Genomic DNA, 114,016 nt, shown 5'->3' on the forward strand with positions numbered 1-114,016 from the left:
GGACGCCGCGCCGAGCGCCGCTCCCACAGCCCGTGGCCGAGGAGGACCGCGCCGTTGCTCGGCTTGTGCGTTCTCCTGCTCCTACGGCGTCAGCGGCGGGCGGTAGGTGGTGTCCGGGCCGTCCTGCGGGCCCGGACGGTCCTCGCGGACGACCTCACCCTGGACGATCTTGCCGTCGGGGTAGTGGATACGGGCCTGCTGGAAGGCGTCGCCGAAGCTGCCGGCCGGGGCCGCGGCCATCTTCCGCTCCAGGGACCGCGTGGCCCTGCGGCCGACCCAGGCCCGGACCGGCGGGAGCAGCAGGAGCAGGCCCGCGACGTCGGAGAGCAGGCCCGGCAGCATGAGGAGCAGGCCGGCCAGCATGGTCAGGCCGTTGCCCCGGCCCGGCTGCTGCGGGGCGGGCTGCTGCCCCTGCTGCGCCTGCTGGAAGGTGTCCGTCAGGTTCTTGAAGGCCCGGCGCCCGGCGCGCTTGATGACCACCGCGCCCAGGACCAGTCCGCCGGCGATCAGCGCGGCCACGGCGAGCCCGCCGGCCGCGTCGGCGACCAGGCCGAGCAGCCAGATCTCCAGGATCAGCCAGGCGGCGATGGCCAGGGGAAGGAAGGTTCGGGCGGGCGAGCGCCGACGGGGGGCCGTCGGGGTGCCCGTTCGCAGGGATCCAGTGCCGGTCGTCATACCACCCAGTGTGCCTGGGGCCGGATAAAAGTGTCCTCAGCCGGAGGTACCGGGCGCCCCCTAGGGGTGCCCGGCAGGTCGAGCCGGATCAGGCGCCGCCGTCCCGCTTGCCGGAGTCCTTGCCGCTGTCCTTGCCGAGCAGCTTGGCGGCCTGGGCCTTCAGGCCCCACTGGGTGACCCGCCAAAGGGCCTCCACCACGATGTCCTTGCTCATCTTGCTGTCGCCGAACTCACGCTCGACGAACGTGATGGGGACCTCCACCACGCGGAAACCCTTCTGCACCGCCCTGCGGGCCAGGTCCACCTGGAAGCAGTAGCCCGCCGAGGCCACGTCCTCCAGCCCCAGGCCCTCCAGGGTCTCGCGCCGGAAGGCGCGGTAGCCGCCGGTGACGTCCCGGATCGGGACGTCCAGCATCAGCCGGGAGTACGTCGACCCGCCGCGCGAGAGGAACTCGCGGCTCTTGGGCCAGTTGACGACGCGGCCGCCCGGCACCCAGCGCGAGCCCAGGACCAGGTCGGCGCCGGCCAGTGCGGTCAGCAGGCGGGGCAGCTCCTCCGGCTGGTGGGAGCCGTCGGCGTCCATCTCCACGATCACGCCGTAGCCCTCGTCCAGGCCCCAGACGAAGCCCGCCAGGTAGGCGGCGCCCAGCCCCTCCTTGCCCTTGCGGTGCAGGACGTGCACGTGGTCGTCGCCGGCCGCGAGCTCGTCGGCGAGCTTGCCCGTGCCGTCGGGGCTGTTGTCGTCGGCGACCAAGACGTGGGCCTCGGGAACCGCCGCCCGGACGCGGCCGACGATCAGCCCGATGTTCTCCGCCTCATTGTAGGTCGGAATGATCACCAAGGCTGTACCGAGCGGCCCGTAGGTCCGCTGTCCGCCGTCGCTCACTGAGTCCCCTTTTGTGCTCTTGCACGTCCTGTACGTCTGGTCGCAGAGGATGACTTTAGAACATCGGTCGCGGCCCGCCCCGGCGGTGCGGGCGCCGGCGGCCTCCCCGGGGGCGCCGTATCGGGTGATCGGGGCCCGCGGTCCTTCGGGCCGATCAGACTCCCGCTGGCTGCGGGCCGCCGTGACCGTTGTCTACTGGACCGCCGGACCCCGACCTGGGGCCACCCGCCGCCCGGCGAAACCTTCCCTCGCCCCCGAGGCGCGGGCGCGCTGAGCAGACGGATCCGTCCGGCACGACGTCCTGTGGTGGACCCGGCCGAACCTATCCGGGTCCGACCGCCCGTACCGAACCGAGGCCGACCGGATCACCCCTGTGGGCGTACGAATACCTCCCGCCCGCCGACGACGGTGGCGAGGCACACCGGCAGTTCGGAGCCGGGGGTCAGATCGGGCAGTCCGGGGGTGCCCGACCGGGGGTCGGTGGACCAGCGGGCCACCCGGTCGTCCGGGGCCTGGACGACCAGCTCGCCCGTCCGCCAGACCGCGTAGTCGGCCGGAGCGCCGGGTACGAGGACGCCCGCGTCGTCGCGGCCCAGTGCCCGCCAGCCGCCCCGGGTGTGGGCGGTGAAGGCGGCCCGCACCGAGACCCGGTGCTCGGGCGTCCGGTGGAAGGCGGCCGCACGGACGGTGCCCCACGGGTCGAGCGGGGTCACCGGCGCGTCCGAACCGAAGGCCAGCGGCACCCCGGCCTTCAGCATGGCCGCGTACGGGTTGAGGGTGCGGGCGCGGTCGGCGCCGAGCCGGTCGGCGTACATCCCCTCCTCGCCGCCCCACGCCGCGTCGAAGGCGGGCTGCACCGAAGCGGTGAGCCCCAGCTCCGCGAAGGCGGCGATGGTGGCCGGGGTCATCATCTCCGCGTGCTCGACCCGATGCCGGGCGGCGCGGATCCGTGCCAGGCCGACCTTCTCGGCGGCCGCCCGGACGCCCTCGACCACCGCGGTGATCGCCGCGTCGCCGATGGCGTGGAAACCGGCCTGGAGGCCCGCCTCGGTGCAGGCCGCCACGTGCTCGGCGACCGCCACCGCGTCCAGGTACTCCGTCCCCGTGTGCGCGGCGTCGGCGTACGGGGCGTGCAGACAGGCGGTGTGCGAACCGAGGGCGCCGTCCACGAACAGGTCGCCGGCGGCGCCCACGGCCCCCAGCTCCCTGGCCAGGTCGAGGTCCCGGTCGGCCCAGTACCCGAACACGCGCGGCCCGGGCCGCTCGGCCGCCAGGGCCAGCAGACCCGTGAAGTCCTCGGCGGAGGAGATGTCGGGCCCGCCGCACTCGTGCAGCGAACCGATGCCGAGGGACGCGGCCCGGTCCAGCGCGGCCCGCTGCGCCTCGGCGCGCTGGGCCGGGGTGACCGCGGCGAGCGCGGCCCGCCGTACGGCGTGGTGGTCGTCGGCGGTCAGCGGCAGGTCCCCTTCGGGACGCACCCCCGGAACGAGTTCGAGCAGGGCCGTGGTGACCACGGCCGAGTGCACGTCGATGCGGCTGAGGTAGAGGGGACGGCCGCCGGCGGCCTCGTCGAGTTCCCCGCGGCGCGGCGCGCGGCGCTCGGGCCAGCGGGCGGCGTCCCAGCCGTGCCCGAGCAGCACCCGGTCGGCGGGCCGGCTCGCCGCGTACGCGCGTACGAGGTCCAGCGCGGCGGCCAGCGAGCGGGCACCGGTGAGGTCCAGCCCGGTCAGGGCCAGACCCGCGGAGGTCGTGTGGACGTGCGCGTCGGTGAAGGCGGGGGTCACGAGCGCCCCGCCGAGATCGACGACCTCGTCGACACCCTGCGCGAAGGCGTCGGCCGCGCCTTCGGAACCGACCCAGGCGACGTGGCCGCGCTCGACGACCATCGCCGTGGCGAAGGGGTCGGCGGGGCTGTGTACTTCGCCCCCGCGGAGGAGGACGGTCCTGGTCGGTGCTCCGGCGGCGTCGGCGGAGTGGGCGGTGCGGTCAGTCATGCCGACCAGTGTCCCGCGTCGCCCCGCCGCTCCCGACCGCCGGGTACCCCTACGGGGTCACACGCGGGGCGGACGCGCCTCGTAGGGGGTGGAGAGGACCACGGTCGTCCGGGTCGCGACGTGGGCGAGGGCGCGCAGCCGGCCCAGGAGGTCCTCCAGCTCCAGAGGCGTGGCGACGCGCACCTTGAGGATGTAGTTCTCGTCGCCCGCGACGCTGTGGCAGGCCTCGATCTCGGGTACGCCGGACAGCCGGTCGGCGATGTCGTCCGGGGCGCTCGGGTCGAAGGGCTTGACCGAGATGAATGCGGTCAGCGGCAGGCCGACGGCCTCCGGGTCGACCACGGCCGCGTAGCCGCGGATCACCCCGCGCTGCTCCAGTCGGCGTACCCGCTGATGGACTGCCGACGTGGACAGTCCCGTGGCCTTGCCCAGATCCGTGTAGCTCATCCGCCCGTCCCGCACGAGCAGATCCACGATCTGGCGGTCCAGCTCCTCCATTGCGCTCATAGCCGCTCAACTTACGGCCAAAGCCACTCCAGGCCCAGTGCTGTCCGCCCACTGGAGGCATCTGCGCCGGGCATGTGACCAAGGCCACAGGGGTATGCAGGTGGAGGCCGGTCTGTTGTGGTTACTCGTGACGCTCGACGGGAAGTGGTTGCTGTGGCCGAGGCCGAAGAACCTGCCCGCCCGGCCCACCCAAGGGGGAGTACATCCATGCTGAATACCCAGCGCGCCGGTCGCACCGAACCGGAGCCTCTCGAACCGCTCGACTCAGGGGACGACGGATACCCCGAGGACGGCGAATACCTCGACGAAGTCGAGGGGTTCGAGATCCACCACGCGATCTGCCCCGACTGCGGCCAGTCGATCGCCCTCGTCGCCGACGAGGAGTACCTGCCGCAGCACGCGCTCTGCCTCACCCCGTGGAACCCCTTCGGCCTCACCGTGTGCGCCGGCACCGGCCGGCCGGCCGCCGAGGCCCTCCCCACCGTCGGCATGAGCCCGTCGGCGGAGGCCGCCCCGCAGCCCGACTCCTTCACCCCGTCCGCCCTGCCCCAGGGCCTGGACTGGCGGACGCAGCCGTTCTCGCACGTCGGAGGCCCGGGATCGCGCCCGATCCGCGTCGTGCGCCCGGTCCTGCCGCAGCCGCAGGCCCAGACCCGCCAGCAGCACGCACAGGCGGCCTGACCGGCCGCCCGTCCGCAACCCCTGCACTCCCCCGGCCCCTACCAGTACGTCCCCTGCACCATGGCGGCCAGGCTGGCGTGGTGCAGGATCAGGCCGTCCGGGTCCGCCGGGACCTCGACCTCGCCGAAGTGGGCCTGCCGGTAGGCGATGCGCAGCATCACGATCGCGTGCCGCAGGGCGGCGTAGAGGGTGTGGAACTCCATGTCCCGCGGGGTGTGGCCGGTCAGTTCGGCGTAGCGGCGCTCCAGGTCCTCACGGCGCAGGAAGTCCGGCAGGCCGGGCTGGCCGAAACTCACGGTGAGGTCCTGGAAGAACCGGTGGAGGTACACGCTCCAGCCGAGGTCCACCTCGCGCGGGGCGTACGCCGCCATCTCCCAGTCCAGGACCGCCACCGGCGTGAACCCGTCGTAGACGACGTTGCCGATGCGGGCGTCGCCCCAGTTCAGGACGGCGGGCCCCTCGTCGGCCGGCCACAGCTCCTCCAGGCGGGCGAACGCCCGCTCGATCAGCGGTGAGGGCGCCAGTCCGCCCACCACCCAGGCGTAGTAGGCGCGTTGGGCGTCCACGTGCCGGCGCAGGGGGCTGCCCTCGCCCTCGGGCAGGAGGAACTCCGCCTCCTCGGCGGGGAACTGGTCGTGCAGCCGGGCCAGCAGCGAGATGCTCTCCTCCTGGAGCGCTCCGCGTTCGGCGTCCGTCGCCGCGTGCAGCCAGTTGCCCTCGTAGGTGTAGGGCATGACGTCGGGCGGGACCCGGCCCTCGGCGCGGGCCATCACGAAGAACGGCGCCCCCAGCGGGCCGGGGTCCTCTTCCAGCCACTGCACGCGCGGGACGGGCAGGTCCGTGTGCTCGGCGACCAGGCCCATCACGCGGTGCTGGCGCGGCATGTCGTATGTAGGGAAGACGGTGTAGGCGGCCGGGTCGGCGGCGAGCCGCAGCGCGCAGGCGCGCAGCGGGGTGTCCGGATGCTCTATGTCGAAGAGCAGGGTCTCGCTGGACATCCCGTTCGAGCCGGGGACGGAGACGTTGGTGACCTTCGCTCCGGGGAGCCGGCCGTCGAGCCAGGCGCCGAGGCGGCGGCCGAGCTCCTCGGGCTCGCGGGTGGAGGTGCGCGGACGTGGTGCGGTGGCCATGGGTACCCCTTCTGCTGCTCGGACCTGGACCTGCGGGGAGGTGGGGAGGTGCGGGCGCTACGGGGCGACGGAGGAGTGGTCGGCGAAGCCGCTCGGGTCGTGGCGCCCGAAGCTGCCGTGCTCGAAGATGCCGTGTCCGGTCTGCCCGTCGAGCGTGAAGCGGGCCGAGTGGTCGGTGACCCCGAAGGCGGCCATGGGGTGGGCACCGGGGCGGGAGAGGTCGTAGACGCGGCGGTCGCTCCAGCCGCGGCCCTGCCAGGTGCCGTGCTGCCAGTCGGCGGCGGGCGGGTAGCCGGCGCCGACGGCGAGCGGGGAGGAGGTGAGGATCTCCGCGCCCAGCTCCAGGGGCTTGCGGGACGGGTCGGTGAGGTGGATGACGGCGCTCTCGGGGTGCCGGCTGCCGGGGCGGTAGCGGATCTCGGTGTGCGGCCAGCCGAGCTGGACGTCCGGGCGGCCGCTGCCCTCGGGGAAGACCTGCAGGGCCTCGTTCAGGGTGCGGTGGCCGTCCGCGTCCTCCTGGGCGATGACCATGACGAAGCGGTCCGCGAAGCGGACCGGGATCCAGAGCCAGTGGAAGCCCTCGGGGCGGTGTTCCTCGGCCGCCCGGCCGCCCTCCTCGCCGGGGATCGGCCGCACGCCCCAGCTCCGGTCCCGGGTGCCGGTCCACTCCCCCGCCGTGAGCGTGAACTCCTCGCCCTTGGCGCGGATCGTGCCGGTGACGCCGCCCGCCTGGACGAAGCGGCGGCCCTCCAGCATCAGCCGGTCACCGCGCCGCTGGATGTGGTGCGGTTCCCAGACCGCGGGGAACTCGGCGGTCCAGGTGATGTCGTACGAGAGCCCGTGCGGGTCGTCGGCATCGGGAGCGCAGCGCAGCGTCAGCTGCTTGAGCGGCACGTCGACACCGATGGACAGGGGTCCCACCGAGAGGTTCATCCGGTCGTCGGTGAGGGCGTCGGAGGCCCGGACCGCCAGGAGTTCGTCGCCGACGCGGAGAGTGGCGTAGGCGTCGATGACCCCGGCGTTGGGGTAGACGCCGAGGCCGAGGATCAGGACGGCGCGGCCGGCGTGGTCGAAGACGTGGAAGATGCACCGGTCGTAGGCGTTGCGGTCGCCGCTCACGAGGTGCTTCATCGACAGCGGGGCCTGGTGGATGGGGTACTCGTCGAGGGCGACGGGCCGGTCGGCGGGCATGGCGGACCTCCGGGGCGGGCACGGGTGACGTCGGAAAGCGGCGCGGATGACGGGATATGACGGTACGTCAGAAACGCACTCGGGGACCAGACTTCTGGCACGCTCTGACAGCAGGGCACGAAGTGGCGGGCGGGGGCGCGGGGCGGGGGCTTCGGCGGGGCGGGGGTTGGGAGCGCGGGGCGCGGTGGGGGCGGGGCTTGGGCGGGGCGGGGACGGATGGTGCGGGTCGGCACGGAAGGCGGGGTTTCGGCGGGGCGGGGGCCGGAAGGCGCGGGGCAGTACGGAAGGGCGGCGTTCCGGCGGGGCGGGGTCCGGAAGGTGCGGCGGTGGCTTCGGGTGGGCAGGACCCACTCGGGCGGGGGTCAGTGACGTTCTGGGGGTTTTTCCGTCTGTCCGATGGTTTTCCGGGTCGTGCCGGTCCCTCAAGGGCGCTCCTGCGTCGCGTCGCGTTGCGATGGCCTTCGGCCACCCTTGACCGCCCGTCCCGCCCCGGAACTACGAAGGACCGGCGGAAAACCCCAAAAGAACGAGCCGGGACCTTCGTTTCAGGGACGGCCACATCAGCGATGCGCGGGCGGGAGCCCGGAGCGCCTCAAATCGCTACGCGCTCCTGCCCGACGGCGTCCGCCAGCCTCTTGGGCTGGGCATAAGCCGCCATCGATCGCTACGCGCTCCTCGATCACGCGACTGCGAGCCCCTGTGGCTGGGCATAGGCCGCCCCAGATCGCTACGCGCTTCACCCTGCCCGCGTCCGGCGGTCGTTCGGGGCTGGGAAGGGCGGATTCGAGGGAGGGGAGGGGCGATCCATCGGCTCAGCCGATGCCAACCCCCGACAACGCCAGGGTGACATCCCAACCGCCCACCCAAAGGAGGGCAATTAGGGCAAACCGAGGGTCTTCTGAGGCTTGCACTCGCGCAGACATGGATGGGGTTCGCCTCAGCCGTCATCCGGCGCTTTTCCTCCCCCGATCCGCTCGCAGACGCCGTCCATGAGCAGGTCATCGGGCCTCTGCGGCTTATGAACAACCCCGGCCGGTCTGCGGGCGCGTGATCGAGGAGCGCGTAGCGATCGAAGGCGGTTTATGTCCAGCCCACGAGGCCTGCGGACGCGGTCAGGGCGAAGCGCGTAGCGATCGATGGCGGCCTATGCCCAGCCCACGAGGCCTGCAGACGCCGCCGGGCAGGAGCGCGTAGCGATTTGGGGCGCTCCTGGCGTTGCTCGCGCTGGACACCGCCCCGATGGTCTCTCGTCGCCCGGCTCGTTCTTTTGGGGTTTTCCGCCGGTCCTTGCAGTTCCGGGGCGGGACGGGCGGTCAAGGGTGGCCGCAGGCCATCGCAACGCGACGCGACGCAGGAGCGCCCTTGAGGGACCGGCACGACCCGGAAAACCATCGGACAGACGGAAAAACCCCCAGAACGCCACTGACCCCCGCCCGAGTGGGTCCTGCCCACCCGAAGCCACCGCCGCACCTTCCGGACCCCGCCCCGCCGGAACGCCGCCCTTCCGTACTGCCCCGCGCCTTCCGGCCCCCGCCCCGCCGAAGCCCCGCCCCCGAAGCTGCCCCCGCCCCGCCGAAGCCCCCCGCCCCCCGCCCCCCGCCCGGCGGCGGGGAAGGCTCGAACGGATGGGCGCACGTCGGGGGCGATTACCCGTGGCTTCGGTCCGGCGTTGGCCGTGCATGAGCACGCTTCAGTCTTCCACGGGCCGAAGGCGCCGTCCGATGTCGTCGGGTTTCGAAGAATCGGTTCCGCGCCCGCTTCCGCGTGAGCCGCTGCGCGAGCAGCAGGCGCCCGATCCGCCGATCTACCGCGACCTGCTGGCCCGGTGGGCCGATGCCGGCCGCACCCTGCCCGGCCGGCGGGACCCGGAGTGGTCCCGGCTCACGTCGTCCCCGGTCTGGCCCTCGACCAGCAGCGGGCTGTACTGACCCGTTCGGCGGAGGAGCGCGTCAGCGCGTCTCGGGTCCCGCCAGGTGGCGGGCGATGACCATGCGCTGGATCTGGTTGGTGCCCTCCACGATCTGGAGCACCTTCGCCTCGCGCATGAGCCGCTCGACGGGGAAGTCCGCGGTGTAGCCGTAGCCGCCGAGGACCTGGACCGCGTCCGTGGTGACGGCCATCGCCGCGTCCGTGCAGAACAGCTTGGCCATGGCGGCCTGCCGGGAGAACGGCTTGCCGGCGTCCCGCAGCCGCGCCGCCGCGAGGTAGAGCGCCCGGCCCGCCTCGATCTTGGTGGCCATGTCGGCCAGCATGAACCGCAGCCCCTGGAAGTCCGCGATGGGGTGACCGAACTGCTTGCGGTCCAGCGCGTAGACGAGCGCCTCGTCCAGTGCCGCCTGGGCGACGCCGATGGCGCAGGCGGCGATGCCCAGCCGTCCCGCGTCGAGCGCGGCCAGGGCGATGGAGAAGCCCTGCCCCTCCTCGCCGATGCGGCGCGAATCCGGTACGCGTACCCCGTCGAAGTGCAGCTGGGCGGTGGGCGAGCCCTTCATGCCCATCTTCTTCTCGGGCACGGCCGCGGTCAGGCCGGCCGCGTCCCCGGGGACCAGGAAGGCCGTGATGCCCTTGGGGCCCTCGACGCCGGTGCGGGCGAGGACGGTGTAGAAGTCGGCGACCCCGCCGTGGGTGATCCAGGCCTTGGTGCCGGTGATGACCCAGTCGTCGCCGTCGCGGACCGCCTTGGTGGTGAGCGAGGCCGCGTCGGAGCCGGCGGCCGGCTCGGAGAGGCAGTAGGCGCCCAGGAGGCCGCCCCCGAGCATCGCGGGCAGGTGCGCGGCCTGCTGCTCCTTGGTGCCGTAGCCGCCGAGGCCGTGGCAGGCCAGGGAGTGCACGCTGACGCCGAGGCCGACGGTCAGGCGGGCCGCTGCGAGCTCTTCCAGGACCTGGAGGTAGACCTCGTACGGCTGCTCGCCGCCGCCGTACTCGCCGGGGTACGGGAGGCCGAGCAGTCCGGCCTCGGAGAGCAGCGTGAAGACCTCTCGGGGGAAGCGTCCGGAGTCCTCCTCCTCGGCGGCCCGGGGACGGATCTCGCGCTGGGCGATCTCGCGAACGAGGGCGAGGAGGTCGCGGGACTCCTCGGTGGGCAGCTGTCGGTCCACCGGCTGCGGGGCGCGGTCGGTCATGGCGGCGCTCTCCTCCATCTCGGGCACGGCGGCGACGCGCGAGGTGTGGGACGCGCCGCCGGGTCTCGGGCTCTGTGCAGCCGGTGCCGGCCCTCCCGGGTTGCGGAAGAGCCTGTTCAGCGGCTGCGGCGGGTTGAGTATGCCCGATCAGGGGCTTCCCGTCACCGGTGCAAGATCATCAGCAGTGCGGAACGGCTCTTCGCCGGGGGGAGGTGCCGGACACTCCGGGGCGAACTCCTCGATCACCGCCAATGTCGCGTGCAGCTGGCGTACCAGCAGGGCTCCGAGCCGGGCGCGTCCGGGCCGGTCCGGGGCGCTCGGCCCGCCGATCCATTCCAGAGTGGTCCCTTCGACCGCGGAGAGCCAGCCCACGAGGGCGAGGCGGGCGATGGGCGGGAGGGAGCGGTGTCCGTAGGCGCCTTCGGCGATGGTGGCGACCAGCTCCTCGCGGACGGCGTCGCGGATGGCGAGCACCTCGGCGTCGCAGCCGACGCCTCCGGTGACGATGGTCCGGTAGGCGGCGCGGTGGTGCTCGGCGTAGTGGAGGTAGCCGTCGACGGTGCGGCGGACCCGTTCCGCGTTCGGGAGGTCGGTGCCGCCGGCGGCGCGGGCGACGAGGTCGGCCACGGAGTCCTCGACGATGGCGAGGTAGTAGCCGCGCTTGCTCGTGAAGTAGTAGTAGATCAGGCCCTTGGCGACGCCCGCGTGCTGGGCGATGTCGTCCATGCAGAGTGCGTCGTAGGAGGTGTCGGCGAACAACTTGCGCCCGATGGCTATGAGTTCGGCCCTGCGCACCTGTGAACGACGGGTCGTTCCACGCTGTTGACTGTTGTTCAATTCCGGCCCCAGCCTCGAACCGCCACAGGACGGCCGAAGTATGGCAGTCAGGGGTACGGGGGCTCGCGCCGGGGAGGGGTCAGAACCAGCCGACCTGGGTGACGAACATGGCCACGACGACCACGAGGGTCCAGCCGAGGACGTGCTCCAGCCAGTTGGAGTCCTCCTTGGGGCCCCCGGTGCCGGTGCGGGCGAGGTTCCGGGCGGATGCGGTCGGGGCGGCGGTGTCTGCGGTCATGGTGTCCAATGTGCCAGCGTTCGCGGCTTTCGCGGTAGAGACGAGGGTCACTGGTGGCGCACGTCACGCGAGCGGGCCCCGGCCGCTCCGGCTGGTGCGCGGTGCGGTCGGGGCCCGGCGGCCGGTTCGTCCGGCGTCGGTTCACGGGGTCACTGGTTTACGGGTTCGCGGGTTTGCGGGTTCGGGGGTTTGCGGTTCAGACCCTGGTGTCGCGGCTGCGGCCGGCCATGGCCGCCATCGCGAGGCCGAGGCAGAGGGCGACGGCTCCGGTGATCACGTTGCTGACCACCGCACGCGTCGCGTCCATCTCACCGGCGATGGCCCACGGGGCGATGATCGTCCAGGCACCCAGGACGACCGCCGTCCACGCCATCGCGTGGGTGCGCTCGTAGGCGGATCCCAGGCCGCCCATGCACAGGCAGTACGCGAGGCCGACGATCAGGTTGTTGATCGCCAGCGGCAGCAGGATGCCGAATCCCGCTATCCACGGCGAGGCGGCCAGGTACAGGCCCGTTATCAGGGCCAGTGCCTCGACGGCCTGCGCGCGGGGAGTGGTGGTCACCCGCTCGAACCGAGTGCGCATCTCGGCGAGGTCGGGGTGGTGCTCGATGCTGGGATGGGTGGTCATGGCGGGCCGCCTCCTACTGAGAAGCCTTTATGTGCCATTTACCCCATTATGTTCCGCTTACCCGGCCCGCCTGGTCAACGGGCAATTTCCGCGATCGCCCCGCTCGCTCGCGGCAGGCCCCGCCGTCAGAGCACGCCCACCGTCCGCAGGGCCCGGATCTGTGCCATGGACGGCAGGGCGGGGGCGTAGAGGTAGCAGACCCCGCCGCTTCCGGAGGCGGTCTTGCCGGCTGTGGTGGTGCGCTTGGTGCGCAGCCAGATGTTCTCCCACTCGCCGCGCCGGTAGACCCGGCGTACGGAGGGGTTGTCGTGGGCGTGGGGGTCGTTGACGACCACGTCCCCGGCGGCGGTGAAGCCGACGACGGTCATCAGGTGGCCGGCCGTGCCGTAGCCGGCGCCCGTGAGTTCGTCCGCCCGGAAGGACGTGGAGGTGATCACGGGGATGCCGGCCCTCACCACGGTCTCCAGGTCGGTCAGGGAGGCGAGCCGGGTGACGGCACCGGCGAGGCCGCTGTAGGTGGCGGCGTACGCCGCGTTGAAGGACCAGTTCCCGCAGCCCTTGTAGGCGGCGTCATAGGTGGAGCGGGCGGCGTGGCAGACCTGGGGGTCCGAGTACGCCGGGTCCACCCAGGCCAGGGCGGCGGGCTCGGCCTTGCGGCCGTAGTACTCGATGACCATCTGGGACGAGGTGGGGCTGCACCAGGCCTCGCCGCCGTTGTCGTACTCGGGGTAGCGCCCGATGTGGGTCTGCTGCGAGTAGCGCGGGACCTTCAGCTCGTGGGCGGTGCCGGACGGGCGGGAGGCGGGGACGGTGAACCGGTCGGGGACGTCGGAGACCATGGCGCCGGCCAGCCACACGGTCGGGCCCTCGGTGGCGCCCGGCCGGCGGTGGAGGGTCAGGCGCAGCCGCCAGCCGGCGATACGCAGGCCCGCGGCCGCGGCGGGTGCGTCGACGGCCAGGGTGTCGGTCCAGACGGTGGACCGGCCGTCGGTCTGGCCGTCCACCGAGGTGCGGCGGATGTCGGTGTCGCCGGAGGCCCACCGGCCCATCACGTACCAGGGGCCGGTGGTGTCGTCGGTGTAGGTGGGGCGCAGCTCGACCTGGATCCAGGTGCCGGCCGGGGTGCGGGCGTTCCAGGAGGCGACGGCCTCGGTGGCGGGGACCGTGGAGCGGTGCAGCGGGGAGGTCCAGGTGGCGTACTCCCAGGTGGCCTTGCGCCCGGTGTGCGGGTCGGCGTACTCGGTGCGGCCGTCGGCCGTGCGGATCTGCAGGCCGGGGCGGGCCCCGGCGACGGCTCCGGTTCCCCGGTGGGTGCCGGCGCGCCAGTGGCCGTAGGAGAACCAGAAGCGGTTGTCGACGCTGCGCCCCTGGGCGCGCGGGGCGGGGGCGGCGGCTGCCGGGGAGCCGCCGCCGGGGACGGCGGCGGCGGCCGCGGTGGCGACCGCGAGTGCGGCGACGAGTACGGCCCTGCGTGGCGTGGGTGCGGTCATCGCGTGGTCCCCCGGGGTGGGTCGGTGCTTCGGTGGTGTCACCTTTCCAGGTTCCCGGCGGCCGAAGACCCAAGCCACGGGTCGTGTCGGGCTTGTCTACGCTGGTCGGGTGGAGTCACACCAGTCACTTGAGTCACTCGCCCGGGAGCTCGCCGCGCTGCCGTGCTCCCTCGGACCGGTGCGCCTGATCGGGATCGACGGGCACGCCGGATCGGGCAAGAGCACCTTCGCGGGACGGCTCGCCGAAGCGCTGGGCGGGGCGCCCGTGCTGCACCTGGACGACGTGGCCAGCCACGAGGAGCTGTTCGCCTGGGAGGAGCGGCTGCGCACCCAGGTGCTGGAGCCCCTCGCCGGCGGCAGGCCCGCGCACTGGACCCCGTACGACTGGGTGGAACGGCGCTTCGGGCCGGAGCGGGTGCTGGAGCCGGCGCCGGTGCTGCTGGTGGAGGGGGTCGGCGCCGGGCGGCGGTCGCTGCGCCCGCACCTGGCCCGGCTGTTGTGGATGGAGACGCCGCGCGCGGAGTCGTGGCTGCGGGGCCGCGACCGGGACGGGCGCGAACTCTCCGGCTTCTGGGACGGATGGGAGCGCGCGGAGCGCGCACACTTCTCCAGTGATCCTTCGCGCCCCTTCGCCGGCACTCTGGTACGTCAGAGCGGTACGGGATACGAGTGGTCTTCCGGGGCCGGAGGGACTGCAGGAGCCCCCGCTTCCGTCACCGAAGGTGACGAACTCCCCCGGGCCTGAGCGGCGTCGGAATTCCACCCGGCCGGGCCTGTGCCGACCCGCTTGACCCGGGGCCCGCGACGGCCTTACGTTCTCAATGCGGGGCCTTTACCGGCCGCCGCGCACACGGAGCCCCCGATTGTTCCCCCGTGATCGGGGGCTTCGTTCTGCCCTCGCGCCCCCTCCGCCGGGGCACCGCGCGAGGCATCCACCCCCCGAACGTTCACCCTGTGTCACCGGACACGCCCGGGGCTCCCGTCCGAACCGGGCCCGCCGCACCCTACGTAAGGTGCGAAAGCGCAGGTACGATGCAGCCCTGATTCCAGCGACGCCAGGCGGGGGCACCGGACAACTCGCGCGCTCGAAGCGGGGGTTGCGGCGCACCACGGGCAGGCTTGTGGGGGACGTGATGGATTTCGGCACGCCGGGCAGCATGCACGCCCCGGCCGAACTCGCCTGGCTGCGGGGGGTCGACGCCTGCACCATGGGCGCCTACCCGCAGGCCGAGGAGGAGTTCCGGACGGCCGTGCGGCTCGACCCCTCGATGGCCGACGCGTGGCTGGGCCTGCACGCGCTCCGGGTCGACACGGGGAACGCGTTACTGCGCATGTACGCGCACCGGGACCGCTTCGGCGAACAGCGGGCCCGTCACCGCAGGACCCTGAACTCCTGGTACTGGCTGGGCTGGTGGGTGCAGCCGGTGCTGGAGAACCGGCGGGACCTGCTGCTCGCCCACGCCTCGCACTGGCTGGACGGCCGCCACGTACCGGAGCTGGACCAGGCCCTCGCCGCACTGCCGCCGGTCGACACCGACGCGCAGGTCCGGTTCCTGCACGCCTGCCGGGCCTACCTGGTCAAGGACTGGGAGCAGCTGGTCCGGCACACCGAGCCGCTGGTGAACGATCCGCTGCTGGGGATCGAGGCGGGGCTGTTCGGCGGGATGGCGCGGGTGCGTCTGGAGATGTACGGGCAGGCCGAGCCGCTGCTGTCGGCGGCGCTGATGCGCTGCCGCAGCGAGCAGCCGCAGCGCAAGGAGCTGCGGTACTGGCTGGCGCGGGCGCACGAGGGGACGGGGCGCAGTGCGGCGGCGCTGCCGCTGTACCGGGCCGTGCACCGGGTGGATCCCTCGTTCATGGACACCGCGGCCCGGCTGACGGCGATCGAGGACGGCGACGACACCGACGGCATGGCCGATCTGGCGGGGCTGGCCGGGTATTCGGGGTACGGAGGCTACGCGGGGCACGGCCCGTCCCCGGTCGGCGGGGACTTCGCGGCGGTCGCCCTGGGCGGTCCGCCGGGCGGCGGGCCCGTCCAGGACATCGCCGCGGACGGGCAGGCGGGGCCGGACCCGCTGGCTCCGCCGGCTCCCCCGCCCGGCCGCATGGAGGGCGTACGACGCAAGGCGGCCGTCCCTCCGCAGGGCTCGACGGAGGGGCTGCCGACCGGGCCGTCGGACCCGGCTGCCCTGGCCGAGGCGCTGGCGGAGCTGGAGCGGATGGTGGGCCTGGAGCCGGTCAAGCGGCAGGTGAAGGCGCTCTCCGCCCAGCTGCACATGGCGCGGCTGAGGGCGGGGCAGGGGCTGCCGGTGCAGCCGCCGAAACGGCACTTCGTCTTCTCCGGGCCCTCGGGCACCGGCAAGACCACCGTGGCACGGATCCTGGGCCGGGTCTTCTACGCGCTGGGCCTGCTCGGCGGGGACCATCTGGTCGAGGCGCAACGGGCCGATCTGGTCGGTGAGTTCCTGGGGCAGACCGCGGTGAAGGCCAACGAGCTGATCGATTCGGCGATCGGCGGGGTGCTGTTCGTGGACGAGGCGTACTCGCTGTCGAACACGGGCTACAGCAAGGGGGACGCGTACGGGGACGAGGCCCTGCAGGTCCTCCTGAAGCGGGCCGAGGACAACCGGGACCACCTGGTGGTGATCCTCGCCGGCTACCCGGCCGGGATGGACCGGCTGCTGGCGGCCAATCCGGGGCTGTCCTCGCGGTTCACCACCCGGGTGGACTTCCCCAGCTACCGGCCGCCGGAGCTGACCGCGATCGGCGGTGTGCTCGCGGACGCCAACGGCGACCACTGGGACGAGGAGGCCCTGGAGGAGCTGCGCAGCATCAGCGGGCACGTGGTGGAGCAGGGGTGGATCGACGAGCTCGGCAACGGCCGCTTCCTGCGGACCCTGTACGAGAAGAGCTGCGCGTACCGGGACCTGCGGCTGGCGGGCTTCGCGGGCGAGCCGTCGCGGGACGACCTGGCCACGCTGCGGCTGCCGGATCTGATGCAGGCGTACGGGGAGGTCCTGTCGGGCCGCGGTCCCCAGGAACGGCCCGAGCCGCCCCTGTGACGCCCGGTGGGCCGGGGGGAGGCGTGTCCGCGACTCCCCCCGGCCTCCTCGGCTACGTGCGGCCCGCGGGGACCCGGTGCGCCGGGTCCCGGACCTCGCCGACCAGCATTTCCAGGACGTCCTCCAGGGCGACCAGGCCGAGGACCCGGCCGCTCTGGTCCGCTACCTGGGCCAGGTGGGTGGCGTCCCGGCGCATGACGCCGAGGGCGTCGTCCAGGGGGACGGTGGCGCACAGCGTGGTCATGCGGCGCCAGACCCGCTGGGGCACGGCCCGTTCCCGGTCCTCCAGGTCCAGGACGTCCTTGACGTGCAGGTAGCCCATGAAGGCCCCGCTGTCGGCACGGACGGGGAACCGGGAGTAGCCGGTGCGGACGGTGAGCTGTTCGATCTGGCGCGGGGTGACGGCCGGGCCGACCGTGACCAGGCGGTCGCGGTCGAGGAGGACGTCGGTGACGGGGCGGCTGCCCAGTTCCAGTGCGTCCTCCAGCCGCTCCTGCTCGACCGGCTCCAGGAGCCCGGCCTGCCGGGAGTCCTGGAGGAGCCGGCCCAGCTGGGCGGAGGTGTAGGCGGCCTCCACCTCGTCCTTGGGCTCGACCTTGAAGAGCTTCAGGACGACCTTGGCGCAGGCCCCGAGCGCCGTGGTGACCGGCCCGCAGAGGCGGGCGAAGGCGACCAGGCCGGGGCTGAACCACAGGGCGGTCTTCTCGGGTGCGGCCATGGCGAGGTTCTTGGGGACCATCTCGCCGATGACCAGGTGCAGGAAGACCACTGCGGCGAGCGCGAGGGCGTAGCCGAGGGGGTGGATCAGGCCCTGGGGTACGTGGACGGCGTGGAAGACGGGCTCCAGCAGCCGGGCCACGGTGGGCTCGGCGACCGCGCCGAGGGTGAGGGAGCAGATGGTGATGCCGAACTGCGCGGCGGCCATCATGCGGGGCAGGTTCTCCAGGCCGTGGAGGACCTGGCGGGCCCTCTTGGACTCGGCCGCGAGGGGCTCGATCTGGCTGCGCCGTACGGAGACGAGCGCGAACTCGGCGCCGACGAAGAAGCCGTTGGCCAGGACGAGGAGCAGCGCGAAGACGAGTTCGAGCGCGTTCACCGGGCGGCGCCTTCCAGCTCGGCCCGCTGCGATGCGGGGTCGCCGTGGCGGCCGGTGCCGGGCACGGTGGCGGCGGCGGGGGCCGCGGGCTGCCGGTAGGTGCCGGCGGCGGGTACGGCCGTCAGCCGGACCAGGCGGACGCGTTCGGCCCGGTTGCGGCCGACCCTGCGGACGGACAGCTTCCAGCCGGGGAGGTCCGCGCGGTCCCCGGGGGCGGGGATCCGGCCGAGCAGGTCGGCGACGAGGCCGGCGACGGTCTCGTAGGGGCCCTCGGGCACTTCCAGGCCTATCCGGCGCAGGGTCTGCACGCGGCAGCTGCCGTCGGCCTCCCAGGAGGGGCGGCCGTCCTCGGCTGCGACGGCGGCGAGTTCGGGGGTGGCGTCCTCGGCGAGGTCGTGCTCGTCGCGGACCTCCCCGACGAGCTCCTCCACGATGTCCTCCAGGGTGACGACGCCGGCGGTGCCGCCGTACTCGTCGACGACGACGGCCATCGGCTGTTCGCTGCGCAGCCGCTCCAGCAGCGGCTGCACCGGCAGGGAGCCGGGCACCAGGAGCGGGGCGACGCAGATCCGTCCCACGCTGATGCGGTCGCGTTCGGACTCGGCGACGGCGAGGGCGTCCTTGAGGTGGACCATGCCGGTGATCTCGTCGATGCGTTCGCGGTAGACCGGGAAGCGGGACAGGCCCGTGGCGCGGGTCAGGTTCAGTACGTCGGCCGCGGTGGCCGTGTGCTGGAGGGCGCTGACCTTCACCCGGGGGGTCATGACGTGCTGGGCCGTGAGCTCGCCCAGCGACAGGGTCCGTACGAAGAGGTCGGCGGTGTCCTGTTCCAGGGCGCCGGCCTGGGCCGAATGGCGTACCAGGGAGACGAGTTCGCCCGGGGTGCGGGCGGAGGCCATCTCCTCGGTGGGTTCCACGCCGAGGGCCCGTACGAGCCGGTTGGCGACGGCGTTGAGGCCGGCGATGACGGGCCGGAAGACGCGCGAGAAGGCGTGCTGCGGGCCGGCGACGAAGCGGGCCACCTGGAGCGGCCGGGAGACCGCCCAGTTCTTCGGGACGAGCTCGCCGACGACCATCTGGACGGCGGAGGCGAGCAGCATGCCGATGACGACGGCGACGCCGGAGACGGCTCCCTTCGGCAGGCCGGTCGCGGAGAGCGGCCCCGACAGCAGTGCGGCCAGGGCGGGCTCGGCGAGCATGCCGACCACGAGGGAGGTGATGGTGATGCCGAGCTGGGTGCCGGAGAGCTGGAAGGACAGCTCGCGCAGGGCCTTGACGACCGTGCGGGCACGGCGGTCTCCGTCGGCTGCGGCGCGCTCGGCCTCGGGGCGTTCCACGGTGACGAGGCCGAACTCGGCCGCCACGAAGAATCCGTTGGCGAGGATCAGGGCGAACGCCGCCGCGAGCAGGAGTAGCGGGATGGTCATGCCGCCGCCTCCGTGGGGAGGGCGGCGCGGGTATTACCGGACGATCCGTCCATTGCTGGAGGGAGTCACTCCTCGAGTTGCAGGTGCCCGCGGGCCTCGGGGTCCCGGGGCCGGTGGGAGGGCGCACGGCTGCGCCCCGCCACCAGGGTAGTCATTGGGATCGCGGCCGCAACGGTAGGCGGCCACGAGGATCGGCGGGGTCAGCCGTCGTTCGGGCCGGTTCCGCGGATTTCGGCCAGGGCCCGCAGGGCGCGCGCGTCGCTGATGGCCTGCTGCTTGGCCACGCCCGGCTGGATGCCGAGCACGGGCAGGCTGGTGCCGTCGCTGAGGTCCAGGAACACCCACGGGTCGCCGGGGCGCAGGTTGACCCGGAGGATCTCGGCCCACGCCAGGCGGCGGGTGTTGGTGAGGTTGACGACGGTGACGCCTTCCTCGTCGGCGACCACCTTGGGGCGGCTGAGCAGGACGAGGACGGAGGTGAGCAGGACCGCGGTGAAGACGAAGCTGATCCGCTCACCCGGCTGGAGGCGTTCCAGCATCACGGCGATGGCCGTGATGGTGACGAACATGGCGAGCCCGACGCCCAGCAGGACGGCCCGGGTACGGGTCGGCCGGAAGGTGACCGGCAGGGCGGGCGGTGCGGGCGGGGCGGCGGACTCGGCCATGGTGCGGTGCCTTCTGGGGGTGGCGTACGGGTGAGGGGCGGCGTGCCGGCCGGGTCCGGCCGGCGGGACACCCCTTACAGGCGGCAGGCGTGGATCGAGGTGGTGAGGATCGCGCGTGCGCCGAGCTCGTACAGGTCGTCCATGATGCGCTGGGCCTCCTTGGCGGGGACCATGGCGCGGACGGCGACCCAGCCCTCGTTGTGCAGCGGGGAGACGGTCGGCGACTCCAGGCCCGGGGTGAGGGCGACGGCCCGCTCCAGGTGTTCGGCGCGGCAGTCGTAGTCCATCATCACGTAGCTGCGGGCGACGAGGACGCCCTGGAGGCGGCGCAGGAACTGCTGGACCTGCGGGTCGTCGGCGTCGGCGCCGTTGCCGCGGATGACGACGGCCTCGGAGGTGAGGATCGGCTCGCCGATGACCTCCAGGCCGGCGTTGCGCAGGCTGGTGCCGGTCTCGACGACGTCCGCGATGATCTGGGCGACGCCGAGCTGGATGGCGGTCTCGACCGCGCCGTCGAGGTGCACGACGGAGGCGTCGATGCCCTGGTCGGCCAGGTGCTTGGCGACGATTCCCTCGTACGAGGTCGCGATCGTCATGCCGGTGAAGTCCTCGGGGCCCTTCGCCGTGCCGGGGGTGGTGGCGTAGCGGAAGGTGGAGCGGCCGAAGTTCAGCGGGAGGATCTCCTCGGCGCTGGCGCCGGAGTCGAGCAGCAGGTCGCGGCCGGTGATGCCCATGTCGAGCTTGCCGGAGGAGACGTAGATCGCGATGTCCTTGGGGCGGAGGTAGAAGAACTCCACCTCGTTCTCGGGGTCGACGACCACGAGTTCCTTGGACTCCTTGCGCATCCGGTAGCCGGCCTCATGGAGCATCGCCGACGCCGGTCCGGAGAGTGAACCCTTGTTGGGGACGGCGATGCGCAGCATGGGGCTTCCTTTGATGCGTGGTGTGCGTGGTTGACGTGAGGGTGAGGCGGGCGGCCGGGCGGCCCGGACTCAGAGGTGGGCGTAGACGTCGTCGAGGGAGATCCCGCGCGCGACCATCATCACCTGGACGTGGTAGAGCAGCTGGGAGATCTCCTCGGCGGCGGCTTCCTTGCCCTCGTACTCGGCGGCCATCCAGACCTCGGCGGCCTCCTCGACGACCTTCTTGCCGATGGCATGGACGCCCTTGTGGACGAGCTCGGCGGTGCGGGAGGTGCTGGGGTCGCCTTCGGCGGCCTTGTGCTGAAGCTCGGCGAAGAGCTCTTCGAAGGTCTTGGAGGGTGTGTTCGCCATGATGTCCTTAGAGTACGGGCTCACCCGGGTGTCCCGGTGCCGGGGTTCACCCCTCGGACACGACCTAGCGCCACGGCTCGCTGACGGTGCGCAGGGTCATGGCGGTGGAGACGGCGGCGGTGACCGCCTCGTGGCCCTTGTCCTCGTTGGACCCTTCGAGCCCGGCACGGTCCAGCGCCTGCTCGTCGTTGTCGCAGGTCAGCACGCCGAAGCCGACGGGGACTCCGGTGTCGATGGACACCTGGACCAGGCCCTGGGTGACGCCCTGGCAGACGTAGTCGAAGTGCGGGGTGCCCCCGCGGATGACCACGCCGAGGGCGACGATGGCGTCGTAGCCGCGGCCGGCCAGCACCTTCGCCACGACCGGGAGCTCGAAGCTGCCGGGGACGCGGAGCAGGGTCGGCTCGTCGATGCCCAGCTCGTGCAGGGCGCGCAGGGCGCCGTCGACCAGTCCGTCCATGACCTTTTCGTGCCACTGGGCCGCGATCACGGCGACTCGCAGGTCTCCGCAGTTCTTCACGCTCAGTTCGGGTGCGCCCTTGCCGCTCACAGCTCTGCTCCTCGGTGGTTCGTGGATGTACGTACGGGTGGTGGTGCGTGCTTACTGGTTGCCGCAGGCGGAGGTGGTCACGGCCCCGTCCAGCCAGGGCAGGTCGTGGCCCATCCGGTCCCGCTTGGTGCGCAGGTACCGCAGATTGTGCTCGCCGGCCTCGACCGGCATCGACTCCCGGCTGGCGACCGTGATGCCGTGTCGTTCCAGGGCCGCGGACTTGTCGGGGTTGTTCGTCAGCAGCCGGACGCTGTGCACGCCGAGGTCGGCAAGGATCTGCGCGCCGGCGGCGTAGTCGCGGGCGTCGGCGGGCAGGCCCAGTTCCAGGTTGGCGTCGAGGGTGTCGCGGCCGCGCTCCTGGAGCTCGTAGGCGCGCAGCTTGGACAGCAGTCCGATGCCGCGGCCCTCGTGGCCGCGCAGGTAGACGACGACGCCGCGGCCCTCGTGCTTGATGCGTTCCATGGAGGCGTGGAGCTGGGGGCCGCAGTCGCAGCGCTGGGAGGCGAAGATGTCGCCGGTCAGGCACTCCGAGTGCATGCGGACGAGGATGTCGGAGCCGTCGCCGATCTCACCGTGGACGAGGGCGACGTGCTCGACGCCGTCGACGGTGGAGCGGTAGCCGTGCGCGGTGAACTCGCCGAAGGCGGTCGGCAGGCTGACCTCGGCCTCGCGGCGCACCGTGGGCTCGGCGGAGCGGCGGTAGGAGATCAGGTCCTCGATGGAGATGATCGTCAGGCCGTGCTTGCGGGCGAAGGGGATCAGCTCGGGCAGCCGCAGCATGACGCCGTCCTCGCCGGCGATCTCCACGATGGCGCCGGCCGGGCGCAGGCCCGCGAGGCGGGCGAGGTCGACGGCGGCCTCGGTGTGGCCGTTGCGGACCAGGACGCCGCCGGGCTTGGCGCGCAGCGGGAAGATGTGGCCGGGGCGGACGAAGTCGCCGGGGCCGCTGACGCCGTCGGCGAGGAGGCGCAGGGTGGTGGCGCGGTCGGCGGCGGAGATGCCGGTGGAGACGCCGTGGGCGGCGCTCGCGTCGACGGAGACGGTGAAGGCGGTCTTCATCGACTCGGTGTTGTTCTGGACCATCTGCGGGAGTTCGAGCCGGTCCAGCTCGTCGCCCTCCATGGGGGCGCAGATCAGGCCGCGGCACTCGCTCATCATGAAGGCGATGATCTCGGGGGTGGCCTTCTCGGCGGCGATGACGAGGTCGCCCTCGTTCTCGCGGTCCTCGTCGTCGACGACGACGACGGGCCGGCCCGCCGCGATGTCGCGGATCGCCTGTTCGACGGGGTCGAGGCAGAAGGTCTCTTCGGGGATGTCGGGCACGGGCTTGAGGCTGGTCATGCCGCTGCTCCTTCGAGGGCCGGGGCGGGAGTGGTGCGGGAGCGCTGGTACCAGTCGTAGGCGCCCCACACCACGAGGGCGAAGTAGACGACGTAGACCAGTCCGGAGAAGGCCAGGCCGCCGGTGAAGGCGAGGGGGACGCCGACCAGGTCGACGAGGAGCCAGGCGAACCAGAACTCGACGAGGCCGCGGGCCTGGGCCACCATCGCGACGATGGTGCCGACGAAGATGTAGGCGTCGGCCCACGGGCTCCAGGACAGCGACGGGTAGAGCGTGAAGAGGCCGCCGACGGCGAGGGTGCCCAGGACCGCTCCGGCGAGGAGCAGTCCGCGCTCGGCCCAGCCGGCGGTGCGTACGGCGATGGAGCCGTCCTGGGCGTCCTGCTTGCCGCGCTGCCAGGCGCGCCATCCGAAGAGGGCGACGCCGATGACCAGGAGCTGCTTGCCGACGCCGCCGGCGAGGTGCGCGGAGGCGTAGGCGGCGATGAGGATGAGCCCGGACAGCAGCTGGGCGGGCCAGGTCCATATGGAGCGGCGCCAGCCGAGGGCGAGGGCGGCCAGGCCCATCAGGTTGCCGATCATGTCGGACCAGATGACCTTCTGGCCGAAGACCGTGAAGGCCTCCGCGTTGAGCCAGGTCAGGGCGGTCACCGGGCTTCTCCCGCCGGGTCGGCGTGCAGCGGGTCGACGCCGGCGGCCAGCAGGCGCTCGACGTACTTGGCGAGGACGTCGACCTCCAGGTTGACCGGGTCGCCGGGCTGCTTGATGCCCAGGGTGGTCAGCGCGAGGGTGGTGGGGATGAGGCTGATGGTGAACCAGTCCGCGGCGGCCTCGACGACGGTGAGGCTGACGCCGTCGACGGTGATGGAGCCCTTCTCGACGACGTAGCGGGAGAGGTCCTTCGGGAGGGCGACCTTGACGATCTCCCAGTGCTCGGAGGGGGTCCGCGAGAGGATCTCGCCGGTGCCGTCCACGTGGCCCTGGACCAGGTGGCCGCCGAGCCGTCCGCCGAGGGCCATCGGGCGCTCCAGGTTGACCCGGGAGCCCTGGGTCAGGGCGCCGAGGCTGGAGCGGTTGAGGGTCTCCTGCATGACGTCGGCGGTGAACTCGCCGTCGGCGGTCTCCACGACGGTCAGGCAGACGCCGTTGACGGCGATGGAGTCGCCGTGCTTGGCGTCCTGGGTGACGAGGGGGCCGCGCAGCCGGAAGCGGGAGGCTTCCTGGAGCTGCTCGACGGCGGTGACCTCGCCCAGTTCTTCGACGATTCCGGTGAACACTCAGTGCTCCTTGGGGGCGGTGGCGGGAAGGGCGGTGATGCGCAGGTCGGGGCCCACGCGGACGGCCTCGGTGATGTCGAGGCGCAGGGCGTGGGAGATGTTCGTGACGCCGGCGTCGGCGAGGGCCGCGGGGCCGGCGCCGAGCAGGGCGGGGGCGAGGTAGCCGACGACGCGGTCGACGGCTCCGGCTTCGAGGAAGGCGCCCGCGAGGGTGGGGCCGCCTTCCAGGAGCAGGGAGCGCACGCCGCGGGCGTACAGCTGTGTCAGGAGGTGGTCGAGGGGGATCCGGCCGTCGTGCGGGGGCAGCCGGAGCAGGTCGACGCCGGGCAGGTGGCGGGTGTCGGCGTCCTCGGCGACGACCAGCAGCGTGGGCGCGGCGTCGTCGAGGATGCGGGCGGTCGGCCGGAGGCCGGCGCGGGTGTCGAGGGCCACGCGCAGGGGCTGGGTGGCGCCGTCGATGCCGCGGACGGCCAGGTGCGGGTCGTCGGTGCGCAGGGTGCCGCCGCCGACGAGGACGGCGTCGGCCTCGGCGCGCAGCCGGTGGACGTCGGCCCGGGACTCGGCGGAGGTGATCCAGCGGCTGCTGCCGTCCGCGGCGGCGCTGCGGCCGTCGAGGGTGGCGGCGTACTTCCAGGTCACGTGGGGGCGGCCGAGGCGTACGGCGGTCAGCCAGGCGGTGTTGCCGGCCTCGGCCTCGGCCCGGAGCAGCCCGGCCCCGGTCTCGATCCCGGCGGCGCGCAGGGTGGCGGCGCCGCCGCTGGCCTGCGGGTTCGGGTCGGGGACGGCGTAGACCACGCGGGCGATGCCGGCGTCGGCGAGGGCCTGCGCGCAGGGTCCCGTGCGGCCGGTGTGGTTGCAGGGTTCGAGGGTGACGTAGGCGGTGCCGCCGCGGGCGGCCGTGCCTGCGGCGCGCAGGGCGTGGACCTCGGCGTGCGGGCCGCCGGCCCGCTGGTGCCAGCCTTCGCCGACGACGGTGCCGGAGGCGTCGGTGATGACGCAGCCGACGACCGGGTTGGGGCTGGTGGAGCCGAGTCCGCGGGCGGCGAGCTCGACGGCCCGTCGCATGGCACGGGTACCCGCGTCGGGTGCGGGTGCTGCGTGCGCGGCGTGTGTCGCCACCGGGTCCTCCTGCCTCATCGGGCACGGACTCCGGGGCCTGTCGGGATACGACAGATGGAGCGGAACAGCTCACGCGGGGACGCCGAGGCCGGAGAAACGGTTCGACCGGGCACATCCACGGGGATATGCCGATGAACCGCCGACGGCGGCGTACCGGTGACTGGCCCGCCGCGCACTGCCTCCCATCCGGACTTTAACCGTCGGTCCAGGAATTTCACCTGGTCAACCGGCCGCTGGCTGCGGACGGGTCGCGGACTATACCGCCGGTTCGGAATTACACCGACCCCGGAGTGCGCTGCTACTGGTACTCCAGCCAGTCTGCCACGGCCCGTCGCCCGCCATGCGGGTGAAGTGGTGTGGCCTGGCTCACAGAGGGTGACTCCGGGGCTACGCCGCCCGCCGGCCGGGGCCGCCCGGGGGTACGACCCGAGGCGCGCCCGGAGCCGCCCCGGTGCGTGGACCCGGACAAGTGGAAGCGTGGTTGGTCCAGACCTATTGACGGGTTGGTCTAGTCCTCTTAACGTTCCCTTCATCTTCCCGGGAACGGCCCGTCGGATGTGCGCACGTCACGGGCCAACAGGCTTCTGCACCAGTCACGTTGCTCCATGTTGTGTCCACTTGTGTCCTGCATCCTCCCCTCCCCAGGAGGCACAATGCCGTCCCCCACACGTTCGAGAGCGATGCTCCTGGCAACCGGCGCCGCAATCGCCGGACTGCTGGTCGGCGGGCTCTCCACGGGCGTCTCGCACGCGGCCGACAACGAGAGCTGTCGTCCCGACGGCCTCTACAAGACGGCCGGCGTCGACGTCCCCTACTGCTCGGTCTACGACACCGAGGGCCGCGAGAAGATGGGCGCCGACCACCAGCGCCGCGTCATCGGCTACTTCACCGGCTGGCGCACGGGCAAGAACGGCCAGCCCTCCTACCTCGTCAACAACATTCCGTGGGACAAGATCACCCACATCAACTACGCCTTCGCCCACGTCGGCAGCGACAACAAGATCTCGGTCGGCGCCGACAGCGCGACGAACGAGGCCACCGGCATGACCTGGCCGGGCGTCGCCGGGGCCGAGATGGACCCCTCGCTCCCCTACAAGGGCCACTTCAACCTGCTGACGAAGTACAAGAAGCAGCACCCCGACGTGAAGACCCTGATCTCCGTCGGCGGCTGGGCCGAGACCGGCGGCTACTTCGGCGCGGACGGCAAGCGCGTCGCCTCCGGCGGCTTCTACAGCATGGCCACCAACGCGGACGGCTCCGTCAACCAGGCGGGCATCGACACCTTCGCCCAGTCCTCGGTCGACTTCATCCGCAAGTACGGCTTCAACGGCGTCGACATCGACTACGAGTACCCGACCACGATGAAGGACGCCGGCAACCCGCTGGACTGGCAGATCGCCAACGCCCGCCGGGCCGGGCTGGTCAAGGGCTACGACGCCCTCATGAAGAGCCTGCGCCAGAAGCTCGACGCGGCCGGCGCCGCCGACGGCAAGCACTACATGCTGACCGTCGCCGCCCCCTCCTCCGGCTACCTGCTGCGCGGCATGGAGACGTTCCAGATGCAGCAGTACCTGGACTACGTCAACATCATGTCCTACGACCTGCACGGCGCCTGGAACGAGTACGTCGGCCCGAACGCCTCGCTCTTCGACGACGGCAAGGACGGCGAGCTCGCCGCCGCCGGTGTCTACGGCTCCCAGCAGTACGGCGGCATCGGCTACCTCAACACCGACTGGGCGTACCACTACTTCCGCGGCTCCATGCCGGCCGGCCGGATCAACATCGGCCTGCCCTACTACACCCGCGGCCACAAGAACGTCCAGGGCGGCACCGACGGCCTGTGGGGCAAGGCTGCGGCGACCAGCTGCCCGGCCGGCTCCGGGCTGACCAAGTGCGGTGACGGCGCGGTCGGCATCGACAACCTGTGGCACGACAAGGACGACAACGGCAACGAGTCCCCCGCGGGCTCCAACCCGATGTGGCACGCCAAGAACCTGGAGAAGGGGATCGTCGGCGACTACGTCACGCAGTACGGCTTCCCCGCGAACACCTCGCTGACCGGCACCTACGCCCGCAAGTACGACTCGACCCTGGTCGCGCCGTGGCTGTGGAACGCGCAGAAGAAGGTCTTCCTCTCCACCGAGGACGAGCAGTCGGTGGCCGCCAAGGCCGACTACGTGGTCGACCGCGGCATCGGCGGCACCATGGTCTGGGAGATGGCCGGCGACTACGGCTGGAACGCGGCCAAGGGCCAGTACGAGATGGGCTCCACGCTCACCTCGCTGATGTACGACAAGTTCAAGGCGGCGTCCCCGTACGGGTCGAAGAAGGCGGGCACCACCGCCCTGCCGACCCAGGCGGTCGACATCAAGACCGAGTTCACCGAGTTCAAGCTCGGCGACTCGAACTACCCGATCACCCCGAAGATCAAGATCACCAACAACACGAGGACGGCGCTGCCCGGCGGCACGGAGTTCCAGTTCGACTACTCGACCTCGGCCCCGAACAACGCCTCCGACCAGTCCGGCTTCGGCACGAAGGTCATCAGCAGCGGCCACACGGGCAGCAACGTGGGTGGCCTGAAGGGCGACTTCCACCGGGTCTCGCTGAAGCTCCCGGCCTGGCAGTCCCTGGCCCCGGGCGCCTCCGTCGACCTGGCGTTCAACTACTACCTGCCGGTGTCCACCCCCTCCAACTGGACGGTGAACATCTCCGGTACCACGTACGCCCTCGCCGGTGACCTGGCGCGCGGCACCACGGTCGGCGAGCCGGGCGGCACCACCCCGCCGACCACTCCCCCGACCACCCCGCCGACCACGCCTCCGACGACCCCGCCGCCCACCACGCCTCCGACCGGCGGGACGTGCACCAACCCGGCGTACGTCGCGGGCACCGTCTACAACAGCGGCAACGTCGTCTCCCACAAGGGCCGCAACTGGAAGGCCCAGTGGTGGACGCAGAACGAGGAGCCCGGCACCACGGGCGAATGGGGCGTCTGGAAGGACCAGGGCGCCTGCTGACCGGACCGCCCTGACGGGCGAGCACACGTGAGGACCCGGTGGCCCGGCGGCCACCGGGTCCTCGCACGTTCCCCGCCCCGCCCGGCCTCGTAGGCTGACCCGGTGATCACACATATCACCGCGCCCGTAGCGGACTTCGAGGAACACCGGCCCCGGATGTTCGGCATCGCCTACCGCATGCTCGGCTCCGCCGCGGAGGCCGAGGACATCGTGCAGGACGCCTATCTGCGCTGGGACTCGGCGGACCGCACCGCCATCGAGCACCCGGGGGCCTGGCTCGCCAAGGTCGTCACCAACCTCTGCCTCAACAGCCTCACCTCGGCGCGCGTCAAGCGCGAGAGCTACGTCGGCCCCTGGCTGCCGGAGCCGGTCCTCACCGGGAACGGCACGCTCGGCCCGCTGGAGTCGGCGGAGCAGCGCGACAGCGTGTCCATGGCCCTGCTCCTGCTGCTGGAGCAGCTCACCCCGGTCGAGCGCGCCGTCTACGTGCTGCGCGAGGCCTTCGCGTACAGCCACCGGGAGATCGCCGGCCTCCTGGACCTCGGCGAGGCCAACTGCCGGCAGATCTACCGGCGCGCGGCGGGCCGGGTGTCCGCCGAGCGCGAGGCGGCGCCGGAGAAGCGCTTCTCCGCCGACCCCGAGCGGTGGCACGGACTCGTGGAGAGCTTCCTGACCGCCGCCCAGAGCGGGGACCTCACCCGCCTGGAGGGGGTGCTGGCGGCCGACGTGCGGTACGTGTCGGACGGCGGCGGCGTGGTCAACGCGGCACGGCGGCCGATCCTGGGGCGGGACAACGTGGCCCGGTTCGCGATGGGCGCCATGGCGAAGTACGTGGCCGGGGTCCCGGTCAGCGTCGCGGAGGTCAACGGCTCGCCGGCGCTGCTCTTCGGCGAGGTGGCGGTCCTGCTGGTCGAATTCGAGAATGGGCTGGTCAGCGGCATCAGCACGGTGGTCAACCCGGAGAAGCTGGAATTCCTGCGGCGGCAGCTGTCACATCCCTGACGGCTGTCCGGTCCCAGCTGGTGCACGCACCGCTCACCGCACCAGGGAAGGACCGGCACCATGGGCACCACCATCGTCGTCACCGGAGGCACCGGAACCCTCGGCTCGCTCGTCGCCGAACGGCTGCGGGCGGCCGGGCACGACGTCCGTTCGCTCAGCCGGCACTCCCCGGACCATCCCGTCGACCTCCGGGACGGGGACGGCCTGGACGCGGCGCTGGCGGGCGCGGAGGTGATCGTGCACTGCGCGAGCAACACGCGCGGGGCGGGCAAGGGCGACGACGTGGCCGCCGGGCACCTCATCGAGGCCGCCCGGCGGGCCGGGACCGTCGCGAACCTCGTCAACATCTCGATCGTCGGGGTCGACGTGGTCCCGCTGGGCTACTACAAGCGCAAGCTCGGCGTGGAGCGGCTGCTGGAGGCGTCGGGGCTCGGCGTGACGATCCTGCGCACGACGCAGTTCCACGACCTCGTGGCGATGGTGACGGACACCGCCGCGAAGCTGCCCGTCGCCCTGATCCCCAAGGGCGTACCCGTGCAGCCGATCGCGGTGGGCGAGGTGGCGGACCGCCTGGCGCAGCTGGCGGTCCCGACCCCGTCGGGCCGGGTCCCGGACATGGGCGGCCCGCAGATCCGCAGCCTGCCGGACCTGGCCCGCGTCTACCTGCGCGCGACGGGCCGCAGCCGCCGCATCCTCCCGGTCCCCCTGGCGGGCAGGACCTACGCGGCCTTCCGCCGCGGCGGCCACCTCACCCCGACCCACGCAGTCGGCCACGAAACCTTCGACGAATTCGCGGCCCGGCGGGGCACGTCGCGCAGCGAACTCCCGGGCTAGTCCTCAGGGCGCTTTCAAGAGGCGTGGCCCGCCCCCGGATCCCGGGGACGGGCCACGCCTCTGAGCCCTTCGCGGTCCGGGCACGCACGTCAGCCTTCAGGACACCCGCAACACGTCACGGCTCGCATCGCGCCGAGTCGGCCTTCATGAACTGTGATCTGCTGATGGCTTTCGTCTCGCCGTCGTCGGAGACGAGCACCTGTCCCGGCTTCAGTGCCGCGACGCGATCGGGACTGAAACGGACCTTTCCGTCCAACCCTCGCCCACGCACCGCCCCCACGACGGTCAGGATGTGTTCCTCACCGTCCTGCAGGCCTTGCAGAGTGGATTCGTCGACACTCCACCCCGGCGGCACCGCGAACAGCTCCATGTCCGCCAACGGCCCCGCCATGGCGTCGTTGCTCACAGCCCACCGCTGCAATCCGCCAGCGCCGCCGGCGGTGATCGCGGAGAACTGTTGTACGTCATAGCCCGGGCACGGGGCTATCAGCACGCGCACGCCACCCCCACTCGCGGGCTCCACCGCCAGAATCGCCTTGGCAGTGGGCGTGCATCCCACAGTCATCCACAGCAGGAGCGCCGCTCCCAGCATCCGCCGCACGTCACGCGACCTCATGTGTCGTCCCTTCAGAATTTCGGCTCACCGCCGCGCGGAAGCACCTGAGTCGGATACCACCGGAGATACCCGCCCCAGAACAGGTTCGCCTCCAACTCCAGGCGGTTCCCGTGGACGGGGGTGCCCAGCTTGTACTGAGAGCGCCCGACTTCGGCAAAGTACCGCAGCGCAAAACCTGCCGCATGCCCGGAATCGGCCCATTGTCGAGAGTGAATCGCTTCGTGCCGTTCAAGGTCCGGGCCGAACTCCTCCACCTCTTCCGCACTTAGCACTGCCGCCATCTTGGCACGACGCTCAGCTTCACTTTTCAGGCGATCGGCGAATTCTGCCTTGCTTTCGTGATAGAAGTGCACATCCCCGACCGTCATCGGCTGCTCCCACTTGGGCGACGCGCCGAAACAGACGTATTGCGCAGCACGCTTCGCACAGCTGGCATCCGCAGCATATTCGTACGCAAGCTCGTTGGAGCCGTTCTTGAGATTCTCCACATTGAATGGGTGGTCCAGGAATTGCCTTCGGGAAACCTCCGTCATGCAGTCGATTCGGGCATCCGCCGCTTGACAGTCGGACGGACGATATTCGACCACGGGCGGGGGGATCCACGGGGGTGGCGGGAGCGGAGGCGGCGGGGAGGCGGGCTTCAACCCGCCACAGGCATAGCGACTCAGGTTGCAGTTGAACAGGCCGCTGCCCCCGCCGTTCACGAACTTCGTCCTGCCGGTCTGCGAGGGCTTGGGCGGTGCGGGCGTGTGGCCGGGGGTGGTGTTCTCGTGGTCGGGGGTCGGTCGTGTCGGGCAGTCGATCTCGGCGCACATGCCCGAGGGGTCGGCGCTGGTGACGGGGTTGTTGCTCGCGTAGGAATAGCCGTTGAGCGACTGTGGGGCGTTCGGGGCGAGGATCGGGTCCACGCTGAGGAACTGGCCGAGCGCGACGTCGTATTCGCGTGCCCCGACGTGGGTCAGGCTCGTGCTCGCGTCCTGGGGTTTGTCCAGGAACCGCTTGTCGTCCGGCCAGGTCGCCGGGGCCGGACCGCGGGCGGCACCGAACGGGGTGGTGTACCGCTTGGCCACGGACTGGGTGTCGTCCGCGGACACGGTCAGCGAAGAGGTCCCGTGGGCGTCACCGGCGACGAAGGACAGCCTGGCGGACCCGGATTCGTTTGTCAGGGCCGCGACCTTGGTGCCGGCGATGCTGTAGGCGCGGGTGGCCCAGGTCTTGGCACCCTTGACGTGGACTTCCGTGGTTTCCGTGTAGAGGACGGTCTCTCCGGACGCATCGCGCCGGATCAGGAGCCGGCCTTCCGCGTCGTAGAGGTAGTCCGTGGCAGTGGCGCCCTCGGTCACCTTGGCGAGCCTGCCCTCCGCCGTCCACGCCAGGCTCTGGGATGTCGCGCTCCCCGGGGTTTCCGCGCGCCTGGTGGTGTTGCCCGTGGCGTCGTAGGTGTACTGGGCGGCGACACCGGTGCAGGTGGAACCCGTCGTGGTGGCCCTGAGGGCGTGCGGGCGGGACGTGTCGTAGCAGTAGGTACGGGTCTGCGGAGTCGTCGTGTTGGTCTTCTCGGTCGCTCGCTGACCGGCTCCGGTGTAGGTGTAGCTGGTCCAGTACGGTGCTGCACCGTCCAGGTTGGCGACCGTGCGGCCGGCGGCCGCGCAGTCGGCGGTCTTCGGCGTCCATGCCTCGGTCAGGCGGCGTTGGCCGTCGTAGGAGAAGCACTGGTTGTCCGCCTTGGACAGGCCGCTCTGCGGGGCCGCGTCGAAGACCGACAGGACGTTCCCGGCCTGGTCGTAGGAGTAGGTCAGGTCCTGGAGGATGCCGGCGTGGGTCTGGTCGTTGACCGTGGAGCGCAGCAGGCGGCGGGTGCCGTCCTCGTAGGTGCTGCCGACGAAGGTCTTGCGGACGCCCGCCGCGGAGGAGCGGGTCAGGGTGAGCTGCTCGACCTCGGCGAGCGGCGAGTAGGCCACGTTCTCCACATAGCCGGTGCTGCCGGAGAGGGCCTTGGGGAGGCCGAAGTCGTTGTAGTGCACCTGCAGGATTTCGGCGGGCAGGCCGCCGATCGCCGGTGCGGCGGTGGTGTTCGGGGTGCCGTCGAGCCGGTAGGAGGCCATGTGGTCGGTGTTGACGCCAACCGCACCCGAAACGACCAGCGGATCGTCCGAGGGCAGCGTCAGCCTGGTCGTGGTGGGGCGGTCGAGGGTGTCGTAGGCGGTGACGGACTTGGTGTAGGCCTTGCCGGTCAGGCCTCCCTCATAGCGGGTGGACGCCGAGGGCAAGCCCTTGCGCACCGTGTCGTAGGTCCATGCCGCGAGCTTGTTGGCGTCTGACTTGGGGGACTTCCACAGGCCGGTCTTGCGACCGATTTCGTCGTAGCTGTATTCGAGGACCGTGTTGCGCGCGTCAGTGGCCGTCGCGATCTGGTCCAGGGCCGTGTAGGTGGTGGTGCCCGTTCCCTTGTCTGGGTCGCTGGTGGTGACGGTCCGGCCGAACAGGTCGTATCCGTAGCTCCACGTGGCGGTGTCGGGCCCGGTGACGGTCACCGGCTTGCCGTCCAGTGTGTACGTGTGGCTCACGCCGGCGTACGGGGTGCCCGGTGCCGTACCGCCGTAGGCGGGATCGTTCGGCGTCGTCCCGCTGTACGTGCGGGTCTCGGTGGTCCGCCCGAGAGCGTCGGTGACCGTCCGGGTCGCGGTGCCGCCCTGGAGGCCGGTCGTGGCGACCGAGTCACCTGTGTAGGTGGTGGTGGTCTGCTGTTTCTGTACGCCGTACACGAGGAGTGTGGAGGTGCCGGGGCGGCCGAGGCCGTCGAAGACGGTCCGGGTCTGCACGGGTGTGCTGCCGTACTCGGCACGGGCGTAGGTGCCCTCGGGCGCCTTGTCCTTGTCCCAGATGTCGGCGTAGGTCTCGTGGGCGAGGCCGCGTGAGTCGTATCGGGTGTCGGTCAGGATCCGGCCGCCGTTCGGCGACGGCGACTGGGTCTGGAGGGGACGCAGCAACGCGTCGGCGATGCTGTAGACCGTTCTGTACGTCCCGTCGGCCGCCAGGGTGCCGACTGATGTCCAAGGCTGCTTGCCGCGGGCGAGCAGGTAGCCGTACTTGACGTTCGGAGACTGGGACCGGGCTCGGTTGGGGAGCCAGGTCGCGGTGACCCGGCCGAGTCCGTCGTAGGTGCTGTACGTCGAGGCCATGTTGGCATCGACGCTGCGCACGACGGATCCGCGCAGGTCCGTGTAGGTGTACGTCCTGTGCTGCTGCCCGTTGGCAGAAAGCTTCGGGGCCGTGCGCACGGTGACTTCCAGGGGGCCGGCCGCGGCGGGCGTGTAGCTGGTGGTGGTCGTGTTTCCCACGGCGTCGGTGACGGTCAGGGGTCGGCCGAGTTTCGCGGTGCTCGTGTCGTATCCGGTCTTCGAGACGGTCTGCCAACCGGCGCTGCCGGCCGGAATGCGGTCTGCGGGTCCGGCCGCCGCCGGATAGGACTGGGCACGTCCGGTCCAGGTAGGCAGCCCCAGGGTAGGGGTCTGCTGCGGCGCCCAACCGGTGGCGTCGGGGTTGTCGTAGGCCACGGCGGTGTCGGTGAGGACGTCCCCACGGGTCACGGAGCTGGTGGGCAGGTTCAGCTTGTCGTCGGTGACCGAGCAGGCGGCTGCGACGGTCCGGGTGCGTGAGACGAGGCTGGTCAGGCCCTTGGCATCGTTGCGGGCGTACCAGGTCCGCGTGCAGGTCTCGTCGCCGGCCTTGGCGATGTCGCCGTCCGAGGCGGTCCGCGTGGTCATGCCGTAGTCGTCGTAGGTGCTGTCCGTGCGGGTCGTGCGCCACGTGTTGGCGGCTGTCAGGAAGGTGTGGTCGTAGCTGGTCGCCGTCCTGACGTAGTGGGCCTTCACGTTGGCGTACGACTTCTGCTGGCTCGCGGTCTGCCTGCTCCAGGAGTCGTACACGGAGACGGAGAGCGGCGTGTTCCCGTCGTAGGTGATCGTCTGGCGCTGCGAACCCGCGTACTGGTCGTCGTCGTTGATGTCGGGGACGGTCAGGCCGGGGACGGGGACGGCGGTCACGACAGTGGTGCGCGTGGCGGTCGTGTTCTTTCGCTTGTCGCCGTGCATGCCCCGCATGAAGACCTTGACGGTCTTTGAGCGTGTGCTGCCGAGGGCTCCGGTGTAGGCGGTGACCTTGCCGTAGCCGCGCCACTCGGACCAGGTGCGCTCCTTCTCGGGGGTCAGCGGGTCGTCGTTGTGGTGCCAGCCCGGATTCTCGTACGTGTAGGAGTGCTCGACGAGGTCGTTCTGGCCGGCCGGGTCGGCGATGGTGACTGCACTGACGTTGTACTTGTGGAACCAGTCGAGTTTGGGGTCACCTCCGTTGACGGGCCAGTGGACCGGGTAGCAGGACAAGGAGTTGTCATCCTCGGCCGTCGGCATCCTGGAGCCGCGCACGCACTGCGGGTCGGAGAGGGTGACCGTGGTGATGGCGCCGCTCTCGGACGTGATGGTGTTGATGCGCGGCCGGTTGAGCGGCAGCACGTTGTCGTTGTCGGCGTCGACCCGGTTCGGACGCATGTGATAGGTGAACTCGACCGGTGGCACGTCGGCGGTGTCCGCGTTGCGGCCGGTGCGCTTGATGGACTTCAGGACCATGCTCTGGTCGCTGGTGTCGCCCAGGTCTCCGGGATCCAGGTACGCCTGGGTGAGGTCGTAGGTGTCGACGAGCGCGTAGTCGTCCGGCTCGAGGGCGGTGGACCAGGCATGGGTTTTGACGTCCTTCATGCGCTTGCGGGTGAAGAACGCCGGGCCTGCTGCCCTGCAGTCGGTGGCTCCGGAGGCGCATACGGCGTCGAAGGGGACGTCGGGCCAGTTGTCCGCGGTGTCCTTGGTGAGGTTCCCGCAGTCAGCCGCGAAGCAGCGCTCGTCATAGCCGAAGGTGACCTTGTGGGAGGGGTTCGCGGTGAAGAGGGTGTCGGCGCGCTGGCCGTAGCGGATCTCGGAGAGGCTGCCTCCCCGGGTGTAGGGCAGGAGTTTGGTCTTGTCGCCTCCCTTGGCGTAGTGATTGGACTCTGCCGCGTACCAGTAGCTTGCGGCGTTGCCGTGGACGTCCTGGGCGAGGTCCAGGTTCCAGCGCCAGGCCTGTGTCTCGTAGCGGTCGGCGAAGGTGGAGCCCTTGCCGTAGCCGGGCTCCCCGGCGTCGTCGCCGAACACCGGCACACTCCAGGTGGAGTTCGTGCGCTGGATGTCGGCTCCCGGGAGTTTGTTCAGGCCGAAGGTGTAGGTGGTGCCGTCGCCGGTCACCACCTTCCAGTACTCGCCGTCGGCGTCACCGTTGTCGGCGCCCGTGGCACGGGTCACCTGGGAGGCGTCGTCGCTCTTCAGTCGCCACGCGCCGGTCGTGTCGTCCTTGACGAGTTCGGCGGACTTGCCGTTGAGGACGAGGACGGCGTTGTCGTACTTCCAGCAGAGGTCGTGCTTGTCCTTCTGGCCGTCATCGTCGCACGAGCCGTATTTCCGCTCGATGTACGACGAGGTGAGGTCGAAGCCCTCACCGACCTGTGAGCCCTGGTTGTTGGAGTTGGCCGTGCGGCCGTCGATGCTGCCGGAACTGTAGGAGAACGCCAGCGACAGGGTGGGCCCAGCGGCAGCAGGGGGCGCTGCCACCGGGTAGGACCAGGTGAAGCTCCCGGAAGAGGCTCCGGACTGCCAACTGGAGGAGGCGGAGAGCGGGGTCGCGGCGAAGTCGCCGGCGCCCTGCGGTGAGCTGGTGTTCGTGGCCATCACCGCGAAGACGGCCGGGGCCCGGCCCTGTCCGACCGCGGGGAGCACGCCGGCATCGGCCGTCACGGTGCGGTTCTCGAGGCTGTTGGCCGAGGGCAAAGGGGATTCCTTGCGGCACTCCGCTTTGTCCGGGGTGGTCAGTGCGCAGGTGGGCAGAGCCACCAGGCCGAGGCGGGTGGACCAGCCGCCACCGACGGCCGAGGCGAAGGAGCTGTAGTCGACGGTGACTTGTGACGGTCCGGATGCCGGTTCTTCAGAAAGTGCGGTGAACAGGACACCCGTGACACCGACCCGTTCCGCCGCCTTCTGGTCGAGTACCTTGACGGTCGTTTTCCCACCGGCAGCGATCGGCGCCGCGAGTGGGCCGTCGGGGACGGCCGGCGTGAGCAGCGGGCTCTTCGGCCTGGCCGTGGGCCGGATGTCCACCAGAGGTGTGGTGCGAGTGCGGCCTGCGGCACCGTCGTCTTTCAGGGTGGCGGCCTTGGGCCAGGCGGCTTTGCCCTGGGCGCGGGCGCGGTCGGCCTGGGCCTTGTTCTCCTTCTGGTTCTTGGCAACCAGGTCACGTGCCGCTTTGGCGCCCTGGGCGTTGATCGCCTGAACCTTGGCGTCTTTGTGCTTGGCCGTCTTCGGAGCGCCGGGAAGGTCAGCGGCAGCCGCGAGAGGTGTGAGAGACCCTGTGGCAGTAAGTGCCAGGGCCAGGGCGACTGCTAAGGGCAGCCTCTGGCGGAGTCTTCCGCCTGGTGGGCGGCTGGTCATGAACGCTCCAAGGAAGAGTCGGGGTGCAGGAGAGGCAGTGGCCGCCCCGGCGGGCGGCCACTGCGAGTCGGTGCGGGGTCCGGCTGTCAGCCGCCTGCGCTGAAGACGATGTCCGAGACCTGTTGGGCGTCCTTCGCAGCGCCGGACCACAGGCGCATGCCCTTGACCTCACCCGGCAGGAAGTGGCTCCATCCGTTGTCGGTGAAACCCTTGCCCACGGCGAGTTCACCGCTGCCCACGGCGGCCGTGTAGGCCTTGGGCTGGGCTTGGCCCGTGCGTCCGATGTAGAGGGTGATCGTGCCGTCCTGGGCGTTGTGGACACCGGTCACCTGGACGCTCGTGTTGAGCGCGGCCGGGCTGTCGCCGACCACGGAGGAGCCGGAGCCGTCGGCGGTCAGGCGGCCGAAGTGCCAGTTGCCCTCCACGAGGGTCACGTTCTTGCCGGGATCCTGCTCGGACGGTTCGGTTCGGCTGCCCGTCTTCTCGAACCACAGCCCCCAGGACGATCCGGTGGCGGTGCGCTGGCCGATGACCTGGGCCTTGTGGCCTATCGGCTTGTCGATCAGTTGGGCGTTGTCCAGTTTCACTTCCGAGGTCACCGTGAAGGAGCCGGTGTCGTCGACGACAGGTCCGGCGGCGGTCGCCGCCTGGGTGGTGCCGTTGAGGACGAGGGCTTCACCTGTGACGGGTGTGCCGGGGGTGGCTGCCAAGACCCGGCCGTTGCCCGAGATGTCCGCGAAACTGGTCGCGCCGGGCTGTGACAGGTCCCAAGCAGCGGCGAGGTCCACGTGCCGCCTGTCGGTCGCCGGGTCGACGAGTGAGGCGTTCTGGCTGACAGCGGCGGGGCTGAGCTCGTCCTGCCAGACGGTGACTTCGTCGATCCGGCCCGGGAGGTGGTTGTTCCAGGTGCCGCGGTGTTTGATGGCGCCGATGCCCATGACCCCGGTGGAGGCTATGGGGTTGGCGACCGTCATCTGGCCCTGGGGCTTTCCGTTGACGTAGAGCCGTGCGATGTCGGTTGCCGCGTTGTAGGTGGCCGCCACGTGGGTCCAGACTCCGGCCTGTGCGGGGTTCAGCCCGGTGAGGCGGCTCGTCGCCGTGCCGGTGGTGGTGTCGTCGGTGGACATCTGCAGGGTCCACGGCTGGCCGGGGAGGGCGGTGATGGCGACGCCGTTGGAGTTCTGGCCTGCCTGTCCGAGCAGCGAGGATGTGCCGTCGGCGCGGTCGAGGCGGACCCAGCCGGCGACGGTGAAGGAGGCGCGGGTGTCGATCACCGGCTTGGAGGTGGCTGCGTACCCGTCGGCGCCCGCGAGCTGCAGTGATCGGTCCTCGTGGGGGGTGGGCGTCTGCACCCACCCCCGGCGTCCGTTCTCGGGGCGCTGGACGGCGCCGGCCAGGTTCGCGTTGTCACGGAGGGCGGGGTCGGTGGTCGAGGTGTCGAGTGCGACGCCCTTGGCTTCGTCGAAGTTCCAGTGGGCGACGGGGCCGGGACCCTCCTTGACCACGAAGTCGACCATCTGCGTGGCTCCCCAGCGCCCCAGGGTGTCCTTGGCCTTGACGCTCAGACGCATGGTTCCGGGAAGGGGTGGTGTGATGGATACGGTCGGCGTCGCACCGGCGACCTCGGTCCAGGTCGTGTCAGTGGCCAGCTTGTACTGGTAGGCCGTGTTGGTGTCACCGCTTCCCGGGCCGAAGGTGAAGCTCCCGGCTGTGCCGGGCTTGCCGGCGGGCACGCACGAGGTGCTGGTACAAGAGGAGTACGGACCGCCGAAGCTGATCACCGGGGCCTTGGGAGCCGTCGCATCCACCCGGAAGTAGCAGTACCCGCTGGGAGCGCTGTCCCGTACCTGGTCGCCGGCGAACGACCTGGTCCACGCTCGGAAGCGGTGAAGAGGCCCCTCCGCCAAAGTGGCAGGCGGATCGCTGGTGACCGGAACATTGTCCCCCACGTATCCCGTACTCGGCCGCTCGATGAACGCGGCATCCCCGTCGCCGGCTTTCACGGGAACCCATCTGAAGGTCCCCGCGTTGCCACCCATCACCGATTCCCGCTTCTCGGTCTGCATTGCGATACGCAGCGAGGCACCGGCCTCACCGCCCCAGACCGTCTCGGTGATCGCGGTCATCGCCGGAGTCGGGTCCGATACGACGGACGGTGCGGCCGGATCGCCCGAGCAGATTTCCCCTGTGCCGGCGACCATCCCGACGTAGATGGGAACGTTGGGCTTGCCTATGTAGTCGACGGACAGGACGGCGTCGTTGCGAAAGCGCTTCCACGCGCCGGTGTCCGACTCGTCCTCGGCACGCAGTTCCAGGTTCAGCCGGTTGAAACGGCCGTTGGCGAAGTCGCGGACCGTCGGTGTGAGGTTCTCGTCCGGCTCGTCGGGAAGGTTGTCTGCGAACTCGACCGGCTCGGGCGGGGATTCGGGGTCACAAGCCGACCCGCGGCCGGCAGAGAGCCAGCGGTCACCCATGAGGTCTGCGTAGTTGGGTTTGGTGGACCAGGTGGTGGAGGGGTCGATCTCCCCGTCCATACGGACCAGCCACACGTTGCGCACGTTGCAGTGGAAGGCCCACGGTTCCGTCACCCGGAAACGGGCGGCGAGAACCTCCTTGCCGACCAGCTTGCTCGGCGAGAACTCGAAGTACAGACGCTGCACATAGCCGGAACCGCAGTAGTAGCCCTGCCAAGTACCGCACTTGCCCATGCCCTTGCCCATGTTGTCGTCCCCGTTGTCCCAGTTCCAGAACGAGACGCCGTCGCTCCGCAGCGCGGTGTGCTCCGTTCCGTCGTCGAGGGAGACTGAGGGGTCGATGTACAGGGGAAACGCGGCCGGATCACTCTGCTTGAGAAGAGCCGGGTCCGGTACGACGGCCAGCGAGTCACCGTCGACATGGACCGGCATGTTCACGACCTGGGAACCGGGAGCAGGGGCGCCTGTGGGGCCGCCTGCCGGATCGCCGTCACCGTCCGGACGAGCGAGGATCCTGCTTCCCTCGCTCCGTACGGCTGCAGCCTTCCCCTTCGGGGACAGAGCCGACGGCGCGGGCACACCCTTGGAGTCCCACATCAGTGCCGGGGGCGCCTTGAAAACCGGTACACCATTGACGTCGGTCGCAGCCAGGCCGCCGTCCTTGCCCGCCTGCAGGCGGACGCCATTGGCCTTCAGGTCGAACTCGACCCGTTTGAGCTTCGGGTTCTTCGCAGCCTCGGGTGTCTTCACCACGAGTAACTCGCGGAAACCCTTCAGCGTGGCCGTCATCCGAAGATCGACCCCAGGCAGCACTTCTGGGTAAACGGCGCTGTCACCATCAAGGATCGGCTTCGGAAGAGCGCCACCTTGCCAGCCCAGCGACAAGGAACGCCCCCGGTGGGCGACGGTCACAAGCCCCGCAGCGTCGCCACCACCGGAAAGGCTGAGTCCAGCCATCGCAGCCTTCGGGCCGACCGTGCCATCGGCACGGATTTCAAGCGTGACGTCAGGAGCCACCCAGTTGCCGCCCCGCCCCTTGACCCGCACGGGAACTGCGGACTGATCAAGCCGGAACGACCTGCCGTCCGGGTTCGCGTAGGTCGTCGAGGACTCGGTCCTCTCACCTTGCACCTCGACCGGCCGGCCTGAACGAACGGCCTCCACGAGCGCCTTGGCACTCTCGCTGGTCGGCGCTGTGTCGGCAGCGGCGGCAACCGGCATGCCCGCCGGCCCGATCCCCATCATTATTGCCATACCAAGAGTGGTCGCCACGGCATGACAAAGCCGCCGACCCTTGATCAAAGACATGCTCCCCCATTTTGTCTTTTGGCGCAGAAATCTCCCCACCCCGCGCCCAGGCACAAGCAAGCCCCACAACGTAACTATGGCGGCCGAACGTAGATCGAACACGTGTCCCACGGCAAGCCGCCCAGATGGCCAACCAAATATTTGACGGAAATACGTCCGCCTTCTTGTCACGTGAGAGCAGGAAATGGTCCATGATGACCGGCCATCCGCGCGCCAGGGTTCAGCCGGCGGCTCACCCCCCGAACAGGACCCGCTGGGCCGCTTCGCGGGCTGCCAGGCGGGCGCCCGCGAGGACCGCCGGGTCGCCCAGGGTCGTGGCGCGGATCTCCGTCGGGACGGGGGTCAGTTTCGCGAGGCGGTGGGAGACCCGGGCGGCCAGGGCGGGGCCGCCAGCGCGGCCGAGTTCTCCGGCCAGGACCACGCACCCCGGGTCGAGGAGGGCCGCGGCGGCCGCGGCGCCGAGGGCGAGGCGTTCGGCGAGGGCTTCGAGGAAGGGCTCGCCGGCCGCTCCCGCCACGGCCTGTTCCGCCGGGCCGGCGAAGCCGTGTTCGCGGGCCAGCGCGGTCACGGCGTCGCGGCCGACCAGGGCGTGGAAGCCGCCCGCGCAGTCGGCGGCCGAAGGCAGCCCGCCGGTGCCCGGGACGGGGAGGAAGCCGATCTCGCCCGCGCCGCCGGAGGCGCCCCGGCGCAGCCGGCCGTCCAGGACCACGGCGGCGCCCACGCCCGCGCCGAGCCACAGCAGGACGAAGGAGTCCAGGTCGCGGGCGACGCCGAGGCGCTGCTCGGCGAGGGCGGCGAGGTTGGTCTCGTTCTCGACGGCCACGACGGCGGGCAGGGTCCGCTGGAGGGCGGTGACCAGGTCCCGGTGCCAGGCGGGGAGGCCGATGGTGTCGCGGAGTTCGCCGGTGGTGGGGGCGACCAGGCCGGGGGCGCCCACGACGACGGTGTGCAGTTCGGGGGCGCCGGCCTCCTGGGCGGTGCGCAGCAGGGCGGCGACCGCCTCTCCGGGTGCGCCGACGGGCAGGGCGGCTTCGGCCAGGGGGTGGCCGAGCAGGTCGGTGACGACGGCGGTGACCCGGTCGGTGCGTACGTCGAGGGCGGCGAGGTGGGCGCGGCCGGCGACGATCCCGTAGAGCTTGGCGTTGGGGCCGCGGCGCTGTTCGCCGGATTCTCCGACGACCTCGATGAGGCCCGCTTCGGTGAGCCGGTCGACGAGGTCGGCGACGGAGGGGCGGGAGAGGCCGGTCATGGTCTTGAGCTGGGTCGCCGTCAGCGGGCCGGAGTCCTGCAGGAGTTGCAGGGCGAGGCGGTCGTTGATGGCCCGGGCCGTGCTGGGTGAGGCGGGCGACGGTACCGGGGTGCGGGCTGGAGTCACGGCGCCCATCCTAGGGAATCGGGCCCTTATCTATCAGGCAGGTTCCCTGATAGTTTATGCGTCATGACCGGGGACACCGACCTGAGCCCGGCGCGCCTGCGCCGCGCCCGCCATGCCATCGCCGCCGTCTTCTGCGCCCATGGCGCCGTCACCGGCTCCTTCGCCACGCGCATCCCCTGGATCCAGGAGAACGCCCAGCTCAGCGCGGGCACTCTGGGCCTCGCGCTCGCCTTCCCCGCCGTGGGCGCGGCCCTCGCGATGCCGCTGGCCGGACGGATCAACCACCGCTTCGGCGCGCGGACCGCGTTGCGAGGCCTGCTGGTGATGTGGACGCTTTCGCTGATCCTCCCGAGCCTCGCCCCGAACCTGCTCGTGCTGTGCCTGGTCCTCCTGGTCTACGGGGCGACCGCGGGCATGTCGGACGTGGCGATGAACGCGCTCGGCGTGGAGACCGAGAACCGGCTGGGCCGCTCCATCATGTCCTCCCTGCACGGCATGTGGAGCGTGGGCGCGCTGCTCGGCTCCGCAGCCGGTACGGTCGCCGCGCACGCCGGGACCGACGCCCGGCTGCACCACCTGGTGGCCGCGCTCGTCCTGACCGCGGGCGGGCTGGTCGCCGTACAGGGCGTACTGGACCTGCGCAGCGACGGGGAGGCGCAGGCTCCCCCGCACTTCGCGCTGCCGCCCAGGTCCGCGCTGCTGATCGGCGCGATCGGCTTCTGCGCGGTGTTCGCCGAGGGGGCGAGCCTGGACTGGTCGGCGGTCTACCTCCGGGACGTGCTGGACACGGACGCGGGCCTCGCGGCCGCCTCGACCACCGCTTTCGCGCTGACCATGGCGGTCGCCAGGCTCGTCGGCGACCGGGTGGTGGACCGCTTCGGGCCGGTGCGCACGGTCCGCGCGGGCGGCCTGGTGGCGACCGCGGGCGGCCTGCTCGTGGTCGGCGTGCGGCATCCGGCCGGGGCGCTGGCCGGGTTCGGGCTGATCGGGCTGGGCATCGCGGTGGTGGTCCCGCTGGCCTTCGCCGCGGCGGGGCGCAGCGGGCCGAATCCGGCGCAGGCGATCGCGGGTGTCGCGACGATCACGTACACCTCGGGGCTGATCGCGCCGTCGGCGATCGGCGCGGTGGCGGACGCGACCTCGCTGGTGGTGTCGTTCGGGCTGGTGACCGTGCTGGCCTTCGCGCTGGTGGTGGGTGCCTCGGTGCTGCGCCAGAGGGCGCCGGTGGGGCAGTCTGGGGGCGGGTTCCCCGGGAAGGCCGGTCCGGCCGAGCGGGACGAACCTGCCGATATCCGGCCGTAATATGTCGACTGGCCGCAGCGGCACGTACCCGTGCGCTGCGGCTTCGATGTGTGCGCGGCCGCTGCCGTGCTCGTCCGGACGGCCGGGGAACCCGGCGAAGGGGAGTGGAACATGGGCCTCGGCGTGGGCTGGACCCTGCACGGAGACGGGCGGACCCCCGCCCCCGGGGCGGTGGTCCGGCCGGAGGAGCGGCTGTCGTGGCCGCGGACCGCCGGGCTGGGCGCCCAGCACGTCGTGGCGATGTTCGGCGCGAGTTTCGTCGCGCCGGTCCTGATGGGCCTGGACCCGAACCTGGCCATCATGATGTCCGGCATCGCGACGGCGATCTTCCTGCTCGCGACGCGCGGCCGGGTGCCCTCCTACCTGGGCTGCTCGCTGTCCTTCGTCGGCGTCGCGGCGGCGATCCGGGCGGCGGGCGGGGACAGCGCGGTCGTCACGGGCGCCGTGTTCGTCGTCGGTGTGGCGCTGTTCCTGGCCGGTCTCGCGGTGCAGCGCTTCGGCGCGCGCGTCATCCACACGGCGATGCCGCCGGTCGTGACGGGTGCGGTGGTGATGCTGATCGGCTTCAACCTGGCGCCGGTGACGGCGTCGACGTACTGGCCGCAGGACCAGTGGACGGCGTTGCTGACGATGCTGTTCACCGGGTTCGCCGTGGTGTGCCTGCGCGGTTTCTGGTCGCGCATCGCGATCTTCCTGGGCCTGGTGTTCGGGTACGCGGTCTCCTGGCTCTCCGACCTGCTCTTCGGGAAGATCCACTCGACGGTGGGCGGGGAGGCGGCCGTGGACCACTGGCGGCTGGACCTGTCCGCGGTCGCGAAGGCCGACTGGATCGGCCTGCCGTCCTTCCACGGGCCGTCCTTCGAGTGGTCGGCGATCCTGGTCGCCCTGCCCGTGGTGATCGCGCTGATCGCCGAGAACGCCGGGCACATCAAGGCGGTCGGCGAGATGACCGGCGATCCCCTCGACGACAAGCTGGGCACCGCCATCGCGGCGGACGGCGCCGCCTCGATGCTGTCCACGGCGGTCGGCGGCCCGCCCAACACCACCTACTCCGAGAACATCGGGGTCATGGCGGCCACCCGGGTCTACTCCACGGCGGCCTACTGGGCGGCGGCGGGCTTCGCCCTCCTCTTCGGCCTGTGCCCGAAGTTCGGCGCGGTCGTCGCGGCGATCCCCGGCGGCGTCCTCGGCGGCATCACCGTCATCCTCTACGGGATGATCGGCCTGCTCGGCGCCCAGATCTGGATCAACGGCGGGGTGGACCTGCGCAATCCGCTGAACCTGGTGCCGGCCGCGGCGGGCATCATCATCGGCATCGGCGGCGTGAAGCTGCAGATCACCGACAGCTTCGAGCTCGGCGGCATCGCCCTGGGCACGATCGTGGTGATCGGCGGCTACCACGCGCTGCGGGCCCTCGCCCCCGCGCACCTGAAGCCGCAGGCGCCCCTGCTCGACGCGGGCACCTCCGCCTACGACGACGACGGGGAGGCGGAGGACAAGCCCCGTTGACAGGGTTTCGCCCGAACCGGGGAAGCGTACGGCCAAGTTCCCCGGATCCGTGCCGGCGCCTGCGACTCTGCCTCCCATGGAAGCGGTGCTGGCGCGGATGCGCGCCCTGGAGGAGCGGCTCCCGCCGCAGGACGGTGTCGCCGTCTTCAACCGGGTCTACCTGACGGTGACGGAGACCCTGCACCGTCGGATCGAGCACGGGGGCTTCCCGGCGCCGCGGCGGGCGGCGACGCTCAGCGTGCGGTTCGCGGAGCGGTACCTGACGGCGGTGGAGGCGGACCGGGCCCCGGCCTGCTGGCGCCCGCTGCTGCAGTACCGCCGCCACCCCGGGATCCGGCCGCTCCAGCACGCGCTGGCCGGCATCAACGCGCACATCGGCCACGACCTGGCACTCGCCGTGGTGGCCACGTGCGGTGAGCTGGACTGCGAACCGCGGGCCCTGGAGGCGGACTTCGACCGGGTCGGCGACACGCTGGTCTCGCTGGAGGAGCACATCCGGGAGGACCTGATGCCGGGTCCGGACCTGCTGGAGATCGCCGACCCGCTGACCCACCTGGTCGGCGCGTGGAGCCTGGAGCGGGCCCGCGCCGGGGCCTGGTCGGCGGCCCGGCTGCTGTGGACGCTGCGCCGGGCGCCGGACCTGGCCGAGGAGTTCACCGACTCCCTGGACGCGGGCGTGGGCCTGGTCGGCCGCTGCCTGCTGACCCCGCGGGGCTGATACCCAGGCGTCGGAGTCCCGCGTCCGGAACGTAGGCTCGCGGGGGTGACCAGCTTCGCCACGCACCGGCTCCGCGTGCACGACACGGCCCGCCCTGCCCACCGCCGTCTGTCGGCGCTGCGCACCTGCCTGACGCAGTTCGCCCCGTACGGCCTGCGTGCGACCTACGACCACCTGTGCCGCAGCGCCGGCGTCCCGGTCCGGCTGGAGGAGGACCCCGGGGCGCTGGTCCGGGCGGTGGAGGAGCTGCACGCCGCGCGGGAGATCTGGCGGGCGGAGCAGGCCGCCTGGGAGGCCCGTCGGCGCGTGCAGAAGGGCGAGGGCCGCCGCAGCCGACGCGCCTGCTGTCGTGCCCCGATCCCGAGTTCCACCCGGCCGAACCGCTGCCCGCCGTGATGCCCCGGATCATGCGCGCCCGCACCGGGGTCCCGGCGGCCGTCTGTCCCGTGTGCGAGGCGGACCACGGCACGGTCGAGCGGCACGACGGGTACCGCTTCCACCGCACGTGCGCGCGGTGCGGGGTGGGTCTCGGGCCACTGCCCGGACGCCTCCCGGCCGGGGCGGCCGCCGAACGGGAGGCCCGCTGGCGCGCGGTCTGGAACAGGACGGCCCGGGCCGGGCCGCTGTCGGGGCCGGCGGATGGGTTCCGGCCATGACGACGCTTCTCCTCGACGGCGGGCCGGTCGCCCCGGACGCCCCGGTCAGCCGGACCGGCGGCGTGCCGCTGGGCCCCGCCGGAATGCTCTGGCCCGTGTGCGGTGCGTGCGCGGGGCCGCTGCAGTTCCTCGCCCGGATCGTGCTCGACGCCGGCGCACTGGCCCTGTTCATGTGCGCCCACCGGCCCGGTCAGTGCGAGCAGTGGAGCCCCTTCGCGGGCGGGAACCTGGCCCTGCTGCTGCCCGCCGGTGACCTGTTCCCCGTACCGGTGCCGGACGGCGCGGATCCGGAGCTGCTGGGGCTGGGCGCCGTACGCGCGGCCGTGCCGTCGGCGGCGGGGGCGGCCGGCACGGAAGGGCGGGCGGTGCTGGGCTCGCTCGGCGGCGAGCCCGACTGGCTCCAGTACGACGAGACCCCCGACTGCCCTTCCTGCGCACGGCCGATGGCGTTCGCGGCGGGCCTGGAGGAGGGGCCGGACCCGGTCACGGCCATGAACTTCGGGTCCGGGCGGGCGTACGCCCACGTGTGCGGCCGGTGCGGCCGGGCGGCGCTGCTGTGGCAGTGCTGAGCGCGCCGGGCGCTCCCGGGGGCTCCCGGGGGCTCCGGTCGGGAGGACGCGGACATGAGAACGGGCCGCCGGCCCGCGTGCTGACGGCGCGGGGCGGCGGCCCGTGATCATGGGGCCCTGTCAGGAAGCCCTGTCAGGGCCGGGAGGATCAGTCCTCCGGCAGTTCGACCGGGGCGATCTCGTCGTAGACGTCGCCCGGGCCCGGGTTGGTGGAGTCCGTGGACCCGCCGAGGTGGTGCATGACGCCCCAGACGGCGTTGAGGGCGGTCTGGACCGCGCCCTCGGCCCAGCCGGCCGTCCAGGAGATGTCGTCGCCCGCGAGGAAGATGCCGCGCTTGTCCTCGGGGAGGCGGTCCTGCATGAAGTGCGTGAACAGGCGGCGCTGGTAGCGGTAGTGGCCCGGGAGGTTGGCCTTGAACGCGCCCATGAAGTAGGGCTCGTCCTCCCAGGAGACGGTGACCGGGTTGCCGATGATGTGACGGCGGATGTCGACCTTGGGGTAGATCTCGCCGAGGGACTTCAGCATGACCTCCATCCGCTCGTTCGCGGACAGCGGCAGCCACTTGAGGCTGTCGTCGCACCAGGTGTACGACAGGCAGATGACGGCCGGCTTGTCGGGGCCGTTGTCCAGCAGGTAGGTGCCGCGGGTCATGCGGTCGGTCAGCGTCATCGACATGACGTCGCGGCCGGTCTCCTCGTCCTTGTCCAGCCAGAACGGCCGGTCGACGGGGACGAACAGCTTCGACGACTCCATGTAGTGGGTGCGCTCGATCGCCGTCCAGTGGTCGATCGGGAACAGGGTGTCGTCGCACTCGATCTTCGACAGGAGCATCCACGACTGGGCCGTGAAGATCGCGGCGCGGTAGGTGCGGATGTCGCCGGAGGAGTCGGTGACCGTGATGCGGTTGCCGGCCGTGCGGTGCAGGCGGGTGACCGCCGGGCGCGGGGTGCCGTCGTGCAGGGTGGACAGGGAGGTGCCCTGGGCCCAGTGGACGATCTTCTCCGGCTCGCGCTCCCACAGGCGCAGCGGCAGCTGCTGCGAGCCGCCCACGATGCCGCGGTGGTGGTCGTCGGCCTCGGTGTAGACGACGCGCAGGATCTCCAGGATGGAGTTCGGGAAGTCGGTGTCCCAGCCGCCGGTGCCGAAGCCGACCTGGCCGAAGATCTCGCGCTTGCGGAAGGACTTGAAGGCCTCCGACTTGCACAGGAAGCCGTAGAAGGTCTCGTCGTCGAGCTTCTCGACGAGCTTGGCCCAGATCTCGCGGATGCGCGGGACGTCCCGCTCGCGCATCGCGGTGTTCATGTCGGAGAAGTCGGCGCCCTCGTCGAGGCAGGCGTTCCACGCGGCGGACACGTCGCGGTAGATCTGCGGGAGGTCCGCGATCGTCTCGGCGTAGTGGGTCTCGCCCTTGAGGTCGACGACCGTCGAGGGGGTGGACTCGGCGAGCGGGTTCGGGAAGGGCTCGGTGACCAGGCCGACGAGGTCGATGTAGTGCTGCAGCGCCGTGGAGGAGGGCGGGAAGCGCATGGCGCCCATCTCGGCGGTGAGGCCCTCGGTCTCGGCGCCCTCGAACCCGACGGTGCGCAGGCGGCCGCCGATCTGGTCGGCCTCGTAGACGACGGGCTTGAGGCCCATCTTCATGAGCTCGTAGGCCGAGATGATGCCGGAGAGACCGCCGCCGATGACGGCGACCTCGGTGCCGAACTCGGTCGCGGGTATCTGCCCGAGGCCCGCCGGGTGGGCGAGGAAGTCGTCGTAGGCGTACGGGAAGTCCGGACCGAACATGGTGATCGGCGGCTGTCCGTCGCTGTGCGGGACGGCGGTGGTGGGCACCGTGGACGTCATGGGGTACGACTCCTTGCGGGCGGGGCTCGGGGGTGGAGCGGTGGGGGCGGGGTGGGGCCGGGTGCGGCGGGGTGCTGGTGCGGGCCGGACGAGCGAGGCGGGTCAGACGAGCGAGGCGTAGAGCCCGGGCCGGCGGTCGCGCAGGTAGGGGTTGTTCTCGCGCGAGGCGCTGAGCAGCTCGCGGTCGACCTCGCCGAACACCATTTCCTCTCCGCGGCCGGCGCGGGTGCGGGTGGTGCCGTCGGGGCTGGCGAGGCAGCTGAGGCCGACGAACTCGAACTCGCCCTCGGGGCCGGTGCGGTTGACGTACGCGACGTACATCTGGTTCTCGAAGGCCCGGACGGGGACGACGTGCTCCGCGACGAACTGGAAGGGGTGCATCTGCGCGGTCGGCACGAGGAGGAGGTCGGTACCGGCCAGGGCGTGGGAGCGGACGTTCTCGGGGAACTCCACGTCGTAGCAGATCATGATGCCGATGCGGATGCCGTCGAGGTCGGCCTGGACGACGGGGGTGTCGCCGGGGGTGAAGGCGTCCTGCTCGAAGCAGCCGAAGAGGTGGGTCTTGCGGTAGTTCGCGAGGGAGGCGCCGTCGCGGCCGATGAGCTGGGCGGAGTTGTAGACCGTCTCGCCGTCGCGCTCGGGGTAGCCGTAGAGGACCGCGAGGCCGTGGCGGCGGGCGATCTCGCCGATGGCCCGGGCGGAGTCGCCGTCGTGGGGCTCCGCGTATCCGGGGACGGCGTCGAGGTCGAGCGCGTAGCCGGTGAGGAACATCTCGGAGGTGACCAGCAGCCCGGCCCCCGCCCGTGCGGCGCGCTCGGCGGCCTCGTCGAGCGCCTTGAGGTTCTCGGCGACGTCGCCGAGGACTCCGGAGCTCTGGAGGAGGGCGGTGCGCAGCGGGGGCATGGGCGTACCTCTGTGGCAGGAGGGGTGGGTGCGGTCCTATGAACGGTACGTTTCGCCCTCCCGGCGCAACAAGGCGCCGATGTTGCGCGCTGGTGTGCGATTCGTTGCGCGTTACGGGGCTCTGGCGGCGATTCGTTGCGCGCAGTGCCCCGGCGGGCCGGTCAGTCGGCGGTCCGGCGCAGCAGGAGGGTGACGAAACCCCAGGTGGCACGGTATCCGCGGAGCCATTCGGTGCGGTGGCCGTTCGCTGCGCGGAGGGCTTCGGGGCTGTCCGGGTGGTCGGGGTGGTCGAGGGCCCAGGCGGCCAGTGATCCGGTCCAGGACCACTCGTAGTCGTCTCGTTCCTCGCGGGTGCTGAGGTGACCGTACACCGGGGTCCAGCCGGCCGCTGTGACCTGGTCGACGGTGGTGGGGAGGTCGGCGAGGGGGCCGAAGTCCTCCAGGTCGCCGGGGGTGGGCGGGTGCTCCCAGTAGCCGTCTCCGACGAGGACGTGGCCGCCGGGGGCGAGGTGGGTGCGGGCCGCGTCGAGGGTGGGCAGGAGCCCGCCGAAGGCGTGGGACGCGCCGATGCTGAGGACGAGGTCGTAGGGGTGGGGGTCGGTGTGGTCCGCGGCGGGCCGCCGGTGCAGGGACAGCCGGTCGGCGACGCCGAGGGCCCGTGCGGCGTCCGCGGCCCGGTCGAGGGCGGTGCGGGAGACGTCGACGCCGGTGGCGTGTACGCCGGGGCGGTCGCGCAGGGCCCGCAGCAGCCATTCGCCGGGGCCGCAGCCGAGGTCGAGGACGCGTTCGGTGCCGCGGGGCAGCGCGCGGTCCAGGAGCCGGGTCACGGCGGCGTCGCCGAGGGGGGCGGCGACGGGGTGGTGGGCGTGGGCCAGGTGGGAGATCGTTTCTCGGTTCACCCGGACACCTTCCCGGTCGTGGTCGCCGCGGTCATCCGGTTTTCCGGTTCTCCCGTTCTCCGGCCGCGCACCGGGGAGCGGTGGGGGCGCCGCGCCCGGGTTTCGCCGCGCGCCCGCGAAGAGGATCGTGGGAAGTGCTCCGTCCGGCGACGGCGCCGGCGGACACCCGTCCCGGGAGGCTCGTCATGCGCAAGGTCATGGACTGCAGGGACTACCCGAGCGAGATGAACTGCACGCTCGCGATCTCGGGCGAGGAGGAAGAGGTTCTCGCGGCAGCCGCCCAGCACGCGGTGGCCGTGCACGGCCACGAGGACGGTCCGGAGTTCCGGGCGTCCCTGCGCGGCCTGCTGAAGGACGAGGCGCCGCAGCACGCCTGAGCGGGCCCCCAGCGGTGGAGCCCGGCGCGCGCGGGCCGTGCGGGCTGTGCGGGCCGTGCGGGCCGTGCGGGCCGTGCGGGCCGTGCGGCCGGGTCTACGCCGGGGCGCCCGAGGTGAAGCGGCGCAGGAGCGGGGACAGGACGAGGACGGACTTCGTGCGTTCGACGAAGGGCTCGCCCGCGATGCGCTCCAGGACCCGCTCGAAGTGGCGCATGTCGGAGGCGAAGATCTGGACGAGGGCGTCCGCGTCGCCGGTGACGGTCGACGCGGACACCACCTCGGGGTATCGCTCCAGTCCTCTGCGGATGTCGTCCGGAGAGGTGTTGTGGCGACAGTAGATCTCGATGAAGCCCTCGGTCTCCCAGCCCATGGCGGCCGGGTCGACGCGGACGGTGAATCCGGTGATGGCGCCTTCGGCGCGCAGCCGGTCCACGCGCCGCTTCACGGCGGGGGCGGAGAGCCCGACCTCGGAGCCGATGTCCGCGTAGGAGCGGCGGGCGTCCTCGGCGAGGGCGTGCACGATGCGTTCGTCGAGATCGTTCAGTCGCACGGGGGGTGAATCACTTCTGTTCAGCGACCTCCGCGGCCGGGGCGGCCACGTCGGCCACGGTGGCCAGGCTGGAGCGGCGCATGCCGTAGAAGAAGTAGATCACGAGCCCGACCGCCATCCAGCCACCGAAGCACAGCCACGTCGCCATCGGCAGCTCGAACATGAGGTAGGCGCAGAAGAGGAAGCCCAGGATCGGGGTGACCGGGAAGAGGGCGACCTTGAAGGTGCGGCTCATGTCGGGGCGGGTGTAGCGCAGGATGACGACGGCCACGTTGACCAGGCCGAAGGCGAAGAGCGTGCCGATGCTGGTGGCGTTGGCGAGCTCACCCAGCGGGATGAACGCGGCGAGCAGTCCGCAGAAGAGGCAGACGATGATCGTGTTGATCTTCGGGGTGCCGGTCTTCTCGTCGACCTTGGCGAACGCCTTCGGCATCAGGCCGTCGCGGGACATGGCGAAGAGGATGCGGGTCTGGCCGTAGAGCACGGCGAAGACGACGCTGGCGATGGCGACGACCGCGCCGGCGGCCAGGATGACGCTCCAGAAGGAGTGGCCGGTGACGTTCTCCATGATCTGGGCCAGGGCGGCCTCGCTGCCCTCGAACTCCTGCCACGGCATGGCGCCGACGGCGACCAGGGCGACGAGGCAGTAGATCGCGGTGACGATCAGCAGCGAGAGCATGATCGCGCGGGGCAGGTCCTTCTTCGGGTTCTTGGCTTCCTCACCGGCGGTGGAGGCCGCGTCGAAGCCGATGTACGAGAAGAACAGCATGGAGGCGGCGGTGCTGATGGCGGTGATGCCGAGCGGGGCCAGCGGGGTGTAGTTGCCGGCCTTGATGCCCATGAAGCCGATGACGATGAAGAGCGCCAGCGTCACCATCTTGACGACGACCATGATCGTGTTGATCCGGGCGCTCTCCTTGGCTCCGCGGAGCAGGAAGACCATGCACAGGAGCACCACGACGAGGGCGGGGAGGTTGATGTAGCCGCCCTCGCCCAGCGGGGCGGAGAAGCCCTCGGGGATGGTGAAGCCGAGCGTGCCGTCGAGCAGCTCGTTGAGGTACTGGCCCCAGCCGACGGCGACGGCCGCGACGGAGACGCCGTACTCCAGGACCAGGCACCAGCCGCAGACCCAGGCTATGAGCTCGCCCATGGTGGCGTAGGCGTAGGAGTACGAGGAGCCCGAGACGGGGATGGAGCCGGCCAGCTCGGCGTAGGAGAGCGCCGAGAACAGGGCGGTCAGACCCGCGACGATGAAGGCGATGAAGACGGCCGGGCCGGCGACCGGGGTGGCCTCGCCGAGGACGACGAAGATGCCGGTGCCCAGGGTCGCACCGATGCTGATCATGGTCAGCTGCCACATGGTGAGCGAGCGCTTGAGCGCGCCGCCCTCGCCCTGGCCGCCTTCGGCGACCAACAGCTCGACCGGCTTGCGGCGGAGCAGCGGGTTGGCGGGCCTACGGGGCTCGGAAGCGAGCGGCGGCGCCTGGCCGTGGTCGAGCACGAGGGGACTCCTTGTCACTGCGGATCGACAGAGGTCGGGGATGAGGCGTCGACCGCGACGGTCCGGAGCAGGACAGGGCCCGACGGGGGGAAGGGCCTGGCATGGGGGACCGCCGAGCAGGCGATCCGCGCCACTCCACGTACAGCGAGTGAGCCTACGAGCTGAGTGATACCGCCCGTAATGGACCATCCTTGCACATTGGCGCACGATCATTGCGCGGATCGGTCACGGACAGTCGTTTGTTGCGTATGGATGATCGATCGCTGCGCAGCCCGCCGGAAACCCCGATTATTGACACTTCGTCAGATCTGCCGCAGCGTGCCGCCATGGATCCGGGCCGCCGGGGCCGCCCGGACGGCATTGGTCCGCTCGGCAGCGGTGGAACCGGGCCGCACGGGGTACGGGTGAACGCGGCGGCGCCGGGGGGTCGGCGTGACGTCCCCGTATCCGACGATCGGAGGCGAAGGATGAGCGCACCGGTGCACGACGAGGGCAGGCCCGGGCCGTGGCAGGAGCGGGCCGGACGTCCGGGACAGGCGGGGCAGGAGGGGCGGCCGGGACAGGCGGGACAGGAGGGACGGTCGGGACCGGCAGGACAGGAGGGGCGGTCGGGACCGGCGGCCTGGCCCGCACAGCGACGGGCCGAGGGCCCGGTCGAGGTTCCCGGCGGATGGCAGGATCCGCGGCCCTTCCTGCGCGGGGTCGCCTGGCTGGACAAGGGCCGCCCCGTGCGCGCCGACCCCGCCGACACGATGCGGCTGCCCTGGGACACCGGCGAACGGGCCACCCTGCCCATCGGGGTCCGGCTGGAGTTCACCACCGAGACCGCGACGGCCGTCGAGATCCGCTACCGGGCCACCGTGCCCGGCCCCACGGACGCCCTGCGCGACCTCGCGCACGGCTTCGCGCTGTGGGACCGCCACGGGGTGGTCAACGAGGTGTTCACCGAACCGGCCGCGGAGGCCGTCGTACGCATCGCTCTCGGCGCCGGCGAGGGCCCCTTCCACGGCCCCTTCACACTCCACCCGCCCGAGAACCAGTCGCCCCTCGTCCTCGGCCTGCGCGGGATCGGCGGCGCCCTCGCCCCCGCACCGCCGGCGCCGCGCTGGGTGGTGCACGGCGACTCCATCACCGAGGGCTGGTGGTCCACCCGTCCCGCCCACGGCTGGCCCGCCGTGGCCGGCCGGGCCCTCGGCTGGGACACCGTCAACCTCGGCTACGCGGGCGCCGCGCGCGGCGAACTGGCCACCGCCGAACAGCTCGCGGGCCTGCCGGCGGACGTACTGACCCTCGCCTTCGGCACCAACTGCTGGTCCCGGGTGCCCTTCTCGGCGCCGCTGATGTACGAGACCACGCGGGCCTTCCTCGAACTGGTCCGCCAGGGCCACCCGCGGACCCCGCTGCTGCTGGTCTCCCCCCTGCTGCGGCCCGACGCCGAACGCACCCCGAACAGACTCGGCGCCACCCTGGGCGCGCTGCGCGACGCGATGGAGCGCGCCACCCGGGACCGGATCGCCGCCGGCGACGACCGGCTGGCCGTCCTCCCGGGCCGTGACCTGCTCGGACCCGAGCACCTGGCGGACGGGCTGCACCCCAACGACTCCGGACACCAGGTGCTCGGCCTCGCTGTGGCCACGGCCCTGCGGCGCGGCGGGTTCGGTGCGGGGTGAGTGAAACAGCCCACACCGCACCCGGTGAACAGATCCCGCCCACCGGGGCGTGTCCTGTGCACAGTTGCCGCCGCTGGGGGCGACGGCACAGACAGACACGACGTGGGAGAGATCAACATGGGCATGAAGCGCGCAACCACCTTCGCCGCGGCCGCCGTGGCCGTCGTCCTGGCGGCCAGCGCCTGCGGCCCCTCGGACTACAAGGCCGCGGACTCGACGCAGCCCGCCGGAGCCGCGGCCGAGGCCGCCCCGGCGGCGGCCGGCCCGGGCAACCAGCCCGGCGGCCAGCTGGCGGCGTCCGTCACCGAGCAGCTCGGCTCCGTCCTCACCGACAGCGCGGGCCTGACCCTCTACCGCTTCGACAAGGACACCGCGAAGCCCCCGAAGTCGAACTGCGAGGGCGACTGCGCGAAGACCTGGCCGGTGGTCGCGGCCGGTGACGTCACCGCCGCCTCGGGCATGGACCCGTCGCTGCTCGGCGAGGTGGCGCGCAGCGACGGCACGAAGCAGCTGACGGTGGCGGGCTGGCCCGTGTACCGGTTCAACAAGGACGCCAAGCCGGGCGACATCAACGGGCAGGGCGTCGGCGGAGTGTGGTTCGCGTTCGGCCCGGACGGCAAGAAGGCGGCGAAGGCGGCCCCGGCCGAGGCGGCTCCCGCCGCTCCCGCCGAGGGCGCTCCCGCCGGGGGTGCTCCCGCCGGGGCGGCCGAGGCGGCACCCGGCCTGTCGGTGGCGAAGGACCCGAAGCTGGGCGAGCACATCGTCGACGGCAAGGGGATGACCGTCTACCGCTTCAAGAAGGACTCCGCGTGGCCGATGGTGTCCAACTGCGTCGGCGACTGCCTGGCCAAGTGGCCGGTCGTGCCCCCGGTGGACAAGGCGAACGCCAAGGGCATCACGGAGAAGAACTACCTGGTCCTGGACCGTCCCGACGGCAAGAAGCAGCAGACCGTCGACTGCTGGCCCGTCTACACCTTCTCGGGCGACAAGAAGCCCGGTGACACCAACGGGCAGGGCGTGGGCGGCACCTGGTACGCCGTCTCCCCCGACGGCAAGCTGATCACCGTCCAGTAGCCGGTCCGGTCCCCGACCGCCGTCCCCTCCCCGACCCCCCACCACGGTCCGCGCGGCCCCTGCCCCACCTCCCCCCGGGCAGGGGCCGCGCTCCGTCCCGGCCTTGATCGGCCGGACTAGACTCGGCGGCATGCTGCGTGTGCTCGCTGTCGACGACGAGAAGCCGCTCCTGGAAGAACTCCTCTACCTGCTGCGCTCGGACCCCCGCGTGCGCAGCGCGGAGGGCGCGTCGGACGCCACCGAGGCCCTGCGCCGGGTCACCCGGGCGCTGGAGTCCGGTCCGGACGGGCCCGACGGAATCGACGTGGTCTTCCTCGACATCCACATGGCCGGTCTGACCGGGCTGGACATCGCCCGGCTGCTGGCCGGGTTCGCACGGCCGCCGCTGATCGTGTTCGTCACCGCCCACGAGGGTTTCGCCGTACAGGCCTTCGACCTGAAGGCCGTGGACTACGTACTCAAGCCGGTGCGCCCGGAGCGGCTGGCCGAAGCCGTCCGGCGGGCCTGCGCGCAGCTGGGCCGGGCCGAGGACGTGCCGGCGGCCGCCGCGGCGCCGACGGGCCCGCCGGCCGTGGTCCCGGCGCCCCGGCCGGCTCCGGAACCGGCCGTCGGCGAGCGCGGCCCGGAGCAGATCGCGGTCGAACTGGGCGGTGTCACCCGCTTCGTGGCCATCGCCGACATCGCCTACGTCGAGGCGCAGGGCGACTACGCCCGCCTGCACACCGACGAGGGCAGCCATCTGGTGCGGATCCCGCTGTCCACGCTGGAGGAGCGGTGGGCGGCGCGCGGGTTCGTGCGGATCCACCGCCGTCATCTGGTGGCGCTGGCCCGGATCGACGAGCTCCGCCTGGACTCGGGCACCACCACGGTCCGGGTCGGGCCGGCGGAGCTCCAGGTGAGCCGCAGGCACGCGCGGGAGCTGCGGGACCTGCTGATGCGGCACGCGACCGGCTGAATCCGGTCGCCGCCGGTCGCCGCCGGGCCCGGTCGGGCGACCGCCGGGCGCGCGCGGATGCCGTTCACCGCAGCGGGAGGGGCGTACGGCGATCCGCGGGAGCCGCCTGCCGCACCGGTGGTGCGATCGGCCCGCCGATGCCCCGGCCGCTGCGTATCGTGGATCTTCCCGGCGCGGGAGGAGCGAGATGTCCGAGGTCCAGGCGCTGGTCGACGCCCTGAGCGGGCTGCCGCGCAGGCGTCCGGCGGGGCCCGCCGAGGCCGAGGCCCTGCTCGCCCTGCTGCGCAGTGCCGCCGCCCGCTGGGCGGACATCCTGTACGAGGCCGGCGAGGGCGTCCGCGACCAGGTCCCGCCGCGCGCGGAGGCGGCGCTGACGCTGGCCTTCCGGCGTGCGGAGGAGTCGTACGTGGAGCTGGAAATCGCCCTGCGCGACTGCGCCGGGCACCGGGACCCGGCCATCTGACCGCGGCGGACCCCCGGGGTCCGAATCGTGCCTGTCGCCCGGTCAGGCGGCGTGCGTAGACTCCGGTCACCCCGCTCCCCCGCCCGAAGGACCGCCCTGGTGAACCAGACGTACGCGCTGACCGCGGTCGCCGTCGTCGTCCTGGTCACGCTGCTCCTCGGAGCGCTCGGCCTGCGGATATCCCGGACCACCTCCGACTTCTACGTGGCCTCGCGCACGGTGGGGCCGCGGCTGAACGCGGCGGCCATCAGCGGGGAGTACCTCTCCGCCGCGTCCTTCCTCGGGGTGGCCGGGCTGGTGCTCCTCCAGGGGCCCGGGATGCTCTGGTACCCGGTGGGCTACACCGCCGGGTACGTGGTGCTGCTGGCGCTGGTGGCGGCTCCGCTGCGGCGCTCGGGCGCGTACACGCTGCCCGACTTCGCGGAGGGGCGGCTGGAGTCCCGGGCGGTGCGCCGGATCGCGGTGCTGTTCGTGGTCGGGGTCGGCTGGCTGTACCTGCTGCCGCAGCTGCAGGGGGCCGGGCTGACCCTGGAGATCCTCACCGGGGCCCCGCACTGGGTCGGCGGGCTGGTCGTGGCCTGTGTGGTGAGCGTGGCCGTGGCCGCCGGGGGAATGCGCAGCATCACCTTCGTGCAGGCCTTCCAGTACTGGCTCAAGCTCACCGCCCTGCTGGTCCCGGCGTTCTTCCTGATCGGCGCCTGGGCCGGGGACGGTGCGCCGCGGGCCACCTTCGACGCCCCGGCGGTCTTCCGGCAGGCCACGTCGGTGACCCTCGCGCAGGACGTGCGGCTGTCGGTGCGGGAGCCGCTCGCGGTGACGGTGACCGGGCAGGTCGACGGGCGCACGCACGTGGCGGTACCGCTGGTGCTGGCGGCCGGCGAGCACTCCGTACGGGCCCACGCGCGGCTGGAGTTCGCCCCGGACACGCCGGTGCCGGACGCCCGGGCGGAACCGGGCGCGGGGGTGGGCACGTGGTCGGAGCCGCCGTCCGGGGAACTGCGGGAGTACCGGCTGTACGCCACCTACGGGCTGATCCTCGCGACGTTCCTCGGGACGATGGGGCTGCCGCACGTGGCGGTGCGGTTCTACACGAGCCCCAACGGGCAGGCGGCGCGGCGCACCACGCTGGTGGTGCTGGGGCTGGTCGGCGCCTTCTACCTGCTGCCGCCGGTGTACGGGGCGCTGGGCCGGATCTACGCCCCCGAGCTGGCGCTGACGGGCGACGCGGACGCGGCGGTGCTGGTGCTGCCCGGGCGGATGCTGGGCGGGGTGCTGGGCGAGTTGCTGGGGGCGCTGCTGGCCGGGGGTGCCTTCGCGGCGTTCCTGTCGACGGCGTCGGGGCTGACCATGGCGGTGGCCGGGGTGCTGCACCAGGACGTGCTGCCGAAGTGCGGGGCGCGCAGTTTCCGCTGGGCGGCGCTGGTGGCGATCCTGGTGCCGCTGGGCGGGAGCGTGGCGGCCACGGAGGTGCCGGTGGCGGATGCGGTGGGGCTGGCGTTCGCCGTGTCGGCGTCGTCGTTCTGCCCGCTGCTGGTGCTGGGCATCTGGTGGCGCGGGCTGACCCCGCCGGGTGCGGTGGCCGGGCTGGTCACCGGGGGCGGGGCGGCGCTGAGCGCGGTGCTGGCGACGCGGGCCGGGCTGGCTCCGGCGGGCTGGGTCCACACGATGCTGGCCTGGCCGGCGGCCTGGTCGGTGCCGCTGGGTTTCCTGACGATGGTGGGGGTGTCGCTGGCCACCCGGTCGCGGATCCCGGCGGGGACGGCGGCCACCCTGGCCCGGCTGCACCTGCCGGAGGTCGTGGCCGGGGACCGGGCGGGGGGCCGGCGGTGACCGCGGCCGGTCAGACCCTGCTCGCCGTGCTCGCGGTGGCGGGCGCGGCCCTGATGCTGGGTGCCGGCTGGGCGGCGGGGCGCTGGCACGCGCGCCGCGGGGAACGCCTGGCGGGCCTGGACCTGGGCACTCCGGTGGAGCGGGCCACCTTCCACACGCTGCACACGGCTTCGCTGGCCGCTCCCCCGCTGCGGGCGGGGCTGACCGAGGACGCGGCCCGCAAGGCGGCCCGGCGGCTGCGGTCGCTGCTGGGGACGGAGGCGTTGTGCCTGACGGACCGGGAGGCGGTGCTGGCGTGGGACGGCCCGGGCGCCGACCACCACCAGCGGCGGGCGATGGCCCGGGTGGCGGTGATGCTGGAGTCGGAGCGCAGCCAGAGCGTGCGCACCGAGTGCCAGCGGCCCGACTGTCCGCTGAAGTGGGCCGTGGTGGCGCCGCTGACCGGAGAGGACGGGGTGCTGGGGGCGCTGGTGGCGTACGGGTCCCGGGAGTCGGCGGTGCTGGTGCGCGCGGCGACGGAGGTGGCGCGGTGGGTGTCGGTGCAGCTGGAGCTGTCCGAGCTGGACCGTTCGCGGACCCGGCTGATGGAGGCGGAGATCAAGGCGCTGCGGGCGCAGATCTCCCCGCACTTCATCTTCAACTCGCTGGCGGCGATCGCCTCGTTCGTGCGGACCGATCCGGAGCGGGCGCGGGAACTGCTGCTGGAGTTCGCGGACTTCACGCGGTACTCCTTCCGCCGGCACGGGGATTTCACCACGCTGGCCGAGGAGTTGCGCTCGATCCAGCAGTATCTGGCGCTGGCCGGGGCCCGGTTCGGTGACCGGCTGAAGGTGACCTTGCAGGTGGCGCCGGAGGTGCTGCCGGTGGCGCTGCCGTTCCTGTGCCTGCAGCCGCTGGTGGAGAACGCCGTCAAGCACGGGCTGGAGGACTCCACCGAGGAGTGCCGGATCACGATCACGGCGCAGGACGCGGGCCCCGACGCGGTGATCACCGTCGAGGACAACGGGGTGGGGATGGATCCGGCGCTGCTGCGCCGGATCCTGGCCGGGGAGCGCGCGGGTTCCTCGTCGGGGGTGGGGCTGCCCAATGTCGACGAGCGGATCCGGCAGGTGTACGGGGACGCGTACGGTCCGGTGATGGAGACGGGGGTCGGCGCGGGCATGAAGGTCACCGTGCGGATCCCCAAGTACCGTGCGGGTGTGCACAGTTCCCCGTCGGGGCAGGTCCCGCCGCCCCGGCCCTGAACGCCGGCGGGACCCTGGGCGCCGGGGCGCCCCGGACGCCCGCGGCCCCCGGTCGCGTCCGTGGTGGACGCCGGCCGGGGGCCGCGGGGGGTGTCCCTCGGGGACTAGCTCCAGCTGGCGTGCAGCGGCTTGCCCTCGGCGTAGCCCGCGGCGGACTGGATGCCGACCACGGCCTTCTCCTCGAACTCCGCGAGGGAGCCGGCACCGGCGTAGGTGCAGGAGGAGCGGACGCCCGCGATGATCGAGTCGATCAGGTCCTCGACGCCCGGGCGGGCCGGGTCGAGGAACATGCGCGAGGTGGAGATGCCCTCCTCGAACAGGCCCTTGCGGGCACGGTCGTAGGCCGACTCCTCGCTCGTGCGGTTCTGCACCGCGCGGGCGGAGGCCATGCCGAAGGACTCCTTGTAGAGGCGGCCCTCGGCGGACTGCTGGAGGTCGCCCGGGGACTCGTAGGTGCCGGCGAACCAGGAGCCGATCATGACGTTGGAGGCGCCGGCGGCCAGCGCCATCGCCACGTCGCGCGGGTGGCGGACGCCGCCGTCGGCCCAGACGTGCTTGCCGTGCTTCCTGGCCTCGGCCGCGCACTCGAGCACGGCGGAGAACTGCGGGCGGCCCACGCCGGTCATCATGCGGGTGGTGCACATGGCGCCGGGGCCCACGCCGACCTTGATGATGTCCGCGCCGGCGTCGATGAGGTCCTTGACGCCCTCGGCGGCGACGATGTTGCCGGCCACGATCGGGACCTGCGGGTCCAGGGCGCGGACGGCCTTGATCGCGTTGATCATCGATTCCTGGTGGCCGTGCGCCGTGTCGATGACGAGCGTGTCCACGCCCGCGTCGAGGAGCTGCTTGGCCTTGGCCACGAAGTCGCCGTTGATGCCGACGGCGGCCGCGATGCGCAGCTTGCCGTTCGCGTCGGTGGCCGGGGTGTAGAGGGTCGCCCGCAGTGCACCCTTGCGGGTGAGGATGCCGACGAGCCTGCCGTCCTCGTCGACGGCCGGGGCCAGCTTGCGGTGGCCGGCGTCGAGCTTGTTGAAGGCCTCGCGGGGGTCGATGTCGGCGTCGATGAGCAGCAGCTCCTTCGACATGACCTCGGAGAGCTGGGTGAAGCGGTCGACACCGCTCAGGTCGTGCTCGGTGACGACGCCGACCGGGCGGCCCTCGCCGTCGACGACGACACCGGCGCCGTGGGCGCGCTTGGGCAGCAGGGACAGTGCGTCGGCGACGGTCTGGGTGGGCGCCAGCGTGATCGGGGTGTCGAGCACGAGGTGGCGGGTCTTCACCCAGGAGATGACGTCGGTGACGACCTCGATCGGAATGTCCTGGGGGATGACGACGATGCCGCCGCGGCGGGCGACGGTCTCGGCCATCCGGCGGCCGGCGATCGCGGTCATGTTCGCCACGACCAGGGGAATGGTGGTGCCGGTCCCGTCGGGCGAGGAGAGGTCGACGCCCTGGCGGGAACCGACCGCGGAGCGGCTCGGCACCATGAACACATCGTCGTACGTGAGGTCGTACGGCGGCTTCAGGTCATTGAGGAAACGCACGTGCTGAACATCCCAGTCAATCGGAGGTGCCTCGACCGGGTGCAGCCGAGGAAACGCACGTACTTCATTCTCCCACGACCTGGCGTTCACACCGCCCGGGCCGATCGTCCAAGGCGGTGCGGGCCGTGTGGTGGCTTCCTACGGGACCAAGGTCGCGCAGGGGCGCGGCGGGCCGCTCCCGCAGGGGCAGGATGCACCGGCCCGGGTCACAGTGGAAGGGTCCGGACAGGTCCCGGCGCGGCCGGGCCGAGCTGTGCTGGAGGATCCATGGCGGCGACGACGCGGGACGAGGCACCCATCGCGGTGGAGGGCGGCGGGCTGGAGGTGCGGGTGCGGGAGATCGGCGGGGACCTCAGCGTGGGGTTCTTCCGGCTCCCGGAGGGCACCGACTTCACGGAGGCCCTCAAGGGGCTCCCCGGCGACATGTGCCCTTGCCCGCACTGGGGCTACCTCCTCAAGGGGCGGCTGCTGATGCGGACCGCCGACGGGGAGGAGGTGTACGAGGAGGGGCAGGCCTTCTACTGGGGTCCCGGGCACATTCCCGTGGCGCTCGCCGACACGGAGTACGTCGACTTCTCCCCGACCGCCGAGTTCCACCGGGTCGTGGATCACGTCAGGGGCGGGGCGGGCTGACGGGCTTGCGCGAGGGGTGCCGCGGGAGCCGGTCTTCGGTGGATGGGGGCGGCGCCGCCGGTCAGCGGGAGGGCGGATCCGCCGTGCCGGAAGGCCGTGAACTCGGCGGCGATGGCCAGGGCGGTCTCCTCGGGGGTGGCGCCGCCGAGGTCGAGGCCGATGGGCGAGTGCAGGCGGGCCAGGGCGGCGTCCGTCACGCCTTCCTCGCGCAGGCGTCCGACGCGTTCCGCGTGGGTGCGCCGTGATCCCATGGCGCCGACGTAGCCCAGCGGCAGCCGCAGGGCCAGTTCCAGCAGGGGTACGTCGAATTTCGCGTCGTGGGTGAGGACGCAGACGGCGGTACGGGGGTCCAGCCGGCCCGCTTCCCACTGCGCGGCCAGATGGCGGTGCGGCCAGTCGACGACGACCTCGTCGGCGTCGGGGAACCGCGCCGGGGTGGCGAAGACGGGCCGGGCGTCGCACACCGTGACCCGGTGGCCGAGGAAGGTGCCGATCCGGGCCAGGGCGGCGGCGAAGTCGATCGCCCCGTAGACGAGCAGCCGGGGCGGTTCGGCCGCGGACTCGACGAGCAGGGTCAGGGGCTCCCCGCACGGCCCGCCGGCCGCGGCGAGCTCGGTGGTGCCGGTGCGCCCGGCCAGGAGCAGGGCGCGGGCCCGGCCGGCGGCGGCCCGGTCCAGGGCGGTGCCGCCGGCGAGCCCGCCCTCGTAGGAGCCGTCGGCGCGGACGGCGAGCGCCCGGCCGAGCTGGCGCGGCGGGCCGGACACCACCCGGGCGAGCGCGGCCCGGGTGCCGTCCGCGGCGGCGTCGAGGACGGAGCCGAGCACGGGGCGGACCGGGTCGCGGCCGCGCACCGGGGTGACCAGGACGTCGAGGACTCCGCCGCAGGTCAGGCCGACGGCGAAGGCGTCGTCGTCGCTGTAGCCGAAGCGGTGCAGGCCGCCTTCGCCGGAGGCGAGCGCGTCGAGGCAGAGCTCGTGGACGGCGGATTCCACGCAGCCCCCGGAGATGGAGCCGAGGGCGGTGCCCCGGTCGTCGACGGCGAGCGAGGCGCCGGGGCCGCGCGGCGCGCTGCCGCTGACGGCGACCACGGTGGCCAGTGCGAATTCCCGGCGCGCGGCGCACCACGCGCGTAGCTCCTCGGCGATGTCGAGCATCAGCGGATGTATTCGCGGCGAGGGGTCTGTCCGGGCACGTGCGGGTGGGGCGGCAGCACGGCCGGGGTGGCCGGGCGGGCTGCGGCGGGCCGGGGCAGGGATGTGGCCGGCAGGGCGGTGGCCGGCCGGGTGAGGGCGGCGGGGCGCGCGGGGCCGGGGTACCGGTCGCGGGGGTGCGGGCGCGCGCCGAGCAGTTTCGCGGCGTGGGCGACGCTGGCCAGGGTGGCGTGGTGGTGCCAGCCGCGGAAGGAGCGTCCTTCGAAGTCGCGGATGCCCACCGGTTCGCAGGTCTCGGCGAAGTCCAGGGAGACCCGGTCGGTGAGTTTGGCGAGCAGGAAGAGCTGGGCGAGCGGCCGGTCCCCGATGTTGGTGATCCAGAACTCGGACGGGAGCAGGGCCGTTTCGGTCCAGGCCCCGACCAGCAGCAGCGGGGTGGGCGAGACGGGCGCGGGGCGGTCCTCGCAGGGGGTCGCGAAGATCGGGGCCGAGGTCAGCAGGGTCACCGCTCCTTCGGTGCGGCCGTGCCGGGTCCATTCGACGACGCGGCGCTGGGAGCGCAGGGAGTCGATGAGTTCGCGGGCGGGCGCGGTGTGCGGGCCGGGTTTGTGGCGGCCCGCACCGCCGAAGGAGACGGGCAGCGAGCCGTCGACCTTGAAGACGAAGGGGATGTCCTGGAGGGCGAACGAGTCGATGCTCTGGGGCAGGTCGCAGTTGGCGACCTCCATCACCACGGGCCGGCGCTGGAGTTGCCAGGTGGCGGCCATCCGCTGGACGGCGTGTACGGCGTCCTGGGCGGGGGTGAGGGAGCGGGCGGTGTCCGGGATGCCGGCCCGTCGGCGGCGCATGAGTTCGCTGGTCCAGGGACCGGGGAGGGTGAGGGTCCATTCGACGGGGAAGCTGGCTTCGCTGGAGGCGAGCCAGATCCCGCTGGCCTGCTGGCAGTTGGCGGTGCGGCCGAGCTGGGGTACGAACTGCCGGCCGACGCCGACCGAGCGGTCCCCGGCCTTCTCGATGACCATGGGCTGGAGCACCCAGGCCAGGGGGCGCTGGGCGGTGCGTTCGAGGTGCTGGGCGAGGGAGCGCCGTACGGGCGTCCAGTCCCAGGGGGACTTGCTGATGAACTGCTGCAGGCTCTGCTCGACGGAACTCGCTCCGGTTCCGGCGATGTTACGGATTGTTTTCTTCCCGTTGGTCCGCACGAGGCCGTTCAGATAAACGCGGGCCCAGTTTCGCTGGTCCCGCCGGGGTAAGGACTCAAAGAGAAGAGAGATCATGACATCGATCAATTCGGAGACTTCCTCGACGGAATCCTCCGGCAGGACTGCGCGAGCCATCCGGGCCTCCCCCGCGACCACCTAGATCCAATACCCTACTTCACCGCGGAGAACGGCCGTAGGCCCCTGCGGCTACTTCCTGAGGTCGCTGGCAGATTCGAGCCGCTCTTCCTCTACCACGAGGGGGATGGGGATCTGGTTCGCCGCATAGTAGATCGCGATCAGGAAGTGTGCGACAAGCGTGAGCGGTGCGGAGAAGAAGGCCAGGAGGACCGTGCAGGGGTAGGCGATGGCGCCGAGCCCGAAACGCACCCTGGTGGCCCGCGCCCCGTCCTTGTCCACCTGTTCGTGGAAGAGGTGCCCGACCCGGGTCACGTACCACCAGAACAGCAGGAACGCCAAGGCGTAGGCCACGGTGACGAGGCTGTAGAGGACCGCGGCCGGGTTGGCGTCGCCGCCCTCGGTGAGGTGCTCGGCGAGCACGTTGGTGGTGTACGGGATCACCGAGACCACCATCAGCACCATCAGGTTCAGGAACAACAGCGGGCGGTCGACCCGCTTGAGGTGACTGAAGATGGTGTGGTGGTTCACCCACATCACGCCGATGATGAGGAAGCTCACCACATAGGCGGCGTAATGGGGCCATTGCTCGCGGACTCCGTGCCAGAAGGCCGACCCGGTTTCTTCCGGAACCTTTAATTCCAGGACGAGGATCGTAATGATGATGGCGAATACACCATCACTGAATGCCTCGACCCGCCCGGTTTCATTTTCCATGACCTCCCCTTTGCCATTTCCCGACGTGCGCACCGTGGTCCGCGCATACGGGGAGAGCGCGTTCACCCGCTCTCCCCGCACACGCTACCCAGATTTCCGGTCTCAGCCGCCGAAGCCGGCCGTCTGGCGCCAGATTCGGCCATCGCGGACCACGAGTGTCCCGAACGCGTGCTCCGGTTCGCCGTTCAGGTTCATGATCGCCCGGTAGAAGATGGTGTCCTCGGTCTCGATGTACTCCTGGAGTTCCACCAGCGTGGGCTTCACCGTGAGATAGCCGGTGAACGTCTCGCGAACCGCTTCGATGCCCTCCGAGACGCCCTCGAACCGCAGCAGCACCGCGTCGTCGGTGTAGTTCTTCATCACCGCCTCGATGTCCAGGGCCGCCAGCGCCTCCATCTGGCGGACGAACACCGGGTGGAGTTTGGAGATGTCGTACTTGGCCATGTCGACTCCGTTTCAACGGGGAGTGGTGCCCTCGGCTGGTGCGGTTTCCAGTGCGGTATCGGGTGTTGGCGCAGGTGGGACGCAGGACTGGGCGCTGCCCGCGAAGGGCAGCCGCACGACCATCCGGGTCTCGCCGGGGCGCGAGCGGGCGGTGAGCGAGCCGCGGTGGCGCTGGGTCACGATGCGGTAGCTGAGGTGCAGCCCCAGGCCCGTGCCCTTGCCCACGTCCTTGGTCGTGTAGAAGGGTTCGAAGATCCGCGGCAGGGAATCCGCGGGGATGCCCCGGCCGGTGTCGGCGACCTCCACGACCATGCAGTCGCCCTCGGACCGGGCGCTCAGCGTCAGCACGCCGGCGCCCTCCATCGCCTCGACGGCGTTGTCGACCAGGTTGGTCCACACCTGGTTCAACTCGCTCGGATAGCCCGTCAGTTCGGGCAGGTCCGGCTCGTACGCACGCACGATGCTGATGCCGTCGAGCTTGGCACGCAGCACGACCAGCGTGTTCTCCAGTCCCTCGGTCACCGGGAAGCGCTGCTCGGGCGCCCGGTCGAGATTGGCGTAATCCCGGGTGGCGGAGACGAGTTGGGAGATCCTCGGACCCGCGGCGCGCAGCTCGGCGGCGAGCGACCGGACCTCCAACAGCGCCGCCAGGTGGTCGAGGGCACGGGCGAGGGACTCCTTGCCGATGTCCTCCGTCCGGTCCCGGAGCCAGCCCAGTTCCAGTCCGAGGTCGGAGACGCCCGAGCCGAGCAGGCCGCAGCGTTCGGCGCCGGCCCCTTCGGCCCAGTCGGCGATCTCCTCCTCGGCGTCGGCCTGGGCCAGCGGGTCGGTGGTGACCGGCGGCGGCAGCGTGTCCAGTTGCCCCGTGAGCCGGTCGAGGACGGCGCGCTCGGCGGGCGTGGCGGCCGCGCCCCAGTCCTGGGCGGTCCGGGTGAGCCGGTCCAGGGCGGGGGCCAGTTCCTGCGCGGCCCGGGCCACGGCGGCCGCCGGGTTGTTCAGCTCGTGCGCCAGACCGGCGGCCAGCGTGCCGAGCGCCTCCACGGTGGCCCGCTTGCGGGCCTGCACCTCGGAGGACTTGATGCGCCACGCCAGGACGGGGATCAGGACCGCGGCCACCCCGTGGCAGCGCGTGAGCATCTCGAAGAAGACCGCCTTGGGGTACGCCACGACCGTGGTCGCCGGCCCGCTCGCGGCGGCGGTGGCCACGTACGCGCCGTCCGTGAGCAGCGGCAGTTCGCCGGTGAACCGGTGGGCGGCCGGGGGCTTGCCGTCGTGGTCCTCGGCCGCGGCGCTCTCCTCCTCGGTGGAGTGCCGGGTGAGGACCTCCTCCCGGCCGTCGACGACCTTGGTCACGACGAGCCCGCCCGAGAGCAGCACGTGGAAGCAGGTGGCCTCCTCGCCGTCGCGGAAGAGCACCTCCCCGTCGGAGAGGACCTGCGGCCGGGACACCGAGACCAGCCAGTCCAGCTGCTCCTCGGTGATCCCCCCGAAGACCTCCAGCCCGCGCAGGGCGGAGCGCAGCTCCGGTGTGCCCACGTCCGGTGTGCTCATGCGGTGCTCCCCTCTGCCTTGGTACGGGCGGCCAGCCGCACGGTGGCCAGCAGGGCCACCGCGCACACCGCGGCGACGGCGGCCATGAAGCCGACCGAGGTGCGGTGCAGCCCGTGGATGTTGGTCAGCATCCCGGCGAGTACGGCCGGCACGCTCATCGCCAGGTACGCGAAGACGTATACGGCGGCGGTCAGTTCACCGCGGTGGGCCGGTTCGGCCAGGGCGCTCAGCGCCCGGAAGGAGCCCAGGAAGGCGGCTCCCCAGCCGCTGCCGAGGACGGCCGTGGCCACCAGGAACACGGGGGCCGAGCCCAGGCCCAGCGCCAGCAGCACCAGCCCGAGACCGGCCAGCAGGCCCAGCAGCCCGAACACGGCGGTGCGCAGCGCCGCGGTGCGGCCGAGCATCAGCTGGGCGACGGTGGCGGCGCCGGCGAGCAGCGCGACCGTGGCCCCGCCGACGAGGTAGTTCGTGGACTTGAGCAGGGACAGGGCCAGGTGCGGGCCGAGGGAGAGGTAGAAGCCGCCCACGGACCAGACGGCCACGATGGTCAGGACGAGGACCAGGAAGCGGCCCCGGGCGCCCGCCGGTACGTGGATCCGGTGCGGGACCACCCGCAGCCGGCCGCCCGCGCCGGGAGCGCTCTCTCGCATGCGCAGGACCCCCACCAGCGTCACCGCGAAGGCCCCGATGAGCAGCAGGTAGCTGAGCGCGGTCGGGGCGGGCGCGTACTGGACGAGCAGTCCGGCGCCGATCCCGCCGAGGCCGATGCCCACGGTCGGGCCGGCGCTGTTGACCTGGGCTCCGAGGGCGGGCCGTGCCGCGGGGCTGAGCTCCAGCAGGGCAGCGCCCATCGCGCCGGTGGCGAGGCCCACGGCGAGCCCCTGCACGGCGCGGGCGGCGAGGAGCAGCCCGAGCCCCTGCGCCCCGGCGAAGAGGCCCATGGAGACGATCGCCAGGACCAGTCCGGCGCCCAGGACCGGGCGCCGGCCCAGGGTGTCGGAGAGGGAGCCGAAGAGCAGGAGCCCGGCCAGCACGGTGACCGCGTACAGGGCGAAGACCACCGTGATCGTGCCGGAGGACAGGCCCCACTGCTGCTGGTAGAGCACGTAGAGGGCGGAGGGCACGGAGGAGGAGAGCATCAGCAGGACGAGGACGGCGCCGACCACCCAGAAGCCGGAGCCTCTGGGCGCGCCGGCCGCGCGGGCGGCTGGGGGCACGGTCAGCCCCGTGGTCGGTGTGGACGGTTCGGCCACTGCTTCACTCAACTCCCCCGTGAGGGGCCCGGGCGGGCCCTGTGTCGGTCGGTCAGACGAGGGCCCGCTCGGCCCTCTGCAGCGCTCGGGCGGTGAGGACTCCCGCGAGGTGGCCGAGGTATTCGGCCGAGGTGCCGCGTCCGGGGACGAACAGCTCCCGGGGTTCGGCGCGGAAGGCGGCGAGTACGGCTTCGGTGCCGTACGGGCCCCCGCGCAGCCGGTCCTCGACCCCGCGCAGGCGCAGGGGCCGGGGGGTGGCTCCGGTGACGGCGATGCGCGGCCCGCCGGGGGTGATGCGTACGGCGGTGGCGCAGACCGGGTAGCGGGTGGCGCGGTCGGCGGACTTCTCGAAGGCGGCGGCCGGGCCGGCGGCGGGCACGAGCAGGGCGGTGAGGACCTGGTCGGCGGGTGCGGCGCCGGCGGCGAACTCCTCGGCCGGGAGGGTGGTGCGCCCGCCCGGGCCGGCCAGTTCGACGACGGCGTCGGCGGCGATGGCGGCGACCGGCAGGTCGGTGGCGCGTCCGGTGGCCGCCAGGTTGCCGCCGACGGTGCCGAGGTTGCGGACCTGCGGGTCGCCGTTGGAGCGGGCCGCGGCGGCCAGTTCCGGTGCCTCGGCGAGGACCAGCGGGTCGGCGGCGAGGTCGGCGAGCGTGGTGAGGGCCCCGATGCGCAGGTGCCGGCCGTCGGGGGTGCGGCCGGTGCCGCGCAGCTCGGCCAGCTGCCGGATGTCGACGAGCAGGCGGGCGCCGTCGGCTCCCGTGCGCAGGTCGGGCAGCAGGCTCTGGCCGCCGGCCAGGATCCGGGCGCCGCCGGTCCCGGACAGCAGGGCCAGGGCCTCGTCGAGGCCGGCGGGACGGGCGTAGTCGAACTCGGTGAGGATCACTGGGATTCCCCTCTCAGGCGGCGCCAGACCTTCTCGGGGGTGAGCGGCATGTCGATGTGCCGGACGCCCAGGTCCGCGAGGGCGTCGACGACGGCGTTGACGACGGCGGCGGCGGGCGGGACGGTGGCGATCTCGCCCGCTCCCTTGGCGCCGAGCGGGTTGTGCGGGCTGGGCGTGACGGTCTTGTCGAGCGAGAAGAACGGCGCGTCGGCCGCGCGCGGCAGGGCGTAGTGGCCGAGGTCGGCGCTGATCAGCAGGCCGTTCTCGTCGTATTCGGCGGCTTCCATCAGGGCCTGGCCCAGGCCGTGCACGATGCTGCCCTCGATCTGCCCCTGGACGATCTTCGGGTTGCCGATGTTCCCGGCGTCGTCGACGGCCGTGTAGGCGACCACCTCGGTCTCGCCGGTCAGTTCGTCGATCTCGACGACGGCGACGTGCGTGCCGAAGGGGTAGTTGAAGTCCGGCGGGTCGAAGTGGGTGGTCTCGTCCAGGGCGGGCTCGATCTCGGGCGGCAGTCCCCAGCCGTACCACATGGCCATGGCCAGTTCGGCGAAGGTCTTGGTGTTCTCCGGGTTGCCCTCTTCGTGGATCGCGCCGCCCTCGTAGACGACCTTGTCCTCGGGCACGCCGAGGAAGACGGCGCCGGCCCGGACCAGTTTGGCCTTGAGCTTGCGGGCGGTGAGGGCCACGGCGGGCGCCGCCATGCTGTAGGAGCGTGAGCCGTAGGTGCCCTGTCCGTAGGGGGCCTTCTGCGTGTCGCCCTCGTGGACCTGGACGGTCTCGGGGTCGATGCCGAGCTCGTCGGCGGCGACCTGGGCGAAGACCGTCCCGTGGCTCTGGCCGGTGGAGGCGGAGCCGACGGTGACGGTCACCTCGCCGGTGGGGTGGACGCGGATGTTGGCGCTCTCCCAGGTCCCGCCGAGCATGCCCTCCTGCGACATCCGGGTGGAGGGGCCGACGCCGCAGATCGCGACGTAGGTGGCGATGCCGACGCCGAGGCGCTTGCCGCGGGTGCGGGCCTCGGCCTTGCGGGCGGGCATGTCGGCGTAGCCGGACATCTCGATGGCCCGGTCGAAGTTCAGCTGGTAGTTCCCGGAGTCGTAGGTCCAGCCGAGGCCGTTGTCGTACGGGAACTTCTCCTTCGGCACCAGGTTCTTGCGCCGCACCGCCGCCGGGTCCATGCCGATCTCGCCGGCGTACCGGTCGACGAGCCGCTCCATGAGGAAGGCGGCCTCGGCGCGCCCGCTGCCCCGCTGGGCGCCGAGGGACACGGTGTTGGTGAAGGCGGCGTACACCTCGCAGAAGGCGGCGTCGATGTCGTACATGCCGCTGATGGAGCGGCCCATCAGGGCGGTGGCGACGCCGGGGCCGATCGTCGAGGGGTACGCGCCGAGGTTGGCGTAGCTGGTGCAGCGCACGGCGGTGATGCGGCCGTCGCGGGTGCCGGCGAGGGTGACGTGCTGGCGGTGGTCGCGGCCCTGGACGGTGGAGTTCATCAGCCCGGTGCGGGTGTCCACCCATTTGACGGGCCGGCCGAGCGCCTTGGACAGCAGCAGGACCAGGGGCATGTCGGGGTACAGGTACCCCTTGGTGCCGAAGCTGCCGCCGACGGTCGGGGCGATCACCCGGAGCTTGTTGAAGGGGATGCCGAGGACCAGCGCGGCGAGCAGGAAGCGGTGGTTGTGCGGGCCCTGGGTGGAGGCGTAGAGGGTGTAATCGCCGGTGGCCGGGTTGTAGTCGCCGACCGCGCCGCGCGGCTCGATGGGGCTGTTGATGGTGCGCTGGTTGACCAGGTCGAGTTCGACGGTGACCTCGGCGGCGGCGATGGCCGCGTCGGTGCGGTCCTTGTCGCCGCAGGTCCAGTACGCGTTGAGGTTGCCCGGGACGGCTTCGTGGAGCTGCGGCGCGCCGTCGGCGAGGGCCTCGTCGGCGCGGGTGACGACGGGCAGCGGCTCGTACTCGACGGCGATGGCGGCCAGCGCGGCGGCGGCCTGCCGGGGGGTCTCGGCGACGACCACGGCGATGGGGTCGCCGACGTGGCGGACGGTGTCGCCGGTCAGCACCGGGCGGGCGCCCGGGAGTCCGTAGGGGTGCGGCGGGAAGTGGCTCTCGACCCCGCCGGGGATCCAGATGCAGGGCAGCGGCATGACGTCGGCGAAGTCGGCCGCGGTGGCCACCTTCAGCACGCCGGGCAGCTGCTCGGCCGCCTTGGTCTCGATGGACAGGATCCTCGCGTGGGCCACCGGGCTGCCCAGGATGGCCATGTGCGCGGTGCCCGGCAGGTCGATGTCCGCCACGTACGTGGCCTCGCCGCGCAGCAGTTGCGGGTCCTCGCGGCTGTCCAGCGGCTGTCCGAGCACTCCGCCCCGGCCGACCGGGGCCTCCCCCGTCACTGTGGTCATGTCCCTCACACCTCCGGTGCGGCTGCGGTGGATGCGGCGGAGCCGGCGGGCACCTCGGTGCGGGTGGCGGCGCAGGCGCGCTGCACCCCCCGTACGACGCTGTGGTAGCCGGTGCAGCGGCACAGGTTGCCGGTGAGCCACTCGCGGATCTCCGGCTCGGTGGGGGCCGGGCCGTCGGCGGTGGCGTCGACGAGCTCGCCGAGGGCCATCACCATGCCCGGGGTGCAGAAGCCGCACTGGGTGCCGTGCTCCTGGCGCAGGGCCTCCTGGAGGCCGGACAGTTCCCCGCCCCGGGTGGTGACGCCTTCGATGGTGGCGATGTCGCCGCCGGCGGCGGAGGCGGTCAGGACCAGGCAGCTCTTGACGGACCGGCCGTCGAGGCGGACGACGCAGGAGCCGCACTGGCCGGTGTCGCAGCCGACCTTGGTGCCGGTCAGGCCGAGGCCGTCACGGAGCCGTTCGACGAGCAGTTCGTTCGGCTGTGCCGAGAACTGCTCGGGTCTTCCGTTCACGTTCAGTGTGATATCCATGCCAGCGCCTGCGCTTCCGTGAGCGGCCGGTTGAAGAGGGGCCCGCCGGGCTGCTGGAGAATTCCCCCGGAGTGCAGCGGGCCGGTGTCGACGGGGGCGAATCCGAGATCCGTGATGATTCCCGCGACGATTTCCTTCGCTTTCGCTTCGTCGCCCGCGGTGAAATGCGCCAGGCGCTCTCCGGGTGCGGTTCCCGCGACGGCGAGGGTTTCGAAGTGCATGGTGTTCAGTGATTTCACGACCTGGGCGTCCGGGTACCACTCGGCGACGAGGTCGCTGGAGCCGCGCCCGCCGAGGTCGGCGGGCGCGCCGGGGCCGCCGAACGCGTTCGTCGCGTCCACCAGCACCTTGTCCTGCACGACGCGCGGCGGGAGCAGTCCGCGGACGCGTTCGAAGGGCACCATCAGCACCAGGAGTTCGGCCCGGGCGGCGGCCTCGGCGGGATGCGCCGCCGAGGCCGCCGCTCCGAGTTCGGCCACGAGCGGGCCGAGGGTCTGCGGGCCCCGGGCGTTGGCGAGGACCACGTCGTGGCCCGCCGCCACGAGGATCCTCGCGAGGACCGTGCCGATCCGCCCGGTGCCGATGATGCCTGTCCGCATTGACGCTCCTCGGGAAGGGGGTGGTCGGGTCCGGTCCGGTCTTCTCAGTCCATGCCGATCCACACCGACTTGGTCTGGGTGTAGCTCTCCAGGGATTCGGGTCCGCACTCCCGCCCGAATCCGGAGGCCTTGTAGCCGCCGTAGGGCACCGCGGGGTCGTACTGGTTGTAGCAATTGACCCAGACCGTGCCGGCCTTGATCTGCGAGGCGACGCGGTGGGCGCGGCGCAGGTCCTTGGTGTGGACGCCGGCGGCGAGGCCGTAGGCGCTGTCGTTGGCGATGCGGACGGCGTCCTCCTCCGTGTCGAAGGGGATGATCGACAGGACCGGTCCGAAGATCTCCTCCTGGGCGATGCGCATCCCGTTGTCGACGCCGGTGAAGACGGTCGGCAGGAAGTACAGGCCCTCGGCGGAGGCGCCTTCGGGGGTCCATCCGGTGCCGCCGGTCCGCAGGACCGCGCCCTCCTTCTCGCCGACCTCGATGTAGGAGCTGACCTTGTCGAACTGGGCGCGGTGGGCGAGGGGGCCGAAGAGGGTGGCCGGGTCGCGCGGGTCGCCGGGCTTGAGGGCGGCGGCCCGGCGCACGAGCCGTTCGACCAGCTCGTCGTGGATGGGGCGCTGGAGCAGCAGCCGGGATCCGGCGGTGCAGATCTCGCCCTTGTTGTAGTAGATGCCGAAGAAGGCGAGTTCCTCGGCGGCGTCGAGGTCGGCGTCGGCGAAGACGATGTTGGCGGACTTGCCGCCGAGTTCCATCGTCACCTTCTTCAGGGTGCCGGCCGCCTTGCGGATGATCGACTGGCCGACCACGGTGGAGCCGGTGAAGGCGATCTTGTCGATGCCGGGGTGGCCGGTGAGCGTCTCGCCCAGTTCCACGCCGGGGCCGGTGACCACGTTCAGCACGCCGTCGGGGATCTCCGCCTCCTGGAAGAGTTCGGCGATCTTCAGTGCGGTGAGCGGGGTGGCCGGGGAGGGCTTGTGGACGACCGTGTTGCCCGCCGCCAGTGCCGGTGCGATCTTCGTCATCGACAGCAGCAGCGGGAAGTTGAACGGGGTGATCGCGCAGACCACGCCGAGCGGTTCGCGCAGGGTGTAGGCGAGCTGCCCGCCGGCGGGGGCGCGCGAGGAGCCGTCGACGCGGGTCACGGCCCCCGCGTAGTAGTGCATGAGCTGGGCGGCCATGGGGGCGTCGACCGTGCTGGAGAAGGCGAACGGCTTGCCCATGTCCACGGTCTCCAGCAGGGCGATCTCCTCCAGGTCGCGCTCGATGAGCTCGCCGACCCGGTTCAGCCGCAGCGCCCGCTCCTGGGCGGACAGTCTGCTCCACGGACCTTCTTCGTACGCCGTGCGGGCGGCGGCCACGGCCGCGTCCGCGTCGGCCGCGGCGGCCTGGGCGACCGGCACGATCTCCTGTCCGTCCACGGGGCTGATGTCCGGCTCGGTCCGGCCGTCCAGGGCCGGGACCCATGTGCCGCCGATGAACAGTTTCCCGGGGTTGGCGAGGGGCGGGCCGCTCAGCTCACGCTTGGTCATGGCTGCCTTCCGGTGTCGGATGCGGGGCGGGGAGGGGGCTGTCCCCTCAGCCCTTCGCGAGCTGGCTCAGGAACGTCTCCGCGAGGGCCTTGGAGGAGTACGGGTTCTGGCCGGTCGTCAGCCTGCGGTCGACGACCACGTGCGAGTCCCAGATCGCGTCCGCCTTCTCGTAGCGGGCGCCGAGCCGGGTGAGCTCGACCTCGAGGATCAGCGGGAGCCGGCCGGCCATGTTGGTGACCAGTTCCTCGTCGTGCGAGAAGGCCGTCATCCGGTAGCCCTCGAACGGCCAGCGGCCTTCGCCGTCGCGCAGGGCGAGCAGCGAGGTGTGGCCGTGGCAGACGGTGGCGAGGGGCTTGTCCTGGGCGATGACCCAGCGCAGGATCTGGGCGAGTTCGTCGGACTTGGGCAGGTCGCCGATGGCGCCGTGGCCGCCGCTGACGTAGACGCCGTCGTAGTCGGCGATGTCCTTCTCGGTGAGGGACTCCAGGGCCAGGGGGGCCCGCAGCTGGGGCGTGTTCTCGATGACCCGGACGTACTCGGCGGCGTTGGCCGCGTCCTCGTCGGGGGAACCCTGGGGGCGGACCCACTGCAGGAACTGGGGGTCGATGCTCGTCAGGTCGACCGTGGGGGCGCGGCCCGCGATCGTCGCCACGTCCACGTCGTGGCCGGCCGCCTTGAAGAGCGAAAAGGGAACGACGAATTCCTCTGCCCAGAATCCCGAGGGATGCTGTTCGCCGTCCAGCAGGTGCAGGGTCGCCTTGGCCGTCATGACGACGAGAATCTTCATGATTCTCTCCTTGTTCTGGATTCGCTGCCGATTCAACACGCCCCCCGCAGGGGGCGTAAGGGGGTGACGTCAGGCCCGCGATACTTCGTCACGTGCGTCCAACGCCGAGATGATGGTGCGGAATTCACCGACCAGGGGGTGGTCGGGATGGGCTTCTGCAAATATGCGCTCCCCGTACAGGGAGGCCATTTCCGGCGAGTAGGGAAGGATTCCGGCCACGGGTGCGCCGTAGACCTCCTCCGAGCGCCGCCGGGCGGAGTCCCGGTCGATGCCCGCGGGCGCCATGCTCAGCACCAGGGTCCGCCGGCAGGCCAGGCGCCCGGCGAGGGCGATGGTCTCCTCGACCCCGGAGAGGTCGATCCGGTCGGCGCGGGCCATGATCATCAGTACGTCGGCGCTCGCCATCGCGGTCACCGACTCGTTGTTGAGCCCGGCGTGGGTGTCGAGCAGCAGCACGTCCAGCGCGTAGTGCTCGGCCAGCCGGTCGAAGCCCTCCGGCAGCAGGCCCACGTCGTAGCCGCCGGCCATGAGCTCCCGCAGGGCCGCCGTCCCGGTCCGGGCCGGTACGACGTACAGCCCGGGCACGCCGGCCGGCTGGGCGGCGGCCTCGATCTCGCAGCGGCCGAGCAGGTAGTCGGCCAGGGAGGGTCCGGGGCCGAGCCGGAACAGCAGGTCCAGGGTGGGTGACTGGATGTCGGTGTCCACCACCCCCACCCGGCGTCCCCCGGCCGCGATGAGCAGCGCGAGGTTGGCCAGGACCGAGGACTTGCCCGTCCCGCCGCGGTGCGAGTGCACCACGATGGTGCGGGCCATCTAGGCCACCACCCGGTGTCCGGTGCCGTCCGCGTACGGCCCCCGCGCCGTACGCGGCCGGTGCAGGGCGAGCATGGTGACGTCGTCGTGCTGCTCGGCGGTGCCGGTGTGCTCGCGTACCGCCAGGTCCATCCGGTCGACCAGGTCCTTGCCGCTCACCAGGGGTCCGGCGAGCAGTTCCAGCATCCGTTCGTCGCCGAGGAAGCTGCCGTTCGGGCAGCGGGCCTCGGGCACTCCGTCGGTGAACACGAAGAGGGTGTCGCCCGGGTCCAGCTGGGCGTAGCCGAGGGTGTAGACGCAGTCGGGCAGGACCCCGACGGCCGGTCCGGTGATGTCCAGGGCGGCGGGTGCGCTGCCGTCCGCGGGCCGCAGCAGGGGCGGGTTGTGGCCGCCGTTGATGTAGACGACGCTGCCGGTGAGCGGGTCCAGCACCCCGAAGAACAGGGTGGCGAAGTAGCCCTGCCGCAGGTGGTTGCTGGTGAGGTAGCCGTTGGTGGCGGTGACCGCGTTCAGCAGGGGGGTGGCGCCGACGACCGGGATCCGCCGGCTGCCGCCGGCCCGGCCGGCGGCGACCAGGTGCTGGAGTCCGCTGTTCTGTGCGGTGTGGCGGAGCAGGGAGCGGATGAGCGCCATGAACAGCGCGGCGCCGACCCCCTTGTCGCAGACGTCGGCGACGACGAAGGCCAGCCGGCGGCCGCGGGAGATCTCGAAGACGTCGTAGAAGTCCCCGGCGACCTGCCGGGCGGGCCGGAAGCGCACGTCGATCTCCCAGCCGTCGGGGACCGGCAGCGACTCGGGCAGGAAGCCCGCCTGGATCTCGCGGCCGATCTCCAGTTCCTTCTCGTAGCCCATGAGCTCGGCGCGGGCGTCGGCCTCGCGCAGGGTGCGGCCGAGTCCGGCGCGCTCCGAGCAGCTGTGCAGCCGGGCCCCGACGAGGGCGGGGAGGAAGGGCGGCACGAGGTAGTCGTGCCCGATCCGGACGTGCTCCTCCAGGGAGGAGAACTCCGTCACGGTCCAGACGACCACGATGGGGGCCCCGGCCCAGCGGCGCAGCCGGCGTACGGCCATCCGTACGGCTTCCCCGTCGGACTCGGCCGGGGCGAGCAGCACGTCCGCGACGGGCAGCAGCTCCAGCGGGCCTTCGCGCAGCTCCGTCAGCGTGCGGGTGACGAGGGAGGCGTCCATCGTCCGCAGGGCGTCGAGCAGTTCGCGCGGCGGTGCCGGATCCGCGTCGAGGATGATCACGGTCGTGGAGGGCATGGGTCCGTCCCCTCAGCCTTCACAGTCAGCGTGCTGATGTTGCGGCCGTCCCTGCGCACGTAGACGAACTCGTCCACGCTGGTCAGGGCGAGGTGGATGCCGAGGCCGCCGATCCGCCGGTCCTGCGGGGGGACCCCGGGGCAGGGCGGCAGGCGGCCCGCGACGGGGTCGAAGGCGGGGGCCGAGTCCTCGATGGTGACCTGCACCCCGCCCGGGCCGGAGCGGCCGCGGACGGTGATCCGTCCGTCGCCGCCCCGGTACCCGTGCATCACGATGTTCGTGGCCAGTTCGTCCACGGCCAGCCGGAGCCGGTAGGCGGCCCGTTTGCCGAGCCCCGCCCGTCCGGCCAGCCCCAGGACGAACACGGCGATGTCGCCCAGTGCCTGCACCGTCGCGGGCACCTCCAGGACGGAGGGCGTCCTCGCCAGCTCGACCATGTCACTCACGGTCGTCACTCATCGGAGAGGACGATGCTGCGGTCGAGGCCGGCCGTCCGGATGGTCCGGGAGACGGGCTCGATGGCACCGACCACCTTGATGGTGACGTGGTCCGCGATCTTCTGCTGGGCGAAGACCAGGGAGCGCAGTCCGGCGCTGGCCATGTAGCCGACGCCGGCCATCCTGATCTCGACGATGGTGGTGCCGTGTCCGGCGGCCTTCTCGATGGTCCGGTGGAAGTCCGGCGCGGTGTTGGCGTCCAGCTCGCCCGACAGGTCGATCACGGTGGTGTCGCCCTCGATGCTCAGGGACACGGAAAGCGGCATGTCAGGTCTCCTTCGGTCAGGGCGTGTCGAATGCTTCGGGGTCGTTCGTGCGGCCCACGAGGATGACCACCGACCGCGGGCCGATCAGGTACTTGCCGGCGTTGTCCAGCTCCGGCTCGGTCCCCGGGGTGCGGATGTCGTGCGGTGCCTCGGCCCCGGTGTCGGCGAACAGGTGCCAGCTGCGGCCGCCGGGCAGCGCGGGCAGTTCCAGGTCGTGGGACTCCCAGTGCGCGTTCATGGCCACGTAGACCACGTCGTCGTCGCCGGCGCCGCAGCGGGCGACGGCCACCAGCCTGCTGTCCGCCGACCAGTCGGGCTGCCAGGCCCGCTCCCCGTGCCAGCTGATGTCCGGCAGGCCGAGGTGCTCGCGGACCCGGCCGGTGGGGTGGGAGGTGGAGCGCAGCTCGCGGTGGCGCCCCCGGAAGGCGATCATCTCGCGGGTGAAGCGGAGCAGTTCGGCGTTGTCGTCGACCTGGTCCCAGTCGAACCAGGACAGTTCGTTGTCCTGGCAGTAGGTGTTGTTGTTGCCCTGCTGGGTCCTGCCGACCTCGTCGCCGGAGAGCAGCATCGGGATGCCCTGGCTGGTGAGGAGGATGGCGAGGGCGTTCTTCATCTGCCGGGTGCGCAGGGCGTTGACCGCCGGGTCGTCGGTGGGGCCCTCGGCGCCGCAGTTCCAGCTGTTGTTGTCGTTGGCGCCGTCGTTGTTGCCCTCGCCGTTGGCCTCGTTGTGCTTGTCGTTGTAGGAGACCAGGTCGGCGAGGGAGAAGCCGTCGTGCGCGGTCAGGAAGTTGACCGAGGCGGCGGTGCCGCGGCTGGAGTAGAGGTCGGGCGAGCCGGCGATGCGGGTGGCCAGTTCGCCGGTGACTCCGGGGTCGCCCTTGAGGAAGCGGCGCACGGTGTCGCGGTACTTGCCGTTCCATTCCGCCCAGCGGCCGTACGCCGGGAAGTTGCCGACCTCGTAGAGGCCGCCGGCGTCCCAGGCCTCGGCGATGAGCTTGGTGTGGCGCAGGACCGGGTCGTAGGCGAGCAGTTCCAGGAGCGGCGGGTTGGGCAGCGGGGTGCCGTCCAGGGACCGGCCGAGGATGGCGGCCAGGTCGAAGCGGAACCCGTCGATGTGGTAGTCGGCGACCCAGTGGCGCAGGCAGTCGAGGACGAAGTTGCGCACGACGGGGTGGTTGCAGTTGACCGTGTTCCCGGTGCCGCTGAAGTTGAAGTAGTACCCCTCGGGCGTGAGCATGTAGTAGGTGGCGTTGTCGAGCCCCTTGAAGGAGATCGTCGGCCCCTGCTCGTTGCCCTCGGCGGTGTGGTTGAAGACGACGTCGAGGATGACCTCGATGCCTGCGGCGTGCAGGTCCTTGATCAGGGTGCGGAACTCGTCGCCCTGCATCCCGTAGCGTCCGGTGGCCGCGTAGCCGGCCTTGGGGGCGAAGAAGGAGACGGTGTTGTAGCCCCAGTAGTCGAAGAGCTTCTCGCCCGTCTCCGGGTTGGAGCGGGGGTTGTCGCTCTCGTCGAACTCGAACACGGGCAGCAGTTCGATGCAGTTGACCCCGAGCTCCTTGAGGTACGGGATCTTCTCGCGCAGCCCGGCGAACGTGCCGGGCGCGGTGACGCCCGAGTTGGGGTGCCGGGTGAAGCCGCGCACGTGGGCCTCGTAGACGACGAGGTCCTCGGCGGGGATGCCCAGCGGGGTGTCGTCGGCCCAGTCGAAGTCCTGGAGGCAGACGCGGGAGCGGTACTGGTAGCCGCGGCTGTAGTCCGGCTCCACGCCCCACACGTCGCGGCCGGCGATCAGCCGGGCGTAGGGGTCGGAGAGGACCTGGCGGGCGTCGAAGCGGTGGCCGGTGACCGGGTCGTAGGGGCCGTCGGCCCGGTACCCGTACTCGATGTTCTCGTGGTCGAGGCCGAAGACGGTCATGGCGAACACGCTGCCGGTGCGGAATTCCTCGGGGAACTCCAGTTCGGCCATCGGCTCGGGCTCTCCGCGCTTGTAGATGACCAGGGTCATGGAGGTGGCCTGGTCGGAGAAGACGGAGAAGCTGACCCCGCCGGGCACCACGTTGGCCCCGAAGGGGAACGGTTTGCCCGCGCGGACGCGGTACCCGCCCACCTCGTGGGTCGGGTACGCGTCGACGCGCAGGACCTGCTCGGACCGGGTCTCGCTCATCGCGCGGCCCTGGCCTTGGCGGCGGCCGCGACGGCCTCGCCGGTCTCGAAGAAGTCGAGGAATCCGGTCGCCGACATGACGAACCGGACCTCCTCGCTCACCCCGTAGAGGGTGACGGCCACGCCGGCGTGCTGGGCCTCGCGGTAGACGACGAGCAGGGTGCGCAGGCCCGCGCTGGAGACGTAGGTCACCGCCGTGAGGTCGATCCGCAGCGGCTTGCCCTCGCGGACCAGCGGCAGCAGGGACTGGAGCAGCGTGCCGGACGTCTCGCTGTTGATCTCGCCGGTGGCGACGAGCACGGTGCCCGTCTTGTTCCGGCGTTCCTTGACGTTGAGAGTCATTGCCTTCCCCTCTGTTTGGGGCGCCCCCCGTTGAGCGCTACTTCTTGGCCGTGGGCCGCAGCCGGACCTTGACCTTGACCCGGCCCTGGACGTCGGGCAGGCGCACGGTGAGCGCCTCCGCGTCGAAGTCGGTGTAGGGCTTCTCGTCGATCTCCACGGATGCGATCCGCACCGAGCCGGCGGGCAGCAGGTCGGGCGAGACGCGCAGGATGCGGTCGGGCAGGCCGGTCGGGTCGGGCTGGAAGTGGAAGTCCATCTCCCGGCCGTTGATGAGCAGGTTGTTGTAGACGGCGGCGAGGTAGCACAGCTCCGCCGAGTGGTACATGGACATCGAGTGGCTGCCCTTGAGCCGCTCGGTGCCGAGCAGGTACGGCGTCCCGCTGGCCAGGACGTTGAAGTAGACGGCGCCCTCGTCGTGGTCGAGGAAGAAGGTGTTGTAGAAGGCCTGCGCCTGGCGGGCCTCGCGCAGGTTCGCCTCGCCGCCGACCGTGCCGTTCAGGATGAGGTAGGCGAGGATCGCCTGCTCCTGCTGCCACCAGGCCTTGCGGTCGTGCCAGGCGAAACGATACGTCTCCTGGTCGCCGTCCTTCACGCGCTCCACGACGTCGTACCAGCCGCCGCGCTGCACGTCGCTGCCGACGGCCGGCATGATCTCGCCGATCTTCCGGGCGAGCTCCTCGTACGCCGGCTTGGCCTTCAGCGAGTTCATCCGCATCAGGTTCCAGGCGATCTTCAGGTTGTGGCCGACGACGGCGCGGTCCTGCTGCCAGCTGTGCGCCTTGTCGTGGGACCAGTCGCGGAAGAAGCGCTCCTGGACGAAGGGGCTGTTCTTGTAGTCCGGGAACTTGTCCGCGATCGTGTCGAAGGTGTACTCCAGGAAGTCGGCGTACTTCTGGTCGCCCGTCGCCAGGTACAGGTTGATCAGGTAGGCGGGGGCGTGGTCGCCGACCGAGTTCCAGTTCTTGCGCTCGGCGTTCTCGCCGAGGGACTCGTGGTCCGCGCTGAAGAGGATCGGGTCGATGTGGGAGTAGTAGCCGCCCTGCTCCGGGTCGAAGAAGAACTTGTCGAACAGCCGGATCGTGGCGTCCGCGTCGTTCTTGATCCGGACGTCGCCGGTGACCCGGTAGGTCTGGATGGGGCCGGCCAGCGCGTAGATCTGCTCGTACATCGGGATCGCGTCGTAGTCGTCGGAGAACTCCGAGGTGAACAGCTTGCGCTCGCTGTCCCCGTCGACGCTGATGCCGTGGTACCAGAAGACCACGTCCTCCTCGCCGTCCACGACCCGCATGTGCTTGCGCAGGTACTCGGTACCGCGCTCGGCGACCTCCAGGTACTCGTCCTTGCCGGTCAGCAGGTAGGCCGAGGCCATGCCGTAGACCAGGCGGGAGATCGTGTCGGTCTCCTGGACGTGGCTGGCGGTCTTGTCACCGCCGAGCCGGATCTCGGTGCGGTACTCGGTGAAGTCCACCGGGCCGTCGCCGAACTGCGCCCGCTTGTAGAAGTCGGCCAGCGACTCGATCTGCTTGATCCACCAGCTGCCCTCCTCGAAGCGGTAGTCCTCGGCGCCGCGTCCCAGGAACACCAGGCGCTTGGCGTCGAAGCGGCCGCCGTGCTCCGGGTAGTGGACGCCGTAGACGAAGAGGAACCGGCCCGGCGAGAGCATCTCGTCGATGTGCCCGGAGGCGTCGATGTAGGGCTCGTCCAGGTTGCGGACCAGTTCGGCGCTGGGGTCGCCGGCCAGCGAGACCTCGAACTCGCGGCCGTCGGAGGTCTTCAGCCGCAGCAGGCGCGCACCGGAGTCGAAGCGGACGACGTAGCCCGCGATGGTGTCGGAGAAGGAGAAGCTCACGGCGTCCGCCATGTCATGCACCGTCCTTGTCGTGAGTGCTGTCGTCCTCGTATCCCTGGCTCACTTCGACGATCACCCCGTCGGGGTCGCGGACCCACACGCTCCGCCAGCCGCAGATGAAGTCGTCGAAGTCCAGCGGTCCCAGGGTCACTTCCGCCGCGTCGCCCAGCTCGGCCAGGAACGCGTCCACGCTGTCGGTCTGGAACGCCAGGTGGCGCATCCGGCCCGGGGCCTGCGGCCCGTCCCCGTCCGCCGGGCGGGCCGTTTCCCTCCCGCCGGCGGCGAAGAGCTCCAGGTACGCGTCCCCCTTGCGCAGGAACACGATCTGCGCCTCGCCCAGGTCGACGACCCGGGCCCGGGTGAAGCCGAAGTACCGGGTGTAGAACTCCTCGGTGGTCTTCTGGTCCGCGCAGTTCAGGCCCACGTGCGACCACCGCAGCCCGGCGGCCATCAGCCGGCCCCCCGGCCCCGCCCGGCCGCGACCAGCTCGATGATCCGGCGGGCGAACAGGTGGTGGTGCGCCCCGGTGCGGCCGGTGACCAGGTCGCCGTCGACCACCACGTCCTCGTCGACGTACTCCCCGCCCATGTTGCGGACGTCGCCGATCAGGTTGTTGTGGCAGACCACCTTGCGGCCGCGGATCTTCCCCGGGATCGAGGACGCCAGCCACATGCCGTGGCAGATGATGCCCTTGAGGACCGTCGGCTCCTCGAAGGCCCGGCGCAGCAGCTCGGTCGCCGGGGCGAGGACGTCGACGTCCTCGGTGTAGCGCAGCCGGTCGGCGACCATGCCCGAGGGCACGATGACCGCCGCGTACCGGCGCAGTTCCTCGTCGCTGAGCCCCTCCAGGGACCGGTTCACGGTGAAGGGCGCCCGGTACTCGTGTCCGGTGAAGGTGATGGAGTCGTTGCCCCACAGCCGGGTCAGGAAGTCGACCTCGGCGCCCTCCTCCGCGAACCGGTGCTGGTAGTAGAAGATCTCCGGCTCGTAGTAGTCGCTCTCGACCAGGACCGCGATCCGGGTCCCGGACAGGGCGCCCTCGCGCAGGACGGCATCAGGCACGGGAGGTCCCCCTCAGGAAGTCCGCCGCGCGCTCGGCGATCATCGCGATGGCGGTGTGGCAGTTGCCCGACGGGACCGCGGGCATCACGCTGGCGTCCACCACGCGCAGGTTGCGCACGCCGTGCACCCGCAGCTGAGGGTCGACGACGGCGAGGTCGTCGATGCCCATGCGGCAGGAGCCGGCCTGGTGGTGGTAGCTCTCCGACTTCTGCTTGACGAAGGTCCGCAGCTCCTCGTCGCCCGCATAGCCGGGGCCGGGCTGCAGCTCCTGCTTGTACCAGGGCGAGAACGCCGAGGTCGCGAAGATCTCCCGGGCGATCCTGACGCCCTGCACCATGCGTTCCAGGTCCCACCGGTCCCCCAGGTAGTTCGGGTTGATCAGCGGGTGGGCCAGCGGATCGGCGCTCGCCAGCCTGATCCAGCCGCGCGAGACCGGGCGTACGACACCGGGCAGGATGCTGACCGTGTTCGGGTGGTCCTTGCCGACGATCACGTCGAAGGGGACGTGGACGAAGGCGATCTGCAGGTCGGGGGCGGGCAGGCCGGGCTGCGAGGACAGGAACAGAGCGCTCTCCGACAGGTTCTGCGCGGGCGGCGGGAGCTCCTGGGTGACCTCGGCCATCAGCCCGGTCAGGACGTGGTTGTGGAAGTTCTCGCCGACCCCGGGCAGGGCGGCGGTGACCTCGATGCCGTGCTCGCGCAGCTGCTCGGGCCGGCCTATGCCGGAGAGCAGCAGCAGCTTCGGCGACTCGATCGCCCCTGCGGCCACGACCACCTCGCGCCGGGCCCGTACGGTGTGCGCTCCGGGCGCGGCGACGCTGCTGTGGCCGTCCCGGACGGTCCGGCCGGGAAACTCCGCGGGAGGCTGGAGCTGGACGTACTCGACGCCCGTGCAGGTGTCCCCGTCGAACAGCAGCCGGGTGCTCTGCGCGTTGGTGCGCAGGGTCAGGTTCGACCGGTCGAGGGCGGGCTCCAGATAGGCGGCCAGGGCGCCCTGGCGGCGGCCGTCGGCCACGTCGATGTGGTGCCAGCCGGTGCCGAAGAGGCCGCGGCGGGGGCCGTCGGTGTTGAAGTCGGCGATCTCCTCGTGCCCCAGCTCGACGGCCGCGTCGATGAAGGCGCGGGAGACCGGGTTGGGGCCGTGCAGCCCGGCGTTGGTGACCCGCTGCGGGCCGCGGGTGCCGGTGGTGGCGGCGGTGACGTCCTCCTGGCCCTCCAGGAGGGCGAAGTACGGGAGCACGTCCTCGTACGCCCAGCCGGCCGCGCCCTGGTAGGCCCAGTTGTCGAAGTCCGAGGCGTGACCCCGGATGTGCATCATGATGTAGAGGTTGCTGCTGCCGCCGGGGGCCTTGCCGCGCGGCTCGTAGGTGCGGCGGCCGTCGAGTCCGGGCTGCGGTGTGCTGGTGTAGCCCCAGTCCACGGGGCCGCCGAGGAGCTTGTACCAGGAGGACGGGTCGTCCACCTCGGGCGGGATCCGGGAGCCGCCCGCCTCCAGGACGAGGACGGTGACGTCCGGGTCCTCGGAGAGCCGGTTCGCCAGCACGCTGCCGGCGGTGCCCGATCCCACGACGACGTAGTCGTACTCTTCCACGCTCACCTGTGCCCCCTCAGTCCTGGCTCAGCACCTGGAAGGGGACCGTGTCGTGGTAGTTCGCCATGTAGGCGATCTTTCCGTCCACGATCCGGAAGAAGTTCATGACCTCGGCCTCGATGGGCTCGCCGGAGGCGCTGACCGCGGTCAGGTGGGAGACGGCCGCGGCCTTCTCCCCGTCGACGAGGAGGTGCACGGGCTCGTTGCGGAAGACCCGGTACATGGTCCCCATGCCCTTCATCATCGAGCGGAGCACCTCCAGGCCCTCGATGTGGCCGGCGAGCTGCTCGTCCATGACCTGGTCGTCGGCGAACAGGTCGCACCAGCGGTCCCAGTCCCCGGCGTTGGCGTACTCGTAGTACTTCTGCAGGATCTGTCGTGCGTCCATCGCGCTCATCCCCCTATCGGTCCCTGCGGGTTCCGTCCGGCGCGAACGGCGCCCAGAACTGGCTGAAGGCGGTCGCCGAGTCCCCGAAGAGCCCGTCGCGGCCCTCGACGATCCGGCCGTCGCGCCACCGCATGAAGTGGAAGACCGGGTAGTCCATCCGCTCGTACGGGGACCCGCCCGCCTCGGCCGCTCCGGCCCGCAGGGCGACGTTGCGGCACACGTCCGCCGAGCAGTCCTCGCCGACGAGCACCGCCTCCAGGTCCATCCGGAAGGTGCCGCCCGTGAGCTTGTGGGTCTGCCCCATCAGCTCCAGGAAGGCGTCCAGGCTCTCGTACCAGCCGGCCAGGGGGTGGTTGCCCGGCACCAGCCAGCGCAGGTCCTCGGAGTAGTACTCCAGGATCCGCGCCCGGTCGCCGGAGCCGAGGGCCGCGTAGGCCTCCCGGACCCGCTCCGGTGTCACTTCGGTCATCGTCGGTCCTCCTTCGCCGCGGCCGGCGGTCACAGGGAGCCGGAACCGGGCATCGGGGCCAGGTCGTTGACGGTGTACTGCTTGATCAGCGGTCCGTCGGGACCGGCGACCACGGTCCAGGTCTGGTCGGCGTCGAAGCCCAGCCACTGGCTGCGGGCGGCCGGCGGGTCCCAGATCTTGGCCTGCCAGTTGACGAGGACCCGGACGACGGCACGGTCGCCCTCGATCACGGGCTCCACCTTCGTGACCGTGTGCACCTCGTCGAAGAAGCGGTGGGTGACGGCCTCGTACCAGCGGCCGAAGCCCTCGTGTCCGAGGAAGGTGTCCTCGGGGACCTTGAACTCCAGGTCCTCGGTGATCAGGGCGAGCACGTCGGCCAGGGCCACGTGCTGGTCCAGCGCCACGTACCAGTTCTCGGCGAAAGTGCGGATCGCGTCCTCGGTCAGCTGCCGCTCGGCGGGCATGCGGTCTCCTCCTGTTCCCTCTGGTGCGTCTGCTGCGTCTGCTGCGTCTGCTGCGTCTGGTGCGTCGGCGTGCGGTCAGATCTGGACGTCGACGAGGAACGGTCCGGGGTGGGACAGCATCCGGCCCACCGCGGCGACCGCCTCGTCCGGCTTCTCCACGCGCATCCCGCCGGCGCCGAGCGCGCGGGCCAGCCCGGCGAAGTCGATCTCGGGGTGCGAGAGGTCGAAGGAGCCCGGGAAGCCGTGCTCGGGGATGTCCCGCTCCCGCCAGTACTGGGCGATGTTGTCGTCCAGCAGCCGGTACTTGCGGTTGTTGCACACGACGAACTTCGCGTCGATGCCGTGCCGGGCCGCAGTCCACAGCGCCTGGTAGGTGTACATGGACCCGCCGTCGCCCGCGAAGCCCACGACGAGCCGGTCCGGGCGGGCCAGCTTCGCTCCGACCGCCCCCGGGAAGCCCACCCCGAGGGAACCGCCCCGGGTGAGGTGGTAGTCGCCGGGGCGCTCCGCCGGCAGGTACCGGGTGACCAGCGGCGAGGTGGTCAGCGCCTCGTCGAAGACGATCAGGTCGCCTCCGGTGCGCTCGGCCAGGGTCCGCAGGAAGACGGCCATCGGCGTGCCGTCGTCCTCGGCGGCAGCCCCCGCCGACCGGGCCCGCTCCCGGGTCCGTACGTCGAGCCGGGCGGCCGCGGCGGCCCGCCGCTGCGGGGTCAGCCGCCGCTCCAGTACGCCGGCCAGCGCGCGCAGCGCCTCCCGGGGATCGGCGGCGAGGCCCAGGTCCACCGGGTGGTTCTTGGCGATCTCGTAGGCGTTGAGGTCGATGTGGACGACCTTCGCGCCGGCCCGGAAGGGGCTCTCCAGCTCGGGGAACACCTCCGGGAAGACGTAGGTGCCGACGATCAGCACCCCGTCGGCGTCCCCGACCAGCTCCTTGCTGTGCGGGCCGAACATGTGGCCGGTCTGGCCGCGCCGCAGCGGGTGCGAGGCAGCGATGTTCACCTCGGAGGAGTCGACCTCGTAGACGTCGGCGCCCAGCAGCTCGGCGACGGCGGCGAGCTCGCGCTGCGCCCCGGAGAGCGCCACCCCGTCCCCGACCAGGACGACCGGCCGCTCGGCGGAGGCGAGCAGTTCGGCCGCCCGGCCCACCGACGCCGGCGAGGGGGCCACGTCCGTGAGCGGGACCGCGGCCGGCAGGACGGGCTCGGAGTTGAGCTCGTCCAGGACGTCCATGGGCAGCGCGACGAACACGGGCCCGCGGGGCGGGGTGAGCGCGATCTTCACGGCCCGCCGGACGGTGCGGAGCACGGAGCGCGGGTCGGTGACGCGGGTCGCGTACTTGGTCACGGGCCTGGCCATCGCCACCAGGTCGGACGCCATCTGCGCGTCCATGGCGTCGTAGCGCACCCCGGCGTCGCCGGCGACGACGACGAGCGGGGTGTGGCCGCGCAGCGACTGGTAGAGCATCCCGATGCCGTTGCCCAGGCCCACCCCGGAGTGCAGCTGGAGCAGGGCCGCGCCGCCGGTCGCCCGGGCGTACCCGTCGGCGATGCCGGCGGCGACGGTCTCCTGGAGGGCGAGGACGTACCGGAAGTCCTCCGCCGCGTCGGCCGCGTCGAGGAATCCCTGTTCCACCGTCCCCGGATTTCCGAACATCACCTTCAGGCCGTCGGCCTTGAACTGCTCGATCAGCCTTTCCCGTCCGGGAGTGGCTTCCATGAATTCCCCCTCGCCTGTCCGATTTCCCAGCGGTTTCCGGGATTACCAGCCGAACCGGGTGAGCCCGTCCTCCAGGACTTCCACGATCTTCTGCCCCGTCAGATAGGAGTCGGGGGTGGAACGTCCGGTGACGAAGGGGAAGTCCACGATCACCGAGACCGGCTTGCCGAAGTTCCCGTGGTACGCGCCGCGCGGTCCCGTCGCGTCCCGCAGGATGTACTCCAGCGGATACGGCGGCGGGCCCATGTTGAAGTCGGTACCGAGGAATCCGGTGCCGTCCTTGTAGTCGTACTCCTTGCAGTGGCCGGTCACGTGCTTGCCCCAGATGATGCTCCGGCGGTCGTCCCAGTCCCGGGCGAAGGCCAGGCAGGCGACCCCGTAGCACTCGGCGGCCACGACCTTGCCGGCCTTCCGGAAGGCCAGGATCAGTGCGTGCACGCGCTCGTTGTTGGCGAGGTCGGCGATGGGCCCGCTGCCGCCGACGATGAGGATCGCGTCGTATCCGGCGACGTCGGCGTCGAGTTTGTCGAGATCGCGGTGGTACTGCTCCAGCTTGGGCAGGTAGGCCGCGTCACTCGTGTACGGGCGCTCGGGCACCCACGCCTCGATGTCGAGCGGCGAGTCCAGCCGGCTCGACTGCTCGAACTCGCGCCCCAGCCGGGCGTTCTCCTCGGTGGTCACCGAGCGTCCGAGCGGGGGGTCGATGTAGTTCGCGTCGAGGCTCGGCGGAAGAGCGTGCGCACGCTTTCCGGTCGGCGTGGCGAATATGACCTCGTAACCCCGCTCGTCGAACTTCGAGACGGGGCCTATCAGTTCTTCGGCCCAGTAACCGTGTTCGGAGACAATGACCAGAATCTTTCTGCTCACCTATTCCTCCAGCGCCGCCTGTTGTCGTTGGCGTCCCCCACACTGGCCGGGCCCCGGGCCTTCGTCAAAGCGCTGGCATGCGACTTCGTGAGGTAGCCGGACAGCCGACCGGGGCACCTCAGGAAGTCGTTCGCGGACGTCATGAAGTAGGCGCAGGACTACATGACTTCGGCCGAATCGGTGAACCATTTCGCGGGGCCCGTCCTAAGGTCTGGACGCGCCGTGAATCGCGGGCGCGCGGGCCGTGTTGCTGTGACGAGCATGAGCACGAGGAGAGGGACGGCAACGATGACGATGGACCTTTTGTGCACACACATCGATCAGATACGTCCGGTGAAGCCCACTGCGGTGGGCTGCGAGGAATGCCTCGTCACCGGCGACACGTGGGTGCACCTGAGGCTGTGCCTGAGCTGCGGACACGTCGGGTGCTGCGACTCCTCGAAGAACCGTCACGCCACCCGGCACTACCGGACCACCGAGCACCCGATCGCGGCCTCCCACGAGCCGGGCGAGGACTGGGCCTGGTGCTACGCCGACCAGCTGATGCTGGACCCCGCATGAGCACGGCCCGGGAGAGTTCCCCCGCACCCGCCTCGTCCGCCGCCCCGGCCCCGTCCGCGGCCGCCGCCCCGGCCGCTGCCGCCACCGAGCGCGCGGAGAGCCGCAAGCCGGTGATCCTGGCCGTCGACGACGACCCGCAGGTGCTGCGCGCCGTCCGCCGCGACCTGCGCAGCGCCTACGGCGACCGCTACCGGGTCCTCGGCGCCTCCTCGGCCGCCGACGCCCTGAAGATCCTCGACTCCCTCGACGAGCGCGGCCACGACCCGGCGCTGTTCCTCGTGGACCAGCGCATGCCGGACGTGACCGGCGTGGAGTTCCTCCTGGAGGCGGTCAGCCGCTTCCCGGACGCCCGCCGGGTGCTGCTGACCGCGTACGCCGAGACCGACGCGGCCATCACCGCGATCAACCGGGTCCGGCTGGACTACTACCTGCTCAAGCCGTGGGACCCGCCGCACGAGCGGCTCTTCCCCGTCCTGGACGACCTGCTCTCCGACTGGCTGGCGACCTACCGCCCCGCCTACGACGGGATCATCGTCGCCGGCCACCTCGTCTCCCCCGGCACCCACGCCGTACGGGACTTCTTCACCCGCAACGGCCAGCCGTTCCGCTTCCTCAACGTCGAGCGGGACCCCGAGGCCCTGACCCTCATCGCGGCCCAGCCCGACGCCACCCTGCCCCTGGTCCGCTTCCCGGACGGGGCGGTGCTCTCGGCGCCGACCGACACCCAGCTCGCCCAGCACCTGGGCCTGGCCACCACCGCCTCCCGCCCGCACTACGAGTGCGTCATCGTCGGCGCGGGCCCGGCGGGCCTCGCGGCCGGCGTCTACTCGGCCTCCGAGGGCCTGTCCACGCTGATGCTGGACTCCCGCGCCCCGGGCGGCCAGGCCGGCACCTCCAGCCTGATCGAGAACTACCTCGGCTTCCCCTCGGGACTGTCGGGCGGCGACCTGACCCGGCGGGCGACCATCCAGGCCTCCCGGTTCGGCGCCGAGATCCTGCACCCGGTGGAGGTGGTCTCGCTGACCCGCGACGACCCGGCCAAGATCCTCACCCTCGCCGACGGCACGGAGATCTCCGCCGAGACGGTCCTGCTCGCGACCGGAGTCTCGTACAACCGGCTCGACGCCCCGGGCGCCGACCGCTTCGAGGGGGCCGGCCTCTACTACGGCGCGGCGACCACCGAGAGCTCGGCCTGCATCTCCCAGCACGTGTTCATCGTCGGCGGGGCCAACTCGGCGGGACAGGCCGCGGTGCACTTCGCCAAGTACGCCGCCCGCGTGACCATCCTGGTCCGCGCGTCCTCCCTGGACGCGAGCATGTCCCGCTACCTGATCGACGAGATCGAGCGCACCCCGAACATCGAGGTCAAGGTGCGCACCACGGTGGTCCGGCTGGACGGCGAGGAGCACCTGGAGCGGCTGACCCTCCACGACGCGGGGACGGGCCGCGACACCGAGGTCCCGGCGCGCTTCATGTTCACCTTCATCGGGGCCCGCCCGCACACGGACTGGCTCGCCGGCGTCGTCGAACGGGACGAGTACGGCTTCGTCCTCACCGGCTCGGACCTGATCGCGAACGGCGGCGAGCTCCCGGCCGAGTGGAGCCTGGAGCGCGCCCCCTACCCCCTGGAGACGAGCGTGCCCGGTGTCTTCGCGGCGGGCGACGTCCGCGCCCACTCGGTCAAACGGGTGGCATCGGGCGTGGGCGAGGGGGCGATGGCGGTCTCGCTGATCCACCGCTACCGCTCGATGGGCTGAGAGCGAACGCTGTGCCCTTGTGATCAAGGGCACAGCGGATGCAACGTTGATTACATGATTACAGCCGAACAGAGCGAACAGCTCCGCGCCTGGTTCGCCGAGCGCCTGCCGGTGGACGTCTACGAATCCCTCGACCCGGTCACCGCCGACCGCGAGGAGATCACGGTCGTCGGGGTCATACCCGCGGCCGAGTCGGTACGGGAGTTCCGCGAGCGCACCCGCGAACAGCGCGTCGAAGTGGCCCGCGAGGCCGAGGAGCTCTACCGCCGCAAGGTCGCCTGGGGCGTCCGGGTGGGTGACGAGACCACCCTCTTCACCCACCTCGCCGTCCCCGTGATGACCCGCCTGCGCCAGTCCGAACGCCAGGTCCTCGACACCCTGGTCGCCGGCGGCGTGGCCCGCAGCCGGGCCGACGCGCTGGCCTGGTGCGTCCGCCTCGTCGGGCGCAACACCGACAGCTGGCTGACGGAGCTGCGCGACTCCCTGGACCAGGTCGGCCGGGTCCGCGCGCAGGGCCCCGACGTCTCCGGCACGACCGACTCCATGAAGTCCGGGTCCGAATGACGAATCCGCCCCACGGCGCCGTGTGATCGCGTAAGGCTGGCCGAGACCTACACCCAGGGAGAGGTACGCACCATGACGACCACCGTCGAATACATCCGCTACCGGATCGCATTGGACGACCAGCAGGCCTTCGAGGACGCGTACGCCCGGGCGGCCGAGTCCCTGGCCGCCTCGCCCGAGTGCATCGACTACGAACTCGCCCGGTGCGAGGAGGAGAAGGAGCGCTACATCCTCCGGATCCGCTGGACCTCGGTCAAGGACCATCTGGAGGGCTTCCGCAAGGGCGAGCACTTCCCGGCCTTCTTCGCCGCGATCCGCCCGTACGTCACCGCCATCGAGGAGATGCAGCACTACCTCGTGACGGGCGTCGTGGGCACGGGGAAGGGCGCCGGCCAGCGATGAGCACCACACCCACCATCTACGAGTGGATGGGCGGGGCGGAGGCGATGAACCGCCTCACCGACGCCTTCTACGCCCACGCCCTCCAGGACGAGATCCTGGCCCCGGTCTTCGCGGGCATGGACTCGGAGCACCCGCAGCACGTGGCGGTCTGGCTGTCGGAGGTCTTCGGCGGCCCGGCGGACTACACCGACCACCACGGCGGCCACCAGCACATGGCCACCAAGCACCTGGGCCGGGCGATCACGGAGCAGCAGCGCCGCCGCTGGGTGGACCTGCTCATGGACACGGCCGACGAGGTCGGCCTCCCGACGGACCCCGAGTTCCGCGGCGTGTTCGCCTACTACATCGAGTGGGGCACCCGCATGGCCCTGATCTACTCGGGCCCCAACCCGCCTCCGGTCGACGCGGCCAAGATCCCGGTCTGGTCCTGGGGCCAGACCCCGCCCTGGATCCCGAAGACGGACTGACCACCGGGGCGGCGGACCCGACCGGCTCCGGACCCGCCGCCCCGAGCACCCCACACCTCCAGCCCGGCCGCACCCTCCAGCCCCGCCGGCGTTCGAGGCCCGGGGTCCGGGGCGGAGCCCCACTCTCTCAGCCCCGCCGGCGCTTGAGGCGCGGGGTCCGGGGCGGAGCCCCGCGTATTTCAGCCCCGCCGGCGTTTGAGGCGCGGGGTCCGGGGCGGAGCCCCGGCGGCCCGGCCACGCCCGGCTCCCGGCTCGGGCTCCGGCTCCGGATCCGGCTCGGCCAGCACCACCGTGAGCCCGGGCTCCCCTTCCCCCGCCTCCCGCCAGAAGTCCACGGCCTCCCCCAGCACCTCCACGAAGGTCTCCCACTCCGCAGGCCGCGCCCCCGCGTACCCCTGCCACGAGGTCACCGCGACCAGCCGCCCCGGCGCCTCCGGCAACCAGGACAGGTCCTGCAGGACGTCGACCAACGCGTCCCAGTTCCCGCCGAACCACTCCGGCAGCCGCAAGGCCTCCCCGCACCGGACCATCAGCCCGGCCTTGTCCCGTACGCCGTCCAGGTCCAGCCGTACGGTCGTCCAGCCCGCGGCCCGGGCTGCGGCGAGAGCCGGGGCGAGCGGCTGCGGTTGCAGGGTCATCGGAGAACCGCCTTGAAGGTCTGGTAGTGGTCGTCCGTGTAGTAGAACTCCCCGCCCTCACCCGTCACGATCCGCCGGGCCCCGCGGTCCCGGGACCCCGGGGTACGCACCGTGAACTCGTGGTAGTAGCCGCGCTTCTGGCGCGGCAGGACCTTCTCGAAGTTCCCGAAGACGGTGCCGTCCTGGCGGTACGGGTACGGGCCGCCCCTGTCGATGAGCGCGAGGACGTCTCGCGCCTCCCGCGGCAGCGCATCGGCCCGTACGACGTCCATCCCCCGGGCCCAGCCCGGAGCGGCGTCGGGGGCCGCGCTGGCGGCCCCGCTGGGAGCCGTACTGAACTCCGCGCTGCCGCTGGCGACGGCGGGGCCGGGTTTCTGCGCACCACACCCCGCCGTCGCGACGAGCGCGACACAGAGGAACACGGCCCCCAGTGAACGCAGCAGCCATCGGGGCACGTTCCGGAAGATCATGCGCCGATGGTGCCAAATATCCGATTCGCCCGCGAATCGCTCGGTCGTGTCAGAGCACGGCCATCTTGCTGTAGGGACTCAGGATGCGCTTCTGGACCGAACCGAAGTCGACGAGAACGGCGATCCCCTCCTCGATTCCGACGACACGGCCGAGGCCGTGCTCGTCGTGAGTGACCCGATCGCCGACGCTGAACTGCCGGATGGGCTGCTCCACGGGGGCCTTGAACGGGCTGGACGGCAAATGGCGGCGAGGAACTGCTGATTTTGTCATTGGATTCAGTATGCGCCCGCGGGCCGCCGCGCGGCGGCCCTTCGGATCTCGATCCGGGCACCATCCGCAACACCGGCACCCCGGACCGGGCGCCCGTCCGCGCCGAACCCGCTCCGGAGCGCGCACGGGAGCGAAGCGATGCACCAGGGCGCCGCGGCCCCGTACCGGGGTCCTACAGGTCGTCGGGGTCGGCCCGGTCCAGCGCCGGCCGCAGACCCGGAGCCGACTCGGTCAGGAGGTAGTCGGCGACCGCCGTGTCCGTGACCAGGCTGGTCACCAGCCCCGACCGGAGCACCGCGCCGATCGCGGAGGCCTTGCGCAGCCCGCCCGCGATCGCTACGACCTCGGGGATCCGGCGCAGCCGGTCCGCCTCGACCGTGATGCACCGCTCACCGAGGTCCCGTCCGACCCGCCGACCCTCGGCGTCGAAGAGGTGGGCGGACATCTCGGCCGCGACGCCCAGCGAGGCGTAGTGGGCCCGCTCCTCGTCCGTCAGCATGTCGTGGACGGTCGAGATCCCCGGCTCCCACGAGCCGATGGAGACGGCCGCGACCGTCACCTTGTCGAAGTAGTCGAAGGCGCGGGCGATCCCGGTCTGGCTGCGCAGCGCGGCCGCGGTCGCCGGGTCGGGCAGCAGCATGGGCGCGTAGATCGGGTGCGCGTCGCCGCCCGAGACCTGCGCGGCCCTGCGGACGGCCTCGACCGATCCGCGCTCCGCGGTACCCGCGTCGTACACGCCGGTCAGCTGCACCACGGTGCACTGCGGCAGGCGGTGCAGGGAGGCGGCCATGTGGATGGTGGACCGGCCCCACGCCAGGCCCAGCACGTCACCCTCGCTGACCAGTTCGCCCAGCAGGTCGGCGGCGACGGCGCCCAGGTTCTCCGGGTCCGGGGCGTCCTCGGTGGCGTCCGCGGGCGACTCCACCACGACGGCGTGCCGGAGCCCGTACCGGGCCCGGAGAGCGTCCGACCGCTCCGCGTCGAGCTCGGCCGGGACCCGGATCTCGATGCGCACGAGGTCGCGTTCGAGAGCGGTCTCAAGGACCCGGGCCACCTTGAAGCGGCTCACGCCGAACTCCTCGGCGATCTGGATCTTGGACTTGCCCTCCAGGTAGAAGCGGCGGGCCATGGCCGCCGCCTGCACCAGCTCCGCGGGTCCCATCCGCAGGGCTGACCGTCCCGCCGACATTGCAGACACCGCGTTCTCCTCACTGCTGTTCACACTCTCGTGTTCACACTCTCGACTCGCCGTTCATCCTGTCAGATCCGACGGCCGTTGATCAGCCTGGACAGCTCCCGTTCACCGAGCTGTTCATCAACCCTTGGCTCAGTGGTCGCAAGCCCACGGCGCCGCCGCGATCGCCGCGCCCGCCTGGTCACGCAGCGTGCGGACGGCGGCCGCCGGATCGACCGCCCCGTAGACCGCGCTGCCCGCCACGAAGACGTCCGCGCCGGCCTCGGCGCAGCGCTCGATGGTCGAGGCCGACACCCCGCCGTCGACCTGGAGCCACAGCTCCAGACCGTGCTTGGCGATCAGCTCCCGGGTGCGGCGGATCTTGGGGAGCATGATGTCGAGAAAGGGCTGGCCGCCGAAGCCCGGCTCGACCGTCATGATCAGCAGCATGTCGAGCTCGGGGAGGATGTCCTCGTACTGCTCGATCGGCGTGGCGGGCTTGAGCGCCATGGACGCCCGCGCCCCCTTGGCCCGGATCTCCCGCGCGAGGCGCACGGGCGCCGCCGCGGCCTCGGCGTGGAAGGTGACCGAGCCCGCGCCGGCCTCCACGTACTGCGGGGCCCAGCGGTCCGGGTTCTCGATCATCAGGTGCAGGTCCAGCGGGATGTCCGTGGCGCGGCTCAAGGACTCCACGACCGGCATGCCGAGGGTGAGGTTCGGGACGAAGTGGTTGTCCATGACGTCGACATGCAGCCAGTCGGCCCCCTCGACGGCCTTCGCCTCCTCGGCGAGACGGGCGAAGTCGGCGGACAGGATGCTGGGATAAATCTGAGCGGCCATGCCCCAAGCCTGCCATGCCTGCGGCCGGTTCCGGCCACGACCCCGCAAGTCAGGATTCACGCAGCACCTCTAAAACAATACTCGGCAACATTTAACCATTCCTTAAAAAGGAACGACGCCACACCCACCCCAAGAACCACCACCCCTCCCGGCGGGTCGGGGGGTTCCGGGGGCGGAAGGCGCGGGGTGGCGTGGGGAGCGGGATGCACTCGGGCGGGGGTCTGAGTTGTTCTGGGGGTTTTCCGTCTGTCCGATGGTTTTCCGGGTCGTGCCGGTCCCTCAAGGGCGCTCCTGCGTCGCGTCGCGTTGCGATGGCCTTCGGCCACCCTTGACCGCCCGTCCCGCCCCGGAACTACGAAGGACCGGCGGAAAACCCCAAAAGAACGAGCCGGGCGACGCGAGACCATCGGGGCGGTGTCCAGCACGAGCAAAGCCCGGGGCGCGCCAGATCGCTACGCGCTCCTGTCCGGCGGCGTCCGCGAGCCCCGTGGGCTGGGCATAGGCCGCCATCGATCGCTACGCGCTTCGCCCTGACCGCGTCCGGCGGTCGTTCGGGGTTGGGAGGGGCGGATTCGAGGGGCGGGAGGGCGATCCATCGGCCCAGCCGATGCCAACCCCCGACAAGGTCGGGGTGACACCCCAACCGCCCGCCCAAAAGGGGACACATGGGGCAATCCGGCGACCTTCCGAGGCTCGCACTCGCGCAGACATGGATGGGGTTCGCCTCAGCCGTCATCCGACGCTTTTCCTCCCCCGATCCGCCCGCAGACGCCGCCCATGAGCAGGCCATCGGGCCTCTGCGGCCTCTGACCGGCCCCGCACGGGCTGCGGACGCGTGATCGAGGAGCGCGTAGCGATGTGAGGCGCTCCCGCCCGCGCATCGCTGATGTGCCCGTCCCTGACGTCGTCGCGGGGGTGTCGGGCCGTACGACGCGCGGCCGCGCGCGGCTACGCCGTGCGCCTCAGCAGGGCCAGGTACATCGCGTCCGTCCCGTGCAGGTGCGGCCACAGCTGGACGTCCGGGCCGTCGCCCAGACCGGGGACGCCCGCCATGAACGGCCGGGCGTCGATGAGTTCGGCGGACACCGGCGCGTTGCCGGCGCCGCGCCCCTTGAGGACGTCCTCCACCACGACCCGGGTCTCCGCCAGGTGCGGCGAGCACGTCGCGTAGCCGACGACACCGCCGACCCGCACCGCCGACAGCGCCTGCCGCAGCAGCCCGCGCTGGAGCGGCGCGAAGCCCTCCAGGTCCTCCGGGCGGCGGCGCCAGCGGGCCTCGGGGCGGCGGCGCAGCGCGCCCAGGCCGGAGCAGGGCACGTCCATCAGGACGCGGTCGAAGGAGCCCGGCAGCCAGGCCGGGCGGGTGCCGTCCGCCGTGATGACCTGGTACGGGCCCGGGTTGCCCGCGAGGGCCCGCTCCACGAGCCGGGCCCGGTGCGGCTGCTTCTCCGAAGCCAGCAGGAACGCCCCGCGCTCGGCCGCGAGCGCCGCGAGCAGCGCCGCCTTGCCGCCCGGGCCGGCGCAGCCGTCGAGCCAGCGCTCGTCGCGGCCCTCGACGGGCACGGCCGCCAGGGCCATCGCCACCAGCTGGCTGCCTTCGTCCTGCACGCCGGCGCGGCCCTCGCGCACCGCCTCCAGCGCGCCCGGCTCGCCGCCCTCGGCCATCCGGACGGCGTACGGCGACCAGCGCCCGGGCAGCGCCGACTCCTCGCCGACCGCCTCCAGCAGCTCCTGGGGCGTGGACCGGCCGGGCCGCGCGACCAGGGTCACCTCGGGCCGCTCGTTGTCGGCCTCCAGCAGGTCCTCGATCCCGGCGCGCCCGCCGCCCAGCGCGTCCCACAGGGCGCTGACGACCCACCTGGGGTGGGAGTGGTAGATGGCGAGGTGTTCCTCGGCGTCGTCCTCGTACGGCGGCGCGACCCGCTCCAGCCAGCCGTCCAGGTCGTGCGCGGCGATCTTCCGGAGCACGGCGTTGACGAACTTGGCGCGTCCGTCCCCGAGCACCACCCGGGCCAGCTCCACGCTCGCCGAGACGGCGGCGTGCGTGGGGATGCGGGTGCCCAGCAGCTGGTGCGCGCCGAGGGAGAGGACGTCCAGGACCGGCGGGTCGACCTCGCGCAGCGGGCGGTCGATGCAGGCCTTGATGACCGCGTCGTACGTGCCCTGGCGGCGCAGCGTGCCGTAGACGAGTTCGGTGGCCAGCGCCGCGTCGCGCGCCTCGAACTTCTCGTCCTGGCGGGCCTTCCTGAGCAGCGGCGGCAGGACGAGGTTGGCGTAGGCGTCGCGTTCGTCCACCGCCCTCAGCACCTCGAAGGCCAGCATCCGGACAGGGTCCTTCTGGGGCCGGCGGTACGGCTTGGCCTGCTTGCCGCCCGCTCCTGCGGGAGCGGGCTTGCGACGGGGCTGGCGGGGCTGTTCGCTCACGAGAAAGGTGCTCCGGATGTACGAGTACTACGACTGCTACGAGTGCTACGGGTGGTACGTGCGGGGAGGACGTGCCGCGGCCTGCGGCACCACCGCTCCGATCAGCCTACGTCGGTCCCGCCGAGCCGCTCGCCGGGGGCGATCCGCACGCCGCGCGCCCAGTCTGCGGCGCGCATCGGCTTCTTGCCCTGCGGCTGGACCCAGAGCAGCTCGACGGCGTGCGAGCCCGTGCCGACGTGGACGTTGTTCTTGCCTGCGGACAGCGCGCCCGGCTCCAGGTCCGTACGGTCGGCCACCATGCCCAGGGAGATCAGCTTGAGCCGCTCCCCGCGGAAGACGGTCCAGGCGCCCGGGGCCGGCGTGCAGCCGCGCACGACGCGGTCGGCGCGCATGGCGGGGGCCGTCCAGTCGATCCGGGCGTCCTCCACCGTGATCTTGGGCGCGAGGGAGATCCCGTCGAGGGGCTGGGCGACGGCGCGCAGGGTGCCGTCCTCGATGCCGTCCATGGTGGCGGCGAGGAGTCCGGCGCCGGCGAAGGCGAGCCGGGTGAGCAGGTCGCCGCTGTTGTCGGTCGGCCGGATCTCCTCGGTGAGGACGCCGTAGACCGGGCCCGAGTCGAGGCCCTCCTCGATCTGGAAGGTGGAGGCGCCGGTGAGCTGGTCGCCCGCCATGATCGAGTGCTGGACGGGGGCGGCGCCGCGCCAGGACGGCAGCAGGGAGAAGTGGAGGTTGACCCAGCCGTTGCGCGGGATGTCGAGGGCGCTCTTGGGGAGGATGGCCCCGTAGGCGACGACCGGGCAGCAGTCGGGGTCGATCTCGCGCAGCCGGGCCTGGAACTCGGGGTCGCGCGGCCGGGTGGGCTTGAGGACCTCGATGCCGGCCTCTTCGGCGCGTTCGGCGACCGGGCTGGCGACGAGCCGGCGGCCGCGGCCGGCCGGTGCGTCGGGCCGGGTGACGACGGCCGCGACCTCGTGCCGCCCGGAGGCGATCAGGGCGTCCAGGGCGGGTACGGCGACCTCGGGGGTGCCTGCGAAGACGAGCTTCACTGGGGGTCCTACCTCGCTATGTCGGCTGTCAGCAGCGCACCAGTCTATGGGGCGTCAGCCGGACGCCCCACCTGTGGTGCCGAGGGGGCGTGCGTACACGCGCGCGCCACTCGCATATGCCGACACGCCCCCACAGCGTGACCTGCACGACGGGTGGCGCGTTGGTCAAGAGAGATTGACCGAAACGGGCCGCGTGTGAACGATGTCTGCGGCCCGGTCCGCCCTTCAGCACCGGTTCGAGAGGCTTCTTCATGGCCGACCACGCCACCCACGACGCCCAAGCCCGGGCCAGCCTGCACCTGCTGGTGCGGGACATCGAGCGGGTTCGCCGGCAGGTGGATGCCCTGCGTACGCTCACCGCCCAGCTCGGCAACGTGTACCGCCCCCGTCGCTCGGGTCCCTCCACGGGTTTCGTCGTCTACGGCCGGGCTCCCGCGCCCACCGTCCGCCTCGCCCAGGAGCTGCGGGACAGCGTGGAGACGCTGGTCACCGCCGCGGTGGACTTCGACCGCTCGCTCGGCTTCTCGTGGGACGCGGTGGGTTCGGCGCTGGGTGTCACCAAGCAGGCGGTGCACCGCCGCTACGGTGCCCGGCGGGCGCAGTCCGCGGAGGCCGCGGAGCCGCTGGCCGAGGGGACGACCACCCGGACCATGGGGCCGCTGCCGACCGTCCCGGCCGCCCGTTCGGTGCCGCCGCAGCCGGTGCGCGAGGAGGCGCAGGCCGCCGCGGGCGGCCCTCCCGGACGGAGCCTGGGAGACGCTCCGCGCTCCCCCGCGGTCGCCCCCGCCTTCCCCGGTCCGCGCAACGGCTGACGCTGTCCCGCCGCCGGGACGCCGACCCCCGACGGCCGGCCGGCCCGGGCCGCAGCGCACGACTCCGCCCCGGTGGGGACGCCCGTACGGGTCCCCGCCGGGGCTTCGGTGTTCGGGGTACGGCGTCGAGCGCGGCGGCGTCAGCCGATGTCCGCCGGGTCGATCCGGACCCGTACCGCGTCCGCCGCCGGGACGCCGCGGGCCAGGCGCGCCGCCTGCGCGGACTTCAGGGCGGCCGCCAGGGCGGCTCCGCTGCCGGGCGGGACCCGGACCAGGGCCCGCTCCCCGGGAGAGGGCTCCCCGCGCCGTCCGGGCAGCGGCACCGGGCCGAGGATCTCGGCGTCGGCCGGCAGCCCGGCCCCGGCCAGGAAGGCCTCCAGTGCTTCGCCCCGCCCGGCGACCGCGGCCATCCGGGAGACGGGCGGGAAGCCGAGCTGGGCCCGCTCCGCGAGCTCCCGTACGGCGTGGCCCACCGGGTCCCACCGGACGAGGGCCTGTACGGGCCGCAGCGTCGGCTCGGCGACCACCACGACCTGGCCGTCCGCGCGGACCAGGGAGGCCGCGGCGATCCAGCGCCGCAGCGCGTCCTCGCCGGCCCGCAGGTCGGGGCGGGTCAGCATGGCCCAGCCGTCGAGCAGCAGCGCCGCGGCGTAGCCCGCGCCCGTCGCCACCGGTTCGGCGCCGGGCGTGCTCACCACGAGCGCCGGCCGGTCCGGCACCTCGTCCAGGACGTGGTCGCGGCCGGAGGTGCGCACGGGCACGGCGGGGAAGGCCCGGCCCAGTTCCTCGGCGGTGCGCCGGGCGCCCACGACCTGGGCGCGCAGGCGGAAGGACCCGCATTCCTCGCAGTGCCAGGACGTCTCGCCGCGGCCGCACCAGCCGCAGGTCAGGTCCCGCTCGTCGGGGGCTTCCAGGGGGCCGGCGCAGGCGGTGCAGCGGGCGGGTGTCCGGCACCGCTCGCACGCCAGCCGGGGCGCGTAGCCGCGGCGGGGCACCTGGACGAGGACGGGTCCGGACTTCAGCCCCTCCCGTACGGTCTCCCACGCCAGGCTGGGGAGCCGGGCGGCGCGGGCCGCCTCGTCCCGGGCCAGGAGTTCGTCGCCGACGGTGCGGATGCGGGGCGCGGTGGCCCGTACGGTCTCGCGGGCCGCGACGAGCGGGCGGGCCCAGCCGGACTCGACGAGCTGGGCGGCCTCCACGGTGCAGCTGGTGCCGCCGGCCAGGAACGCGCAGCCGTCGCTGACGGCGCGCAGTTCGAGGACCTCGCGGACGTGCGGGAAGGGGGCGCGGTCCTCGCTGTGGCTGGAGTCGCCGTCGTCCCAGATGGCGACCAGTCCGAGGTCGCGGACGGGGGCGAACATCGCGGCCCGGGTGCCGATGACGGCGCGGACCGAGCCCCGGTGGACGGCGAGCCACTGGCGGTAGCGCTTCTCGGGGCCGGACTCGGCGGTCAGCAGGGCGTGCCGTCCCTCGCCGAGCAGGGCGGTCAGGGCGGCGTCGAGCCGGCCGGCGGTCCGGCCGTCGGGGAGCACGGCGAGGGCGCCGCGGCCGGAGGCGAGGGTGGCGGCCATGGCCCGGGCGAGTTCGTCGGCCCAGCCGGGGCCGGGCAGGGCGGTCCACACGGCGCGCGGGGCGGCGCCGGTGGCGAGGGCGCGCAGGAAGCCGGGCCCGGATCCGTACCGCTCCCAGCCGCCGGGTTCGGGGGCGGCGGGCGGCGGCAGCGGTTCCGGGGAGGGCTTGGCCTCGGCGCGGGCGTTGCGCGGGGGCAGGGCGAGCTGGAGCACGTCGGCGAGGCTGCCGGCGTACCGGTCGGCGACGGCGCGGGCGAGGGCGAGCATGCCCGGGCCGAGGACCACCTCGGGCGAGACCACCTGGGCGAGGGCGGCGAGCGCCCCGTTGTAGTCGGACTCGGCGCGGCGCTCGACGATGAACCCGTCGATGAGGCTGCCGCCCTCGCGGCGCCCACCGCGGACGTGGTGGGAGCCGGCGCCGAAGCGGACGCGGACGCGGACACCGGGCTGGGCGGCCTCGGAGAGCTCGGCGGGCACGGCGTAGTCGAAGGTCCGGTCGAGGTGGAGCACGCCCTTGTTCACGAGGACCCGGGCGACGGGCAGCTCCTCGGCGAGGGCGGCCCCCCGCCAGGTACGCGGCTTCGCCTTGGGCGCCTTGGCCTTCGCCTCGGCGACCATCTCCCGGATCAGCGCCAGCTGCTCCGGCGGGGAATCGTTCGCGCTGCTCACATCAGCATTCTTACCAAACTGATCTGACAGGCGGGCATACGGACGAGGCCCCGGACCGTGCGGTCCGGGGCCTCGTCGCGGCTGATCCTTACAGACCGGCGGCGGCGCGCAGGGCGTCCACGCGGTCGGTGCGCTCCCAGGTGAAGTCCGGCAGCTCGCGGCCGAAGTGGCCGTAGGCGGCGGTCTGGGCGTAGATCGGGCGCAGCAGGTCCAGGTCGCGGATGATCGCGGCCGGGCGCAGGTCGAAGACCTCGCCGATCGCGTCCTCGATCTTCTGCGTCTCGACCTTGGCGGTGCCGAAGGTCTCGACGAAGAGACCGACGGGCTCGGCCTTGCCGATGGCGTACGCGACCTGGACCTCGCAGCGCGAGGCGAGGCCGGCGGCGACCACGTTCTTGGCGACCCAGCGCATGGCGTAGGCGGCGGAGCGGTCGACCTTGGACGGGTCCTTGCCGGAGAAGGCACCGCCGCCGTGGCGGGCCATGCCGCCGTAGGTGTCGATGATGATCTTGCGACCGGTCAGGCCGGCGTCGCCCATCGGGCCGCCGATCTCGAAGCGGCCGGTCGGGTTCACGAGGAGGCGGTAGCCCTCGGTGTCGAGCTTGATGCCGTCCTCGACGAGCTGGGCCAGGACGTGCTCGACGACGAACTCGCGGATGTCGGGCGCGAGCAGCGAGTCGAGGTCGATGTCGGAGGCGTGCTGCGAGGAGACCACGACCGTGTCGAGGCGGACGGCCTTGTCGCCGTCGTACTCGATGGTGACCTGGGTCTTGCCGTCGGGGCGCAGGTACGGGATGGTCCCGTTCTTGCGGACCTCGGACAGGCGGCGCGAGAGGCGGTGCGCGATGTGGATCGGCAGCGGCATGAGCTCGGGGGTCTCGTCGCAGGCGTAGCCGAACATCAGGCCCTGGTCGCCGGCACCCTGCTTGTCGAGCTCGTCCTCGTCGCCCTCGACGCGCTTCTCGTAGGCGGTGTCGACGCCCTGCGCGATGTCCGGGGACTGGGCGCCGATGGACACCGACACGCCGCAGGAGGCGCCGTCGAAGCCCTTCTTCGAGGAGTCGTAGCCGATCTCGAGGATCTTCTCCCGGACGAGCTGCGCGATCGGCGCGTAGGCCTTCGTCGTCACCTCACCCGCGATGTGCACGAGACCCGTGGTGATGAGGGTCTCCACGGCGACGCGCGAGGTCGGGTCCTCGGTGAGAAGTGCATCGAGGATCGTGTCGCTGATCTGGTCAGCGATCTTGTCGGGGTGGCCCTCGGTCACGGACTCCGAGGTGAACAGACGACGGGACACAACGCTCCCTGGGGTTGCAGCGGCTGCTGGCTGATCATTTGGCGGAACCACATCGGGGGCTGCGCCCGATCACGTTCCAGGTGCAGTTTATCGGTCGCCACCGTTGCGCGGACCATCCGTCTCGCCTTGTGGGAGCCGTGTGACCTGCGGCACTCCCATTCTTACGTACGGAGGTGACCGAGTGAAGGGGAATCGGCTCAGGCGCGTCGCGGCGTATACCGCTGCGTAACCCGGTCCCAAATCGCTTCCGCGAGGGCTTCCTTAGGACCATAGGGCACCGGAGTTTCCGACCCGTCCGAGGAGAGGATGACCGCCTCGTTCTCCTCGGATCCAAAGGTCCTGGCCTCTCCGACCTCGTTCACGACGAGAAGATCACATCCCTTGCGGCGGAGCTTGGCGCGGCCGTTGTCGAGGACGTCGTCGGTCTCCGCGGCGAAGCCCACGATGATCTGGTCCTCGCGGGCGCGGTCGGCGGAGATCTCGGCGAGGACGTCCGGGTTGCGCACGAGCGCGACCGGAGCGGGGTCCTCCCCGTCCTTCTTCTTGATCTTTCCGCCGGCGTACTCGGCGGGCCGGAAGTCGGCCACGGCCGCGGCCATGACCACGACGTCGGCGTCCGGTGCGGCCTTGAGCACGGCCTCGCGCAGCTGCACGGCCGTGCCCACGCGTACGACGTCCACCCCGGCGGGATCGGCCAGCGCGGTGTTGGCGGCGATCAGGGTGACCCGGGCCCCGCGGGCGACGGCCGTACGGGCGAGCGCGTAGCCCTGCTTGCCGGAGGAGCGGTTGCCGAGGAAGCGCACCGGGTCGAGCGGTTCGCGGGTGCCGCCGGCGCTGATCACGACGTGGCGCCCGGCGAGGTCCGGGGCGGCCGCGCCGCGGCGCAGGACCTGCCGGCACACCTCGAAGATCTCCTCGGGGTCGGGCAGCCGCCCCTTGCCGGTGTCCTTGCCGGTGAGCCGGCCCACGGCGGGCTCGATGACGAGGGCGCCGCGTCGGCGCAGCGTGGCCACGTTCTCCCGGGTGGCGGGGTGCTCCCACATCTCGGTGTGCATCGCGGGGGCGAAGACGACCGGGCAGCGGGCGGTGAGCAGCGTGTTCGTGAGCAGGTCGTCGGCCAGCCCGTGGGCGGCCTTGGCCAGCATGTCGGCGGTGGCCGGGGCGACGACGACGAGGTCCGCGCCCTGGCCGATGCGCACGTGCGGGACCTCGTGGACGGTCTCCCACACCTCGGTGGAGGCCGGGTTCCCGGACAGGGCGGCCCAGGTGGCCTCGCCGACGAAGTTCAGGGAGGCCGCCGTGGGCACCACCCGCACGTCGTGCCCGGACTCGGTCAGCCGGCGCAGCAGCTCGCACGCCTTGTAGGCGGCGATCCCGCCGCTGACGCCCAGCACGACCTTCGGCTTACCCATCCGCGCACACCCCTTTGACACTTCTCGACTCGTCCGGCGCGCCCGACGCGTCCGGCTCCGATCGTCGTACCCACCCATGACACACCACAGGCCCGGCAGATGTTCTGCCGGGCCTGTGGTGAAGGAATTTCTCGGTGCCTTACTGGGCCGGGGCCTCGATGGCCTCGGAGGTCAGCAGACCCGCGTTGATCTCGCGCAGCGCGATCGAAAGCGGCTTCTCGTGGACGTGGGTGTCCACCAGCGGGCCGACGTACTCGAGCAGGCCCTCACCGAGCTGCGAGTAGTACGCGTTGATCTGACGCGCGCGCTTGGCCGCGTAGATCACGAGGCTGTACTTCGAGTCCGTGGCCTCGAGCAGCTCGTCGATCGGCGGGTTGATGATGCCCTCGGGCGCAGTGATGGAAGAGGACACGCTCTACCTTCCGAAGATGGATGAAAGATTGGGCCGTCTGTGGTCGGGCGGTTCGGTGAAGATCGACCGACGATTCAGACAACTTCCATCAAGGCTAGCAGCTCACGTGCCACGTCCTCGACGGAGGTGTTGACCAGGGTGACGTCGAACTCCGACTCGGCAGCGAGTTCGATCTTGGCGGCGCCGAGCCGGCGCTCGATCACCTCGGCCGATTCGGTGCCCCGGCCGGTGAGCCGGCGGACCAGCTCGTCCCAGCTCGGCGGGGCGAGGAAGACCAGCTGGGCCTCGGGCATGGACTCGCGGACGAGCCGTGCGCCCTGGAGGTCGATCTCCAGCAGTACGGGCTCGCCGTTTTCCAGGCGCTCCAGCACCGCGCCGCGCGGTGTGCCGTAGCGGTTGCCCGCGAACTCGGCCCACTCCAGCAGCTCGCCGTTGGCGATCAGCTTGTCGAACTCGTCGTCGTTGACGAAGAAGTACTGGACTCCGTGTCGCTCACCGGGCCGCGGCTTGCGGGTGGTGGCCGACACCGAGAGCCATACCTCGGGGTGAACCTTGCGCATATGCGCGACGACCGTGCTCTTGCCGACCCCTGAGGGGCCGGAGAGCACGGTCAGCCGCGGACGAACCTCTGCTGCCATAGAGCGATTATCCAGGTTCCCAGGACTGCCTGAGAACACCGGGAGAACGCCAGGCGACGCCTCAGGCGCCGGTGCTGCCGAACTCGCGCTCCAGAGAGGCGATCTGGTTGGAACCGAGACCTCGGACACGCCGGGACTCGGAGATGCCGAGACGCTCCATGATCTGCTTGGCGCGCACCTTGCCCACGCCAGGCAGGGACTCCAGCAGGGCGGAGACCTTCATCTTGCCGATGACGTCGTTCTCCTGGCCCGTCTTGATGACCTCTTGGAGCGAGGCGCCGGAGTGCTTGAGTCGATTCTTCACCTCGGCCCGCTCCCGGCGAGCCGCGGCGGCCTTTTCGAGCGCGGCTGCGCGCTGTTCAGGGGTAAGGGGCGGAAGAGCCACGCCTACGTCACCTCGGATGTCGAACTGTCGGATACGGACCGGTGGGGAACCCAAGGGCACCACACCAGGCGAGCTCCCGAACAGCGATGGAACTCGTTCGCTGCGCGTTCACTCTGCTCGGAGACTAGCGGCCAACACCGCTCCAGTCAGCGAGAACGAACGAAAAGTCCTGGTCAGCCTCCGCTGAACCGTACATCACGGACAAAATACCCCTGTTTTGTCCGGTGATGAGCGTTCGAATTTCGTCAGAAAGTGCGAGACCCCGCTCCGCGCGGATGCGGAGCGGGGTCCCCCAGGGGTCGCACAGGGGTCCCGCGGAGCCCTCCCGGGCGCCCTCGGCGGCACTCCTTACGCGGAAACGGCCTCGCGCACCTCGTCCGCGAAGCGCCGCGCCGAATCGCGAAGGGCGTTCACGTCCGGACCGTGCTTCAGGACACCGCGCGAGACGTTCGGGACCACGTTGCGCACGGCCTTGCCGAAGACCGCCGGCAGGTCCGCCGCGGTCGCGCCCTGCGCGCCGATGCCGGGGGCCAGGAGCGGCCCGTTGATGTCCAGGTCGAAGGAGGACAGATCGCCCAGGGTGGCGCCGACCACCGCGCCGAAGGAACCCATCGGGGAGGCGTCCGCGTTCTCCGCGGCCAGGTGCGCCAGCATCGTGGCCCCGATGGTCCGGCCGTCCTCGCGGACCGCCCGCTGGACCTCGGCGCCCTCCGGGTTCGAGGTCAGGGCCAGGACGAACAGGCCGGCGCCCGACGCGCGCGCCAGCTCGACCGCCGGGGCGAGGGAGCCGTAGCCCAGGTACGGGGACACCGTCAGGGCGTCGGAGAACAGCGGCGAGGCCGGGTCGAGGAAGGCGGAGGCGTACGCGGCCATCGTCGAGCCGATGTCGCCGCGCTTGGCGTCCATGACGACCAGGGTCCCGGCCGCCCGGGCGTCCGCGACGGTCCGTTCCAGGACGGCGACGCCCTTGGAGCCGAACCGCTCGAAGAAGGCGGCCTGCGGCTTGAAGACCGCCACCGACTCCGCGAGCGCCTCGACGACCGTGCGGGAGAAGCGCTCCAGGCCCGCGATGTCGTCCTTCAGGCCCCACTGCGCCAGCAGGGCGGCGTGCGGGTCGATGCCCACGCAGAGCGGGCCGCGGGAGTCCATGGCGGCGCGCAGGCGGGTGCCGAACGGGGTGAGGGTCACTGTGCGGCCTTTCGGGTCTCGGCGCCCACCGCGTCGGCGAGGGTCGCGTACGGGCTGGCGGCCAGGCGCGCGGCCAGGCCCTTGTGGATGGCGCGGGCGTAGAAGGGGCCCTCGTAGATGAAGGCGCTGTAGCCCTGGATCAGCGTGGCGCCGGCCAGGATCCGCTGCCAGGCGTCCTCGGCGTTCTCGATGCCACCGACGCCCACCAGCACCAGACGGTCGCCCACGCGGGCGTACAGGCGGCGCAGGACCTCCAGGGAGCGCTCCTTGACGGGTGCGCCGGAGAGCCCGCCGGTCTCCTTGACCAGGGACGGGGCGGACTTCAGGCCGAGGCCCTCGCGGGCGATGGTGGTGTTCGTGGCGATGATGCCGTCGAGGCCGAGCTCCAGGGCCAGGTCGGCGACGGCGTCGACGTCCTCGTCCGCGAGGTCGGGGGCGATCTTGACGAGCAGGGGGACTCGGCGGTCGGTCACGGTGCGGTCCGCGGCCTCGCGCACGGCCGTCAGCAGCGGGCGCAGCGATTCGGTGGCCTGGAGGTTGCGCAGGCCGGGGGTGTTCGGGGAGGAGACGTTGACGACGAGGTAGTCGGCGTGGCGGGCGAGGCGCTCGGTGGAGGTGACGTAGTCCCCCACGGCCTCCTCCTCGGGCACGACCTTCGTCTTGCCGATGTTGACGCCGACGGTGGTGCGGAAGACCGCCTCGCGGGCCGCCAGGCGGTCCGCGACGGCCGCCGAGCCCTCGTTGTTGAAGCCCATGCGGTTGATCAGGGCGCGGTCCGGGACGAGCCGGAAGAGCCGCTTCTTGGGGTTGCCGGGCTGCGCCTGGGCGGTGACCGTGCCGATCTCGACGTGGTCGAAGCCGAGCATCGACATGCCGTCGATGGCGACGGCGTTCTTGTCGAAGCCGGCCGCGAGGCCGAAGGGGCCGTGCATGCGCAGGCCCAGGGCCTCGGTGCGCAGCTCCTTGTAGCGGGGCGCCAGGGCGGCCGCCACGAAGGTGCGCAGCACGGGCGTGCGGGCCGCGAGGCGGATCCAGCGGAAGGCCGTGTAGTGGGCGGCCTCCGGGTCCATCCGCTTGAAGACCAGGTTGAAGAAGATCTTGTACATCGTCCGGTTTACCCCTTGAATCCCTTGTGCGCTCTGAAGGACCTCATGAAAGGGGGGACACCGGTCGCTGTCGCCGGTGCCCCCCTTTCGTACGGGCTGCTAGTCGCGGGCCGCGGTCAGGTGCTCCGCGTGCTCCTGGAGGGAGCGGACGCCCACGTCGCCGCGGTTGAGCGCGTCGATGCCCTGGACGGCCGCGGCGAGCGCCTGGACCGTCGTCAGGCACGGGACGCCGCGGGCCACGGCCGCCGTGCGGATCTCGTAGCCGTCGAGGCGGCCGCCGGTGCCGTACGGGGTGTTGACGATCAGGTCGACCTGGCCGTCGTGGATCAGCTGGACGATGGTCTTCTCGCCGCCCGGGCCCTCGCCCTCGCTGAGCTTGCGCACGACGGTGACGTTGATGCCGTTGCGGCGCAGGACCTCGGCGGTGCCGGAGGTGGCCATCAGCTCGAAGCCGTGGGCGACGAGCTCGCGGGCCGGGAAGATCATCGAGCGCTTGTCGCGGTTGGCGACGGAGATGAACGCGCGGCCCTTGGTGGGCAGCGGGCCGTAGGCGCCGGCCTGCGACTTGGCGTAGGCGGTGCCGAAGACGGCGTCGATGCCCATGACCTCGCCGGTGGAGCGCATCTCCGGGCCGAGGACGGTGTCCACGCCGCGGCCGTGGATGTCGCGGAAGCGCGACCACGGCATGACGGCCTCCTTGACGGAGATCGGCGCGTCGATCGGCAGGGTGCCGCCGTCGCCGGTCTTCGGGAGCAGGCCCTCTTCGCGCAGCTCGGCGATGGTGGCGCCGAGCGAGATGCGGGCGGCGGCCTTCGCGAGCGGGACGGCGGTGGCCTTCGAGGTGAAGGGGACGGTCCGGGAGGCGCGCGGGTTGGCCTCCAGGACGTAGAGGATGTCGCCGGCCATCGCGAACTGGATGTTGATCAGGCCGCGGACGCCGACGCCCTTGGCGATGCCCTCGGTGGAGGCGCGCAGGCGCTTGATGTCGTAGCCGCCGAGGGTGATCGGGGGCAGGGCGCAGGCCGAGTCGCCGGAGTGGATGCCGGCTTCCTCGATGTGCTCCATGACGCCGCCGAGGTAGAGCTCGTTGCCGTCGTAGAGGGCGTCGACGTCGATCTCGATGGCGTCGTCGAGGAAGCGGTCGACCAGCACGGGGCGGGTCGGGGAGATCTCGGTGGACTCCGCGATGTACGACTCCAGGCGGGTCTCGTCGTAGACGATCTCCATGCCGCGGCCGCCGAGCACGTAGGACGGGCGCACCAGGACCGGGTAGCCGATCTCGTCGGCGATCGCCTTGGCGCCGGCGAAGGTGGTGGCGGTGCCGTGCTTGGGGGCCGGCAGGCCGGCCTCGGCGAGGACCCGGCCGAAGGCGCCGCGGTCCTCGGCGGCGTGGATGGCCTCGGGCGAGGTGCCGACGACGGGCACGCCGTTGTCCTTGAGGGCCTGCGCGAGGCCGAGGGGGGTCTGGCCGCCGAGCTGGACGACGACGCCCGCGATGGGGCCGGCGAGGGACTCGGCGTGAACGATCTCCAGCACGTCCTCGAGCGTCAGCGGCTCGAAGTACAGGCGGTCGGAGGTGTCGTAGTCGGTGGAGACCGTCTCCGGGTTGCAGTTGACCATCACGGTCTCGTAGCCGGCGTCGCTGAGGGCGAAGGAGGCGTGGACGCAGGAGTAGTCGAACTCGATGCCCTGGCCGATGCGGTTCGGGCCGGAGCCCAGGATGATGACCGCGGGCTTCTCGCGCGGGGCGACCTCGGACTCCTCGTCGTAGGAGGAGTAGAAGTACGGGGTCTTCGCGGCGAACTCGGCGGCGCAGGTGTCGACCGTCTTGTAGACCGGGCGGACGCCGAGGGCGTGGCGGACCTCGCGGACGACGTCCTCGCGCAGGCCGCGGATCTCGGCGATCTGCGCGTCGGAGAAGCCGTGGCGCTTGGCCTCGGCGAGCAGCTCGGGCTCCAGCTTCTCGGCGCCGGCGAGCTCGTCGGCGATCTCCTTGATCAGGAAGAGCTGGTCGACGAACCAGGGGTCGATCTTCGTGGACTCGAAGACCTCTTCCTGGGTGGCGCCGGCGCGGATGGCCTGCATGACGGTGTTGATGCGGCCGTCGGTGGGGCGTACGGCGGTGGCGAGGAGCTCGGCCTTGTCGCCGGGCTCGCCGACGAAGGTGAACTGCGAGCCCTTCTTCTCCAGGGAGCGCAGGGCCTTCTGGAGGGCCTCGGTGAAGTTGCGGCCGATGGCCATGGCCTCGCCGACCGACTTCATGGTCGTGGTGAGGGTGGCGTCGGCGAGCGGGAACTTCTCGAAGGCGAAGCGCGGGGCCTTGACGACGACGTAGTCGAGGGTCGGCTCGAAGGAGGCCGGGGTCTTCTCGGTGATGTCGTTGGGGACCTCGTCGAGCGTGTAGCCGATGGCCAGCTTGGCGGCGATCTTGGCGATCGGGAAGCCGGTGGCCTTCGACGCGAGCGCCGAGGAGCGCGAGACGCGGGGGTTCATCTCGATGACGATGACGCGGCCGTCGACCGGGTCGATCGCGAACTGGATGTTGCAGCCGCCGGTGTCGACGCCGACCTCGCGGATGATCGCGATGCCGATGTCGCGCAGCCGCTGGTACTCGCGGTCGGTGAGCGTCATGGCCGGGGCGACGGTGATCGAGTCACCGGTGTGGACGCCCATCGGGTCGAAGTTCTCGATGGAGCAGACGACGACCACGTTGTCCTTGGTGTCGCGCATCAGCTCCAGCTCGTACTCCTTCCAGCCGAGGATGGACTCCTCCAGGAGCACCTCGGTGGTCGGGGAGAGCGTGAGGCCCTGGCCGGCGATGCGGCGCAGCTCGTCCTCGTCGTGGGCGAAGCCGGAGCCGGCGCCGCCCATGGTGAAGGAGGGGCGGACGACGACGGGGTAGCCGCCGAGGGTGTCGACGCCCTTGATGACGTCGTCCATGGAGTGGCAGATGACCGAGCGGGCGGACTCGCCGTAGCCGATCTTGGCCTTGACGGCCTCGACGACGCCCTTGAAGAGGTCGCGGTCCTCGCCCTTGTTGATGGCCTCGACGTTGGCGCCGATGAGCTCGACGCCGTACTTCTCCAGCACACCCTGCTCGTGCATGGAGATGGCGGTGTTGAGCGCGGTCTGGCCGCCGAGGGTGGGGAGCAGCGCGTCGGGGCGCTCCTTCGCGATGATCTTCTCGACGAACTCGGGGGTGATCGGCTCGACGTACGTGGCGTCGGCGATCTCCGGGTCGGTCATGATCGTCGCGGGGTTGGAGTTGACCAGGATGACGCGCAGGCCCTCGGCCTTGAGGACGCGGCAGGCCTGGGTGCCGGAGTAGTCGAACTCTGCGGCCTGTCCGATGACGATCGGGCCGGAGCCGATGACCAGGACGGACTGGATATCGGTGCGCTTAGGCACGCTCGGCCTCCATCAGGGATACGAAGCGGTCGAAGAGGTACGCGGCGTCGTGCGGGCCGGCGGCCGCTTCGGGGTGGTACTGGACGGAGAAGGCCGGCTGGTCGAGCAGCTGGAGGCCTTCGACGACCTGGTCGTTCAGGCAGACGTGGGAGACCTCGGCGCGGCCGTAGGGGGTCTCGGAGACCTTGTCGAGGGGCGCGTCGACGGCGAAGCCGTGGTTGTGCGCGGTGACCTCGACCTTGCCGGTGGTACGGTCCTGGACCGGCTGGTTGATGCCGCGGTGGCCGTACTTCAGCTTGTAGGTGCCGAAGCCGAGGGCGCGGCCGAGGATCTGGTTGCCGAAGCAGATGCCGAAGAGCGGCGTCTTGCGCTCCAGGACGCCCTGCATGACGGCGACGGGGCCGTCGGCGGTGGCCGGGTCGCCCGGGCCGTTGGAGAAGAACACGCCGTCGGGGTTGACGGCGTAGACGTCCTCGACGGTGGCGGTGGCGGGCAGCACGTGGACCTCGATGCCGCGCTCGGCCATGCGGTGCGGGGTCATGCCCTTGATGCCGAGGTCGACGGCGGCGACGGTGAAGCGCTTCTCGCCGATGGCGGGGACGACGTACGTCTCCTTGGTGGCGACCTCGGCGGAGAGGTTCGCGCCCTTCATCTCGGGCTGCGAGCGGACCTTGGCCAGCAGGGCCTCGTCGCGGATGCCGACCCAGGACTCGCCGGAGAAGATGCCGACGCGCATGGCGCCGCGCTCGCGCAGGTGGCGGGTCAGGGCGCGGGTGTCGATGCCGGAGATGCCGACGACGCCCTGCTTGACGAGCTCCTCGTCGAGGGTGCGGCGGGAGCGCCAGTTGGAGGGGACGCGTGCGGGGTCGCGCACGACGTAGCCGGAGACCCAGATGCGGGAGGACTCGGGGTCCTCGTCGTTGACGCCGGTGTTGCCCACGTGGGGGGCGGTCATGACGACGACCTGGCGGTGGTACGACGGGTCGGTGAGGGTCTCCTGG

The 114,016-nt window shown here is 71.8% G+C and carries 101 protein-coding genes and 1 riboswitch (1 of these 102 cut by a window edge); of the genes, 26 read left to right on the forward strand and 75 right to left on the reverse strand.

Going from position 1 to position 114,016, the window contains the following annotated elements; translation table 11 throughout:
• Positions 1-81 precede the first annotated feature (81 nt).
• The 4 genes from fxsA to AB0O53_RS22860 form a co-directional block, all read right to left on the reverse strand.
• Positions 82-675, reverse strand: coding sequence for an FxsA family membrane protein (gene fxsA, locus AB0O53_RS22845; protein ID WP_434094444.1), 594 nt, complete (start codon positions 673-675; stop codon positions 82-84).
• An 88-nt stretch (positions 676-763) separates the two neighbouring features.
• The gene (locus AB0O53_RS22850; protein ID WP_350996943.1) at positions 764-1,561 is read right to left on the reverse strand and encodes a polyprenol monophosphomannose synthase; all 798 of its coding nucleotides are present in this window, start codon (positions 1,559-1,561) and stop codon (positions 764-766) included.
• Between the two features lie 365 nt (positions 1,562-1,926).
• The gene (locus tag AB0O53_RS22855) at positions 1,927-3,555 is read right to left on the reverse strand and encodes an amidohydrolase (RefSeq protein ID WP_365197872.1); all 1,629 of its coding nucleotides are present in this window, start codon (positions 3,553-3,555) and stop codon (positions 1,927-1,929) included.
• A 57-nt stretch (positions 3,556-3,612) separates the two neighbouring features.
• Positions 3,613-4,053: an Lrp/AsnC family transcriptional regulator gene (locus AB0O53_RS22860; RefSeq protein ID WP_030663734.1), complete on the reverse strand. Its 441-nt coding sequence runs from the start codon at positions 4,051-4,053 to the stop codon at positions 3,613-3,615.
• Positions 4,054-4,269: 216 nt separating this feature from the next.
• On the opposite strand from AB0O53_RS22860, the gene AB0O53_RS22865 reads away from it, so the two are divergent.
• Positions 4,270-4,743: a hypothetical protein gene (locus tag AB0O53_RS22865; protein WP_350996939.1), complete on the forward strand. Its 474-nt coding sequence runs from the start codon at positions 4,270-4,272 to the stop codon at positions 4,741-4,743.
• Between the two features lie 38 nt (positions 4,744-4,781).
• On the opposite strand, the gene AB0O53_RS22870 is transcribed toward AB0O53_RS22865, so the two are convergent.
• The gene (locus tag AB0O53_RS22870) at positions 4,782-5,873 is read right to left on the reverse strand and encodes a phosphotransferase family protein (protein ID WP_350996936.1); all 1,092 of its coding nucleotides are present in this window, start codon (positions 5,871-5,873) and stop codon (positions 4,782-4,784) included.
• A gap of 57 nt (positions 5,874-5,930) precedes the next feature.
• On the reverse strand, positions 5,931-7,064 hold the full coding sequence (locus AB0O53_RS22875; RefSeq protein WP_365197876.1) for an Rv3169 family protein: 1,134 nt from the start codon (positions 7,062-7,064) through the stop codon (positions 5,931-5,933).
• Between the two features lie 1,721 nt (positions 7,065-8,785).
• Here AB0O53_RS22875 and AB0O53_RS22880 point away from each other — a divergent pair.
• The gene (locus AB0O53_RS22880) at positions 8,786-8,992 is read left to right on the forward strand and encodes a hypothetical protein (RefSeq protein WP_350996930.1); all 207 of its coding nucleotides are present in this window, start codon (positions 8,786-8,788) and stop codon (positions 8,990-8,992) included.
• Positions 8,993-9,013: 21 nt separating this feature from the next.
• Here the strand turns inward: AB0O53_RS22880 and AB0O53_RS22885 are convergent, their stop codons facing one another.
• The 5 genes from AB0O53_RS22885 to AB0O53_RS22905 all read right to left on the reverse strand — a co-directional run bounded on the left by AB0O53_RS22885 (position 9,014) and on the right by AB0O53_RS22905 (position 13,379).
• The gene (locus AB0O53_RS22885) at positions 9,014-10,186 is read right to left on the reverse strand and encodes an acyl-CoA dehydrogenase (RefSeq protein WP_350996927.1); all 1,173 of its coding nucleotides are present in this window, start codon (positions 10,184-10,186) and stop codon (positions 9,014-9,016) included.
• Positions 10,187-10,333: 147 nt separating this feature from the next.
• Positions 10,334-11,023, reverse strand: coding sequence for a TetR/AcrR family transcriptional regulator (locus AB0O53_RS22890; protein ID WP_365197880.1), 690 nt, complete (start codon positions 11,021-11,023; stop codon positions 10,334-10,336).
• A 79-nt stretch (positions 11,024-11,102) separates the two neighbouring features.
• Entirely contained in the window at positions 11,103-11,261 is a 159-nt protein-coding gene (locus AB0O53_RS22895) for an SCO1431 family membrane protein (protein ID WP_350996922.1), read from the reverse strand.
• A gap of 196 nt (positions 11,262-11,457) precedes the next feature.
• The gene (locus AB0O53_RS22900) at positions 11,458-11,889 is read right to left on the reverse strand and encodes an SPW repeat protein (RefSeq protein WP_350996920.1); all 432 of its coding nucleotides are present in this window, start codon (positions 11,887-11,889) and stop codon (positions 11,458-11,460) included.
• Between the two features lie 125 nt (positions 11,890-12,014).
• Complete coding sequence (locus AB0O53_RS22905; protein WP_365197883.1) at positions 12,015-13,379, reverse strand: C39 family peptidase; 1,365 nt, start codon at positions 13,377-13,379, stop codon at positions 12,015-12,017.
• 109 nt (positions 13,380-13,488) lie between these two features.
• On the opposite strand from AB0O53_RS22905, the gene AB0O53_RS22910 reads away from it, so the two are divergent.
• Both AB0O53_RS22910 and AB0O53_RS22915 read left to right on the forward strand, forming a co-directional pair.
• On the forward strand, positions 13,489-14,124 hold the full coding sequence (locus AB0O53_RS22910) for a uridine kinase family protein (protein WP_365197885.1): 636 nt from the start codon (positions 13,489-13,491) through the stop codon (positions 14,122-14,124).
• 388 nt (positions 14,125-14,512) lie between these two features.
• Entirely contained in the window at positions 14,513-16,441 is a 1,929-nt protein-coding gene (locus AB0O53_RS22915) for an AAA family ATPase (protein WP_350996912.1), read from the forward strand.
• A gap of 52 nt (positions 16,442-16,493) precedes the next feature.
• Here the strand turns inward: AB0O53_RS22915 and AB0O53_RS22920 are convergent, their stop codons facing one another.
• The 10 genes from AB0O53_RS22920 to ribD all read right to left on the reverse strand — a co-directional run bounded on the left by AB0O53_RS22920 (position 16,494) and on the right by ribD (position 25,207).
• Positions 16,494-17,537, reverse strand: coding sequence for a hemolysin family protein (locus AB0O53_RS22920; RefSeq protein ID WP_350996910.1), 1,044 nt, complete (start codon positions 17,535-17,537; stop codon positions 16,494-16,496).
• Positions 17,534-18,964, reverse strand: a complete 1,431-nt coding sequence (locus AB0O53_RS22925) for a hemolysin family protein (protein ID WP_350996907.1) — start codon at positions 18,962-18,964, stop codon at positions 17,534-17,536. Before AB0O53_RS22925 ends, AB0O53_RS22920 begins: the two co-directional genes overlap by 4 nt.
• Before the next feature lie 200 nt (positions 18,965-19,164).
• A complete protein-coding gene (locus AB0O53_RS22930; protein ID WP_350996904.1) occupies positions 19,165-19,629 on the reverse strand; it encodes a PH domain-containing protein in 465 nt (154 codons plus the stop codon).
• A 74-nt stretch (positions 19,630-19,703) separates the two neighbouring features.
• Positions 19,704-20,552 carry an ATP phosphoribosyltransferase gene (gene hisG, locus AB0O53_RS22935; protein WP_350996901.1) on the reverse strand — a complete coding sequence of 283 codons (849 nt, stop codon included), beginning with the start codon at positions 20,550-20,552 and terminating at the stop codon, positions 19,704-19,706.
• Positions 20,553-20,621: 69 nt separating this feature from the next.
• Positions 20,622-20,903, reverse strand: coding sequence for a phosphoribosyl-ATP diphosphatase (locus AB0O53_RS22940; RefSeq protein WP_350996898.1), 282 nt, complete (start codon positions 20,901-20,903; stop codon positions 20,622-20,624).
• A 64-nt stretch (positions 20,904-20,967) separates the two neighbouring features.
• A complete protein-coding gene (gene ribH / locus AB0O53_RS22945; RefSeq protein ID WP_007262951.1) occupies positions 20,968-21,453 on the reverse strand; it encodes a 6,7-dimethyl-8-ribityllumazine synthase in 486 nt (161 codons plus the stop codon).
• Between the two features lie 51 nt (positions 21,454-21,504).
• Positions 21,505-22,794 carry a bifunctional 3,4-dihydroxy-2-butanone-4-phosphate synthase/GTP cyclohydrolase II gene (locus tag AB0O53_RS22950; RefSeq protein WP_365197891.1) on the reverse strand — a complete coding sequence of 430 codons (1,290 nt, stop codon included), beginning with the start codon at positions 22,792-22,794 and terminating at the stop codon, positions 21,505-21,507.
• Positions 22,791-23,444: a nicotinamide mononucleotide transporter family protein gene (locus AB0O53_RS22955; protein WP_350996895.1), complete on the reverse strand. Its 654-nt coding sequence runs from the start codon at positions 23,442-23,444 to the stop codon at positions 22,791-22,793. Before AB0O53_RS22955 ends, AB0O53_RS22950 begins: the two co-directional genes overlap by 4 nt.
• Positions 23,441-24,070, reverse strand: a complete 630-nt coding sequence (locus AB0O53_RS22960; RefSeq protein ID WP_350996893.1) for a riboflavin synthase — start codon at positions 24,068-24,070, stop codon at positions 23,441-23,443. Before AB0O53_RS22960 ends, AB0O53_RS22955 begins: the two co-directional genes overlap by 4 nt.
• Positions 24,071-25,207 (reverse strand): bifunctional diaminohydroxyphosphoribosylaminopyrimidine deaminase/5-amino-6-(5-phosphoribosylamino)uracil reductase RibD, encoded by a 1,137-nt coding sequence (ribD, locus tag AB0O53_RS22965; RefSeq protein ID WP_403143279.1) that lies wholly within the window; start codon positions 25,205-25,207, stop codon positions 24,071-24,073. It lies immediately after the preceding gene.
• A gap of 150 nt (positions 25,208-25,357) precedes the next feature.
• A riboswitch (FMN riboswitch) is annotated at positions 25,358-25,487 on the reverse strand.
• Between the two features lie 355 nt (positions 25,488-25,842).
• On the opposite strand from ribD, the gene AB0O53_RS22970 reads away from it, so the two are divergent.
• The 3 genes from AB0O53_RS22970 (at position 25,843) to AB0O53_RS22980 (ending at position 30,045) form a co-directional block, all read left to right on the forward strand.
• The gene (locus AB0O53_RS22970) at positions 25,843-28,209 is read left to right on the forward strand and encodes a chitinase C-terminal domain-containing protein (protein ID WP_350996890.1); all 2,367 of its coding nucleotides are present in this window, start codon (positions 25,843-25,845) and stop codon (positions 28,207-28,209) included.
• 102 nt (positions 28,210-28,311) lie between these two features.
• The gene (locus AB0O53_RS22975; protein ID WP_365197895.1) at positions 28,312-29,211 is read left to right on the forward strand and encodes an RNA polymerase sigma-70 factor; all 900 of its coding nucleotides are present in this window, start codon (positions 28,312-28,314) and stop codon (positions 29,209-29,211) included.
• Between the two features lie 60 nt (positions 29,212-29,271).
• Positions 29,272-30,045 (forward strand): SDR family oxidoreductase, encoded by a 774-nt coding sequence (locus AB0O53_RS22980; RefSeq protein ID WP_365197898.1) that lies wholly within the window; start codon positions 29,272-29,274, stop codon positions 30,043-30,045.
• 115 nt (positions 30,046-30,160) lie between these two features.
• Here the strand turns inward: AB0O53_RS22980 and AB0O53_RS22985 are convergent, their stop codons facing one another.
• From AB0O53_RS22985 to AB0O53_RS23000, 4 genes are all read right to left on the reverse strand, one after another.
• The gene (locus AB0O53_RS22985; RefSeq protein ID WP_365197901.1) at positions 30,161-30,661 is read right to left on the reverse strand and encodes a hypothetical protein; all 501 of its coding nucleotides are present in this window, start codon (positions 30,659-30,661) and stop codon (positions 30,161-30,163) included.
• Between the two features lie 11 nt (positions 30,662-30,672).
• Positions 30,673-36,840: an RHS repeat domain-containing protein gene (locus tag AB0O53_RS22990; RefSeq protein WP_365197904.1), complete on the reverse strand. Its 6,168-nt coding sequence runs from the start codon at positions 36,838-36,840 to the stop codon at positions 30,673-30,675.
• 416 nt (positions 36,841-37,256) lie between these two features.
• Positions 37,257-40,952 carry a laminin G domain-containing protein gene (locus tag AB0O53_RS22995; protein WP_365197907.1) on the reverse strand — a complete coding sequence of 1,232 codons (3,696 nt, stop codon included), beginning with the start codon at positions 40,950-40,952 and terminating at the stop codon, positions 37,257-37,259.
• 232 nt (positions 40,953-41,184) lie between these two features.
• The gene (locus tag AB0O53_RS23000; protein ID WP_350996879.1) at positions 41,185-42,336 is read right to left on the reverse strand and encodes an ROK family transcriptional regulator; all 1,152 of its coding nucleotides are present in this window, start codon (positions 42,334-42,336) and stop codon (positions 41,185-41,187) included.
• Between the two features lie 54 nt (positions 42,337-42,390).
• On the opposite strand from AB0O53_RS23000, the gene AB0O53_RS23005 reads away from it, so the two are divergent.
• The 5 genes from AB0O53_RS23005 to AB0O53_RS23025 all read left to right on the forward strand — a co-directional run bounded on the left by AB0O53_RS23005 (position 42,391) and on the right by AB0O53_RS23025 (position 47,081).
• Positions 42,391-43,629 carry an MFS transporter gene (locus AB0O53_RS23005; protein ID WP_350996876.1) on the forward strand — a complete coding sequence of 413 codons (1,239 nt, stop codon included), beginning with the start codon at positions 42,391-42,393 and terminating at the stop codon, positions 43,627-43,629.
• Between the two features lie 111 nt (positions 43,630-43,740).
• Complete coding sequence (locus tag AB0O53_RS23010; RefSeq protein WP_365197911.1) at positions 43,741-45,138, forward strand: uracil-xanthine permease family protein; 1,398 nt, start codon at positions 43,741-43,743, stop codon at positions 45,136-45,138.
• Positions 45,139-45,214: 76 nt separating this feature from the next.
• The gene (locus AB0O53_RS23015; protein ID WP_350996870.1) at positions 45,215-45,856 is read left to right on the forward strand and encodes a DUF5995 family protein; all 642 of its coding nucleotides are present in this window, start codon (positions 45,215-45,217) and stop codon (positions 45,854-45,856) included.
• 45 nt (positions 45,857-45,901) lie between these two features.
• Entirely contained in the window at positions 45,902-46,252 is a 351-nt protein-coding gene (locus tag AB0O53_RS23020; protein WP_365197914.1) for a hypothetical protein, read from the forward strand.
• Positions 46,253-46,508: 256 nt separating this feature from the next.
• Entirely contained in the window at positions 46,509-47,081 is a 573-nt protein-coding gene (locus tag AB0O53_RS23025; protein ID WP_365197917.1) for a hypothetical protein, read from the forward strand.
• A 148-nt stretch (positions 47,082-47,229) separates the two neighbouring features.
• Here the strand turns inward: AB0O53_RS23025 and AB0O53_RS23030 are convergent, their stop codons facing one another.
• From AB0O53_RS23030 to AB0O53_RS23040, 3 genes are all read right to left on the reverse strand, one after another.
• The gene (locus tag AB0O53_RS23030; RefSeq protein WP_365197920.1) at positions 47,230-48,927 is read right to left on the reverse strand and encodes a flavin monoamine oxidase family protein; all 1,698 of its coding nucleotides are present in this window, start codon (positions 48,925-48,927) and stop codon (positions 47,230-47,232) included.
• A gap of 102 nt (positions 48,928-49,029) precedes the next feature.
• On the reverse strand, positions 49,030-49,830 hold the full coding sequence (locus tag AB0O53_RS23035; protein ID WP_365197923.1) for a carbon-nitrogen hydrolase family protein: 801 nt from the start codon (positions 49,828-49,830) through the stop codon (positions 49,030-49,032).
• A 161-nt stretch (positions 49,831-49,991) separates the two neighbouring features.
• A complete protein-coding gene (locus AB0O53_RS23040; RefSeq protein ID WP_365197926.1) occupies positions 49,992-50,729 on the reverse strand; it encodes an SAM-dependent methyltransferase in 738 nt (245 codons plus the stop codon).
• 185 nt (positions 50,730-50,914) lie between these two features.
• Between AB0O53_RS23040 and AB0O53_RS23045 the strand changes: the two genes are divergently transcribed.
• Positions 50,915-51,106, forward strand: a complete 192-nt coding sequence (locus AB0O53_RS23045) for a DUF1059 domain-containing protein (protein WP_350996853.1) — start codon at positions 50,915-50,917, stop codon at positions 51,104-51,106.
• Positions 51,107-51,200: 94 nt separating this feature from the next.
• Here the strand turns inward: AB0O53_RS23045 and AB0O53_RS23050 are convergent, their stop codons facing one another.
• The gene (locus tag AB0O53_RS23050; RefSeq protein ID WP_030027017.1) at positions 51,201-51,656 is read right to left on the reverse strand and encodes an Lrp/AsnC family transcriptional regulator; all 456 of its coding nucleotides are present in this window, start codon (positions 51,654-51,656) and stop codon (positions 51,201-51,203) included.
• Positions 51,657-51,666: 10 nt separating this feature from the next.
• Entirely contained in the window at positions 51,667-53,157 is a 1,491-nt protein-coding gene (locus AB0O53_RS23055; protein WP_350996850.1) for an amino acid permease, read from the reverse strand.
• 467 nt (positions 53,158-53,624) lie between these two features.
• Between AB0O53_RS23055 and AB0O53_RS23060 the strand changes: the two genes are divergently transcribed.
• From AB0O53_RS23060 to AB0O53_RS23085, 6 genes are all read left to right on the forward strand, one after another.
• Positions 53,625-54,827, forward strand: a complete 1,203-nt coding sequence (locus tag AB0O53_RS23060) for a GDSL-type esterase/lipase family protein (protein ID WP_350996847.1) — start codon at positions 53,625-53,627, stop codon at positions 54,825-54,827.
• A gap of 117 nt (positions 54,828-54,944) precedes the next feature.
• A complete protein-coding gene (locus AB0O53_RS23065) occupies positions 54,945-55,901 on the forward strand; it encodes an SCO0930 family lipoprotein (RefSeq protein WP_365198023.1) in 957 nt (318 codons plus the stop codon).
• Positions 55,902-56,031: 130 nt separating this feature from the next.
• Entirely contained in the window at positions 56,032-56,856 is an 825-nt protein-coding gene (locus tag AB0O53_RS23070; protein WP_350996844.1) for a LytR/AlgR family response regulator transcription factor, read from the forward strand.
• Between the two features lie 187 nt (positions 56,857-57,043).
• Positions 57,044-57,319, forward strand: a complete 276-nt coding sequence (locus tag AB0O53_RS23075) for a hypothetical protein (RefSeq protein WP_037926226.1) — start codon at positions 57,044-57,046, stop codon at positions 57,317-57,319.
• Positions 57,320-57,418: 99 nt separating this feature from the next.
• Positions 57,419-59,149 carry a sodium/solute symporter gene (locus tag AB0O53_RS23080; protein ID WP_365197932.1) on the forward strand — a complete coding sequence of 577 codons (1,731 nt, stop codon included), beginning with the start codon at positions 57,419-57,421 and terminating at the stop codon, positions 59,147-59,149.
• Between the two features lie 53 nt (positions 59,150-59,202).
• Entirely contained in the window at positions 59,203-60,393 is a 1,191-nt protein-coding gene (locus tag AB0O53_RS23085) for a sensor histidine kinase (RefSeq protein WP_350997019.1), read from the forward strand.
• 104 nt (positions 60,394-60,497) lie between these two features.
• Here the strand turns inward: AB0O53_RS23085 and AB0O53_RS23090 are convergent, their stop codons facing one another.
• Positions 60,498-61,940, reverse strand: coding sequence for a GuaB1 family IMP dehydrogenase-related protein (locus AB0O53_RS23090; RefSeq protein ID WP_350996837.1), 1,443 nt, complete (start codon positions 61,938-61,940; stop codon positions 60,498-60,500).
• A gap of 267 nt (positions 61,941-62,207) precedes the next feature.
• Here AB0O53_RS23090 and AB0O53_RS23095 point away from each other — a divergent pair, with 267 nt between their 5' ends.
• Positions 62,208-62,573 (forward strand): cupin domain-containing protein, encoded by a 366-nt coding sequence (locus AB0O53_RS23095; protein ID WP_350996834.1) that lies wholly within the window; start codon positions 62,208-62,210, stop codon positions 62,571-62,573.
• Here the strand turns inward: AB0O53_RS23095 and AB0O53_RS23100 are convergent.
• The 27 genes from AB0O53_RS23100 to AB0O53_RS23230 all read right to left on the reverse strand — a co-directional run bounded on the left by AB0O53_RS23100 (position 62,549) and on the right by AB0O53_RS23230 (position 89,503).
• Entirely contained in the window at positions 62,549-63,727 is a 1,179-nt protein-coding gene (locus tag AB0O53_RS23100; protein ID WP_350996831.1) for an XdhC family protein, read from the reverse strand. The genes AB0O53_RS23095 and AB0O53_RS23100 overlap by 25 nt on opposite strands.
• Entirely contained in the window at positions 63,727-65,061 is a 1,335-nt protein-coding gene (locus AB0O53_RS23105) for an IS701 family transposase (RefSeq protein WP_365197936.1), read from the reverse strand. The genes AB0O53_RS23100 and AB0O53_RS23105 overlap by 1 nt, the downstream gene beginning before the upstream one ends.
• A gap of 72 nt (positions 65,062-65,133) precedes the next feature.
• Positions 65,134-65,844: a TMEM175 family protein gene (locus AB0O53_RS23110; protein WP_350996825.1), complete on the reverse strand. Its 711-nt coding sequence runs from the start codon at positions 65,842-65,844 to the stop codon at positions 65,134-65,136.
• 36 nt (positions 65,845-65,880) lie between these two features.
• Complete coding sequence (locus tag AB0O53_RS23115; protein WP_350996823.1) at positions 65,881-66,222, reverse strand: nuclear transport factor 2 family protein; 342 nt, start codon at positions 66,220-66,222, stop codon at positions 65,881-65,883.
• 12 nt (positions 66,223-66,234) lie between these two features.
• Complete coding sequence (locus tag AB0O53_RS23120; RefSeq protein WP_350996821.1) at positions 66,235-67,773, reverse strand: ATP-binding protein; 1,539 nt, start codon at positions 67,771-67,773, stop codon at positions 66,235-66,237.
• Positions 67,770-69,026 carry an MFS transporter gene (locus AB0O53_RS23125; RefSeq protein WP_365197940.1) on the reverse strand — a complete coding sequence of 419 codons (1,257 nt, stop codon included), beginning with the start codon at positions 69,024-69,026 and terminating at the stop codon, positions 67,770-67,772. The genes AB0O53_RS23120 and AB0O53_RS23125 overlap by 4 nt, the downstream gene beginning before the upstream one ends.
• Before the next feature lie 52 nt (positions 69,027-69,078).
• Positions 69,079-69,909: an FAD binding domain-containing protein gene (locus tag AB0O53_RS23130; protein WP_365197942.1), complete on the reverse strand. Its 831-nt coding sequence runs from the start codon at positions 69,907-69,909 to the stop codon at positions 69,079-69,081.
• Entirely contained in the window at positions 69,906-72,311 is a 2,406-nt protein-coding gene (locus AB0O53_RS23135; protein WP_365197945.1) for a xanthine dehydrogenase family protein molybdopterin-binding subunit, read from the reverse strand. The genes AB0O53_RS23130 and AB0O53_RS23135 overlap by 4 nt, the downstream gene beginning before the upstream one ends.
• Positions 72,312-72,316: 5 nt before the next feature.
• On the reverse strand, positions 72,317-72,841 hold the full coding sequence (locus AB0O53_RS23140) for a (2Fe-2S)-binding protein (RefSeq protein WP_365197947.1): 525 nt from the start codon (positions 72,839-72,841) through the stop codon (positions 72,317-72,319).
• The gene (locus AB0O53_RS23145) at positions 72,826-73,440 is read right to left on the reverse strand and encodes an NADPH-dependent F420 reductase (protein ID WP_403137922.1); all 615 of its coding nucleotides are present in this window, start codon (positions 73,438-73,440) and stop codon (positions 72,826-72,828) included. Before AB0O53_RS23145 ends, AB0O53_RS23140 begins: the two co-directional genes overlap by 16 nt.
• Positions 73,441-73,484: 44 nt before the next feature.
• Positions 73,485-74,969: an aldehyde dehydrogenase family protein gene (locus AB0O53_RS23150; RefSeq protein ID WP_350996806.1), complete on the reverse strand. Its 1,485-nt coding sequence runs from the start codon at positions 74,967-74,969 to the stop codon at positions 73,485-73,487.
• Between the two features lie 46 nt (positions 74,970-75,015).
• A complete protein-coding gene (locus AB0O53_RS23155) occupies positions 75,016-75,756 on the reverse strand; it encodes a type 1 glutamine amidotransferase domain-containing protein (protein WP_350996803.1) in 741 nt (246 codons plus the stop codon).
• 69 nt (positions 75,757-75,825) lie between these two features.
• A complete protein-coding gene (locus AB0O53_RS23160; RefSeq protein ID WP_136231515.1) occupies positions 75,826-76,569 on the reverse strand; it encodes a MinD/ParA family ATP-binding protein in 744 nt (247 codons plus the stop codon).
• On the reverse strand, positions 76,570-77,829 hold the full coding sequence (locus AB0O53_RS23165) for a PP2C family protein-serine/threonine phosphatase (RefSeq protein ID WP_350996800.1): 1,260 nt from the start codon (positions 77,827-77,829) through the stop codon (positions 76,570-76,572).
• Entirely contained in the window at positions 77,811-78,266 is a 456-nt protein-coding gene (locus AB0O53_RS23170) for an ATP-binding protein (protein WP_350997016.1), read from the reverse strand. The genes AB0O53_RS23165 and AB0O53_RS23170 overlap by 19 nt, the downstream gene beginning before the upstream one ends.
• 14 nt (positions 78,267-78,280) lie before the next feature.
• Positions 78,281-78,592 carry an STAS domain-containing protein gene (locus AB0O53_RS23175; RefSeq protein ID WP_350996797.1) on the reverse strand — a complete coding sequence of 104 codons (312 nt, stop codon included), beginning with the start codon at positions 78,590-78,592 and terminating at the stop codon, positions 78,281-78,283.
• 16 nt (positions 78,593-78,608) lie between these two features.
• A complete protein-coding gene (gene glgX, locus AB0O53_RS23180; RefSeq protein WP_350996795.1) occupies positions 78,609-80,756 on the reverse strand; it encodes a glycogen debranching protein GlgX in 2,148 nt (715 codons plus the stop codon).
• The gene (locus tag AB0O53_RS23185; protein WP_350996792.1) at positions 80,753-81,097 is read right to left on the reverse strand and encodes an STAS domain-containing protein; all 345 of its coding nucleotides are present in this window, start codon (positions 81,095-81,097) and stop codon (positions 80,753-80,755) included. The genes glgX and AB0O53_RS23185 overlap by 4 nt, the downstream gene beginning before the upstream one ends.
• Positions 81,098-81,134: 37 nt before the next feature.
• Positions 81,135-82,958 carry an AGE family epimerase/isomerase gene (locus tag AB0O53_RS23190; protein ID WP_350996789.1) on the reverse strand — a complete coding sequence of 608 codons (1,824 nt, stop codon included), beginning with the start codon at positions 82,956-82,958 and terminating at the stop codon, positions 81,135-81,137.
• A 1-nt stretch (position 82,959) separates the two neighbouring features.
• Positions 82,960-83,397, reverse strand: coding sequence for a VOC family protein (locus AB0O53_RS23195; protein WP_365197955.1), 438 nt, complete (start codon positions 83,395-83,397; stop codon positions 82,960-82,962).
• Positions 83,397-84,008 (reverse strand): DJ-1/PfpI family protein, encoded by a 612-nt coding sequence (locus AB0O53_RS23200; RefSeq protein ID WP_365197957.1) that lies wholly within the window; start codon positions 84,006-84,008, stop codon positions 83,397-83,399. The genes AB0O53_RS23195 and AB0O53_RS23200 overlap by 1 nt, the downstream gene beginning before the upstream one ends.
• Positions 84,001-85,605: a GMC family oxidoreductase gene (locus tag AB0O53_RS23205; RefSeq protein WP_365197960.1), complete on the reverse strand. Its 1,605-nt coding sequence runs from the start codon at positions 85,603-85,605 to the stop codon at positions 84,001-84,003. The genes AB0O53_RS23200 and AB0O53_RS23205 overlap by 8 nt, the downstream gene beginning before the upstream one ends.
• Before the next feature lie 10 nt (positions 85,606-85,615).
• Complete coding sequence (locus AB0O53_RS23210; protein ID WP_350996778.1) at positions 85,616-85,987, reverse strand: nuclear transport factor 2 family protein; 372 nt, start codon at positions 85,985-85,987, stop codon at positions 85,616-85,618.
• Positions 85,988-86,000: 13 nt separating this feature from the next.
• A complete protein-coding gene (locus tag AB0O53_RS23215; RefSeq protein WP_350996776.1) occupies positions 86,001-86,456 on the reverse strand; it encodes a nuclear transport factor 2 family protein in 456 nt (151 codons plus the stop codon).
• A gap of 29 nt (positions 86,457-86,485) precedes the next feature.
• Complete coding sequence (locus AB0O53_RS23220) at positions 86,486-86,920, reverse strand: nuclear transport factor 2 family protein (protein ID WP_350996773.1); 435 nt, start codon at positions 86,918-86,920, stop codon at positions 86,486-86,488.
• 75 nt (positions 86,921-86,995) lie between these two features.
• On the reverse strand, positions 86,996-88,636 hold the full coding sequence (locus AB0O53_RS23225) for a thiamine pyrophosphate-binding protein (RefSeq protein ID WP_365197964.1): 1,641 nt from the start codon (positions 88,634-88,636) through the stop codon (positions 86,996-86,998).
• 42 nt (positions 88,637-88,678) lie between these two features.
• Complete coding sequence (locus tag AB0O53_RS23230) at positions 88,679-89,503, reverse strand: type 1 glutamine amidotransferase domain-containing protein (RefSeq protein ID WP_365197967.1); 825 nt, start codon at positions 89,501-89,503, stop codon at positions 88,679-88,681.
• 294 nt (positions 89,504-89,797) lie between these two features.
• Between AB0O53_RS23230 and AB0O53_RS23235 the strand changes: the two genes are divergently transcribed.
• The 5 genes from AB0O53_RS23235 (at position 89,798) to AB0O53_RS23255 (ending at position 93,254) form a co-directional block, all read left to right on the forward strand.
• On the forward strand, positions 89,798-90,064 hold the full coding sequence (locus AB0O53_RS23235; RefSeq protein ID WP_350997013.1) for a UBP-type zinc finger domain-containing protein: 267 nt from the start codon (positions 89,798-89,800) through the stop codon (positions 90,062-90,064).
• Entirely contained in the window at positions 90,061-91,821 is a 1,761-nt protein-coding gene (locus AB0O53_RS23240; RefSeq protein ID WP_365197969.1) for an FAD-dependent oxidoreductase, read from the forward strand. The genes AB0O53_RS23235 and AB0O53_RS23240 overlap by 4 nt, the downstream gene beginning before the upstream one ends.
• A 54-nt stretch (positions 91,822-91,875) precedes the next feature.
• Positions 91,876-92,385, forward strand: a complete 510-nt coding sequence (gene abmR, locus AB0O53_RS23245; protein WP_350996762.1) for an ATP-binding transcription factor AbmR — start codon at positions 91,876-91,878, stop codon at positions 92,383-92,385.
• 72 nt (positions 92,386-92,457) lie between these two features.
• Positions 92,458-92,787 (forward strand): putative quinol monooxygenase, encoded by a 330-nt coding sequence (locus tag AB0O53_RS23250; protein ID WP_350996759.1) that lies wholly within the window; start codon positions 92,458-92,460, stop codon positions 92,785-92,787.
• Entirely contained in the window at positions 92,784-93,254 is a 471-nt protein-coding gene (locus tag AB0O53_RS23255) for a group II truncated hemoglobin (RefSeq protein ID WP_350996756.1), read from the forward strand. Before AB0O53_RS23250 ends, AB0O53_RS23255 begins: the two co-directional genes overlap by 4 nt.
• Positions 93,255-93,433: 179 nt before the next feature.
• Here AB0O53_RS23255 and AB0O53_RS23260 read toward each other — a convergent pair whose 3' ends face one another.
• From AB0O53_RS23260 to fmt, 7 genes are all read right to left on the reverse strand, one after another.
• Positions 93,434-93,892 carry a barstar family protein gene (locus AB0O53_RS23260; protein WP_365197973.1) on the reverse strand — a complete coding sequence of 153 codons (459 nt, stop codon included), beginning with the start codon at positions 93,890-93,892 and terminating at the stop codon, positions 93,434-93,436.
• On the reverse strand, positions 93,889-94,362 hold the full coding sequence (locus AB0O53_RS23265) for a guanyl-specific ribonuclease (RefSeq protein ID WP_350996750.1): 474 nt from the start codon (positions 94,360-94,362) through the stop codon (positions 93,889-93,891). The genes AB0O53_RS23260 and AB0O53_RS23265 overlap by 4 nt, the downstream gene beginning before the upstream one ends.
• 49 nt (positions 94,363-94,411) lie before the next feature.
• On the reverse strand, positions 94,412-94,633 hold the full coding sequence (locus tag AB0O53_RS23270) for a CarD family transcriptional regulator (protein ID WP_350996748.1): 222 nt from the start codon (positions 94,631-94,633) through the stop codon (positions 94,412-94,414).
• 172 nt (positions 94,634-94,805) lie between these two features.
• On the reverse strand, positions 94,806-95,822 hold the full coding sequence (locus AB0O53_RS23275) for a sugar-binding transcriptional regulator (protein ID WP_030841494.1): 1,017 nt from the start codon (positions 95,820-95,822) through the stop codon (positions 94,806-94,808).
• A 138-nt stretch (positions 95,823-95,960) separates the two neighbouring features.
• A complete protein-coding gene (rpe, locus tag AB0O53_RS23280; protein ID WP_030036653.1) occupies positions 95,961-96,647 on the reverse strand; it encodes a ribulose-phosphate 3-epimerase in 687 nt (228 codons plus the stop codon).
• Between the two features lie 948 nt (positions 96,648-97,595).
• Positions 97,596-99,071, reverse strand: a complete 1,476-nt coding sequence (locus AB0O53_RS23285; RefSeq protein WP_350996745.1) for an RsmB/NOP family class I SAM-dependent RNA methyltransferase — start codon at positions 99,069-99,071, stop codon at positions 97,596-97,598.
• Between the two features lie 101 nt (positions 99,072-99,172).
• Positions 99,173-100,117, reverse strand: a complete 945-nt coding sequence (gene fmt / locus AB0O53_RS23290; protein ID WP_359121329.1) for a methionyl-tRNA formyltransferase — start codon at positions 100,115-100,117, stop codon at positions 99,173-99,175.
• A 251-nt stretch (positions 100,118-100,368) separates the two neighbouring features.
• On the opposite strand from fmt, the gene AB0O53_RS23295 reads away from it, so the two are divergent.
• Entirely contained in the window at positions 100,369-100,929 is a 561-nt protein-coding gene (locus AB0O53_RS23295) for a hypothetical protein (RefSeq protein ID WP_350996740.1), read from the forward strand.
• A 140-nt stretch (positions 100,930-101,069) separates the two neighbouring features.
• On the opposite strand, the gene AB0O53_RS23300 is transcribed toward AB0O53_RS23295, so the two are convergent.
• The 10 genes from AB0O53_RS23300 to carA all read right to left on the reverse strand — a co-directional run.
• The gene (locus AB0O53_RS23300; RefSeq protein ID WP_350996738.1) at positions 101,070-103,169 is read right to left on the reverse strand and encodes a primosomal protein N'; all 2,100 of its coding nucleotides are present in this window, start codon (positions 103,167-103,169) and stop codon (positions 101,070-101,072) included.
• An 88-nt stretch (positions 103,170-103,257) separates the two neighbouring features.
• Positions 103,258-104,466, reverse strand: a complete 1,209-nt coding sequence (metK, locus tag AB0O53_RS23305; RefSeq protein WP_350996735.1) for a methionine adenosyltransferase — start codon at positions 104,464-104,466, stop codon at positions 103,258-103,260.
• Positions 104,467-104,663: 197 nt separating this feature from the next.
• Positions 104,664-105,878 carry a bifunctional phosphopantothenoylcysteine decarboxylase/phosphopantothenate--cysteine ligase CoaBC gene (gene coaBC / locus AB0O53_RS23310; RefSeq protein WP_350996732.1) on the reverse strand — a complete coding sequence of 405 codons (1,215 nt, stop codon included), beginning with the start codon at positions 105,876-105,878 and terminating at the stop codon, positions 104,664-104,666.
• 139 nt (positions 105,879-106,017) lie between these two features.
• A complete protein-coding gene (gene rpoZ / locus AB0O53_RS23315; protein ID WP_004948662.1) occupies positions 106,018-106,290 on the reverse strand; it encodes a DNA-directed RNA polymerase subunit omega in 273 nt (90 codons plus the stop codon).
• A gap of 74 nt (positions 106,291-106,364) precedes the next feature.
• Positions 106,365-106,928: a guanylate kinase gene (gmk, locus tag AB0O53_RS23320; RefSeq protein WP_136231544.1), complete on the reverse strand. Its 564-nt coding sequence runs from the start codon at positions 106,926-106,928 to the stop codon at positions 106,365-106,367.
• 61 nt (positions 106,929-106,989) lie between these two features.
• Complete coding sequence (locus tag AB0O53_RS23325) at positions 106,990-107,313, reverse strand: integration host factor (protein ID WP_030008746.1); 324 nt, start codon at positions 107,311-107,313, stop codon at positions 106,990-106,992.
• Between the two features lie 348 nt (positions 107,314-107,661).
• Positions 107,662-108,501 (reverse strand): orotidine-5'-phosphate decarboxylase, encoded by an 840-nt coding sequence (gene pyrF / locus AB0O53_RS23330; RefSeq protein ID WP_350996728.1) that lies wholly within the window; start codon positions 108,499-108,501, stop codon positions 107,662-107,664.
• Entirely contained in the window at positions 108,498-109,607 is a 1,110-nt protein-coding gene (locus AB0O53_RS23335) for a quinone-dependent dihydroorotate dehydrogenase (protein ID WP_350996725.1), read from the reverse strand. Before AB0O53_RS23335 ends, pyrF begins: the two co-directional genes overlap by 4 nt.
• A gap of 99 nt (positions 109,608-109,706) precedes the next feature.
• Positions 109,707-113,015, reverse strand: a complete 3,309-nt coding sequence (gene carB, locus AB0O53_RS23340) for a carbamoyl-phosphate synthase large subunit (RefSeq protein WP_350996722.1) — start codon at positions 113,013-113,015, stop codon at positions 109,707-109,709.
• A protein-coding gene (gene carA / locus AB0O53_RS23345; protein ID WP_350996720.1) for a glutamine-hydrolyzing carbamoyl-phosphate synthase small subunit crosses the window boundary here: on the reverse strand, positions 113,008-114,016 show its 3' portion. The gene runs 140 nt beyond the window's last position; 1,009 of the gene's 1,149 nt are visible here — the last part of the coding sequence; the start codon falls outside the window, past its right edge — the gene reads right to left on this strand; it ends in the stop codon at positions 113,008-113,010. The genes carB and carA overlap by 8 nt, the downstream gene beginning before the upstream one ends.

It is taken from the genome of Streptomyces erythrochromogenes, assembly GCF_040684695.1.
GTDB classification, from domain to species: domain Bacteria; phylum Actinomycetota; class Actinomycetes; order Streptomycetales; family Streptomycetaceae; genus Streptomyces; species Streptomyces erythrochromogenes_C.

Bases quoted from the DNA above. Each gene is read 5' to 3' on its own strand.
- fxsA (WP_434094444.1), bottom strand. From the start codon at position 675: ATGACGACCGGCACTGGATCCCTGCGAACGGGCACCCCGACGGCCCCC.
- AB0O53_RS22855 (WP_365197872.1), bottom strand. From the start codon at position 3,555: ATGACTGACCGCACCGCCCACTCCGCCGACGCCGCCGGAGCACCGACC.
- AB0O53_RS22860 (WP_030663734.1), bottom strand. From the start codon at position 4,053: ATGGAGGAGCTGGACCGCCAGATCGTGGATCTGCTCGTGCGGGACGGG.
- AB0O53_RS22865 (WP_350996939.1), top strand. From the start codon at position 4,270: ATGCTGAATACCCAGCGCGCCGGTCGCACCGAACCGGAGCCTCTCGAA.
- AB0O53_RS22870 (WP_350996936.1), bottom strand. From the start codon at position 5,873: ATGGCCACCGCACCACGTCCGCGCACCTCCACCCGCGAGCCCGAGGAG.
- AB0O53_RS22875 (WP_365197876.1), bottom strand. From the start codon at position 7,064: ATGCCCGCCGACCGGCCCGTCGCCCTCGACGAGTACCCCATCCACCAG.
- AB0O53_RS22880 (WP_350996930.1), top strand. From the start codon at position 8,786: ATGTCGTCGGGTTTCGAAGAATCGGTTCCGCGCCCGCTTCCGCGTGAG.
- AB0O53_RS22885 (WP_350996927.1), bottom strand. From the start codon at position 10,186: ATGACCGACCGCGCCCCGCAGCCGGTGGACCGACAGCTGCCCACCGAG.
- AB0O53_RS22895 (WP_350996922.1), bottom strand. From the start codon at position 11,261: ATGACCGCAGACACCGCCGCCCCGACCGCATCCGCCCGGAACCTCGCC.
- AB0O53_RS22900 (WP_350996920.1), bottom strand. From the start codon at position 11,889: ATGACCACCCATCCCAGCATCGAGCACCACCCCGACCTCGCCGAGATG.
- AB0O53_RS22905 (WP_365197883.1), bottom strand. From the start codon at position 13,379: ATGACCGCACCCACGCCACGCAGGGCCGTACTCGTCGCCGCACTCGCG.
- AB0O53_RS22915 (WP_350996912.1), top strand. From the start codon at position 14,513: ATGGATTTCGGCACGCCGGGCAGCATGCACGCCCCGGCCGAACTCGCC.
- AB0O53_RS22925 (WP_350996907.1), bottom strand. From the start codon at position 18,964: ATGACCATCCCGCTACTCCTGCTCGCGGCGGCGTTCGCCCTGATCCTC.
- AB0O53_RS22930 (WP_350996904.1), bottom strand. From the start codon at position 19,629: ATGGCCGAGTCCGCCGCCCCGCCCGCACCGCCCGCCCTGCCGGTCACC.
- hisG (WP_350996901.1), bottom strand. From the start codon at position 20,552: ATGCTGCGCATCGCCGTCCCCAACAAGGGTTCACTCTCCGGACCGGCG.
- AB0O53_RS22940 (WP_350996898.1), bottom strand. From the start codon at position 20,903: ATGGCGAACACACCCTCCAAGACCTTCGAAGAGCTCTTCGCCGAGCTT.
- AB0O53_RS22950 (WP_365197891.1), bottom strand. From the start codon at position 22,794: ATGACCAGCCTCAAGCCCGTGCCCGACATCCCCGAAGAGACCTTCTGC.
- ribD (WP_403143279.1), bottom strand. From the start codon at position 25,207: ATGAGGCAGGAGGACCCGGTGGCGACACACGCCGCGCACGCAGCACCC.
- AB0O53_RS22970 (WP_350996890.1), top strand. From the start codon at position 25,843: ATGCCGTCCCCCACACGTTCGAGAGCGATGCTCCTGGCAACCGGCGCC.
- AB0O53_RS22980 (WP_365197898.1), top strand. From the start codon at position 29,272: ATGGGCACCACCATCGTCGTCACCGGAGGCACCGGAACCCTCGGCTCG.
- AB0O53_RS22985 (WP_365197901.1), bottom strand. From the start codon at position 30,661: ATGAGGTCGCGTGACGTGCGGCGGATGCTGGGAGCGGCGCTCCTGCTG.
- AB0O53_RS22995 (WP_365197907.1), bottom strand. From the start codon at position 40,952: ATGTCTTTGATCAAGGGTCGGCGGCTTTGTCATGCCGTGGCGACCACT.
- AB0O53_RS23000 (WP_350996879.1), bottom strand. From the start codon at position 42,336: ATGGGCGCCGTGACTCCAGCCCGCACCCCGGTACCGTCGCCCGCCTCA.
- AB0O53_RS23005 (WP_350996876.1), top strand. From the start codon at position 42,391: ATGACCGGGGACACCGACCTGAGCCCGGCGCGCCTGCGCCGCGCCCGC.
- AB0O53_RS23010 (WP_365197911.1), top strand. From the start codon at position 43,741: ATGGGCCTCGGCGTGGGCTGGACCCTGCACGGAGACGGGCGGACCCCC.
- AB0O53_RS23015 (WP_350996870.1), top strand. From the start codon at position 45,215: ATGGAAGCGGTGCTGGCGCGGATGCGCGCCCTGGAGGAGCGGCTCCCG.
- AB0O53_RS23025 (WP_365197917.1), top strand. From the start codon at position 46,509: ATGACGACGCTTCTCCTCGACGGCGGGCCGGTCGCCCCGGACGCCCCG.
- AB0O53_RS23030 (WP_365197920.1), bottom strand. From the start codon at position 48,927: ATGACGTCCACGGTGCCCACCACCGCCGTCCCGCACAGCGACGGACAG.
- AB0O53_RS23035 (WP_365197923.1), bottom strand. From the start codon at position 49,830: ATGCCCCCGCTGCGCACCGCCCTCCTCCAGAGCTCCGGAGTCCTCGGC.
- AB0O53_RS23045 (WP_350996853.1), top strand. From the start codon at position 50,915: ATGCGCAAGGTCATGGACTGCAGGGACTACCCGAGCGAGATGAACTGC.
- AB0O53_RS23060 (WP_350996847.1), top strand. From the start codon at position 53,625: ATGAGCGCACCGGTGCACGACGAGGGCAGGCCCGGGCCGTGGCAGGAG.
- AB0O53_RS23065 (WP_365198023.1), top strand. From the start codon at position 54,945: ATGGGCATGAAGCGCGCAACCACCTTCGCCGCGGCCGCCGTGGCCGTC.
- AB0O53_RS23070 (WP_350996844.1), top strand. From the start codon at position 56,032: ATGCTGCGTGTGCTCGCTGTCGACGACGAGAAGCCGCTCCTGGAAGAA.
- AB0O53_RS23075 (WP_037926226.1), top strand. From the start codon at position 57,044: ATGTCCGAGGTCCAGGCGCTGGTCGACGCCCTGAGCGGGCTGCCGCGC.
- AB0O53_RS23085 (WP_350997019.1), top strand. From the start codon at position 59,203: ATGCTGGGTGCCGGCTGGGCGGCGGGGCGCTGGCACGCGCGCCGCGGG.
- AB0O53_RS23095 (WP_350996834.1), top strand. From the start codon at position 62,208: ATGGCGGCGACGACGCGGGACGAGGCACCCATCGCGGTGGAGGGCGGC.
- AB0O53_RS23100 (WP_350996831.1), bottom strand. From the start codon at position 63,727: ATGCTCGACATCGCCGAGGAGCTACGCGCGTGGTGCGCCGCGCGCCGG.
- AB0O53_RS23105 (WP_365197936.1), bottom strand. From the start codon at position 65,061: ATGGCTCGCGCAGTCCTGCCGGAGGATTCCGTCGAGGAAGTCTCCGAA.
- AB0O53_RS23115 (WP_350996823.1), bottom strand. From the start codon at position 66,222: ATGGCCAAGTACGACATCTCCAAACTCCACCCGGTGTTCGTCCGCCAG.
- AB0O53_RS23120 (WP_350996821.1), bottom strand. From the start codon at position 67,773: ATGAGCACACCGGACGTGGGCACACCGGAGCTGCGCTCCGCCCTGCGC.
- AB0O53_RS23135 (WP_365197945.1), bottom strand. From the start codon at position 72,311: ATGACCACAGTGACGGGGGAGGCCCCGGTCGGCCGGGGCGGAGTGCTC.
- AB0O53_RS23140 (WP_365197947.1), bottom strand. From the start codon at position 72,841: ATGGATATCACACTGAACGTGAACGGAAGACCCGAGCAGTTCTCGGCA.
- AB0O53_RS23145 (WP_403137922.1), bottom strand. From the start codon at position 73,440: ATGCGGACAGGCATCATCGGCACCGGGCGGATCGGCACGGTCCTCGCG.
- AB0O53_RS23150 (WP_350996806.1), bottom strand. From the start codon at position 74,969: ATGACCAAGCGTGAGCTGAGCGGCCCGCCCCTCGCCAACCCCGGGAAA.
- AB0O53_RS23155 (WP_350996803.1), bottom strand. From the start codon at position 75,756: ATGAAGATTCTCGTCGTCATGACGGCCAAGGCGACCCTGCACCTGCTG.
- AB0O53_RS23160 (WP_136231515.1), bottom strand. From the start codon at position 76,569: ATGGCCCGCACCATCGTGGTGCACTCGCACCGCGGCGGGACGGGCAAG.
- AB0O53_RS23165 (WP_350996800.1), bottom strand. From the start codon at position 77,829: ATGCCCTCCACGACCGTGATCATCCTCGACGCGGATCCGGCACCGCCG.
- AB0O53_RS23170 (WP_350997016.1), bottom strand. From the start codon at position 78,266: ATGGTCGAGCTGGCGAGGACGCCCTCCGTCCTGGAGGTGCCCGCGACG.
- AB0O53_RS23175 (WP_350996797.1), bottom strand. From the start codon at position 78,592: ATGCCGCTTTCCGTGTCCCTGAGCATCGAGGGCGACACCACCGTGATC.
- glgX (WP_350996795.1), bottom strand. From the start codon at position 80,756: ATGAGCGAGACCCGGTCCGAGCAGGTCCTGCGCGTCGACGCGTACCCG.
- AB0O53_RS23185 (WP_350996792.1), bottom strand. From the start codon at position 81,097: ATGACTCTCAACGTCAAGGAACGCCGGAACAAGACGGGCACCGTGCTC.
- AB0O53_RS23190 (WP_350996789.1), bottom strand. From the start codon at position 82,958: ATGGCGGACGCCGTGAGCTTCTCCTTCTCCGACACCATCGCGGGCTAC.
- AB0O53_RS23195 (WP_365197955.1), bottom strand. From the start codon at position 83,397: ATGGCCGCCGGGCTGCGGTGGTCGCACGTGGGCCTGAACTGCGCGGAC.
- AB0O53_RS23210 (WP_350996778.1), bottom strand. From the start codon at position 85,987: ATGGACGCACGACAGATCCTGCAGAAGTACTACGAGTACGCCAACGCC.
- AB0O53_RS23215 (WP_350996776.1), bottom strand. From the start codon at position 86,456: ATGACCGAAGTGACACCGGAGCGGGTCCGGGAGGCCTACGCGGCCCTC.
- AB0O53_RS23220 (WP_350996773.1), bottom strand. From the start codon at position 86,920: ATGCCCGCCGAGCGGCAGCTGACCGAGGACGCGATCCGCACTTTCGCC.
- AB0O53_RS23225 (WP_365197964.1), bottom strand. From the start codon at position 88,636: ATGGAAGCCACTCCCGGACGGGAAAGGCTGATCGAGCAGTTCAAGGCC.
- AB0O53_RS23235 (WP_350997013.1), top strand. From the start codon at position 89,798: ATGGACCTTTTGTGCACACACATCGATCAGATACGTCCGGTGAAGCCC.
- AB0O53_RS23240 (WP_365197969.1), top strand. From the start codon at position 90,061: ATGAGCACGGCCCGGGAGAGTTCCCCCGCACCCGCCTCGTCCGCCGCC.
- abmR (WP_350996762.1), top strand. From the start codon at position 91,876: ATGATTACAGCCGAACAGAGCGAACAGCTCCGCGCCTGGTTCGCCGAG.
- AB0O53_RS23250 (WP_350996759.1), top strand. From the start codon at position 92,458: ATGACGACCACCGTCGAATACATCCGCTACCGGATCGCATTGGACGAC.
- AB0O53_RS23255 (WP_350996756.1), top strand. From the start codon at position 92,784: ATGAGCACCACACCCACCATCTACGAGTGGATGGGCGGGGCGGAGGCG.
- AB0O53_RS23260 (WP_365197973.1), bottom strand. From the start codon at position 93,892: ATGACCCTGCAACCGCAGCCGCTCGCCCCGGCTCTCGCCGCAGCCCGG.
- AB0O53_RS23265 (WP_350996750.1), bottom strand. From the start codon at position 94,362: ATGATCTTCCGGAACGTGCCCCGATGGCTGCTGCGTTCACTGGGGGCC.
- AB0O53_RS23270 (WP_350996748.1), bottom strand. From the start codon at position 94,633: ATGACAAAATCAGCAGTTCCTCGCCGCCATTTGCCGTCCAGCCCGTTC.
- AB0O53_RS23275 (WP_030841494.1), bottom strand. From the start codon at position 95,822: ATGTCGGCGGGACGGTCAGCCCTGCGGATGGGACCCGCGGAGCTGGTG.
- rpe (WP_030036653.1), bottom strand. From the start codon at position 96,647: ATGGCCGCTCAGATTTATCCCAGCATCCTGTCCGCCGACTTCGCCCGT.
- AB0O53_RS23295 (WP_350996740.1), top strand. From the start codon at position 100,369: ATGGCCGACCACGCCACCCACGACGCCCAAGCCCGGGCCAGCCTGCAC.
- coaBC (WP_350996732.1), bottom strand. From the start codon at position 105,878: ATGGGTAAGCCGAAGGTCGTGCTGGGCGTCAGCGGCGGGATCGCCGCC.
- gmk (WP_136231544.1), bottom strand. From the start codon at position 106,928: ATGGCAGCAGAGGTTCGTCCGCGGCTGACCGTGCTCTCCGGCCCCTCA.
- AB0O53_RS23335 (WP_350996725.1), bottom strand. From the start codon at position 109,607: ATGTACAAGATCTTCTTCAACCTGGTCTTCAAGCGGATGGACCCGGAG.